Here is a 115,343-nt window from a genome sequence, read left to right on the forward strand (position 1 = left end):
GCTGCCGTCCGGCTGGCGCATACGCAGCAGCGCTTCTGCGCCAACCACCGCGCCGCTACGCATATCGATCTGCGGCTGGAGATAGAGGGCGAACTGTCCCTCGTCCAGCCCCTGCAAAATATCGTGCTCCTGCGTCAGGCGCTTATGTGCCCGCTCGGTCATCTTCGGCTCAAAAAACAGGATTTGGTTTTTCCCCTGATGTCGGGCTGACATCATCGCCGATGCGGCGCGACTGAGGAAGTCCTGAGCGGTCAGCGGCGTTTCTGCCTGCTGGGTCATACCGACGCTGATATTCGGGCGCAGCGAGAGATGCTGGATCGCCACCGGCTGGTTCAGCCGCATCAGCAGCAGGCGCGCCAGCCGGATTGCCCGGAAGGGGTTATTCGCCCGCTTCGCTAATAGCACAAAATCACTCAGTGAGAGCTGTCCCAGCACCGTCTGCTCATCAATGCACTGACGCATTTTCTCCAGCAGCGTCAGGAGCAGCGCATCCCGCTGTTCGTCCGTGACCACGCCGTTCGCGTCCTGAAGCGTTTCTATCCGCACCACGATAACCGTAAAGACCTCATCATCGGCGACGGATTGCAGATGCTCTTCAAGTAGCGCAAGGAACAACGCCTTGTTAGGCAGGTTAGTCAGGGAAAATCGCGTCGTCTGCCTGCTCATCTCAGTGTGCGCCGAGGCCGTAACCTGCTGGTTATAGTTATAGCTGCGGATAAGCATCCCCAGTTCGTCGTCCCGATGACGGGGCGGCAGCGCCAACCGATGGGCGAGAATATCCTGGGCGGGCAGCTCATGCAGCTCGTTGGCTATTCTGCGCAGTGGACGAACAATCAGCTTATTGATGCACCAGCTCAGGGCGACAGAAAGCGTCAGCGCCAGCAGCAGATAGGTGGTTACCAGCGTCGAGAGGGCGCTGAGGATAAACTGATAGACGCGCCAGGAGTCGGCGCGCAGCCGAAGCATCGCCAGCGGTTTTGGGTTAGCGGGCTCGACGGAATAGAGCGGCACGGTAATCTGAACCGGCAGTTCAAACAGTTTGGCGATGAGAGGGGGAACCGGCTTTTCCGCTGCAAAGTCGGTATGCAGTACGTGCAGGCCGTTAGGTAACACCACTTCCGCACGGGCAAGCACCCCCGCGGGCTTCAGCGAATCAAGAATGACGCCGGCCTGACGGATATCCGCCTTCAGTACCGCCTGCGACAGCGGCTGGCGAACGGTGTGGGCGATATTTTCCATCTGCTGGGCATAGTCAACCCTGCGCTGCTGCACAAAATGGAAAAGCTGAATGACGATAAAAATTGAGATGGTGACGATCGAGACTCCCGATACCGTCGCCATCTGTTTTATCGTTAATGACCGACTGACGCGCAAGCCTGTTCTCCGACATCCTGGATGCCGCCCCGGACGGGCGGTAAAAACTGTCCTGAGTATATCGTATGACGGCCGCTTGTTAAGTTCTCCCTGACTTCATCCGGTGGATTAGGTGTTTTCCGAGGAAAAAGGCGGGCGACTCAACGATCTTTCATCGCCAGCCAGGCCAGCAGATGCAGGCTTGCCGAGTAGTAGTCTTCGCTGTTATCCAGCCGATCGCTGATATTACCCGTCTCGTTCAGCGTCAGGTCCCGTACCGCCAGCAGGCCACCTGCCATGGCGTAGGGCGCCCGGCTGTTGCTCATTACGTCAATCCACGCCGGGGTTTGCAGGCGGGAAAAGTTCATCCAGAAGCGCTGGAACGGCACCAGCTGAAGGCTTTGCGAGTCGTACCAGTACAGATACAGTGGAATGCGAATGGCATCATAGCTAAAGCGCGGAGGCCAGTCCGTTGCCGGGGCGACCGTACCATCAGCGTTTAGCGCCACCCAGTCCACGGGCAGGTCGGTCTCACCAAAGCGCATTTTAGACAGCAGGCTCATGCCGCTGTCGATCAGGTTGTCCCACACTTTCAGGTGGCTGCGGCTGGCAAAGTCACGCCAGGCCGGAAACAGAAAATAGGAGGGATTGAGCACCACATAGCTGGTTTTATTGAAGCCCTGCGAGCCGGGCAGCATAACCGTATAGCCGCCAAAGGTGACAACATTATGGCTGATAATGGCGCGCTGGATCTGGTCCGAAGCGTCCAGATAAGCTTTGTTATGCCACTTCTGCCCTGCTTTGAGCAGCGCCCAGGCTATCAGCACGTCGCCATCCGAGGCGTTATTGCTATCCGCAATCGGCCTGGCCGAATCTGGCGTGTATTTCCAGTAAAACAGTCCGTTTTGCGGATTTTTCAGATGCTGCTGGGTCCAGCGCCACAGGCCGTCGAAGCTGCTGCGATCGTTGTACCACACCGCCATCAGCATGGCATATCCCTGCCCTTCGGTATGGCTGACGTTATTGTTTCCCGTGTCCTGTATGCGCCCGTCGCTGGTCATAAAGCGCGTTTTAAAAGTACTCCAGCCGTCAGCCGCGCTGGCCTGCGCACAGCCAATGGCCAGCAGCAGTAGAATGAGGCTCGTTCTCAGCAGCTTCATTATTATCACCCTCAACGCTGGTAGCGAAAATTAAGCGTGGCGTCGGCATCCGTCGCTTCGCATACCACCGGCACCGTTGGGGCACCGCCCTGTTCCTGTAGCCAGCGACCATATAGCCCGGTCAGTACCGCCCCCAGCGCCTGTTGCCACTGGCGCGCATCAAACTGGTCATCGCCCGGCGGCAGCGCCATGTGACAAATCACAATGGCCGTCTCCCGTGGCTCTACCTCGACAAAGCCCCAGTTAAAGCGTGCCAGCACCTGATTAATCTGCTGTTCCAGATCCGCCACGGTCTGCGCAGTGCCCAGGGGGTAGCGGGTGGCCAGGTTGTCCCCCATTTGCAGCAGAAAGGCATGACTTTCACGTTCACCAGCATTACGCAGCATGCCGTTAATGATCACGCTCAGCAGATCAAACCAGCCCGGCTGATACTGCTGCTGCCGGTAGTAATCCAGGGTGCGGTCGGTCGGTTCACTCATGCTTATTTTTCCCCGAGCATATAGCGGAAATAGAGTTGTGCAGTGCTTTCGTTATAGTTACCAAAGGTGTCGTAGCCAAGCTGGCCGCCAATAGTAACGTCTTTATTTACCTTATAATCCGCACCAGCATGAAGATTATAGCCGATGCCGTTTTTGCTGCTGCCCTGATACCAGGCCTCCGTGGCGTAACCCGCATTGGCGTAGCTTTCAAGTTCGGCCTGCTTTGCTGAATCGGTCGGGAAATAGGCGCTGCGATCTTCAGAGTAGGACTGGTAGCCCACCGAGCCGCCTATTCTGACTTTCATATCCTCGTAGCTTTTACTCCAGTCCACCGGGAAGGATACCGCCACAAAGTCCTGCGGGCTGAAGTAGCCGCCCTGCCCGTAGCTGTAGTAGCTGAGGTTTTTTGAGAAGTCCATCCAGCTCATGCTGATACCGGTTTTCAGCTCGCTGCTGTCGTCGTGGAAGGGCCTGACGTAAGCGCCCGCCTGACCCAGAATGCTCTGGTTACTCTCAACGTTCTCACCCAGGTAGCTATAGCCCCCGGCACCAACGTAAAAGCCGGCATCGCCGTTATCATAGCTCAGCAGGGCGTTACCGCCGTTTTTGGTGACCCGCCCCCAGCGTTTGCCGCTCAGCTTGTCCTCCACGCCAACGTAGGAGAGCAGGCTGTCGGTGACCGCGCGGCGTTCACCGGTCAGGATCAGCGTCAGGTAATCCGTCAGTTTAGGCGACCACTGAATGCCGCCCACCAGCGTGCTCAGATCCTGCCCCAGCGGCGTGGAGCCAAGATCGATTTTGAAATTATCGTTGGTCAGCCCCAGATTTACCTCGACGCCGGAGGCGTTCTGCGAACCAGGGGAGTCCAGATTCACCGTGCCCGGAGCAACGTTGTTTTGCGCGGCAATACGGCCCTGCTCCAGCGCCCCGGTACCGAAGCGCGCAACCGAGGTCCCCGACGCGCTGCCCGCGCTCAGCGTGACCGGCGTCAGGGTGAAGTCGAAGCGCGTATCCCCATAGGGCACCGTTGACCAGGTGAGCGGCGCTTTCGCCTCGGTCAGCTTGCTCAGGCCGGATTCGCCATCGCGTCCCCGAACCTGCATACCGCCCTGGATCCAGCTGCCGGTTCGCGTCTCCAGGTCATCAATCAGGGTATCCACCTGATGCAGCGTTTGATCCTGTGGAGAGGTTGCCACGTCCGCCGTCTGCGCGGCAGCCTGATCGTTTGCCGGGGCCTGCTGCCACGGCATCACCGTGCCATAGGTGGAAGGCGAGCGGCGCGGGGATGTGGTGGTGCGGTTGATAAAGGGATTATCCGCCAGCGCCATGCCGCCAATCACCGGCGTGGTGCCGGTTTCGGCACCCTGAATGCCGGTCAGCTTGCCGCGCGCGGTGCGCAGATAAGCCAGCGCCTGCTGGTGATCGCCATCGGCCTCCGCCACGCGCGCCATCAGCAACAGCCGATCCGGCGTCTGCTCACCGCGCAATCCGCCAATCAGCCTCTTCGCTTTCGGCAGATCGTGGCTGGTTAGGGCCACGTTGATCGCGCCTACGCGCGCGTCCTGAGCCGGCGTATCGCGGGTCATCAGATAGTCATAAACCACGCCCGCTTCTTTGTTCATCTTGCCGGACTGATAAAGACGACCCATGGCAAACATCAGATCAACATTTTGCGGGTCGTGCTGTAGTGCACCAATCAGCTTGTCGTATGCGGCCGCGTACTGCCCCTGATTACGCAGGCGGTCGGCCTCGTTGATGAGATAGCCATTTTGAATACTGGCCAGCTGAGTAGGGGTACTGCGCGACTGGAGTTCCGGGCTGTTGAGAAACCGTCCGGCTTCTTCCGTCAGCCCCGCCTGATTCAGCACCGCCACCTGGGCGGCGTAATCTCCCGCGTTGCCCTGCACGCCGCGCTGCATGTTGTTTCGCACCACGGCGATCGCCGTGGTCAGATCCCCGGCAGCGGCCAGCCCCTGCGCCAGATTTCCGGCATCGACCGGGCTTTCCGGCGGGTTGACCGCCAGCGCTTTAAGCGTATTGGCGGCAGCGACACTGGCCCCCTGTGCCAGATACTGCCGGGCAACCGCCATTTGCAGATTAAAGTTGACCCGGCGGGAAAGCAGACGGGTTTCGCGGGTCTGCGCCCGGGCGGGCAGGCGCGCCAGCAGCGACTGGGCCTGCTGCCAGGCACCGTTTTCGCTGGCAAACAGCGCACCGGCATAGATATCGCTGTCGCTGGCGCCCGGGCGGAACGAAGACTGCATCACGCCGGAGGCCAGCGCCGTATTGCCCTGCTGCTGGTAAATTCGCGCCAGGTCGAGGCGCAGCCAGGCGTCGGCCGGAAAGCGCGCCATCCCCTGCTGGAGGAGGGTAATCGCCTGCTGAGGATTTCCCGCCGCCAGGGCCTGCTTCGCCTGCCGACGAACAGGATCGCTGGTTGCGCCGGAATGCGGCGTCACGCTGGCACGAACGCTGTCCGGCAGCGACGCCAGCAGCGTACTGGCTTCCGCGCTGCGATTCTGTTGGCGCAGCACGTAAAACAGTCCCTCCTTCGCCGGGCGGTTATCCGCATCGCTTTGCAGCACCGCACGGTAGGTCTGCTCTGCCGCCGCAGGCTGGTTGCTGCGGCGCTGTACGTCGGCGCGGAACAGCTTAGCCGCGATGCCTTTCGCGCCTTCGGCCTGGGTCAGGGGTTCACTCAGGCTCAGCGCCCGATCGCTGTTACCGTCCTTCATCGCCTGCTGAGCCTGCGCCAGCTGACCGTAGAAACGGGCATCATCCGCCTGCTGCTGTCGCTGCTGGCTGCTTTCGCCCCCCTGCTTAGCCGCACGATCGAGGTAATCTGCCGCTGCCGCATAGTTGCCGCTGCGCTGGGCAACATAGCCCAGCCCCGCCAGCGCATCGGCATCCTGCGGATTGGTTTGCAGGACGCGATTAAAATCACTCTGCGCCTCGGTGACGTTACCGCTGTTCAGGGCGGTAAAGCCCTCGCCTTTTTCGGCGCCTCCCACGCCATTACGGAAGCGATCGGCGACCGCGCGGTCCTGCGGATGACGCTGCTGATAGTGCTGATAGAGCGCCGCATCCTCCGGCTGTGGGCCGAGCCACAGCAGCGCCTGACGCAGCGAACGATCCGCATCCGCATTGCCGTCAGCCATGCCTTCCAGCAGCTGAAGGCCTTCGCGCCGGGTTGATTCCTGGTAAGTCAGGGCCTTACCCAACGCCAGCTTCGCCCCGGTATCCTGAGGGTGCTGAGCCGCAAACTGGCGCAGGTGATCCACCGCCTGCGGCAGCAGCGTGCGGTCGCCCGCCATGGTCAGATAATACTCGGCAGCCACGCTGGCGGGGGGTTCGCTACCGCTAAAGGTGTTACGCCAGGTTTGTAACGACGCGGCGATGTTGCCGCTGCGCGCCTGCTGACGGGCCAGGGTAAGCTCCGCCGCCGGAATAGCACGCAGCTGGCGCGCGCTGTCGAGCTCGGCGAGCCGGGCGTCCTGTGGTGAAAGCTGGCTGAGACGCGCACGCCACCTCGCCGCGGCGGCTTCATCGCCGCTCTGCTGCGCCCAGAGCGCCATCAGATAGATCGCCTGGCTGTTAGATGCATCGACCATCAGGACTTTGTTCAGCGCATCGCGCGCCAGCTCGTCATGGGCTTTCTGATGCCAGTAGTTGGCCTGATCGAAAAGCGCCTGAATGGCCGGATTCGCCTCCGCGGCCAGCGCGGGAAAGACCAGCGCGGAGGCCGCCAGGGTCAGGCCAGGCACCCAGCGCTGGCACAGGGCGGAGAGCGTTTTTATTTTCATCATCGTCTTCACTTCTTCTCGCCAGAGGAGCGGGCGTCCTGCTGTGGGTTCAGGCGTTTCCAGGCGTGACGCCTGAGCAGTGCGCAGGTACTGAGTCCCACCGCCACACAGAGCAGCAGCGCCAGTACCGCCAGCACGACCGCGTGCTGGCTGGCATACCATACGACCATCATGTACCACGGCATCTGACCGCTCGGAAACTGTGCGCCAACGCGAAAGCTGCGGATGCCGTTTTCATCGGTGATGATTGCCGTATCGCCCCTTATACCGGCGTTAATGCGCGGCAGGGTCAGATCCTCGTGCAGCCGGGCAAGCTGGCTATCATTGGTTGCCATCGTCATCACCACCAGCCGCGTACTGTTCCAGGGTGAGCGATAGCTGATAAATCCGCGCCAGGCGTCGTTTGAAGAGAGATAGCGATCGGCATCAACCGCCTGACCAAACCAGTCACCGGTCAGCCAGCTGCGCAGGTTATCCAGCAGCCCAGGTTCTGCTACCCCCAGCTGGTGCCCGTTTATCCTGTAGCGCGTCCCTTCCAGCATGGACTGATTGAAGTCCGTTTGCGTCAGGGTCGATACCGCCAGCACGTCGCTGTTATGCAGCCGTTCATCACGCTGACCGTCCTTTGGCAAGCCGAACATCACCACATTATTGCTCAGCGCCACGCCGGTGGCATTCCCCGAACGTCCGGCCATATCCAGCAGGGTGCTAATTTCAGCGTTGCCCGGTGCCGGAGGGAGCATCAGTACGGTCTGTGAATAGTCGGCAAACCGGCTAAACGGGAAGGATGCGCCGACAAAATAGGAGAGATTGGGCAGCAGGGCAAAGTGACGGGTATGGCTCAGATCGATATAAGCGTCATCCTCGATATGGCTCTTAATGTTATTACTGGTCAACACGCTACAGGGCGCGGAGGCCTTTGGCGCGATGTTGAAGTAAAACTGCAGCTGGTTGTCGCCGTAAATCAGGTAGGGATCGAGTTTAAGGGTATATTCTTCCAGCCGCGCATCCCCGCCCAGGCGGTGCCAGATATTCTCCAGCAGGCCGACCTTATTCACGGTCAGGCTGCGCAGAAAAGTGCCGTTCAGGCTGACGTTAAGCCAGGATTTATCCTCGTCAATCCAGCTTTCGGACGGGAAACGGTAGTTCACCTGGATCGGCAGCGTATCGCCATCCCAGAGGAACAGATCGGGCGCTGCCCGAAAGTTTACCCGCAGCGCATCGTGCCCAATGCCGGTGGTGGTCAGGCTTTGATCCTTACGCAGCAGCTCACCGAGGCGAACCGGCCGATCGGTTCTGATCCAGCGCGGGGCGTCCCAGGCTTTGCGCAGCGGCAGGTTCTGCACCCCGACGGCCAGCGTCGAGGCGTCCATGTCCAGCGGCTGCGTCAGTCGCCAGGCGGCCTGGCGCAGCTCCTCGTCGCTGTTGCCGATCACCAGCATCAGCTTGTAAACCGGGTTAAGCGGGTTGTCGACCATCTGTAGCGTGGGGCCTGAGACGCGGGGAACGACCAGGCCACCAATGACCTCGCCGGGGCTGGCGAAAACAAAGCCGTTTTTTTCCGGCAGATCGTTACGAACGACAGGAAAGTCGATGCCGCGATAGTCGGTTTGTATACCAAGCCAGGAGGCGACGGTGGCCGCCGCGCTGACCTCCCCCGGGGTAATCTGCTGGCCGAAGATCATTGAAACGCTGGAGGGCGTCATACGCAGCGGATCGATAAACGGACGCGGGAAGTTGCTCAACCTGTTGCCGATATTCAACTGCTGCCCGTCCAGCGACAGCGTCGAATTTGGCAGGATAGTGAGCTGGTAAAGGCTGCCGCTGTCGCGTTCGCACAGCAGCTGGTCGGCCTCATTGATTTTGAAGCTCAGGTTATTGCTGGAAACCACCATCGCCGCAGGAATATCCAGCTGATAATCCTGGCTGGCGCTGTCTGAGGCGCTTAACGGCAGCGTGCCCAGCGGCTGGCCATTGAGCATCAGCTGGAGCGAGGTGTTGCGGGCGGCCAGCGCGGGCGAAACCCGAAGCGACAGATTCATTCGCGCATTCGTGACCACTTCATCCGCTGGCAGCGTGAAAACAATCCCGGACTGTAGCTGCCTGCCGGTCAGCAGCATTCCTCTGGGCTGGCCCATCTGTCCGACCGTCACGGTGGTGGAGAGCGGCTGGTTGATAATCAGGCTGCTCGCGGGCGGCGCGGCGGAATCCACGGGCGGCAGCGGCGGCAAGCCAGCGGGTAGCGGGGAAGAGCTCGCCTGCGCGGAGGGCTGCGCGCTGTCAGTCGGTGCCGCGTCGGCTGGGGCGGACTGGTTTGCACTCTCGGTCGGTGTCATGCCCGCTGGCGCAGCCGGGGTTGCACTCTCAGTCGGTGTCATGCCCGCTGGCGCAGCCTGGGTTGCACTCTCGGTCGGTGGCATGCCCGCTGGCACAGCCTGGGTTGCACTCTCGGTCGGTGGCATGCCCGCTGGCACAGCCTGGGTTGCGCTACCGTTCGGTGTTGACTGCACAGGCTCGACTGCCTGCGGCTGCCCGGTATTCATCACGGGCGGCTGACTCTTTTGCATCGGCGTGGCGGCAGGCTGCATCCCCGCGTCTGTCGCGCTGCTCTGCGAGAGTGGCGCAGCAGCCACAGATGGAGCCGCGCTGCTCTGCGGGAGTGCCGCGGCATCCACAGATGGAGTCGCGCTGTTCTGCGAGAGTGGCGCAGTATCCACAGATGGAGTCGCGCTGCTCTGCGGCTGGCCGCCGTTCTGTACCGCGTTCGCACTGGGCTGCGCTGCGTCAGCACTGGACTGCGCTGCCGGGGTACTGACGTCGGCAGGCGGAGGAATGCTTGATAGCGCACCGCTATCCTGCGTGACGCTGTCAGGCGCAGCCCATACGCTGTTCAGGGTCAACAGACCCCCAACGCAGAGTGCAGATATCAGTCGCTTCATGCTACGCCATCCTCTTCAGCCTTAGCGGCCGGACGTTGATCTTTATTGCGTCGGTCTTTCCAGGTCAGCCAGAACAGTTCGAATACGGTACGAATGATGGTCAGCAGCGAACGCAGCGGTTTATCTTTTGGCCCCTCAGGCCGAATCCAGGCATCCGCGCGGGAGAGCACCACGCGTACCAGTTCACGGCGGCGTGAAAGGGGAATTTCATCAAACTGCAGGCGAATAACGTCCTTTTCTGCGCCGATAATCCCCACCGGGATAGAGATCGCCCCGGACTGTAGCATCAGATCTATCGCTTCAATAGCGTCACTTTCATGACGGCTGTCCGGGGCGATAACCTGCGCCCCGCCCATCGACAGATTGACCGTCTTGCTGCGCGAGCTGATGCCGCTGGCGTAGTGGAGTATCACCGGCAGCGTCACCGCGACGCGGATGGTTTTACGCGTTTGCTTCGTTTCACGGGCGACGGCAATGGCCGCCATCAGGATAATCAGGCTGAATATCGCCCAGCCGACGTTTAACGCGATAACCCAGGGATCGACGCCAAAATAGTCATGGGCCACGGCGCGCACAATGCCGTAGACCACGCCAATAAACAGCAGGGTGGCGCAGATAACGTGCGGACGCACAATATTAAAGTCGAAGAAGCCCACATCCAGCAGCCCGCCTTTATCCGTCACGTTAAACTTGCCATGCTTCGGTGAAATCATCGTCAGCAGGGTGGGGATAATCAGGTGGAACGCCATTACCGTTTCGTAGATTTCACCCCAGAAGGTGGCGCGAAAGCGGCCATTCATGCGCGAGTTAACGTAGAGCGACATAAACAGGTGCGGCAATACGTAGGCAAAAATCAGGCTGGCCGAAGAGTGAATAATATTCAGGTTAAACAGCAGGTAAGCCAGCGGCGCGGTCAGGAAGATCACGCGCGGCAGGCCAAACTGAAAGTGCAGCATGGCATTGAGATAGCACAGCCGCTGCTGCCACTTCAGACCGCGCCCCAGCAGGGGATTATCAACGCGAAAAATCTGCGTCATGCCGCGCGCCCAGCGGGTACGCTGCACCACATGCAGGCCGAGACGCTCGGTCGCCAGCCCTGCCGCCAGCGGCAGCGCAAGAAAGGCTGACTTCCAGCCACGGCGCTGCATTTTCAGCGCGGTATGCGCATCTTCGGTCACCGTCTCAGTCGCAAAGCCACCGATTTCTTCCAGCGCTGAACGGCGGATCACCGCGCAGGAGCCGCAGAAAAAGGTGGCATTCCAGTTATCATTCCCCTGCTGCACCGGGCCGTAAAAGAGCGCGCCTTCGTTAGGGATTTCACGCGCCGCTTTGAGATTGCGTTCAAAAGGATCGGGCGAATAGAAGTAGTGCGGCGTTTGCAGCAGCGCCAGTTTGGGATCTTTCAGAAAGGGCGCGACGGTCGCCTGCAGGAAAGCGCGGGTCGCCACGTGGTCGCAGTCAAAAACGGTGATCAGTTCGCCTTTGGTGATGTGCATCGCATGGTTAAGATTGCCTGCCTTGGCGTGGCGGTTATCATCGCGGGTGATATAACCGACGCCAGCATCGGCGGCAAAAACGGCGAATTCACTACGCTTGCCGTCATCCAGCAGGTAAATTTTGATTTTATCGCGCGGATAATCAATGCACTGCGCGGCCAGCACCGTATCACGCACCACGTCGAGACTTTCGTTATAGCTGGGGACATAGATATCTACCGTCGGCCACAGGCGAATATCATCAGGCATTGGCTCAATGGTTCGCTTTAGCGGCCATGATGTTTGCAGGTAGCCCAGAATGAGGATTAACCAGACATACAGCTCGGCAATAAATAAACCAATACCCAGAATGGCTTCCACTTCCGAATTAAACGCCAGCGTCTGCGTCGCGCGCCAGTATATATAACGCGTTGACATCAGGGCAGAAAGAAACACCATGACCATAGAGACGTTGCGGCTTTTGCTGAAGCCCAACATAAATAAAATCGCGATGCCGATCAGGCCAAAAATATACTGCTTCTGGCTGTCCATAGGCGTGATCACAATCACTGCGGCCAGCGGAAATAACACCAGTAGCAGAAGGTAGTACAGGCCTTTTTTCATAAGTCATCCTGGAAACGAAACTATTATTCTGTGTCGTAGCGCAGGCACGCCACGGGATGTCGGCTTTCCCTGCCTTTAGTGCCGTGCTGCGTGCGCTATCGTAGCGGAGCGTGCATTTCACCGTCGCCGACGGTGATATTAAGCAGTGCGGCAATGCGTTTGCTGATAATTTCAATATCAAAGGCTGCGCTGGAAACCGGACTAAATTCAAAAACAGACTGCTGTGAAGCATTGGCTTCCGCTACGCTTTCATCGCGGTTGATCACGCCTAATAACCTGTCGCCAAGCCGCTGCTGCATAAAAGCGGTGACGTCACGGCTGATATTACGGCGGCTGTCGCTCTGGTTCAGGACAAAATAGTGCCCCGCACGATGGTTAAGCGCGCCGCCAATCATTTTGTCATTTTCGATTTGTGGCAGCAGTGACAGCGACGCGGTATCGGCCAGTAATACCACCAGATGCAGGTCGGCAAGCGCTGACATTGCCTTTAATGCAGGGCCAGGGCCGGGCGGAAAATCGGCCACAATCACCAGGCCAGGGTAGTTAAGCACGCTGTGCAGACCGCGGATAAGAAAGTTGGCGTCGTGGGTCAGGTTATGTTCAAAGGTGATACGCTGCTCTTCTGTCACTTCCCCATAGGGCATAACAAAAATATTGCCGCCGGTGGTGAGGATCGACTGGCTCCAGTCCGGCGCATCGGCCGATTTGGCCACAAAACCGCGCCCGTCAGACAGGGGCACACCAAAATGCAGGCGCAGGGCGTTTTGCACATCAAAATCTATGGCCAGCACTTTGCTGCCCGCACGGGCCAGCGTATAGGCCAGATTGGCAGCCAGGGTGGTTTTACCCACGCCGCCCTTAGGAGAACAAACACAAACTAACGGCATGAGGCGATTCTCTCCAGCAGGGGTTGTAGCAAGGTGTCTTTCGATAACAGTCCCGCCGATGCAGCAGGCGTAGCGCTGAATAACTGTTTAAAGCGCGCCTGCTCCGTCTGCGGAACGGCTGCGCTCTGAGGCTGAGTGCGAGAAAACGGCGTCTGCATAGCAGCGGCAAGAGTCTGCGCAGTAGAAAACGGAGGCTGCGTGCCAGCAGGCTGGGTCTGAGCGGTAGAAAACGGAGGCTGCGTGCCAGCGGGCTGGGTGTCAGCGGTAGAAAACGGAGGCTGCGTGCCAGCGGCCAGATCCTGTGTGTTGGGTGGCTGCAACGCCGGTTCAGCCGGACCGAGCAGGGCTGAAATATTGTCAAGCAGCGAACCTCCCGGCTGAGCGGCGGGCTTTGCGGCGGCAAATACTGCCACGCTCTGCTGCTGCGCGGGCGGCGGTGATAACTCCGGCTGCCCCGCCTGTGCTGGCGCGTTGAGCAGTTGAGACAGCACCGGCTGTCCAGCCTGTGCTGGCGCGTTGAGCAACGGTGACAGCCCCGACTGTCCAGCCCGCGCTGGCGCGTTTTGCGACGGTAATACGGGCTGGGCAGCCTGCACGGATAAAGTTTGCGGTGGTACGCTGGCCGGACTAAACGCCCGTGCGTCGGCGGGCTGCGGCACAACAACGTCAATACGCTGACCGTTGCCCAGCGAGGACTCTGCGCTCCCGGACATTAACTGCCGGATGATCGACCAGTTCGTATTATCGGCATGCCGCGTTTGGTCGGACATATCCTTGAATTCTATATGGTTAGTTTGCGTTTTTTCTTTAAAACGCTGCAGGTCATCATAGCTTTTCATAGGAATTGCCGCGCTGATTAGGAAATTTCGCGGCAATATAACATACAATTTTTATTTGCATCAGAATCTTCTTGCCGCCTGTATTACATCAGTTTGCTGAATAATTAACTATATAGTAAAAATTGAAAACCGGATTATTCAGGCGGAAGAATGATCTTAAGATTATTTGGCTTAGCGCATTTATTTTACCCAGGTAATTATTTACCTTAACCTTTCTGCCGCCGGGCCAGGATCAGGGCGAGTCGTCATCCCGCTTCGCGAATGCTTTATTTTTACTAATGAGAACCGACGCAGAACCTTTATCGTCTGCGCCGGTTTTTCCTGTCAGCCGGGGATCGGCTGGCCTTCATCCCTGTCCACGGCGAAGCAGGCGATCTGCTGATCCCCGTACTGCTTCAGGCTGGGCTGAAACTGGGTGCAGGGACCAAACCGACGGTGGCAGCGGGCATTGAATGCGCAACCCGGCGGCGGATTCAGCGGGCTGGGCAGCTCGCCGGTCAGCTTGATACGTTCGCGGCGCTCGTCCGGGTTCAGACGCGGCGTAGCGGAAAGCAGGGCCTGTGTATAGGGGTGGCGCGGATTGGCAAAAATCGCGGCTTTACTGCCGCGCTCCACGCAGCGTCCCAGGTACATCACCATTACCTCATCCGCAATGTGCTCCACCACGGAGAGATCGTGGGAGATAAATACATAGGAGAGGCCAAGTTCCTGCTGCAAATCCATCATCAGGTTCAGCACCTGGGCGCGCACGGAGACATCCAGCGCCGATACCGGCTCATCGGCAATCAGCACGTCCGGATCCAGCATCAGCCCCCTGGCGATCGCGATACGCTGGCGCTGCCCGCCGGAGAACATATGCGGATAACGATCGTAATGCTCGGTTTTCAGCCCCACCTTCGCCATCATCGCCAGCACCTTGTCGCGGCGCTCAGCTTTGTTCAGGCCGGTGTTAATCAGCAGCGGCTCCTCCAGGATCTGGCTCACTTTCTTACGCGGGTTCAGCGATCCATAGGGATTCTGAAAAACGATCTGGATCTTCTGGCGACGCAGCTTTTGCGCGTGCGGATCGTGCCTGAGCAGATCCTGACCCTGATAAAATAGCTGCCCTTCGGTCGGCGTTTCAATCATCGTCAGCAGGCGACCCAGCGTCGATTTTCCGCAGCCGGACTCACCGACGACCGCCAGCGTTTTACCGCGCTCCAGGTCAAAGGAGACGCCGTCCAGCGCTTTAACCAGCCGCTCCTGGCCAAACAGTCCCTTCTTCACCGGATAGTGTTTTTTCAGATCGATCGCCTGCATCAGCAGCGTCGAATGTTGTTCAGGCTTCATAGGTGGGTCTCCCGGCATCGTCCAGCGGGTAATGACATTTGGACTGACGCCCCGCAATATTACGTAGTTCAGGCTCTTCAACCCGGCAGCGGTCGTTAGCATAGGGGCAGCGTGGATTAAGCAGGCAGCCGTTTGGTCGGTCATATTTACCCGGTACCACGCCCGGGAGCGAGGCCAGCCGCGCTTTGTCTGCCGCAAACTCCGGCAGCGCGCGCAGCAGCGCCTGGGTATAGGGATGACGGGGCGCCTTAAAAATATCCACTGCTTTACCGGTTTCCACCACCTGCCCGGCATACATCACGATGATATGCTGCGCGGCCTCGGCCACCAGCGCCAGATCGTGCGTGATCAGGATCAGCGCCATATTCTCCTGACGCTGAAGATCGAGCAGCAGCTCGATGATCTGCGCCTGAATGGTCACGTCGAGCGCCGTTGTCGGCTCATCAGCAATCAGCAGCTTCGGACGGCAGGCAATGGCCATGGCGATCATCACGCGCTGGCTCATACCGCCGGAGAGCTGGTGCGGATAGACGTCAAGGCGCGATGACGGGTCGGGAATACCCACCTGATTCAGCAGATCGATAGCGCGCTGGCGGCGGGTACTGCGGTTGCCCCCCTGATGCACCTTAATCGCTTCCATAATCTGGTAGCCGACGGTGTAGCACGGGTTCAGGCTGGTCATCGGATCCTGAAATATCATCGCCACTTCTGACCCCACCAGCTGGCGGCGCTCCTTTTCGGAGATGCGCATCAGATCGCGTTGGTTAAACTCCAGCTTTTCCGCCTTTACGGTGCCGGGGTAGTCAATCAGCCCCATGATCGCCAGTGAGCTAACCGATTTTCCGGAGCCGGATTCCCCGACGATACCCACCACCTGGCCCTGTTCAACCTGATAGCTGATGCGATCTACCGCGCGAAACGGCGTCTTAGCGTCGCCGAAGTGGACCGACAGTTGGTCTAAATTTAATAATGCCATCGGATGCCTCTACTGCTTGAGTTTCGGGTCGAGGGCGTCACGCAAGCCGTCGCCCATCAGGTTAAATGCCAGAACCGTCAGCAGGATCGCGACACCGGGAAAGGTGACCACCCACCAGGCACTTTGCGCGTACTGCAACACGTCGGAGAGCATGGTGCCCCACTCCGGCGTCGGCGGCTGCGCACCCATTCCCAGAAAGCCCAGCGCGGCCATGTCGAGGATCGCGTTGGAGAAGCCCAGCGACGCCTGCACAATCAGCGGGGCGAGGCAGTTAGGCAGAATATTGATAAACATCTGGCGTATCGCACCTGCGCCCGCCACGTTAGAGGCGGTAACGTAGTCGCGATTGACCTCCACCATCACCGCCGCGCGGGTCAGACGGATATAGTGCGGCAGCGCCACAAACGTCAGCGCGATGGAGGCGTTGACGATCGACGGGCCAAAAATCGCCACCAGCACCAGCGCCAGAAGCAGGCTGGGCAGCGCGAGCATAATATCGACCAGGCGCATGATAATGGCATCGGTGACGCCACCGATATAGCCCGCAATCAGGCCAAAAATCACCCCGAAGATCAGCGACAGCACCACCACCAGACAGCCCACCAGCAGCGACAGCCGTGCGCCGTACATCAGGCGGGAGAGCACGTCACGACCGACGTCGTCGGTGCCAAGAATATAGTGCCAGCTGCCGCCCGCCTGCCAGACCGGCGGATGCAGCAGCGCGTCGCGGAACTGCTCCGAGGGGGTATGGGGCGCAAGCACGCTGGCAAAAATGGCGATAAGAAACATGATAACCACGTAAACCAGGCCCACGACGGCACCTTTATTACGCTTAAAGTAGTGCCAGAACTCCTGCGGAGGAGTCATAGGCGTGGGTGCAGCGGGTACGCTGCCCGGATCGATAATTGACATCCTGGCCCCCTATTTCCTGTGACGAATGCGCGGGTTAACCACGCCGTAAAGCACATCAACCAGCAGGTTGACCAGAATAATCAGCGTCGCCACCATCAGTACGCCCCCCTGTACAACCGGGTAGTCGCGGCGCTGGAGCGCATCGATCAGCCAGCGACCCAGCCCTGGCCAGGAGAAAATCGTTTCGGTCAGGATGGCGCCTGCCAGCAGCGTACCCACCTGCAGACCGATGACGGTGACCACGGGCAGCATCGCGTTGCGCAGGGCGTGTACCACGATGACGCGCATCGGGGTCAGCCCCTTGGCACGTGCGGTACGAATATAGTCCTCCCCCAACACCTCCAGCATGGCCGAACGCGTCATGCGCACGATGACCGCCAGCGGAATGGTGCCGAGCACAATGGCCGGCAGGATCATATGCATAACGGCGTCTTTGAAATCCCCGGCCTCGCCCCAGAAAAGGGTGTCGATCAGCATAAAACCGGTAAGCGGTTTACTGTCGTCCAGGAAGACCGTGTCACCAATGCGCCCGGATACCGGCGTCAGGTTGAGCTGCACCGAGACCAGCATAATCAGCATCATTCCCCACCAGAATATCGGCATGGAGTAGCCGGTCAGGGAGATGCCAACGGCGGTGTGATCGAAAATGGAGCCGCGTTTTACCGCCGCCAGCACGCCCACCGGGATGCCCACCGCCACGGCAAACAGCATGGCGCAGATGCCCAGCTCAAGGGTCGCCTTGAAGCGTGGAACGAATTCCTGCCAGACGGGGATACGACTTTTCAGGGAGATGCCCAGATCGCCATGGAGCACGCCATAGACGTAGGAGACATATTGCTGCCACAGCGGCTTATCCAGACCCATCTGGGCCATAAGCTGCGCGTGACGTTCCGCAGACATTCCGCGCTCGCCTGCCATAATTAGCACCGGATCGCCGGGGATCATATGGACAAACGCGAAGGTTAACAGGGTGATGCCAATAAACGTTGGGATGACAAGTCCCAAACGTCGGAGTATGAACTGAAGCATAATAACTCTCACCAGTTCCCACCGACTCATGACCGGAGGGATTATATTTGCTCACATCCAGCGGCGGGGTAAACCTCACCGCAACGTCCCGCAGGACGCCTTTACCATTTTTGCTTCCGAGCGATACAGCAATGGAATTGGGCCGACAGGCGCGGCCCTTAAGCGTTCAGGAACCGGGCCGGCGGACCGGCCCAACCTTTATTCCTGAATATCGACGTTCTCGAAGTGATGTTTACCGAGTGGATCGACCACGTAGCCGGAGACTTTTTTGCTGACCGGCTCGTACACCGTTGAGTGCGCGATAATCAGCGCCGGTGCCTGGTCATGCATCACAACCTGCGCCTGCTTGTAATACTCGATGCGCTTGTTGTGATCGGCCTCGGCACGGGCTGGCTGAATCTGGTCTTCAAAGGGTTTGTAGCACCAGCGGGAGTAGTTAGAACCATCCTTCGCCGCCGCACAGCTGAACAGGGTGGCGAAGAAGTTATCCGGATCCCCATTATCCCCGGTCCAGCCCATCATCACGGTCTGGTGTTCACCGGCCTTGGCGCGCTTCAGATACTCGCCCCACTCGTAGGTGACGATTTTGGCCTTAACGCCAATTTTCGCCCAGTCGTTCTGAATCATCTCGGCCATACGGCGGGCGTTCGGGTTATACGGGCGCTGCACCGGCATCGCCCACAGGTCGATGGAGAAGCCATCTGGCATCCCGGCCTCTTTCAGCAGCGCTTTCGCTTTGGCCGGATCGTACGCGTAATCCTGCACCGCATCGTTATAGCTCCACATGGTAGGCGGGATCAGATTTTTAGCGGTCTGCCCTGCTCCCTGATACACCGCATCAATAATCGCCTGCTTGTTGACGGCGGTAATCAGCGCCTGGCGCACCTTCAGGTTATCCAGCGGTTTTTTCTCGGTATTGAACGCCAGATAGCCGACGTTCAACCCTGGCATCTGCATCAGGTTGATATTTTTATCTTCCTTCATGCGGGCGATATCCGCCGGATTAGGGTACGGCATGATCTGGCATTCACCCTTCTGCAGCTTGGCATAGCGCACCGACGCATCGGGGGTAATGGAGAACACCAGCCGGTCGATTTTTGGCTTAGTGCCCCAGTATTGATCGAAAGCCTTGTAGAGAATGCGGGAGTCTTTCTGATATTGCAGCAGCTGGAACGGGCCGGTGCCGACCGGGTTGAGGTCAATTTTTTCCGGGGTGCCCGCTTTCAGCATATTGTCCGCGTACTCCGCTGACAAGATTGAGGCGAAGTCCATGCCCAGATCCGCAAGGAGCGGCGACTCAGCGCGGTTCAGGACGAAGCGTACGGTGTTGTCATCCACCTTCTCGACTTTGCTGATGAGTTTAGGCATGTCCATGCCGTCAAAATATTCGTAATTACCACCGGAGACGCCGTGATATTTGTTGTTTTTATCCAGCTGGCGCTCAAAGGAGAACACCACGTCGTCAGCGTTGAAGTCACGGGTGGGTTTAAAGTCTTTGGTGGTTTGCCACTTCACGCCTTTACGCAGATGGAAGGTATAGGTTTTTCCATCCTCGCTGATATCCCACTTTTCCGCCAGGCCCGGCACAAGTTCAGTCGTGCCGGTTTTGAATTCGACCAGGCGGTTATAGATTGGAACAGAACTGGCGTCATAGGTCGTGCCGGAGGTAAACAGCTGCGGGTTGAAGCCTTCAGGAGACCCTTCTGAACAGTAAACCAGGGTCTTAGCCTGCACGCCAGCGGCAACGGTCAGAGCGATAAGACTCAGACCGACCTTCAGCATCCCTCTCTTAGACGGGGAATTACTCATGCTTTTGCTCCAGTAGTGATGTGGTGTTGTGTGCTTATCGCCTGCCTGTTTTTTATTGAATATGGCATGGCGCGGTGCCTGTCGGCCCAGATGAGATGAAACCGGATGGGGGACGCTGAAGCAGGAAACACTATCAGACAAATCTGCATCCTTTTTCACTCAGGCTTCAATTTGTCAACAGTTACAGGGAACGTCAATACAACCCTCAGGTATTTACACAGAGTGTGAGTAAGTGCAAGCAAATATAAAAAAAAGCATTCTGATAGAAATGTAGCGGAATACCCTGGCTAACGGCGCTCAGACAGGCCAAAGTGGGGGAAGCCTGTCGCGGTGCCAGCACGTTTCACCGTAAAATAACCTTTAAAAAAAACCATGAATTGGCTCTTTTATGAACGATAACCTTTCCTTATGGCTCAGCGGGCAGCTAAATATGCTGCAACATCGGTTCAGGAAATGATCAACAATCCATTAACGCGGGTTCGGGCAACGCAGCGCAAATTAAGTGCGGGCAGGAGGCGAGTGGCTGATGCCCACCCGCCCTGATGATACGGACGACGTTAATTAGCGCCCGCTTAGGATCCCGCAGTGGTCACCTGGGGCTTATTTTCAGCGGGTGCAGCTGTGCCAGGGGCAGCACACCAGTTATTGCTCTGTTTTATGCCACCATCCGGCGAGGTATAGCCCAGACAGCCCATAATGGTGTCGAATAGCTCAACCTGGCGGTGCGTTTTCCCGGCGCGCTGCTGGGCCTGGAGACGCTCAAAGGCACGCTGATTATTGCCATCGGCCAGATACTTATCCGACGCCCAGACAATCATCGGCACGCGAAACTGCTCCGGCGGCGCCATATTTCGCGGTGTGCCGTGCAGATGCATATTTTCACTGATGGATTCGCCGTGGTCGGCAGCATAGAAGATAATGGCTTTTTTGTCCCGTAGCCGGTCAATAACGCTATCCAGAACGGTATCCGTGTAGAGCACGGAGTTGTCGAAAGCGTTGATCAGCATCGCTTTACTACAGGTTTCATCCACGCCCATGCACTCAGGCTGATAACGGGCGAACTCACGCGGATAACGCTGGGAATAGAGGTAGTGTGAGCCTTTGGTGTGTAAAACCACCAGATGCTTACCCCGTGGATGGCGGTCAAGGGATTTTTGCAGCTCCGGCACCAGCAGCATATCGTCTACCGACTTGCCCTGGTTCTGCTTTTCAGAACCGATCTGCTCACGGAATGCAAAGTTATCCGCATTGGTGTTGTTGTAAAACCACACTTCACTCTGCATGGCGAACAGTTCAGAGCTGAACCCCAGTTCCTTCAGCACGGCAAAAATGTTTTGTTCCTTCAGCGTCCTGCCCGGCCCCTCTTCCGTTCCCCCCTCACGCACAAACATACAGCGCAGGGAGAGCTTCGTTGCGGTATCGCAGGACTCGCCACGGAAGGCAACGAGGTTTTTCTCCTTCGACAGCTTCGGCGTGGTGTCGCGATCGTAGCCCAGCATGCCCATATGATCCCAGCGGGTGGTTTCACCTATCACAAAGACCACGTAGGTATCATCCAGTCCGGCGGGTGCCACCCAGGTGAATTTCTTCGCCGGGTCGAGCAGGTCCTTGCTATCCATTTTCTCATCAAAGCTGGTATAGGCAAACAGCCCCAGCGCGCTGAGCCAGTTTGACGGCAGATAAGAGTGCGCCACCACGCCGCCGTAGCTCGGCAGATCGATATTGGTCAGTTTTTCATTAATGTTTTGCTGCTTATCGAAATAGCGGATAGGCAGCCATACCAGCGCGACGGCCAGCAGCAGCGTAAGCAGCGGAACAAGTCGCCGCCCGCGCGTCTGGAGCTGTTCGAGCAGCGTAAAGCGCAGCGCGTTTCGCCAGATCATCAGCAGGGGCAGCGCGCTGACCAGCACCATCCACAGCATAAAGTGGTAGCCGATCACCTCTTTTGACAGGTCGGTATCGGTGGTCATGACCGATGCGACAATGCCATAGCCGATAACGATATTGAAGAAACTCATATAATAGCTGGACGCTACGGATATCAGCAGCAGCGCGCTGGCCGTAAGCCGCCAGAAGAGCCGGCCACCCAGCGAGAGCAGGCGCAGCAGAAAAAATGTCAGCAGGACGATCGCCGCGACTTCGGCGAGGGCCGACAGCCACTGGGAGGCTTTAAAATGGGCCAGAAACGGGTCAAATCGACGGTAAAACACCGATAGATTAAGAAATATACCGATGTAAAAGGCCAGCAGAAGCGAGAGCTTTTGCTGCGTAAGTAACTTTATATAATTCATTAAACTTTTTTTCCTGGCGTAACCTAAACAGTTCTTAAACGATAATCAGACCAGCGCATTACAACAGAGTTCGACTGCCGGGTCGATAAACCTCTGGCCGCAGAGTAGTCTGCTGGCGCCGGGCAGGCACGCCGGGATCTTGTTAGAAACTACCAGGAAGAGATGAAGTATTTTGATGCAATGCTGCCGCAATAACGACAACAGACGCATCTTTTTGGTGATGGCGCTCTCCTGCTTCCGGCACACTGCACCCTCGTATTAATGGCTTGCTCTATCTTAAAAGCGATCGGGAGATGACAGAGACTCACCCGGTTCCAGACCCGCCCTTTAAATGCCGCTAAAGCCGTTGTAGCCCTGGTCTTCCCAGTAGCCGCCGGGGTTATCGTTGGTGACAAAGATCGCCGCGATATGTTTGGCATTCTTGAAGCCGAGCTTGGTGGGTACGCGCAGGCGCAGCGGATAGCCAAAATCGGGTGGCAGGGGTTTTTTATCAAAATCGAGCGCAAGGATGGTCTGCGGATGCAGCGCGGTCGCCATATCCAGACTGGAATAGTAGCGATCATCGCATTTAAAACCGACGTATTTTGCCGTCAAATCGGCACCGATGTGCTGCAGAAAGATTTTCAGCGGTACGCCGCTCCACTGACCAATGGCGCTCCAGCCTTCAATACAGATCAGGCGGGTTATCTGCCCGGTTTGCGGCAGACGCTGCAACTGCTCCAGCGTCCAGGGCGCTTTCTTTTCAACTTTACCGGACACTTCCAGGCGATAGTCGGCAATATCAATGTCAGGTACGTTATATTCGGGATAATACGCGTTGAAGCGGAAAGGGCGGGTAATCTGGGATTCGCTGTAAGTTTGCGCCAGCCTGCTGCCGCTGAACAGCCAGGCCTGAACCCGGTCGTTCCAGCGTGACATCGCCCACAGCACCTTATCCACCTGGTCACCGTCCTGGAGATTACAGCCGGTCAGCATGGAAACGGCGCCCAGCGTCAGGCCGGAGCGGATCAGCAGACGGCGCTCGAGATTCACCAGCTTTTTGCGCTGGTCCGGCTCAAGAATTAATTTTGGTTTTTCACTCATCGCCCGACTCCTCCCCGCGACCGCCGGTAATCATCGCCGGCAGCGTTTTCGGCACCAGCAGTACCATAACCACATGAACCACCACGAACAGCATCAGGCCGCTCATGGCAAAAAAATGGACGTAACGCGCAGTATCGAAGCCACCGAACAGCGCCACCAGCCAGCTTAGCTGCACAGGTTTCCATATCGACAGACCCGAGAGCACCAGCAGCGCGCCCAGCAGGATCACCGCGACATAGAGGAGCTTCTGCACGGCATTGTACTTACCCTGCTGATGCGGAAGTTTGAAACGCAGGGCCAGACCGATTTCACTCATCGCCAGGGTAAGAGAAAGCGGGAAAAAGCGCTTTTTGAAGTGACCACTCACTACGCCCCAAATCAGGTAAAAAAGGGCGTTGGCAAACAGCAGCCACATGACGGCCAGATGCCAGGCAATGTTGCCGCCCAGCCAGCCGCCCAGGGTCATCACTTTTGGGAAGGTGAAGCTGAAAAGCGGTGAGGCGTTATAGATGCCCCACCCGCTCATTACCATACCGACCATCACCATCACGTTCAGCCAGTGACACAGGCGTACCGGCCAGGGATGAACGCGTTTTCTGGTTAATTTCGGCATAATCGCTCCGGGTTACATCGGTGGCGTCAGGCCATCTTTACCCACGGAGATGCCCCGTGCCACCAGGTTGCCCTGCGCGTCTTTGGTGCCAAACAGCACAACTTTGGTGCCCGCTTTCAGCAGGCTGCGGTTGCCCGGCTCAATCAGCACCACCGGTACATCGTCAGGCACGATGACCGTTTTTTCCTGGTCGTGAACCTTAACGGTCAGCGTACGGCCATTGCTGTTAACCAGCTTGCCGACGGTGCCGTTGGTCATGGTATTGATTTTGCCATCCGGGGATTCAAAGGGGTTAAATCCTTCGCCGCTGCCGCGCAGATCCGGGGCAAAAACGTGAACTTCCAGCGCTTTCAGCTCGCCGTTTGCCATAGGCACAGCGGCCGTACCGATATAGCTGTCGGCCTTGATATCACTCATCTGCGCTTTGCTGACGCTGTTGACTTTGGTTTGATCGGTAACTTTTACATCCAGCTTCTCGCCCTGGCGGGTGGTTATCTGCACGGCAGAGTTGCTGACGGAATCAATGGTGCCGCGAGTGGGTTTAATGGTGGTGTCTGCCGCCAGCGTACTGCCGCTGACCAACAGAGAACCCAGCAGCAGAGCTGCAATACGAGACTTGATCATGTTCATCTCCTGAACGAGTTGGAAACCGTGTTTTAACGCGTTTGCCCGTTAAGTCTGGTCGGGCTGAGTAAATAAACGAGGAGAAAAAGAAAAGAATTATGTTAAAGAAAGTAACGATACAGGGCAGCAGACGCTGCCCTGGTAAGCACTAACTATCAGTTGATGATATTCAGCGTCACGTCAATATTGCCGCGGGTGGCATTAGAGTAAGGGCAAACAATATGCGCAGCGTCGACCAGTTTCTTCGCCTCTGCTGCATCCATCCCTTCCAGATGAATGTTCAGTTTTGCTTCAATACCGAAGCCGGTTGGGATAGGACCAATACCGACTTCGCCCTCAATGAAGGCTTCTTTAGGCAGGGCAATTTTGTCGCGACCCGCAACAAATTTCATCGCGCCAAGGAAGCAGGCAGAGTAGCCCGCCGCGAACAGCTGCTCGGGGTTAGTGGCTTCTCCGCCCGCGCCGCCCATCTCTTTCGGCACACCCAGTTTTACATCCAGTACGTTGTCGGAAGAGGTAGCGCGGCCATCACGACCACCGGTGGCTTTTGCTTTTGCACGGTAAACGACTTTTTCTAAAGACATGATAAAACTCCTGCGGGTTGGTATTTTATATGTTGTGCGATTCTATCGCGCACGATTTATAAACCAGTTTTTACTATTATAGACCCGGATGGCGCATAACGCGCATCCCGTTGCCTCTCCTCCGTGGATCCGGGCCAGTACGTTAAACGCGTCATCTGGCCGACAGACTCAGGAGAGGGTTACACTTAGTACCTCACCCATTGAGGTTATCCCTCAGGGTTTCTAAATCCTGCTTCAGCGATTGTAGCGTCACGTCATCACAGGATGACGCAGAGAGCACCGATTCCGGGATCCCCGTCGCTTTATTGCGTAATGCCTTGCCCTGTTCGGTCAGGGTGACCACCACCTGACGTTCATCCTTGCGCGAGCGCTGCCGGTTCAGCAGTCCGGCTGCTTCCAGCCTTTTCAGCAGCGGCGTCAGCGTGGCGGAGTCCAGGAACAGCCGCTCGCCAATTTCCGATACGGTGACATCGTCCCGCTCCCACAGCACCAGCATCACCAGGTACTGCGGATAGGTAATATCAAGCCGGGTCAGGAGCTGGCGATAGAGTTTATGCAGCGCCAGATTGGCGGAATAAAGCGCAAAACAGAGCTGCTGATCGAGCAACAGTGGCGTGTCTTTCGCTTTTTTGTCATCTTGTTTGATATTCATGGTAAAAATATAAATAGCACACTACATAATTGCAAGCAAATTTTAATCTCTGGGGGTAACTGGCGATGCATTCACTGGAAGAGCGGGCAAGACGTTATGCCACTAAGGCCCATGCCGAGGCGGGGCAGCGACGAAAATACACCGATGAGCCTTACATTGTGCATCCGGCTGCGGTGGTTGAACGGGTGCGCAGCGTGACCGACAGCGAGGTCATGCTGGCCGCCGCCTGGCTGCATGACACGGTAGAGGATACGCCCAGCACGCTTGCCGATATCGAAAACCACTTTGGCCCCGAGGTTGCCAGTCTGGTTGAAATGCTCACAGACGCGCCGCAGCCTCAGGCAAAAAATCGCGCGGCGCGTAAGGTTGCACACTTTCGCCATACGGCAAAAGCATCAGCCGATGCGCAGACCATAAAACTTGCTGATATTATTGATAATACCCGGTCTATTATTCAATTTAACGCCCATTTTGCCCGCGTCTATCTGGTTGAGAAGCGCGTACAGATCACCCTGCTAACCGCCGGCGATCGTGATCTATGGCAGCAGGCGGCAACCATTATTGAACGCGGCATCGACCATCTGACCCAGGCACCCTGGCACTTTCCGCCCTCCTGGTTTGTGCTCCAGCAAAATAAATACCCGCTGTCAGAGGACCCGCAGCCTTCCGGGCACGGCTAAAGGCCCGCATTAACCGCAGCGGGCCAGGTTTCGCTAAGCGAAGAGTAAGGGAGAGGGGCGGCATCGCTTCCGCGTGGGGCGATTACTGCTTGTAGAAAATGTCGCCCGACTCTGCTTTTACAATCTTGCCATCTTCTTTGGAAATCAAAACGTAGTTTCCGCCCATATAGGTCCAGCTGGTCCCTTCGTCCGGTGCCGGAAGGTGACGGGTTTTCCAGTCGATAATCTCGTATTTTTTGGTACGGTACCGGTCCGGTACTACGCTGCCGAGTGTAAAGTGCTGGAAATCTGCAAAAAAGGACGTGATTTCATAAGGGTGTGCAGGATCGGGCTGCGCCGTATTATCGCCGTCCTGGCTCTGCGCAGGCTTTTGCCCCTGCGGTGCCGGTGCGGGAATGGCCTGAAGATCGGGGGACTGTGCGGCAGGCGCCTGTTGGTCCGGGGTCGCCTGAGGCTGCACAGGCTGCGCGTCTGCGGCAAAGGCCGTTGACATCAGCGGCACGGCACCCAATAAGATGGCTGAAAACAACAATACGGACGTCGACTTACTCATAGTATCTCCACATTTATTACTATCCTGTTGCCTGTCGGCGAGGGAGAGAGAGTCAACCCCTGTAGCCGCGCAGCGAAGCATTTTATGATACCTGCCTGCGCAAAGGAGGGAAGGTAAATCGTACGGCTCATGATGATTTTCTTCATCACCACAGGTAAACGATCTGCGAGGGTCGTGGGCTGAAATCATCAGGAACAGGTAACGGAGCCAAACTGTTGCAGTGCTTTTTATCAAAAAAAATTAATCAGTGAATTTCACGGCTAAGCGTTTGAACTTTAAGAAAATGCATGAGATTGGCTATCGGGATGGCACGCCATACGGTTTGAAAGGACAAATTGGGGGTGTTAAATTGGTAAGAATTTCCGGACAGCGAGTGCTTTTTTTATGCCCCGTCTGCCCGGAAAGGTTTTTCCCTGGTGTCGGCTAAATTAGCTACCTGACTGTTGAAGTCAGGTTTTTTTTGCCTCTAGCTTACGGAGTCCATTATAGGTAATCAGCCTGATTCCGTAAGTTGTACTTAAGTACTGCATCACCCTGTACTTAAGTACACCACCATGCTGAAACAGGGAAGCTCAGACCTTCAGGGAGTCCACATGTTTTCAATATTTCAGGAAAATCAGATAATAACGGAGACGCTCCGTAATTATATCGACAGGAAACTTTTACACCTGGGCAGCCCGGAGTATGCATACACCGTCGTCAGCAAGAAAAATCCATCAAATCTTCTTATTATTTCCAGTTATCCTGACGAATGGGTAAACCTTTACCGTACCAATAACCTCCAGCATACCGACCCGGTGATACTGACTGCGTTCAGACGGACCTCTCCCTTTGCCTGGGACGAAAATATCACCCTGATGTCCGACCTGAAGTTTACGAAAATATTCTCTCTGTCCAAGCAGTACAACATCCTTAACGGCTTTACCTTTGTCCTGCATGACCACTTTAACAACCTTGCGCTGTTATCGATCATTATTGACCGCAACGTGCAGGACCATCTGGAAGGGCTTCTTTCAACCGACCGCGCCACCATGCAGATGCATCTGATAGAGATTAACGAGCAGATGTACCGGCTGGTGCACTCCGTCTCGTCGGGCCGGGGACATGCGGACGCGAGCAACAATAAAGCTATTTTTACCGCACGTGAGAATGAGGTGTTGTACTGGGCAAGTATGGGAAAAACCTATGCGGAAATCGCCACCATTACCGGTATTTCGGTACGGACGGTCAAATTTCATATGGGTAATGTGGTCAGTAAACTGGGGGTGAGTAACGCCCGCCAGGCAATCCGGCTGGGCGTTGAGCTGGAGCTGATTACGCCGACGCAGTCGTAGACGTGAGTGACATCGGCCAGCTGACAAGTGACGGCTCAGAAGCGTGGATCGTGGCATTAATTTTCGCGGCCATCTGCGCCTGGCTCTCCCTGTCTGTCGGCAAAAAGAGCAGATAAATACGCTCTTTCTCACTGAGCCAGGCCTCTTTTAACGGCTTTATCTGCCAGCCGGAACGCTTCAGGATGGTCAGCATCGCCCGGCTGACAATCGTGTAAATTCCATTATAGCTATAGTGGCGGGCATAGTTGATCATCGCCAGGAACAGCATCTGGCTAATGGGATAACGTTCGCCCAGTAGCTGACGCGCACGCGCCTTATCAACAAAGAAACGGCTCGACTCCCTTTCACCCGGCGGCAGCGGTACATCTTCAAAACAGGCCTTAAAGGTATGGGTTATCATATTAGGCTGGTCGAGAGGGGTAAAACGTACGCTACAGATCAGCTGGCCTTCATACAAACCCAGAAGATAGCGCGTTCCCGGGGCATCAAACTCATCGAATTCCATATCTCTGTTGCACACAACGTCCCAGCCCAGCCGGTCGCTAAAGGTTTTCTTGCGCAGGCGGTAAAGCTCATCCGACTGTACGCCTTTAAGTTCATCGTAACTGACGTCAAAAAATTCAAGCATTCCATCACCCTGATTACGTTAAATTTACTAAACAAAAATTCCACGACTGACAGAAGTCGGTAACCACTATTGTACAGGGGTTTTTAATGAGATGGTTAAAACTGTCTTATACAAAGGTGCAGTAATTGATGAAGTTAATTGATGCGACGGGGTAAATGTGAAGGGATACCTGCGAATTAAGTGACGGTATCCGGGGTGTTACGGGGCCTACTGACCGACCAGCCCCTAATGTCTCCGATCGCATCCGTGAGAAAGTCGTCTCAGCGCGGGCGTGAAAATTCGATTTTTTACTAACGTAAACCGAGCATAATCAGCCAATAACCTTTTTTCTAAAGGATGCGCCCCGGCAAGGGTTAAAATTCACCCGGCCAAAGTAAAGGTGAGTACCTTCGCGATTTGCCCACTGCGGCCATGCTGCAACGAGCCACGCAACGGCCCCCTGCCAGAGACGGACATAAGGTAGCCAATCTGAGACCCTGACAGGAAACTTAACCCACCCTGAAGCAATAAAACCCACCTTTGATGTCACCTGCCCCTTCGCCGCCGGCTTTGTTATGTGCCGCGGGCCTTCCCGGAGGGCGATCCCGATCGTGGGGTTAATGTCTTTCCCTCTCCAGGGTGGGTTTTGCGAACCACACCAGCAGGGTAAGAAACAAAAATACCGCGGCGGAGAGGGCAAAAATCTCATTGGCAGAGAGGATAAGCGCCTGCTGGGTGATCTGCTGGTCTACCCAGGCCAGCGTCTGCGCCGGGCTAAGCCCCATACCGTGTAAAACCTGCTCTGTCTGCTGCCAGGCAGGATTACCCGGCCGGACAAACTCGCTCAGTTCGCTGTGATGCAGCGTTTCACGCCGGCTCCAGAGCGTAATGGTTAATGAGGTGCCGATGGATCCGGAGAGCGTACGCAAAAAATTACTCATGCTGGTCGCGCTGGCAAACCTGTCTGACGGGAGTCCGGCAAGCGAAATGGTGGTCAGCGGCAGAAAGAAGCAGGCGATGGCGAACCCCTGGATAAACTGCGGTAACACAATGGCGGAAAAGGTGATGTCAGGGGAAAAGATGATCGCCCGCCAGTAGTAACATATGCTGTAGACGATGAAGCTGAAGGTGACCAGCAGGCGCATATCCACCCTGTTACCGTAGCGGCCGATTAGCGGCGCCAGAATCAGCGGGATAAAACCAATTGGCGCATAGGCGAGTCCGGCCCATAAGGAGGTGTAACCCATGGCCTCCTGGAGCAGCTGCGGCATAAGAACGATCGCACCGGAGTAAATGAGATAGGCGCAGACGATGCAAAGTACGCCAATCGAAAAATTGCGCGACCTGAACAGGGTAAAATCCACTATCGGATTCGCGCTGCGCGTTTCGTGAATAATCAGTGAGGTCAGGGTAATGACCGAAACGGCAGCCAGAACAACAATCGCCGGTGAGCTAAACCAGTCCAGATCTTTGCCCTTACTGAGCATAATTTGCAGGCTTCCGACCCCCAGCACCAGCAGGCTCAACCCGGTAAGATTCAGCTTAACCGGGTGAGTGACCGTCTCGCGTCCCTTAAGCAGAAACACGCTCATTCCCACGACAAGGATACCCATCGGTACGTTGATGAAAAAAATCCATCCCCAGTGATAATTCTCACAGATGTAACCGCCAAATATCGGACCTAAGATCGGCGCGATAATCACCGTCATCGACCAGGTCGCCAGCGCCAGCGTGCGCTTTTCAGGGGGGTAGTTTCGCAATAGCAGGCTTTGCGAGAGCGGGATTAACGGTCCGGCCACCAGTCCCTGTATCACGCGAAAAGCGATCAGCAGATCGAGGCTGTTTGCCAGACCACAGCAGAGTGAAGCGATCGCAAACAGCGCCACCGAAAGTGTAAAAAGCCGGACTTCCCCGAGCCGCTGCGCCAGCCGCGCGGTTACCGGCAGCGAAATGGCGTTCGCCACGCCAAAGGAGGTGATCACCCAGGTTCCTTCATCCGTTGACGCGCCAAGGAAGCCGGAAATGGTCGGGATGGCCACGTTGGAGATCGTCGAGTCAAGCATCTGCATAAAGGTTGCCAGCGCTAATCCGACGGTGACCATGATTAGCATTCCCCCCTTCAGGGGGGCCGGAGCCTCAGCAGCGGCGGCCATTACAGCCCTCCATTCTGAGCAATGATCTGCTCAATCTGACGGTCGATGTCGGCGGTATCCAGCACCAGAGCCATACTGCGCCACGCCGGAATCGGCGATACCTTCTGCGCCAGCGCCTGGTCCGCCGTTGAGATACCGCCCGCGGTGAAAATGGTCGCCGTCGCTGAAAGTCCAATGCGTAACGGGTATTGTTGAATTTGCCGGGGATCGAGCGCCACACGAACCGGCACGCGCTGGATCACTTTGATCCAGTTCCCTGACGCATTTTGTGCCGGCAGCAGTGAAAATGCGCTGCCGGTCCCCATGCCGACCCCCTCCACTGCCCCCTCAAATACCAGGCTGCTGCCATAGAGATCAATAACCACATTGACCTTCTGACCGATTTTTACCGTATTCAGCTGCGTCTCTTTGAAGTTGGCATTGATCCACATCTGATCCTGCGGAACGACCGAAAGCAGCGTTTGTCCGGCGGTCACCGTTTGTCCGACCTGTACGCTGCGCCCGGCGATATAACCGGTAACCGGACTACGGATTTTGGTTCGCTGTAGGGCAAGCCAGGCTTCACGCAGGGTATCCGCCGCCTGGAGAACCTGCGGATTGTGTCGCAGCGTGGTGTTGAGCAGAAGCGCCTTGTTCGCCTGGTAAAGCTGTACCGCTGCCGCCAGCGACGCTTTATCGCTGGCCACGGCATCGCCTGCATGTTCCAGGGTTTCACGGGCGATCAGGCCTTTCTGGTAGAGCTGCTGCTGGCGTCTGAAATCGGTTTGCGTCTGATTCAGCGCGATGGCGGCCCGGTCGGCATCAGCAGAATACTGCCCATCCTGCAGGGCCAGCTGATGAATCTGGCGTACCGTCCAGGCAAGCGCGCTTTGTGCTTTTCTGAAGGCTATCTTCGCATCCGTGTCATCCAGTACTACCAGCACATCGCCTTTCATCACCCTCTGGGTGTCAGCATAATTGATGGTCACCACATTGCCCGCCACCTGGGAGGAAACGGGATTAATATTGCCCGCGACATTGGCATCATCGGTACTTTGCCGATCTTTGATGATAAACAGCCAATAGACCGCGGCGGCAACGCCTAAGAGCAGCACAACGAGCAGCAGGGCAATAACGCCCTTTTTATCCTTCGACAGAACTTTTTCAATGCCAGAATCTTTCACACAACGCTCTCTTTCGCCGTAGTAAAGGGCAACGGCGGTAAAATGACAGGATTAGTACGCTTTGAACCGCTGTGTAGACTAAGGGATGCGTTTTTTTTTGGTAGCAGACAATACTGTATGCGCCGTATTCTTTTTCTTACGTCCCGCGGAAAAATCTGGTTTTTAACAGGTGAATAAAAATATCAATAAATCGTTAACGGTTTCTGTTAACGATAAACCCACGCCGGGAAATACGTTAGGTGATACTGATAATCATCCAGGCGAATTGATTTCGCCCCATTTAGTTTTCATTGAGCCAGCGGATTTACCGTTTGTGATATAGTAACCTTCTGAGTTTGAATGACCGCTTTCATTTAGCATCTCTTCAGCTTTACCTATCACTCTTCTTAATTAAGACGGAATATCCCCGTGAGGGTTCTGTCATGCTTATTTTTTAGAAGGAAATTGTGTTTTGAAAGCCATCGTTGTTGACGATCATCCTCTTGCCCGGATTGCTATTCGCAATCTGCTTGATACCCAGGGTATCAACGTAATTTCTGAACTGGATGATGGTGCGAAGGTCGTGAAGACCGTGGAGATAACCCAGCCCGATTTGGTTATTATTGATGTGGACTTACCTTCGCTCAGTGGAATAGAAGTGCTTGAGCAGCTGCGGAAAAGGCGCTATGCCGGGGCTATTATCGTTATCTCCGCCAAGAATGAACTCTTCTACGGCAAGCGCAGCGCGGCACTGGGCGCGAATGGCTTTATCAGCAAAAAAGAGGGGATGAACAGTATCATTGCCGCCGTCGAAGCGGCCAGTAATGGGTATAGCTACTTCCCCTTTTCTCTCGATCACTTTTCAGGTGAGGCCACGTCAGAGCAGAAAAAACTGGACTCCCTCTCCACTCAGGAAATTAATGTACTGCGCTATATTCTGAACGGTACCAGCTACGCCGACATCGCCAGTAAAATGTTTATCAGTAATAAAACCGTCAGCAGCTATAAAATACGATTAATGGAAAAGCTGGATTGTTCATCTCTGATCGAACTGTATGATTTCGCGCAGCGGAATAAAATTTGGTGAATAATGCAGAAGCTCCATCTTTTCCTGATAACATTATTCTTTTTGATGTGTTCGTCGTTTGCGGCAGAATCACCCTATAACGTTGAAATAAAAGGGCACTACATCACCCCGGTGAAAGAAATCCGCTTAAACCGGGATCAGGCTCGCTGGCTGGAAAAAAAGGATCGCCTGCTTATTGGCATCGCGATGCCCGATGTCTTGCCGCTTCTCTTTCATTATCCCGACGACGATTATCAGGGCGTGCTGGCCGATTATCTGTTTCTGCTGCGCTCCAGCCTGCGCATAAACGTGGTGATTAAAAAATATGGCTCACAGGCGCTGGCCTCCGCTGCATTGCAGAATAACGAGGTGGATGCGCTGCTTATTCTTCCCGACAGCAACGTTACGCCAGGGAAGCAGTTTCAACGCACCCATGCGCTGATGACTTTTCATCCTACGTTAGTCGCCGCGCAAAATCGTGCACTTCCGCTACCGCTTTCGCAGAGCCGGGAGCGGGTCACCGTCGCCGTTCACCGCAGCTATCCCGCCGCCCGGGCGGTTGCGCAAAACTTTCCAAAGGCCATACTCCGATTTTACGACAATGAACATCAGGCGCTACTCTCCGTCGCTACCGGTGAGAGCGACTATTTTCTCGGCTATAACGTCACCGCGAGCTATAACATCGAGAAGTATTTCCCGCAGTCCCTGACGATTGTTCGCTATCTTAACAGGCAGCAACGCGGAGTCGTTTTTCTTACCCGGACTAATCAGCCGCAACTGCACGAGGTACTTAACCGGTTTATTTCCGCTATTTCAAATGAACAGCACGATCAGCTGGCGCAGTACTGGCTGGAACGGGGCAACCTCTCATTTCTGAATAATCCCTTATCCTTAACGGCGCGGGAAAAGAGCTGGATCAAAGCCCATCCCAGGCTTCGCGTCCTGATTAACCGCTATTACCCGCCGCTCTCCATGGTGGATCAAAACAACACGCTGCGTGGGGTAAGTGCCGATTTACTGAATATCATTTCTCTGCAAACAGGCCTGCAATTTGAACCCGTCGCCGTCAATTCTAACGAGGAGATGCGGCAAAAAATGCTTAATCATGAAGGGGATTTAATCGCGGCCGCGACCCTGAGTGAGGCGAGACAGACGCAAATAAACTTTAGCCTCCCCTGGATCCGCCAGCATTATGTGGTCGTCTCCCCGCTCAGTGTCAGCCCGGGGGCCCGGCTGGAACAGCTTGAGCGGATTGCGATACCCCTCCACTTCGCCATCAGCGAGCAGCTTAAGGCGCGCTATCCGCACGCAAAATGGATCCTGGCCGATAACTCTTCCATGGCGCTGTCGATGGTGGTGGAGGGGAGCGCGGATGCCGCGGTGACCACGGAAATTACCGCTAACTATCTGGTGTCGCGATATTATCCCCAGAACCTGCACTATGCCCCACTTTCCGATATTCCCTCTGCGCTGGTGGGGATCGCCACCTCCCGCCAGGAGCCGGAACTGCAATCGATCCTTAATAAGGCGCTACAGGTCATCCCCCCGCGTGAAATACTGCAAATGGTGGGGAAATGGTCAAAGATGCCCAATGTCGAAATTGAGACATGGAATTTATACAGTAAGCCCTTTTATCTGATGCTGACGGTGGCCGCCTTTATTTTTCTGCTGATTGTGTTTTGGGGCTACTTTCTGCTGCACAAATTTCACAAGCGCGGGCAAAGTGAACGGGAGTTACAGCAGCGGCTGGCAAACCGGGAAGCCTTTTCGCAGTGTCTGGAAGCCGAGAAAAACAGAGCAATACACGCCACCCAGGCCAAAAGCCAGTTTCTGGCCAGTATGAGCCACGAAATACGCACCCCGGTCAGCTCGATTGTCGGCTTTCTGGAGCTGCTTTCCCGACAGCACCTGACGCCGCAGCAGAGTCAGGAGGCTATTGAGCTGGCCACCGCTACCGCGCAGTCTCTGCTTGGGCTGATTGGCAACATCCTTGACGTTGATAAAATTGAGACCGGAAATTATCAGTGCGAGGCGCAGTGGACGGATGTGGCGGCGCTGATCGGTGAGATTTGTCGTACGTTTGATATTAAAGCTGCCGACAAAGATATTGCCCTGACGTGCAGCATGCAGCTGCTGCCGGGCATTCAGCTGCTTCTCGATCCTCATGCTCTGCGGAGAATAGTCACCAATCTGGTGTGCAACGCCCTGAAATTTACCGCTCAGGGCTGCGTAGCGGTGTCGGCAAAACTTATTTCGGCTAAGGGGACCTCGGGACGCCTGGCGCTGGTTATCCGTGATACTGGCTGTGGGATCGATGAGGAGGAGCAGAAACGCCTCTTCCACCGCTACGTTCAGGGTGAAGAGGGACGGCAGCAGATCGGTTCGGGTTTGGGTCTGGTTATTTGTCGGGAATTAGTCAGCCTGATGGCGGGTACGCTGGAGATGGAGAGTACGCCCGGTCAGGGAACGACCTTGACGATAATTCTGCCCGTTGAGATCGCCGAGGCGGCGCCCGTGAGTGCCCGCTGTGACCGCCCGATGATGGCGCCGCTGCCGGCCCTGTCGATTTTGATCGCGGATGATAATCCGGTGAACCGCCTGCTGCTCAAAAGGCAGCTGAACGCGCTCGGCTATGAGGTTGATGAAGCGCGGGACGGCGAGGAGGCGGAGCAGCTGTGTCTTAAAAAGCGTTATCACCTGCTTATCACCGACCTTAATATGCCGAAGCGAGATGGTCTCATGCTGACCCAGGCGCTGCGCGGTCAGCAGGCCGATCTGGTCATCTGGGGGTTAACGGCCAGCGCCCTGCCGCAGGTACGGGAAGCCTGTTTACAGAGCGGTATGAATGAATGCCTGTTTAAACCGCTCTCACTGGAAAACCTCGCGCAGGCGCTGTGTAAGCTGCCCTCTGAGCAGCCTCTGGTGCCCGACACTCAACATGTAAAGATCTCACTGCTGAATGCGAATACGCAGGGCAACCGCGCCCTGACGGACGAGATCCTGACCACCTTTCGCAGGGAGGCGGCGAAAGACCTGGTGGCGGCAAAACGTGCGGCTGAGCAGGACGATCGGGCTGGCTTTAAGCGGGCGATTCATCGCCTGCACGGCTCGGCTCAGATCCTGGAAATTGACGCGCTGCAACGCTGCTGTCGCGATGTGGAGGAGAAATCTCCTTCCCAGCTTACCCGCCCTGTTCGCAACGCGATAATTGCAGAGGTCTCACGTATTGTGCAGGAGCTGGAGGCCGAGCTGGCGAGGCGATTCAAAATTGCGTAAATGCACGGATACGTCCCGGGCAGAAAAAACGTCCCTGTTTTTTCATCAGACACATCGTGTAATAAAACCGGGGGATGCAGTAAGACGCGCAGCGAGTTAGCGGTCTTAGTTAGCGATCTTGGTTAGCGGTCAACAACCACATCGCTTTCCACCACGATGGCATCTTCCGCGTTTTTGAGCATCAGATTGGCTTCGTAATATTTACCGTCATTCAGCATGCGCTGGGCCTCAGTCACATCATGACGCGTATGATTCAGCGGCATCAGCTCCTGATTTTCCATAATACCGATACCGGTCTCACGCAGCGTCTCCACTGCACCTTTCTTGTCACCTTTTGCCAGCTTAGCATTGGCCTTTTTAATGGCTGCTTCTTTCTCTGGCGTTGCAATATAGTTTTCTGACACGGCGATGGCGGCATTAATGATCACATACTTATCATCGATCATTCTGGCTTTATGGTCGGTCTTCTCAAATCGGGTCCAGTCGATGCTGTCATCGGCCAGCATTTTTTGCGCGTCAGCGGTCAGCTTTTTGGCCATATCAGGCTGTCCCTGAAAGATAGCGACCCGCGCCAGGCGGATATCACGCATGGCGATCATACCCTGGGTGGCGATATTCTGTGCATCGGTGACTTCTTTCTGCAGTGACGCTGAAGCGGCGGCGCTGGATGAGGCCGTTTCGGTGGATGCAGCCCATACCGGAGAGGCGGCCAGCATGGAGGTCAGTACGCCAGCAATAATGATTTTTTTCATTTGTTTATCCTTCTGAATATTTAAACTGTGGGAGTAAAATACTAATTAATAACCTCGACTGACGTAATCAGAGCCGGACGTAGATAATCAGTGATTACGCCTACAGCTGTAGGACAGAACTGAAACCCCCCACCCTTCTCTCTTATTTATCCCTGTTAGCGCGTGCATTACCCTACCAAGGTTCGTCAATACGCCCCCCTGGAACAGGTAGAAAATGATTAATAAAAAAAGGAAGGATAATGATAATTATCAGTAATGAGAAACTGAATCAGCTAAGCACTAAAGCATTCGAGCACTATCGACGTTCAGCAACCGTCATGGCTGTTCTGCTGCTTATTTGTGGCATGTGCTGCCTGGTTTATCCCTTTATTATGGGGGTATATATCAGCTATCTGGTCGGCTTTTTATTCGCCCTGTGCGGCCTTTATGCCCTGGGAAGCTGCTTTATCTTTCGCCACCGGGGAAAGAAAGCGCTTCTGCTGACGGTTATATTTGGTCTGGTATGGCTGATTATGGGTTATTCACTGCTGATCAATCCCGTCTACGGTATGATTTCGCTGACTACCCTAATCTGCTTTCTGTTTATTTTCGGAGGCATTTCGCGTATCGCCGCCGGGATCAGCATGCGTAAAAGCAGCGGTGCGGGCTGGCAAATTTTGATTGGTCTTCTGGATCTCATTATCGCCGTCCTCTGGCTTTCCAGCAGTGAAACCCAGACCTTCATTATCACCACCCTCTTTATTGGTCTTGAGATGCTCTTTACCGCCTGGGGCATTCTGATGATGCGTCAGGCGCTGCCTGCAAGAATTTAACCCTGAGTAATTAATCCGGAGATCGTTATGAACGTAAAAACCACCCTTTCTGCTTTCATCCTCTGCGCAGCAATTTCAGCCCCATTTTGCAGCGCCTGGGCTGAGTCATCTGCGCCGACGGAGATGAGCTGTAAAGAATTTATTAACCTCAACCCGAAAGCGATGTCGCCCGTCGCCTTCTGGGCGCTGAATAAGGATATTGATTTCAAGGGCGGAGATTTTGTGGATATGAATCAGGTCAACACCCTTTATATTCCTAAATTAACCCGGCAGTGTAAAACGAATCCGAATATGAAAGTCGTCGATGCGGTGAAAAACGCCGATTAGCCTGCACAGGCTGGTTGTGGCTGGATTTTATTTCGGATCGCTCAGCGTAATAAATCCTCCTGCTGAGTATTTCGCACCTTCTCAGGCCAGTCTTTAAGACTGGCATTTTTTATTAATGGACATAGTTAACATGAAAAAACGCAGTGTCGCCGTCGCTCTGTTATTTATCTTTCTCTTCTATACCTGGTTCTCTACCGACCCGGAGGAACTTCCTCTTACCCCGGTAAAACCGGAAATCAATATGATTAACGAGCCGGAATCCGCAGAGGAAAGCCCGTCAGACCATGTCGTACATATCGTGAGAGACGCAGCGGAAAAGGGCCTGCGCGTGATTAATTTTTCCTGGTCGGACCTGAGGGAACAGGCATGGTAAGTAGAGGTTGAAGACGACGAGAGAAAACATTGAAGGCATCGTAAGTAAACGTTGAAGGCGTCGTGAATTAATATTGAAGGGATCGTAAGTAAACGTTGAAGGGGTTGGGAGTAAAAATCCGCCACGGTTTCCCGTCGCGGATTGGTTTTTTTCGTTACCTGACCAGATACGACCCATCGGCAACCGGATAGACGCCGTTAAGGCCGTCGCCCGGCAGTGGATAGCCCCACTCGGGCGACCAGGCATAGCTCATACCGTCAAAGGGGATAAAGTTCTCCTCCTGCTGCCATACCTGATAACCGGCGACATTTAGCCTGAGGAATCGGTAAGGTGTCTGCCCGATTTTTAGCGGCTCCGTACCCTCAATCTGACCGAGGACCGTAATATAACGATGGAGCACATTCACCGGATCGATAAAGTTTTTACTGTACGCCAGAATACGCCCCTGATAGCTATCTCCCAGGACAGGTTTCGCCGAACGATTGAGCGGCAGGATGGCAATTTCCATAATGGTCTTTTCAGGCAGATTAATGACGTTTATTACCTTACCGCCCAGCCGCACCTCACGGCCCTGATATAACGAAGGCGCCTGCGAAATTTTCTCGAATGATGCCGGACTGATCGCCCCCGGCTCGCCGCGTATGCTCTGCGGCACGGAGGCACAGCCGCTCAGAAAAAGAATAACGGACGACAGCACAACGCCCTTGAAGGTATGCCTGGCAGCGAAATGAGATTTTTTCATAAAGAACTCGTATGCATTGGGAAGAAAATGCCGGAGAGGATGCTCCCCGGCCGTTGAAATTAGCGGCTGATAATGCGAGCCAGAGCGCTGTTGACGGGGATATTGCTGCTATCCAGGCCCGGGGTCTGCCCCCTGAGGTCAAACTCAATGTTCACCTTAGGTCCGAAAAACAGGCAGTGCGTGGAGCCGCCAAAGTGAAACATGCCGAGCTGATCGCCCTTACGGACGGTCTGGCCTTCATAGACGGTCACTTCACAGGTCGACACTTCGGCCATGCCCACCGCCATAAAGCACATCAGCCCGATGTCAGGATGATCCGCTTCGATGAAGATCAGCGCCCGACTCGCCAGTTCGGTGATGTAGCCCTGGGAAGCATTCGGCCCGGCCGTATCTTCCCCTTCGCTCAGCGTTTCGGAGTAGTAAGTGCCGTCGATGATGCGGGTTTTAACGACGCGGCCCGAGACGGGCGCATGCCAGCGGTGATAGCTCAGGGCGCTTAAAAACGCCTGATAAATTGTCCCACCCACAAAATGTGATGCCAGCGGATCGTTGTTCATCATAAATTGCAGCGCGTAAGGCTGTGATTTAATCCAGAATTTATCCTTCAGCTGAACCTCCTTCGCCAGCCGATAGGGGGCAGATTCACAGGCGTTAACCACCACATCATCATTTTCCGGCGCGGCTATCGGCCTGACCCCCTCACGAAAACGGCGGGTAAAGAAGTCGTCCCAGGAGGTAAAACCGTGATGGGGAAGCGAAGGATCGCAGATAAAGTCATCCACAAACGTCGGCATCGCCCGGCGCGCATCTTCGCCAAACCAGCCCGAGCGCGGGTCTTCACTGAGTACGGCGGCGCTCTCTTTCGAGCGCAGAAAGACCGCCCACTCATTGAGTATCGCTTTGATATGCTGATTAATGCGCTCGTCGAGGAAGCCACTCCAGCCGCCCTGCGTCGCCATTGACCAGTTGAGGATGGCATTGAAAGGGAAACCGACCAGGCCCGTTTCATCGAACTCCGGGGCATGCGTCATGATGACGTTAATCAGTGCGAGCATATGCTGATAATCGCGCACCTGCGGCAGCCCGGCTGGCGAAAGCCGGTGGGCTTCATCCTCGCTCACTTCATCAAACATTTGCGTAAACAGCATCCAGGCCCTGGGATCGGTCTCGATAAAGGTTTTGAACGCATCGACCACCGGCAGCAGCGGCTCGCTGCTTTCATCCGCTTTACGCATGATTTTCAGCATCCAGTCATGCAGGGTCTGCCGATCCGCGGGCATCCATTTCCCCACGGTATAGGTTTTATTACAGGGCTTTATGTCAGTTTTCATTGGAACTCCACTTATAAACGAGCGATGAAATTAAGGTTGATTACGATGGCTGGTAGACCTGGGGCAGATGGCCGGTAAAGAGCATCCACAAACCGACCAGCGCGGCGATGACGATAAGCAGTGCCAGCAGGCCTTCGTTGCGGGTAAACACCGGCTGGTCGGGCGACTGCTCTTTACGGGCGCGGATGAAGACCAGCAGTCCGATGGCGTAAATGGCACATCCCACCAGAATGAAAGAGAGCCCGGCGGCATAGACCAGCCAGATGCCGTAAAGCGTGGCCAGAACGCTGGTGACAAGCGCGCCGATGCGGCTGAACCGGGCCTTTTGCGGGTAACCCCCCGTTGCCAGCACCTTCCATAAGAAGGCCGCGGAGCCGATATAGGCAGGCAGGATCACCACGCCGGTGATCGACAGCATGACGTTCCAGGCATTGTGGGAGAAAAAGACCAGCAGCATCGCCGCCTGCATCACCAGGGTGGACACCCACAGCGAGTGCGAGGCGACGCCGTTAGCATTGGTTTTGGCGAAAAATTTTGGAAAGGTGCCGTCTTTGGCGCAGGCCCACGGCAGTTCGGCCACCAGCAGCGTCCATACCAGCCAGGAGGAGAGCAGCGCGATAATCACGCCAACATTGATAAAAATACCGCCCCAGGGTCCGACCAGCGCTTTAAGGATCGAGGCCGTGGAGGGCGCCGCCATGGCAGCCAGCTCACCCTGCGAGAAGACGCCAAACGGAATAATACTGACCAGCACAAACAGGACGGTGGCAATGATAAAGCCGAGAAAGGTGGCGCGACCGACGGTACGTCCATCGGCCTTATCGGACATCACGACCGCCCCTTCAATGCCGATATACATCCACAGCGTTACCAGCATGGTGCTTTTGACCTGATCAAAAATATCGCCCAGCGGTTTGTCCTGTAGCGCATTATCGCGAAGGTGGCCCCAGAAATCCGATCCCATCAGGTGGTGGTTGAAAGCGAAGAACGCCAGCACGACGATAAACACCACAACGGGAATAAACTTCGCGACGGTGCCGATGCTATTGAGCACCGAAGTGCCTTTCACGCCGCGCATCACAAAAATACTCAGCGCCCAGATAATGACCGACGCCACGGTGATGGCCTGCCAGCTGTTACCGCCTTTGAAGTAGGGTGGGAAAAAGAAGTTCAGCGCATCCATCAACAGAACGGCGTAGCCGACGTTGCCAAAGGCCGCTGACATCCAGTATCCCCACGCAATCAGGAAGCCGGTCAGCTTGCCGAAGCCCGTGCGGGAGTACATATAGATCCCGGAGGTCATTTCGGGATGCACATCGGCAAGGATCTGAAAGGTTCTCGCCAGGAAGAAGATCCCCAGCCCGGTAATCACCCATGCGATAAGAATGGCGCCCAACGCCGCCGACTGCGCCATGTTTTGCGGGATATTAAAGACCCCGCCGCCAAACATGGCGCTGATGACAAGTAACGTCATGGCAAGAACGCCAAACTGCTTTGTGGCCTGAGCTTTTGTCGCTTTGGCCTGCTTTTTTACCGCCATTAACTGCTCCTGATAGGGACGAAAATCGTTGTCGGCTATCTTGAGCGCAAGCGCGGAAAGTAAATATCAGAGCGCAGTTAGGGGTCTGTCGAATTTGTCCGTGGCCTGTAGGACTGGGCTGATATCAGCGCGGCGGTGAGGGTGATTCACCTGTCGATTTTCCTCTCTTGCAGGCAATTGTGTTCAGGCTATTTTTTATCCAGTGCTCATTTTGTGCTATTGTTACTGGTAACATTGGCACAATCCGCAAGGGGTTTAAGGAGAAAGTTTGAGTATTGATCCTCAAAAAAAATCGATATGGTTGCATCTGGGTTCAGGCGCTTTTCACCGCGCGCATCAAAGCTGGTATCTTAATCAGCTCAAAGAAAAGGGCGATGACCGCTGGTCTCTTTCTCTCGCGAATATCCGCAACAGCGCCACGCAAAAAACCCTGCAACAGCTTGCCCGCCAGCAGGGTCGCTACACGCTGGAAATCATTTCGCCCGAGGGGCAAAAGCAGTATCAGACGCTGCGAGCCATTGAAAACGTCATTCTCTGGGATGCGGGACTGCGTACGCTGGTTGATGAAGCCGCGCGCGCTGAGACAAAAATTATCTCCTTTACCGTCACCGAGGGCGGCTATTTCCTCGATGATGAGGGGCATCTCGATCTGACCGACAACGCTATCGCCTCGGATTTACAAGAACAGGCGGAAACCATCACGCTGTACGGGGCGCTGGTAAAGATACTGCGTGCAAGAATGGCGCACGACAGCGGACCGATCACCCTGTTGAGCTGCGATAACCTGCGCAATAATGGCGATAGCTTTTATCGCGGATTGATGGCGTTTCTCACGGCAAAACAGGATCCGGCGCTGCTGGCGTGGGCCAGCCAAAACACCTGTGCGCCAAACAGCATGGTTGATCGTATTACGCCCAAATTCGACGCAGAGATTTACACGCGCCTGGCGCAGAATGGCATTCATGATGATGAAGCGCCGCTCTCCTGTGAATCGTTTTCCCAGTGGGTGATGGAAGATAACTTTATCGCCGGTCGTCCTTCACTGGAAAAAGTGGGCGTGGAATTTGCCGAAAACGTGACTCCCTATGAGGAGGCGAAGATCCGCGTGTTAAACGCCAGCCACAGCGGCGTGGCCTGGATGGGTTCCCTGCTGGGTAAACGCTATATAGATGAGAGCCTGCTGCCACAGGTCAGGCAGTGGATGACTGACTATGTTATGCAGGACGTCAGCGCGGCGCTGCCTCCGACCAACATTGATTTAGCGGAGTACTGCGCGACCACGCTGCACAGGTTCAGCAACCCGTGGGTGCGTGATACTAACCAGCGCGTCTCTTCCGACAGCATCGCCAAGCTGCATGAATTTATCGTGCCGACCCTCAAAGCCTGCTATCAGCAGGGAGCGACACCCCGCGCGACGCTGATCCTCCCCGCCCTTTATTTCCGCTTTATGCAGCAGCGGGATCGGGAGACGCTGGGCTTTGAATATGAGGATCGCGCGCTGGAAAGCGTAGACTTTGCGGCGATATTCCGCGCCGGGGATCCGCTGGCCGCATTTGCAAAAACAAAAAAACTGTTCGGTTCGCTAAGTGAACAGCCTGAACTGCTGGCCGATTTACGGGATGCCGTGCAGCGGGTGGATACGCAATTGCAAATTATGGGGAGAGAACAGGCGTGAAAAATATCCTGATTGTCGCCGCAACGGTGATTCTGGCACTGCTGTCGATCGTTTTCCTCTCGCCGTGGCCGGTTGCCCTTGGCACGCTGGCCGCATGGGTGACCACCGGCTCGTTTTTCCTCCAGGTGCTGCACATCATCAGGAATAAAGATACCAGCGGGCTGTCGCTCGGCATGTGGGCTTCGCTGTTCTTCGGCGTTTCATGCTGGACGTGGTATGGCTTTCGCATGGGCGATATCCCGGTGATGTCGGCCAATGGGCTGACGGCGCTGCTGGCGCTGGCGGTGATCCTGCTCAAGCTTTATCACGAAAGGCCGGGGAAAAACCGTATACGCCGCAGGCTGGTTGCCATGCCAGGCGTGATCCTGCGGCCACGCATCAGTAGCCTGCGCCCGCTTAAGACCCGGACGGCGGCGAATCACCGTAAAAATAAAGCGTCGCCGCCGCGCGTCAGCTCACCAGACGCCGCTTATCAATCCGGTGCAGAAAAACGCCCAGCAGCAGGCTCCCCATCAGGGCGACCGTAAATACCAGCGGAATGTCGAGTAGCGGATGGCGGGTATTATCCAGGCCGTGAGTGCGCATAAAGTGAATAAACAGCGCATGGAAGCCATAAATGGGCAGGGAATAGCGCGAAATCGCGGCGAGGATCGGTAAAGGGCGCTGATTCAGGCCGTTCTTAAACAGGATCAGCAGGCTGACGGCGGCAATAAACACCACCGGCCCGCAGTAAAGATACCAGGTATCGGCAAATGCGCCGTTAATCGCCATCTGCTTTTTCGTTCCCATCGCAATGCCGGCAACGCTGGCGATAAACACCAGCCCGGCGAGCCAGTTCACGCCGCGCCGGTGGGTGTCCATCATGCCAATGGCGCGGCCAAACAGCGCATAAAGCACGTAATAGAAGCTGTCTCCGCTGATATAGAGATTCAGCGGCAGCCAGTGCACCCGCCCAACCGACTGGTCAACGGTATTTGGATTTGCCAGCACCGCCAGCACCAGGGTGACCATCGCCAGATACCCCGCGGTTACCGGCTTGACCTGAATCAGCGGCGACAGCAGATAGATGCCGATAATGGCAAAGAAAAACCACAGGTGGTAAAACACCGGCTTTTGAAACACATATTTAAGGGATAACCCTTCGCTAATCGGCGTCAGCCAGGTGATATAGGCCAGCGCGACCGCGCTGTAGAACGCCAGACAGAGGGCAATGCGCAGAAAATGTCGTCCCTGCGCGCTACGCTCGCCGAAAAACAGATAGCCGGAGAGCATAAAAAAGATCGGTACGCAGACGCGCGAGGCGGAGTTAAGCAGGTTGGAGAGGTCCCATGTTCGCTCGCCGACCACCGGAGCATGCGTGACATACCAGGTGGTGGTGTGGATCATTATCACCATCAGACAGGCCACCGCGCGCAAATTATCTATCCAGCCGATCTTATCCTTCATTTCTGTTCTCATCTGTCCTGCTTGTTGCGTCAGTGCGTAAAAGAGGGTAGCCGGGCGGCGATCGTTCAACAAGCCTCAAATCATAGAATTCAGACTGGGATGATGCCGCGCCAGAGTCCGATCTGAATAAGGTTGTCCGCGACTGCGGGCTGACTAACGCCCGGTCAAAGGGTATACTGACGCCCACTTTTATCACCTCTCGTATCGCGTGCGAATTCAAAATGCAAAAGTTTGATACCAAGACCTTTCAGGGACTGATCCTGACCTTACAGGATTACTGGGCGCGCCAGGGCTGCACCATCGTTCAGCCGCTGGACATGGAAGTGGGTGCTGGCACCTCTCATCCAATGACCTGCCTGCGTGCGTTAGGGCCAGAGCCGATTGCGGCGGCCTACGTTCAGCCTTCACGTCGTCCTACCGATGGCCGCTACGGCGAGAACCCCAACCGCCTGCAACATTATTATCAGTTTCAGGTGATCATTAAGCCCTCCCCGGACAACATTCAGGAGCTTTATCTCGGCTCGCTGAAAGAGCTGGGGATGGACCCCACCATCCACGATATTCGCTTCGTGGAAGATAACTGGGAAAACCCCACGCTGGGTGCCTGGGGTCTGGGCTGGGAAGTGTGGCTGAACGGGATGGAAGTCACCCAGTTTACCTACTTCCAGCAGGTCGGCGGCATGGAGTGTAAGCCAGTGACCGGTGAAATCACCTACGGCCTGGAGCGCCTGGCGATGTATATCCAGGGCGTGGACAGCGTGTACGATCTGGTCTGGAGCGACGGCCCGCTGGGCACGACCACCTACGGCGACGTGTTCCACCAGAACGAGGTCGAGCAGTCCACCTATAACTTTGAATATGCCGATGTCGACTTCCTCTTTACCTGCTTCGAGCAGTATGAGAAAGAGGCGCAGAGCCTGCTGGCGCTGGAGAAACCGCTGCCGCTGCCGGCCTACGAACGCATTCTGAAAGCGGGTCATACCTTTAACCTGCTGGACGCGCGTAAAGCGATCTCCGTAACCGAGCGTCAACGCTATATCCTGCGCATTCGCACCCTGACTAAAGCCGTGGCTGAAGCCTACTATGCGTCGCGTGAGGCGCTTGGCTTCCCGATGTGCAATAAGAAGAAATAAGAGGCCGCCATGACTGAGAAAACTTTTCTGGTGGAGATCGGCACTGAAGAACTCCCACCAAAGGCCCTGCGCAGCCTTGCCGAATCCTTTGCCGCAAACTTTACCGCTGAACTGGACGCCGCTGGCCTGACCCACGGCGATGTGAGCTGGTACGCCGCGCCGCGTCGCCTGGCGCTGAAAGTGGCTAACCTGAGCGCCGCCCAGCCGGATCGTGAAGTGGAAAAACGGGGTCCGGCCATCGCGGCCGCGTTTGATGCTAATGGCACGGCCACCAAAGCCGCCGAAGGCTGGGCCCGCGGCTGCGGCATCACCGTCGATCAGGCCGAGCGCCTGAGCACCGACAAAGGTGAATGGCTGCTCTATCGCGCCCACGTGAAGGGCGAAAGCGCCCAGTCGCTATTGCCTGCGATGGTCAGCACGTCCCTTGCTAAACTGCCCATCCCCAAGCTGATGCGCTGGGGCGACTCCGACGTGCAGTTCGTCCGTCCGGTGCATACCGTGACGCTGCTGCTGGACGATGAGATTGTTCCCGCTACCATTCTGGGCGTCACGGCGGCGCGCACCCTTCGCGGCCATCGCTTTATGGGCGAGCCTGAATTCACCCTTGACCGGGCCGACCAGTATCCGCAACTCCTGCTGGAGCGCGGCAAAGTTCTGGCCGATTACGAGGCGCGTAAAGCGCAGATTAAAGCCGGTGTGGAAGCCGCCGCGCGTGAGATTGGCGGCATCGCCGATCTGAGCGAAAGCCTGCTGGAAGAGGTCACCTCGCTGGTTGAGTGGCCGGTGGTGCTGACGGCGAAGTTTGAAGAGAAATTCCTGGCGGTTCCGGCCGAAGCGCTGGTTTACACCATGAAGGGTGACCAGAAGTACTTCCCGGTCTACAACAGCGCGGGCGAGCTGCTGCCTCACTTTATCTTCGTCACCAATATCGAGTCGAAGGATCCCCAGCAGATTATCTCCGGCAATGAAAAGGTGGTGCGACCGCGCCTGGCCGATGCCGAATTCTTCTTCAACGCTGACCGCAAAAAGCGTCTGGAAGATAATCTGCCGCGTCTGGAAACCGTGCTGTTCCAGAAAGAGCTGGGTACGCTGCGTGATAAAACCGACCGTATTCAGGCGCTGGCGGGCTGGATAGCCGGGCAAACGGGTGCCGACGTCAACCACGCCACGCGCGCCGGTTTGCTGTCCAAATGCGACCTGATGACCAATATGGTGTTTGAATTCACCGACACCCAGGGCGTGATGGGCATGCACTATGCGCGCCACGACGGTGAAGCAGAAGACGTTGCCGTTGCGCTTAACGAGCAGTATCAGCCGCGCTTCGCCGGTGATGCGCTGCCGTCTAACCCGGTGGCCTGTGCGCTGGCTATTGCCGACAAGATGGACACCCTGGCCGGGATCTTCGGCATCGGGCAGCATCCGAAAGGCGATAAAGACCCCTTCGCCCTGCGCCGCGCCGCGCTTGGCGTGCTGCGTATTATCGTCGAGAAGAAACTGCCGCTGGATCTGCAAACGCTGACCGAAGAAGCGGTGCGCCTCTACGGTAGCAAGCTGAGCAATGCAAAGGTGGTCGACGAGGTGATCGACTTTATGCTGGGTCGCTTCCGCACCTGGTATCAGGAAGAGGGCCACAGCGTGGATACCATCCAGGCCGTACTGGCGCGACGTCCCACGCGTCCGGCTGATTTCAACGCCCGTATGCAGGCCGTCTCACACTTCCGAACCCTTGATGAAGCCGCCACGCTGGCCGCCGCCAACAAGCGCGTGTCCAACATTCTGGCGAAGGCGACCGAGCCGCTGAACGACAGCGTGCAGGCCTCGCTGCTGAAAGAGAACGAAGAGATTAAGCTGGCGACCTATGTTTCTGCCCTGAGCAGCAAGCTGGCGCCGTGGTTCGCTGAAGGTCGCTATCAGGATGCGCTGGTCGAGCTGGCACAGCTGCGTACCGCCGTCGATAACTTCTTCGAGAAGGTGATGGTGAATGCGGAAGATCGTGACGTGCGGATCAACCGCCTGACGCTGCTGGCGAAGCTGCGCGAGTTGTTCCTGCAGGTTGCGGATATCTCGCTGCTGCAATAGGCCCTAAAGGCTTAGCGTGATGACGTAAACATAAACGGGCGGATTTTTATCCGCCCGTTTATGTTCAGCATGACGCTAAGCCTCACCCTGTAAGGGTACATACCCTGCCTGTGGCAGCCTGTCACTGCAATACGTCACCTCCGCTTACAACTCCTCCTTGCCCCCATGGATACAATTCTTTACCCTACGCCGCTTTACCTTTCCGGGAGCTTTAACATGCAGGTAACAGGTCTGGCAGCAAAATCTGCCACTACGCCACTCGAACCTTTCGAATTTCAACGTCGCGAACTTCAGTCCGGCGATGTGCATATTGATATCCACTACTGCGGCGTTTGCCACTCCGACCTGCATATGGCGCGCAATGAGTGGGGCGTCAGCCAGTTTCCACTGGTGCCGGGACATGAAATCGTTGGTCGCGTCATCAGCACCGGCAGCGACGTAACCGCGTTTAAAGCAGGCGATCTGGTTGGCGTTGGCGTGATGGTAGACTCCTGCGGTCACTGCTCACAGTGTAACCAGGGCGAAGAGCAGTACTGCGAAGCGGGCTACACGGCCACCTATAACGGCGACGAGAAGGTTATCGGCGGCAAAACCTTTGGCGGCTACGCAGACAGCATCGTTGTGGACAGCAAATTTGTGGTTACCGTTCCGGAAAGCCTTGAGCTGAGCGCAGTTGCGCCGCTGCTGTGCGCGGGCGTGACCACCTGGTCCCCGCTGAAGCACTGGAACGTGCAGCCTGGCCAGAAGGTCGGCGTGATTGGCCTGGGTGGACTGGGTCATATGGCGGTGAAGCTGGCCCATGCCATGGGCGCGGAAGTGGTGCTGTTTACCACGTCGCCGTCAAAAGGCAGCGATGCGCTCCGCCTGGGGGCCAGTAAAGTGGTTGTCTCTAAAGATGCCGCGCAAATGGCAGCAGAGGTCAGCAGCCTTGATATCATTCTGGACTGCGTCGCGGCTCCGCACGATCTGGACCCGTACCTCAACACGCTGAAGGCGAACGGTCATCTGGTGCTGGTGGGCATTCCCGATGCACCCCATACCTCACCGGACGTGGCGCCGATTGTCTTTCGCCGCCTGAGCATTTCCGGCACATCCATCGGCAGCATCCGTGAAACGCAGGAGATGCTGCATTTTTGTGGTCAGCACAATATCGTTTCGGATGTGGAAGTGATTCGTCTGGATGAGGTGGAAACCGCGTTTGAACGGATGCTGAAAGGCGACGTGAAGTACCGCTTTGTGATCGATATGAAGGCTTCGCGCTCGTAAAACACAAAACCCGCCAGCGGCGGGTTTTTCTTTTATGCCAGCAGCTCGCGGCTGAGGCACGGATTAGACTGAATCAACTGCATTAACTTCTGTGCGCTGCGCGAAGGCCTGGTGCGCTTCGCTTCCCAGCTTTTCACCGATGAAACGCTAACGCCCATGGCCAGGGCAAACTCATCAATTTCCAGACCGGTAATTTCCCTGATACGTTTTGGTTCGGGCATCAATACTTCACCCTTTAATGGGGGAGCGGACTGGATCACTTCACGGGTCAATACAATATGCTCAAGGCTGGATAACAGCTCGGACATAGGATCTTTAATTTCCATAGAGCACTCCTCATTAAAATCACAATAGTGAACGGCCAGAGGGTTAGAACCTGAGTCTCAGGCTCATAATGCTGGCGGCCAGTTGCCACGGAGATGCTCTCGTCGTATACATAAAGAGTACAGCGCGGGGGTACGCCAGGATCATAAGTATTAGATCAGATTTGGCGATTTGCGTCGTAATTTGAGACTATTTTTCAACCTTGCTTTTAGCAAATGTTTCCATATCCGACCAACAGCCTTATACCGCGGCCCGCTGGCGGTTGAAGCGTAATGCTTAAGAGTAAGTTTAAGCCCTATCCCCGGCCTCCGAGTTGGACTATTCTTTAGGCGCGGCGTCTGCCGCCCTCATGCTTGCTTAAAACAGCCTTATTATTTACAGGAGTTACTTCCCATGACGACAGGAATCTCGCGTGCGTGGACGCGTCTGCTGGTGCCTTTCGCGGCACTGTTTCTGGTCTTGCAACTGACCGGCTGCGGCGATAAAGAAGCCGATCAGCGCAAAGCATTTATCGATTTCCTGCAAAACACCGTCCAGCGCAGCGGCGAACATTTACCGGCGCTGAGCGCGGATCAAAAGCAGAAGTTTGGTCCTTACGTTAATGATTACGCTATTATTTACGGCTTTTCCCAGCAGGTTAATCATGCGGTCGATTCCGGTATCAAGCCCGTCGTGGATGAGCTGTCGGCCATTCGTATGCCACAGGATTACCTGACCCGCCGTGATTCTCTGCGCCAGGCAAGCGGCTCGCTCGGCGTGCTGACGCAGCAGATTCAGGCGGCCAGAACGCAGGCGGATAGCGGTAAGGCTGGCCTGAAACAGCCGTCCGATCTGAAAGCGGTTTACGATAACGTTTATAACAAAGTGGTGACGCAGCCCGTCAGCGTACTGATGCCGCTGCTGCCCGCCCTGCAAACGCTTAGCCAGAATGCGGTGCAGACCGGTGATTTCCTGCAACAGCAGGGTACTCAGGTGACCTTTAATGGCCCGGCCATTCAGTTTCCTACCCAGCAGCAGGCTACGCAGTACAACCAGATGATGACTAACCTGTCGGCCAATTCACAGGCGCTGGCCCAGGCGCAGAGCGCGTTACAGACTACCTTCCAGTAACGCCCTGATACGGCAAGGATGCCGTTTTATCCCCCCTGCTCCGTTAGTAACTTATTTACATCCCCCTGCACCGCCCTTTAATTAACCCCCCTTTCGGCCTGCCAGGCAGAAAATAAAATTTGAATGAGATCACAATTTCAAAACAAACAGCCAAATATATAATGTGATACTCATCACATTTATTCCCGATTAAGGTGAAAGATTCCGCCTGCGTATTTTATTTACAGCGTTTTATTGTGATCATTATCACTAAAATCCCCCCATACCCCACCCGAATCTAGTGATGTGGATCACACTTTCTCTGCTCACTACGCAGGCAGAAAGTCACGTGATAGAGTCCGGCTGCATACAGTGATACCGACGGTGCCACCGCGACTTCCTCAACTAAAAAATCTCTCGCGCGCGCTTTTTTGTTAGCGCGGAACAATAAGGGGTGTGTTTTTATGTCCTCATCAGATATCAAGATCAAAGTACAAAACTTTGGTCGCTTTCTGAGCAACATGGTAATGCCGAATATTGGCGCGTTTATCGCCTGGGGTATTATCACCGCGCTGTTTATTCCGACCGGCTGGCTGCCGAATGAAACCATGGCCAAACTGGTCGCACCGATGATCACCTATCTGCTGCCGTTGCTGATTGGTTACACCGGGGGTCGACTGGTGGGCGGCGATCGCGGCGGCGTGGTCGGTGCAATTACCACCATGGGCGTGATTGTTGGTGCGGATATGCCAATGTTTCTCGGATCGATGATTGCCGGACCGCTGGGCGGCTGGGCCATCAAAAGATTCGACCGTCTGGTCGACGGCAAAATCAAAAGCGGCTTCGAGATGCTGGTTAACAACTTCTCTGCCGGGATTATCGGCATGCTGTTGGCTATCCTCGCGTTTCTGGCGATCGGTCCGCTGGTAGAGGGGCTATCGCATATCCTCGCCGCGGGCGTAAACCTGATGGTGCAGAACAATCTGCTGCCGCTGACTTCAATTTTTGTTGAACCGGCAAAAATTCTGTTCCTGAATAATGCCATCAACCACGGTATTTTCTCCCCGTTAGGGATTCAGCAGGCGAGTGAAGCCGGTAAGTCGATCTTCTTCCTGATCGAAGCTAACCCCGGTCCGGGCCTGGGCGTGCTGATGGCCTATATGTTCTTTGGCCGGGGCAATGCCAAACAGTCTGCTGGCGGTGCGGCGATCATCCATTTCCTGGGCGGTATCCACGAAATCTACTTCCCCTATGTGCTGATGAACCCGCGGCTGATTCTGGCCGTTATCCTCGGCGGTATGACCGGCGTCTTTACCCTGACGCTGCTTCACGGCGGTCTGGTTTCTCCTGCCTCGCCTGGCTCAATCCTCGCCGTACTGGCGATGACGCCAAAAGGTGCCTACTTCGCTAATATCGCGGCGATTGTGGCCGCATTTGCCGTCTCTTTCGTGGTTTCCGCTATCTTACTGAAGACCAGCAAGGTGAAGGAAGAAGAGGATATCGACGCGGCCGCGCGTCGCGTTAGCGATATGAAAGCGCAGTCTAAAGGCCAGGTCGGGACGTCGTCTGCCGCCGCGAATGGCGCTAACGGTCTGAACAGTGATTTGAGCCTGGTGCGCAAAATCATCGTTGCCTGCGATGCCGGAATGGGTTCCAGCGCAATGGGCGCGGGCGTTCTGCGTAAAAAGGTTAACGATGCCGGTCTGACGAATATTTCCGTGACCAATACCGCCATCAATAATCTGCCAGGCGATGTGGATCTGGTCATTACCCACCGCGACCTCACCGAGCGCGCCCTGCGTCAGGCTCCTCATGCCCAGCACATTTCGCTGACTAACTTTCTCGACAGCGGACTCTATACCGACCTGACATCGCGTCTGGTGGAGGCGAATCGCAGCGCGGGCCATCGTGATAAAGTGAGTGCCGCCCTGAGTGATAGCTATGACGACAGCCAGGAGCATCTGTTCCGGCTGAGCGCCAGCAACGTTTTCCTCGGCAACCACGCCAGCAACAAAGAGCAGGCCATCCGCTTTGCCGGTGAACAGCTGGTGAAAGGGGGCTACGTTGAGCCAGAATATGTTGAAGCCATGCTCGACCGTGAAAAGCTCACGCCGACCTACCTGGGCGAATCCATCGCCGTGCCGCACGGCACCATTGAAGCCAAAGACCGCGTGCTGAAAACCGGCGTGGTGTTCTGCCAGTATCCTGACGGCGTGCAGTTTGGCGAGGAGGAAGAGGATATTGCCCGGCTGGTTATTGGTATCGCCGCCCGCAATAATGAACACATTCAGGTGATCACCAGCCTGACGAATGCGCTGGATGATGAGAGCGTGATCGCTAAGCTGACCACCACCTCCAGTGTGCAGGAAGTGCTGGATCTGCTGTCAGGTAAAAAAACAGCGTAGCGCATCAGGCTGACAGAATTGACCTCCCTGGGCCGGGCATGCCCGGCCCATTTTCCGGGTCGGGTTTGTCCGGCCCTCGATCGTTAATACGGGAAAAAGTTATGAAAGCATTACATTTTGGTGCCGGTAACATCGGCCGTGGGTTTATTGGTAAGTTACTGGCAGACGCCGGTATTCAGCTGACCTTCGCTGACGTCAACCAGGTGGTACTGGACGCGCTCAATGCGCGCCACGAATACCCGGTTCGCGTCGTCGGCGAAGAAGCCCAGCTGGAGATCGTGAAGGGTGTGAATGCGGTCAGCAGCGCCAGCGATGACATTATCCCTCTGATTGCGGAGGTGGATATCGTGACCACCGCAGTGGGCCCGCAGATCCTCGAACGTATCGCAGGCGGCATCGCCAAAGGGCTGATCGCGCGCAGCGACAGCGGCAATAGCCGTCCGTTAAATATCATTGCCTGTGAAAATATGGTGCGCGGCACCACCCAGCTTAAGGGGCACGTGCTCAAGGCGCTGCCGGAGCAGTATCACGCCTGGGTCGATGCCAGCGTTGGCTTTGTCGATTCTGCCGTGGACCGCATTGTGCCACCTTCCGAGGCGGGTACGGCTGACCCCCTTGAAGTCACCGTTGAGACATTCAGCGAGTGGATCGTCGATAAGACACAGTTTAAAGGCCCCCTTCCGGCGATCCCCGGCATGGAGCTGACCGATAACCTGATGGCGTTTGTCGAGCGCAAGCTGTTTACGCTCAATACCGGACACGCTATTACCGCCTATCTCGGCCAGCTGGCCGGACACCAGACCATCCGTGATGCCATTCTGGATGAGCACGTACGTAAGGTGGTTAAAGGGGCGATGGAGGAGAGCGGCGCGGTGCTGGTGCGGCGCTATGGCTTTGATGCTGATAAACATGCGGCCTACATTCAAAAAATTCTTGGCCGTTTTGAAAACCCCTGGCTTAAGGATGATGTCGAACGCGTGGGACGTCAGCCGCTGCGCAAGCTGAGTGCAGGCGACCGCCTGATCAAACCCACGCTGGGTACGCTGGAATATGGCCTGCCGCACGATAACCTGGTGACGGGCATTGCCGCTGCAATGCATTATCGCAGCGACCAGGACCCCCAGGCGCTGGAGCTGACAACGATGCTGTCAACGCTGGGGGTGCAGGCTACTCTGGTGGAGATTTCCGGGCTTGATGCCGACAGCGAAGTGGTCACCGCCGTAGTTAAAGCCTGGAACGCTATGGCATAATGCCCGCACTTCCGATTTCAACGGATGAACGGACAGGGTACGGCAAACGCCGTACCCGTTAAGGCGGCACCCCGCAGGGTCAGAGATTGATATGCAGGCTCTTATGGAAAAACCACAGGCTTTTGAGAATCGGGTGCTGGAACGCCTGAATGCAGGACGTTCGGTAAGAAGTTTTCTGATTGCAGCCGTTGAGCTGCTGGCCGAAGCCGTTAACCTGCTGGTGATTCAGGTTTTCCGCAAGGATGATTATGCGGTGAAATATGCGGTCGAGCCTCTGCTGCTGGGCAACGGGCCGCTGGGTGAACTGTCGGTGCGCCTGAAGCTGATTTATGGCCTTGGCGTAATCAACCGCAGCGAGTACGAAGATGCAGAACTGCTGATGGCGCTGCGCGAGGCGCTTAACGACGATGGCACCGATTACCGCTTTACCGATGATGAGCTGCTGGGACCCTTTGGCGAGCTGCACTGCGTGACCGCTTTACCCCCCCGCCCCGATTTTTCCATCGCCGATCCGGAGATGGTCGCCATGCTCCGGCAGCGCTACCAGCAGGTCGTCCGTTCCACCCTGGTCCTGTCGCTGACCGAACTGATTTCCCGCATCAGCCTCAAGCAGGCTTTCAAAAAGTAGCCGGCTGCTTTTCCCACTTCCTGCCGCTTTCGTGTATCCTTGCAGCAATGAATCACACTACGGTTAATGATAATGAAAGAACACGTTCAGGAAGAGATAAAGGTCCTCAGCGATAAGCTGGACGCCCTTACGCATAAAGAGCCACTGCTGCTGGAATCCGGCGATGCAGAGAAGCTTGGCGAGTTACAGGAAGCCAAAGACAAGCTGATTGCTGAGATTGAGCGCCTGCGTGAAGTGCGCGATGAGAACCTGAGCAAAGAAGCGCAGAAGCTGAAGCAGCTGCCGTTCAGCCGGGCGATCACTAAAAAAGAGCAGGCCAATATGGGCGCCCTGAAGAAAAGCGTGCGCGGTATTGTCGTGGTACACCCCATGACCGCGCTGGGCCGCGAAATGGGCCTGAAGGAAATGACCGGCTTCGCTAAAACGGCTTTTTAATCCTTACCTCCCTGCTGCGGGTATAAGGCTCCCTTATCCCCGCACGCCAACACAGTGTCACCCTGTGTAATCATTATTGCTGATTTTATCACCAGGATCGTCAGACGTTTTTTTAATGGTGTAAACATAAATGAGTCTTTTTTTATATTATTTTTCATAAAAAATAAATAGAGTTGAGGAGTTTATTTAAAGGATGAAAATAAAATGCCTATTACAAACATTATAAAAGCTTACATATTCAGAAAAACAGATGCAGTTTATGAACTCGCACAAAAAGACGAAAAACACATCGACCTCGCTAAGAGGTTGCTCGAAAAAAAAATAAAGAACATTGTTAACAGACCCAGAATGTTTGATGTGAAAAAATATGGTGAAAATATTGAAAAATTAGCGAAATTATCTGGAATAACCAGATTATCGAATGTATCTAACCACCCTGTTGATTCAAATAAAGATAAATTAAATATAAATCCGTTCGTTGCCTCTAATTCCACTAAGGAAAAAACCGATGAACATATGAAGATTACTGCATTTATGAATAGCGATGAATTTATATTCACAATGCTCAAAATGACCATTGACCATTGTAATAAGATACTAGATGAAACAACCGAAAATGCTAAATCGGATATGCGTAGTATTGTTACCAACCTGAGTGCGTTTTCAATGACTGAAAGAAAGGAGATGGCTGAGGCTGCAACAGCACTTTCAAATAAAAAAATCACCAGCGAACGCTCTTTCATCACTTATGGTAACTCCGCCCTCCCCCCGCAGAATGAATCAGAAGAACGGAGAGTTCTGCAAGCCCATGTGAAAGAAGTAAAAGCATGGTGTGACTCCATGTTAGACCCTAAGACAGCTTCTAAATAAACGGAGAGAACAATTATCATAAATTTAATGCCCTCTCCCGGGGAGAATATTTTGGGAAATGTTATTACCCGAATCGCACAAAAAACGCTTATTTTTTCGCGTACTTAGCCTGCAGCGTGGCAAACCACGGCGCGACAAAATCGGATGACTCCCCCCAGCCCGGCAGGATTTTATTCAGGCTGGCGACGTTAACCGCACCCGGCTGGCTGGCAAGCTGCGCCTGAGAAATGGCTGCCGCCTTAAACTGCCAGCTGGCCGGGGTCTTTTCCCCCCCGATTTTATTCGCCACCAGACGCATATTGATCGCGCCGATAAGCTTGCTGTCCACCGCCACGGTCTGTTTCCACGGGCTGTTCTTCTGGTGCATCAGCTGCAAATCCTGATTGGATACGTCGATGCTGTAGAGCTTGATCTCCGTGCGGCCATTCTCCTGCAGAGCCTTGTAGGCCCCCTGGGCAAAGGCATCCCAGGATCCCCAGATAGCATCGATCTTCCCTTTCGGGTATTTGGCCAGAATCGCCCCGATTTTATTGGCGGTGTCGCCCTGCACGTCAGAGGATACTGCGCCGATCGACTCCAGCTGGTGAATGCCCGGATTGGCCTTCAGCACTTTCTCATACACCACCTGACGGCGATCCATCGCCGGGAAGCCCGCGACCCACAGCTTGACGATATTCGCCTTGCCGTTGGTGTCTTTGATCAGCTGATCGAGCGACAGCTGCGCCAGGGAAGCATCATCCTGCGCGGTGACGGTCACGCCCTCCACCGGCTGGTTAACCGGCGTATCGAACACGGAGACTTTTATACCCGCATCGGCAATGCGCTTCACCAGCCCGGTCGAATAGGGGTCTTTGCCGTGAGAGAGGATAATGCCGTCATATTTCTGGCTGATCGCCTGATTAACGAAGTCCTGAAAACGCGCGTCATCACCGTTGCTCAAAAAGGTGCTGACCTTAAAACCCAGACTGCGGCCTTCCTGAATGGCACCGGCAACAAACTGGGTGGTGTTGTCATCCGATCCCAGATTACGGATAACCGCAATGCGTACCGGGCCGGCGTGGTTGGCAATGGCGGCCGGAACGGCAGCGCCGGTCTCGGCAAAGGTCGGGGCGGTGGAGAGCAGGCTGATAGCAAGCAGTGCCAGTGGGAGCTTTTTCATTATTATTACTATCCTCTTAGACAGTCAGGGCGTCAGAGACGCCGGATTCAGCACAGGTTCGGGCGCCTTTCGGCACCCGGGGAACATTAACGGTGACTAACGCCGCTGGATATAGGTGATAGCCAGCGCGACGGCCAGTACCAGACCTTTGATAATATCCATGGCGTAATAGGGCACGGAGAGCATCACCAGCCCGTTTTGCAGCACGCCGAGGATCACCGCCCCCACCAGCGTGCCCAGCGCATTCGGCTTTCCGGAACCCGCCAGCGAGAATCCAATCCAGGCGGCGGCGACCGCGTCCATCAGATACCCACCACCGGCATTGACCTGCGATGAGCCGATGCGCGATGCCAGCAGAATGCCGCCCAGCCCCGCCAGCAGTGAGGCAATAACGTAGGCCAGCACGCGATAACGATTCGTACGAATACCCGACAGGCGCGCCGCCTCTGGATTACCGCCAATGGCATACATCCGACGGCCATGTTTGGTCAGCGACAGCCCAAGCTGGGCCACCAGGGTGACCACCAGCATAATAATGACGATGGTCGGCACCTGGCCGAGCAGGGAGAAGTTGGCCGGGATGGTCCCTTCGGCCATATCGCCACTCGGCATTACCATATTTTCCGTAATGGAGCCGCCAAAGCTCCAGGTCATTGCCACCCCCTGCACAATAAACAGGCTGGCCAGCGTGGCTAACATGTCGGGAATTTTCAGCACAACGATCAGAAAGGCGTTAAACAGCCCGACCAGGGTGCAGAGCAGCAGCGTAAGCGCTATTGCCTCGGCGCTGCCGTAGCCGTACCAGACGAACAGGGAGATAACCAGCGAGTTTGCCAGCGACGCGGTAGACCCCACGGAGAGGTCAAAGCCGCCGATGGTCAGCGAAACCGAGACGCCTACGGCGATCACCGTAACGATGGCGATTGAGCGCAGGATATTAATGATGTTGGTCGGCTCCAGAAAACTGTCCGAGGCCAGGCCAAATGCGGCGATGAGCGCCACGCAGGTTAACAACATTCCCCACTTATAGAGAAATTCAAACAGCTGGTGACGCACGGGCGTCCGCTTCAGGGAAAGTTCATTGCTGCTCACGCAGGCGTTCCTCCGGTGGAATAAAGTAAAAGTGTTTCTTCATCAACGTCCTGGGCAGCCATTTCAGCCACAATGCGTCCGTCCCAGAGGACGCAGATCCTGTCGCACAGGCCAACCAGCTCGGAGAATTCACCCGACGCGTAGATGACCCCTTTCCCCTGCCGTGCCAGCCCGTCAATTAGCGTAAACAGGTCGGTTTTGGCTTTTATATCGACGCCCTTCGTCGGCTCATCGAGAATGAGGACGTCAGCGTTATTGCGCAGCCATTTGCCGATCGCGACCTTCTGCTGATTACCGCCCGACAGGCGCCTGAGCGTCTGCTGCGGCCCGGTGGTGCGCACCCCGAGCTTTTGAATAATCTCTTCTGCCCAGCGCCAGGCCTGACGGTGCCCGAACAGGCCCCAGCGGGAAAAGCTGTTATCGTCCGTAACGCTGAGGTTCATCGCGACCGATTCGTCGATAAAAATGCCCTCTTTCCGCCGCTCCTCGGGGATCAGCGCCATCCTGTTTTTCACCGCCGCATGAGGCGAGGTGGGTTTCCAGGGCCTTCCGTGCAGTTCGCCCCGCGTAATCCGGCTGCGACTGACACCAAACAGCGCCTTGCACAGCTCGGTTTTCCCCGCGCCGGCCAGCCCGGCAATGCCCAGGATTTCGCCTTTGCGCAGCGTCAGCGAAATATCGCGCAAAAGGTGCTCATCGTGCAGCCCCTGCACCGCCATCAGCGTCTCCCTGCCGAAGGGTGGGCGTCGGGGCGGATAGATGTCGTCCAGCTGATGGCCCAGCATCTTCTCAACGATCTGCTCGCCGCTAAGCTGCGCCATCGGGCCCGTTTCAACCAGCTGGCCGTCGCGCAGCACCGTCAGCCGATCGCAGATTTCCCGCAGCTCATGAATGCGGTGAGAGATAAAGACCACGCCGATCCCGCTGCTTTGCAGGCGGCGTACCACGGCGAACAGCCGCTCGCTCTCATGCTGATCCAGCGGCGCAGTGGGTTCGTCCAGAATCAGAAAGCGACAGTGATGGGAGAGCGCGCGGGCCAGCAAAATCTGCTGCTTTTCCGCCAGCGAACACTGATCGATGCGGCGACGCACGTCCAGTGAGACGTCCAGCTGTTGCAGCAGTGCCCTGGCCTGCTGGCGAATCTCGCCCCAGTGATAAACCTGTCCACCTTCGGCCAGCCTGTCGAGCATGATGTTTTCTGCCACGCTCAGGGTCGGTACGAGGGCGACATCAACCTCCTGCTGCACCAGATGGATCCCCAGCTGTCGGGCATCGCGCGGTGTGCGGATGGATACCGGCTTACCATCAAGCAGGATCTCCCCGCTGTAATGATCGTACGCCCCGGATAATACGGCCATCAGCGTCGATTTCCCCGCACCATTAGCGCCGGTCAGGGCATGAACCGAATGACCTTCAAGGCTGAAATCAACGCCGTTGAGTGCGGAAAAACCGCCAAAGGCAATGGCTACCTGACGCATTTCTAAGCGATTTACCCCGTTCATAAGCGAAATTCTCTGGCGAATACAAAAACGTCTGGCCGCATTTTTTAATGGTTTGTCACGGCTGACAACGAACGAAAGCGCATAAGCTAACACAAAATGATATTAGCCATCCAGACATCTGGACACTTAAGCGGTTAACGCCGGATTGCGGGGGATAATCAGCATAAACGGGGGGAAGAAGCCGATCGGGCAGGATTACACGCGATTTTACGCAGATGATGGCCGGAGACAGACGTAAAAAAACCGGCGAAGCCCTCTCGCCGGTTTGTCTTCACGCATCAGCGTGGAGGGATTTATTTTGCTGCGGAGAAACGGGCTGCCGCTTCGTCCCAGTTAACCACTTCCCAGAACGCCTTAATGTAGTCAGGACGTTTGTTCTGGTACTTCAGGTAGTAGGCGTGTTCCCACACGTCCAGGCCAACAATCGGCGTACCGGAAGCGCCAGAGATAGCTTCACCCATCAGCGGGCTGTCCTGGTTAGCCGTAGAGACGACGGCCAGTTTGTCACCCTTCTTAACCAGCCACGCCCAGCCTGAACCAAAACGGGTTGCGGCCGCTTTCTCAAATTCAGCTTTGAATGCGTCCACGCTGCCGAAGTCTTTTTCGATAGCGGCTTTAAGGTCGCCACTCAGGGTGGTGCCGGTTTTCAGGCCCTTCCAGAAGAAGCTGTGGTTAGAGTGGCCGCCCGCGTTGTTGCGCAGTACGGTTTTCTTGTCCGCAGGAACCTGATCCAGTTTAGCGATCAGCTCATCTACCGGCAGGCTGGCAAATTCGGTGCCTTCCAGCGCGGCATTGGCGTTGTTGACATAGGTCTGGTGGTGTTTAGTGTGATGGATTTCCATCGTCTGCTTATCGAAATGTGGCTCTAACGCGTCATAGGCGTAAGGCAGGGATGGTAGTGAATAACTCATGTTCATCATCTCCATAAAAGTTGGCGGTAGCTGTGTTGCTCCGCGTAAGCAGTCGGATCATTATAGTTAAATAAACGGTGGGTAAAAGGGTTATCAATGCCTTACTCTTACCGGGGTTTATTATTGAGGTGTTACCGCACAGTTTCTCTACTTATCCCTGGCTTCTGCTACGCTAATGAAGAACTTTTATCGAAGGGAAGAGGCTTATGGAGTACTACGGATTTATTCTGCTCAAATTTTTTATTGGCTTTGCCATCGTCATTACCCACCTGAATTTTTCCGGAAAAACTCAGCTTTCACAAATGACGCCCGTCGACTTTATCGGCAACTTTGTGCTGGGCGGCATTATTGGCGGCGTGATTTACAGCGACAGTATTCCTCTGTACCAGTATGTGGTGCTACTGCTGATCGGCGTGGCCTTTATCACCTCACTTAACGCCATCAGTAAGCACTTTTCGCTATTTCGCTCCATCACCATTGGCGACCCCATTCCGATCATCAAAAATGGCCAGTTCCTGATGGACAATATTCTCGCCCGACGGAACAAGATCGACATTCTGAGCGTCGCCTCGCAGATCCATACTCAGGGCATCCTCTCCTTTCAGGAAGTGCGCTACGCGCAGATTGAGCCGGGCGGCCAGGTCACGGTCATTGCCGAGGGTAGCCTGATGCCCTCGGTGATCGTCATGAAAAACGGCAAGGCGCGGCCCGGCGATCTGGCATTGATTGATAAAGACGAAGCCTGGCTACTGAAGGAAGTCGAGCGGTGTCAGCTGAAACGTGAGGATATCTTTCTCACCGAGTTCTGGGAGGGGAAGCTGATGTTCATTATGAATAACGGCGATATCGTCCGTCAGAGCGAAGAGGCCGAGCTGGGATCGGCGGGATTAAAAGTGGGCGAGCGGCAGGACCGGTAAGGGGCCAGCAGGCGGTCAGTTTCTAACAACATAAGGCAGTCACTCACTCCAGTCTTCCAGTTTAAGGTCCGGTACCCGCACAAATTCACGCGTATTATTCGTTACCAGAATGGCGCCCACGGCTACGGCATGGCCGGCGATAGCGGTGTCGTTAGGACCGATCGGCGTGCCGGCTGCGGCCAGGATGGCTTTGATCTGCGTGGTAGCGTCTACTGCTGCACGATCCCAGGGAAGGAGATAAGATCAACGTTAACATCAATATCAGCGTGATTATCTCCTGTAGCGCAATAGGTTCCTTTTATAGCGGCCGGAGACCGAGGTCTACCGTCCGATCAGCTGAGGCTATCGTCGACCAACGGTGGGCTATGATGATACGGGTTACGCTCAGCCCGCGTATGGCGTCGTTTATTAGTGCCTCGTTATATTCGTCCAAGTGGCTGGTCGCCTCGTCCATAAACAGAATACCTGGCCGACGGTAGAGGGCGCGGGCGATAAAAATACGCTGGCGCTGCCCGCCCGACAAGCCTTCGCCTAACTCTCCGGTCAGGGTATCATAGCCCATCGGCAGGGCCATGATGTCTTCGTGGATATGGCTAAGGTGTGCACATTCGTGAAGCCACGCCTCGTCGGGAGCCTCATGAAAGCCGGTGATGTTTTCGCGCAGGGAACCCGCAAACAGTCTGTCCTCTTGCAGAATACAGGCCACCGTGCGGCGATAGTTATCCACGCCAGCGGCGTGAATGTCGCGTCCGCTGGCCAGCACACAGCCTCCCCCGGGTGGTATGAGACCGCATAACACCTTCATCAGCGTGGTTTTCCCGCACCCTGACGGGCCGATTATGGCCACGCTCTCACCAGCGGTCACTATGAGGTCAAGCCCGCGAAAAACTGTCGGCGACTGTTTATCATGCTGGAATGTTAGCCCCTTCGCCTCCAGCCTCATGGCGGTTCCTGCGGGCCAGAGGTCAGCGGTCGGCTCTGCAGGCTCGGGCTGTGCGTGAGCGATGTCCGCAATCCGCTCCCCGTGCAGAGAAAGCATTCCCAGCCGCAGGAACATATTGGTCAGCGACAGGGCCCTGGCGGTGAATATCTCGCGGAATACCCCGAATGCCACAAACGCTCCGAGCGAGAGATGATGGGTCATGACAGCCCCGACGCCAAGCCAGAGGACAACCACATTGTCCAACGCACCCGTAAGACCGCTGACGGTACTAAAAAGGATATCAAAGCGCCGGCGGCTCACAGCGGCGTTGGCGGCATCCACTTCCAGTGTCAGCCAGTTACGCCTGCGCTGCGCTGCCAGCCCCTGCGCGCGGATGGTGGCAATGCCCCACAGCGACTCGGTAAAGTGGGAGCCAGCCGCAGCATTTTTTATCATTTGCTCCTCCGTCAGCTGGCGATACCGGGGAAAGGAAATCAGACGCATCAGGATAGCAAGTAGCACGAACCCCGCTACCACGCTACATAGCAAAGCCCCGCCGTAGGCGCCCAGCAAAGCCAGTGACCCGAGTAGCATAATGCCGTCAATGACGCAGCCGGTGATGTCGTGCACGAACGTGTCGCGCAGTACATCCAGCGAGCCGAAGCGGGACTGAATGTCGCCCGTGCGACGCCGGGAAAACCATGGCAGAGGTAGCCCCAGAAGGTGTCCGAGCAGGCCATCCTTCCACTGCACATCAGTCAGGGTATCAGTCACCATCACCGTCCACGCCCGGATGAGATTCAGCCCGGTTTGCAGCAGGATAAGTGCGCCCAGCGACAGACAGACCAGCTCCAGCAGCCCGTGGTCGGAGGCAGGTACCACATGATCGAGAGCCACCTGAGTTCCCACTGGCAGCATCAGACTGATGCTTTCGGTCATCGCCGACAGGCAGAATATTTTGAACAGCGCTGCGCCGAAGCCGCGAATGCTTTGCATTAATTCCGTCGGCCGGACGCGGGCCTGCCTTTTCTGGGGGCGGAAGTCGCGGGCGGGCCACAGCTCCAACGCCGCCCCGGTAAAGCTCTCCGACAGTACCTGTCGGCTTACGACTCGTCTGCCGCAGGCGGGGTCGTGTACGATGGCCCGATCGCCACAGAGGCCGACCAATACAACAAAATGGCTGAAATTCCAGTGCAGAACACATGGGAGGCGAAGGGCGGATAGCTCATCCAGCTCCAGTGCAAGCGCCCTGCCCGCAAGACCCGCGTTACCTGCAAGAGTGTGCAACGTGCCCAGCGTGGCCCCGCGCGACGAGAAACTGCCCTGGCAGCGCATGGCTGACAGATCCACGTAATGGCCGTGCCAACCTGCCACCATTGCGACGCAGGCCAAGCCGCATTCGGCGGCTTCCGTCTGCAGGATGAGTGGTACGCGCGGGCGCATAGAAAAGTTGAGTCGGCGCAGCAGCCAGTTCAGGCCGTTACCTTCCATGTGCTGCCCCCCGAGTGCTGTCACGCATCTCATAGAGCGGCGCCAGCGCCCACTGCCACAGCTTGCGCTTTTCCATAAATAATGTACATTCCGCCCGCAGCCCGTTTCCGGGACGCAGGTGCCGTCCTTGCCAGTCAAAGTGCGTCACGTCGGGTGTAACGGTGAGCCTGTACCAGGTTCCGGCAACGCCGGCTGACGGCGCTGCGGACCAGGCCATCCTTTCCTGCAGAGTAGCCGGGGCGGTAGCTATCTGTGCAATGCGCCCTGGAAATTGGCCAAACTTCTCTGCCGGGAAGGCGTTGTAGCGGATGCTTACCGGGGCATCCATCCTTATGAAGGGCACTACGCCGTCGGGTACCCACATGACCAGTTGCCAGCGCACCATACCGCCGGGGATAACCTGTACCAGCGCGTCTCCAACGCTGACAGCCTGCCCGGGCGATGGCCCGGCGGTATCCACCCGGCCGTCCACCGGCGAGGTAACGACCAGCGTGCCGGCGGCGTCGTCCTCAGCATCCTGACGAACTAGCTCGCTGCGCTGCATCTCCATGCGAAAAATATCGTTATCAAAGTCTGCAGCACGGGTGCGGATATCGCCCTCCAGTACCAGTACCTGTAGGGCGTTCTGTTCACGCTGGCTACTGAGCGTCAGCAGATCGCTCTGTTGCTGATAATAGAGAGACGCTTGCTGCGAAAGCTGATCCCGATTTATCAGCCCCGCTCGCTGATAGCGGCGGTAGCTGTCCATGTTCTGCTTCATTTCCCGCAATCCCTCCGAGGCCTGATTCAGAACATCAGCCGAATGCATCAGCGCAGCCGTATAGCTGGCTTTCTCCTGTGCAAGCGTCGCCAAGGTAACGCGCCGGTTGTCCTGCAGGCGGCTAATAATGCCGTCCACGCTTTTTATCTGTGCCTGCGTATTCAGCCGCTGCTGAAGGCTAACCACGCCGGAGCGAGCAGTATGGCTGACGTCAATTTCGTAAAGCGGCTGTCCCTTTCTAACACGGTCCCCCGGGCCGACCAGCCTGCTGAGGATAACCCCCTGACCAGGCGCAACGATTCTGACCGGGCCGGGCAATGAGGCCAGCTCACCACTTACGGTAACACGACGGGTGTAACTGCCGGCGCAGAGAAACGAGGCAAGCAGGGTAAAAAACAGGATGGTAAAGGCGAGGTACGCCCATAGGGGAAGACCACGGACCATCAGCGCCCTGCCTTTCCAGGCATATGACCGATGATCAAGCGCCGCCTGACGATAAAAGGATTTCATTATTAACCTGACAGGAAGGCTGGTAAAGCCGAAGCCGTAAATAAGGCGACCTTACCGGCCGCCTGAAAGTGTCAAACTTTAAATTAGTGTTTGCCACCCCGGTCGTCGCTGCGCCTGCTGCTGCTCGATGTACCAGATTGACTGCTACCGCCCTTAGCTGTACTGGAACGGCCCACATCAGGAGCGTTTATACCACACTCGGCATGTATGCTCATCGAGTTAGACGAACCACCATGACCGTCACGGGATGAGGAATAAGATGCCCCCCACTGAACAGCTGCCAATTGAAAAACCACCCGCCACAACATTCATTTCATTTACCGAAAGTTCACGCATTGTTTTAGCTCCTATTTACAGTAACTGGCAAAAATAACGTGCTTATTTCTCATTGAGATAACCCACTGAGAAGCTGAATTGACATAAAAAATATTTCTTATGCCAAATTTCCTCATATCTTCTGGAGTGTATGAAAACCATTTTTCCGGAAACTTCACCGAATAATTATCCTGAAGCTGCGGACAGAAAGGGAGTTTATAATTAACCTTCAGAAGACTGTAAAAGTTTTTTTCGCGTTTTTTTATTCTTACAAACTCAGGCATTTTGACTAAATCACCTGGGGATAAGGTCTTACTGTCGGTGGTTATCCGTAACTGTTCTGCAGGACTACCGGCGCTGCCATGCCACAGAAGATAGGAATTGTTTCCGATTATTTTTTCCTGACCTGCTGGAAAAAGGTAGTTGGCACATGCTGAAGCGCATACTGTACGGACGGCAATATTTATTTTCCTGGTATAAAGAATATTTGCAATATCAAGTGCTGATTGGACATCCCCGCCCATGCTATTAACTGAAAGGGTTTTAATGTCATTATGAGTTAATAGCTTAATCACTTCCTTCTGAGATGCTCTGGTTATAAGACCGTCAAAAAAAAGAGTCTCTCCATCGATTTTAAGGGTAGGGTTGATCTGGAAAGGTCTTGCATCAGGAATATCAATTTCTTGCTGAGCAGTACAGAAATTCGGTATTAATAAAAAACAAAAGATAACAAACATCCTGTCATGAGCTTTCTTTTTTTATAAAAATCAGGGGGAGTTATGAAATCTGGCATAGTCATGGGAATTCCATTTACAATTATTATAATTAGCTTACCAGGGATTTAATTAGACATTACTTTACGGGTGACTCGGAGTCTGCCCGCTTATGTAAGCTACTATTAATTCAAGGTTATTTTAAGTCAAGAGCTGTAACAAAATATTTATTTTGCATGATTTTCTATCAGTTTTTTTGAACTATATCGCATAGTAAACCCCTTTTTTTATTATATATTTGGCTACTTCACCGAGTGATTAAAGGGGGGAGAATAAGTATTGTTCCGTCAACACGAAGAAAAATCCTGAATAATAAATGGAATAGGTATGACTGAAATGGTGGCTTTAGCGAAGGTATTTGCAGACCACTCCCAAACGCTGAGTTAGTGATGGCCATGATGCCTCACCTATGGCACCGTCGGAAACTTGCGACCTTAAATGCCCAAATTTAGCAGCTCTTATCGACACTTAAACAGGCTTTAGTGGACTGTTACTGCGAAGGTGTAATGTTAAGTTGACCAGCGTCAGGCCTGACTGGGTCCGAAATGTCGTCTGTTATGTCTGCAAGCATTGTTACCGGAACAGAGGCGATAAGTGGCCTCTGTTTCGGCGGCCAGATTAACTCTGCCACTACCATTCAGCTCCAAACCGTCCCGCCGACGGTTTCTTAACAGCATCATGGTCAACATTAATGCTTAAGGAACAATAATCCACCTCTACGCCAGCCCATTACCGACCGCAGGCGGCCAGCGACTTATCCAGCGCGCCCACCAGCCAGTCGATGTCGCTCTCCTGGAAGGCTAACGGCGGGCGCAGCTTCAGCACGTTGCCATAAGGCCCGGCAACCGAGGTAAGGACATGGTTTTCACGCAGCCTCTCGGTGACGTCCAGTGCCAGCTGTTTGTCCGGCGTCTTACTGCGCTTATCCGTCACCAGCTCAAAGCCAATAAACAGGCCCGCTCCACGCACGTCGCCCACGCACTCATATTTATCCTTGAGCGTTAACAGCGCAGCCAGCAGCTTCTCGCCCACCTTGCGGCTGTGTTCCTGTAGGCCTTCATCCTTGATCACCGTTAGCACCGCCTGCGCCGCTGCCATCGCGACCGGATTGCCGCCAAACGTGTTGAAATAGGGGATATCGTCGCTGAATGCTGCCAGAACGTCGCTTTTTGCCAGCAGAGCAGAAACCGGGATGCCATTGCCCATGGGCTTACCGGTGGTCACCACATCCGGCACCACGCCATGGCGGGCAAAGCCCCAGAACGCCTCGCCGGTGCGGGCAAAGCCGGGCTGCACTTCGTCGGCAATAAAAATACCGCCATTTTTATGCACCACCTCCACCGCTTTTTGCAGAAAACCTTTCGGCCCCGGCAGTACGCCGTCAGAGGAGAAAATCGAGTCGGCAAGGAAACCGGCAAATTTGATGCCGTGGGCCGCCATATCGTCAATCTGCTTCTGTATTTCGTTGGCAAACCACTCGCCTAAATCGGGTGCATCCACGCGATAGCAATCCGGTGGCGGTACCAGGCGCGTGGTGGCGGCCAGCGGCTGGCCCGAGCCCAGTGCGGGGGAGACGCCGGAGGTCAGATCGCTGGTGCCGTGGTAGGCCTCCTGGGTGACGATAATGCCGGTGCCGCCGCTCCAGGCACGCGCGATGCGTATGGCCAGATCGTTTGCTTCCGATCCGGTACACATATACATGGCGCGGTCGATTTCAGCGGGAAGGGTGGCCAGCAGCGCTTCGGAGTAGTCGAGAATGCGCTCGTGCAGATAGCGCGTATGGGTATTTAGCTGCTGCATCTGCCGGTAGACCGCATCGATAACCGCAGGATGGCAGTGTCCAATGCTGGCGACGTTATTGTAAACGTCGAGGTATTTGTCACCCGCCGCATCCCACAGATACTGCCCCTCGCCCCGCACCAGATGTACCGGCTTACGGTAGAACAGACGATAGGACTCGCCCAGTACCCGGCTGCGCTTGTCAGTCAGCTTGCGAACATCAGCATCCAGCCCGGCGGCATGTTCGGCGCGAAAGCTGTTGGTATCCATAATGGTTGAACGTGTAGCCATGATCACTCCCGTTGCGATGAAGGGTTACGATGGGCAGCAGCAGCCCGCTTGCGTTTATCATGGCAACTTTCAGGCAAAATGCAACAAAATACACAAATGCAACAAAATACACATGCACGTACCTCCATTGTCGGTTAGGCTATGCCCAGTCCAACGGCTAAAGGAGACAGATATGCTACAGGAAACGCGCCTGCACCGGATCCGTGCGCTGCTGGCGACGCTGGGTCACGTCAGTACCGAGCGGATCATCAGGGAGCTGGGCATCTCACGCGAAACGGCCAGGCGGGACATTATCGAACTGGAAGCGCTGGGCGTCGCGCGTCGCGTGCATGGCGGACTGATGGCGCTGAATGCCGAACCGGAAGCGCCTCTGGTAGTGCGCAGCGAAGTTAAGGCCCGGGAGAAGCGGGCTATCGCCCGTGCGGCGGCGCGACGACTAAAGCCTGGCCAGACGCTGTTTCTGGATGCGGGTAGCACCACCACCATGCTGGCTGAGGAGTTGCGCACCCTCTCCGGGCTGACGGTGGTCACCAACAGCCTGAATGCGGCGCTAAAACTCTGCGCCGCCGGGGAGCATGAAACGCTGAATAACAGCATCATCCTGCTCGGCGGCAGTATGCTGGCCGGGGCGCAGGAGACGCGCGGCGATCTGACGGTGGGGGAAATTTATCGCTATCGGGCCGACGTGGCGATGCTGTCGCCGGTGGGCATTGACGGCAGGAGCGGCGCCACCAGTTTTTATCCGCATGAGGCGGCCATTGCCCGCGCGATGGTACAACAGGCCGATCAGCTTATTTTGCTGGCCGACAGCAGCAAACTCGGCCTCACCAGCCGGATCAACTACGCCACGCTCGGTCAGGTGAGCGCATTAATCACCGACGGCGAGGCCGCAGAGAATCCCGCCTTTTCCCTGATTGAGAAATCGCTGCCGGAGGTGGTGCTGGCCCCGGCCACCAGCCGCTGATGCCCGGGCGCACGCATTGCTGACCGCCGCGGGTACACAGTGCCGACCGCCGCTGGCGGCGCAGCGGGCTTAGCCTCTCAGCCGCTGGGGATGCGTATACACCGTGGCGCGGCCAGGCTTGCTAAAGCCCACCAGCGTCAGGTTGCTGCGTTCCGCGACCTCGACGGCGAGTTTGGTTGCGGCGGAGACGGCGAAAAGAATTTCCACGCCGCACATCGCCGATTTCTGCACCATCTCATAGCTTGCCCGACTGGAAACCAGCACCGCGCCCTGCTGCCAGTCTGGCTGCTGGCTGCGCAATCCCAGCAGCTTATCCAGCGCGACGTGCCTTCCCACATCCTCACAGCCGCCGGAAAGCGCCCCGTCCGGCCTGATCCAGGCCGCAGCATGCGTACAGCCGGTCAGCTGTCCAACGGGCTGAACGCTTTTTAGCTGGCCCAGCGCCTTATCAAGCTGGTTGAGGTCGAAGGTTTGACTGAACGGCAGCGGCTGAAGCGGTTTGCCGATTTCGGCAAGCTGTTCAACGCCGCACACGCCGCAGCCGGTACGGCCCGCCAGGGACCTGCGCTGCGCTTTCAGCCCCATAAAGCGGCGGCTGGAGAGCTCGATCTGCACCTCAATACCGCCGCAGGAAGGCTGGATATCCATCCCATAGATATCTGCTGGCGAATCAATAATGCCCTCAGAGAGCGAGAAGCCCAGCGCAAAAGCTTCCAGATCCTTTGGCGTAGCCATCATCACCACGTGCGAAATGCCGTTATAGACCAGCGCCACCGGCACCTCGTCTGCCAGCCAGTCATCCTTTGCGCTCTCCAGCGCCATGCGTTGCCACACCTTCACCTGGCTCAGCCCGACGGCCTCATCCAGAGCCGGATTACCGTCACCCGCTTTATTCATCAGAAAATCACCCATGGCTAACGCTGACCCTTTCCACTCTGCAATACGCCTCTGACCCCATAGCTTGCGGATCGCTTATAAGATTCTGAACCCCCGAGCGAAGCACTGCAAGCGGCCGGATCTTATCCGTCACAACAGGCCCTGTTTGATAGTGAATAGTTATAAAAGCGATTGAAACGATGAAGTGGAGGAGACCGGGGGCTATAATTTTGGGCAGAAGCCTGTAATCTGGGCTTCTGTCCTGAGTCTGTTGCCATTGCAGGCAGCAGCACCCTTATCCGGCGGACCTTTTTTCGCCGGGGCTGGATACCCTATCCGCGCTGTTGATATACCGTTGGCGGACAGCTGAACCGTCGGAAAAACAGGAAAAAAACCTGATGAATATTCGCATAATCCCGAACGAGAGGCTGACAGACCACGAGCAAAATAGGGCAGAGGCCATCCCGCCGCTGCTTTTTCCCCGGCTGAAAAACTTATACAGCCGCCGCGCCGCACGACTCCGGCAGCTGGCGAAGAAAAACCCGCTGGGCGATTATCTGCGCTTCGCCGCCGTCATCGCCAGCGCCCAGGAAATCGTACTCTACGATCATCCGCTGCGGCTGGATCTGCATGCAAGGCTGACAGAAACCGCCGCGGGCGGTAAGCCTCCGCTGGACATTCACCAGCTGCCGCGAGATCCACACTGGCAGCGGCTGCTGCATTCTCTGATTGCCGAAATGAAGCCCGAAATGAGCGATCAGGCGCTGGCCGTGCTGGAGAACCTGGAAAAGGCCTCTGCCCAGGAGCTGGAAACCATGGCCTCGGCGCTGTTTGCTAATGAGTTCTCGAAGGTGAGCAGCGATACATCGCCGTTTATCTGGGCCGCGCTATCACTCTACTGGGCGCAGATGGCAGCGCTGATCCCGGGCAAGGCGCGCGCCGAACAGGGCGAACAGCGGCAGTTTTGCCCGGTCTGCGCCAGCGTGCCGGTGACCAGCGTGATCCATCTGGATCCCGAACAGGGCGGCGTACGCTATCTGCATTGCAATCTGTGCGAAAGTGAGTGGCATGTCCCCCAGGGTAAATGCAGTAACTGTGAGCACACCCGTGACCTGAGCTACTGGTCGCTGGAGAGTGAGTCCGGGGCGGTACAGGCAGAGAGCTGCGGCGACTGCGGCACCTGGCTGAAGATGTTCTTCCAGCAGAAAGATCCGGCGGTGGAGCCGGTCGCGGACGATCTGGCTACGCTGGTGCTTGATGCGCGTATGGAGCAGGAAGGATTTGCCCGCAGCAGCCTGAATCCCTTTCTGTTCCCGGGCGAATGAGCGCAATAAAGGGCGGGAGAGACCACTCTTCCGCTAATCAAAACCGATCCGGGCCGGCCTTCCGGACCCGTTCATTAGAGGAAGTGGGATGAAATTAATCGGCAGCTACGCCAGCCCGTTTGTCCGTAAAATTTCGGTGATTATGCTGGAAAAAGGCATCACCTTTGAGTTTGCTAACCAGTCGCCCTGGACGGATGACAGCCCGGTACCGACCTACAACCCATTGGGTAAGATACCGGTGCTGGTCACCGGCCCGGATGAGTACTGGTACGACTCGTCGGTGATTGCGGCCTATCTCGAACAGCTGGATATCGCACCCGCGCTGATCCCGCGTGACAGGCTGGCGGCGATGAACGTGCTTCAGCTACAGGCGCTGGCGGACGGCATCGGCGATGCGGCGGTGCTGCTGGTGCGTGAAGGGTTGCGTCCGACTGATAAACAGCTGGAGAGCGAGCTGGTGCGTCAGCGCGGCAAAATTCTGCGCGGCCTCGACGCGCTGGAAAAAGCCGCAGCCGAGGGCAAGGTGCTGAACAGTGACACCCTCAATCTGGCGGATATTGCGGCAGGCTGCCTGCTCGGCTATCTGAACTTTCGCCGCGTGGTGCCAGACTGGTGCGTTAACCGCCCGGCACTGGTGAAACTGGCAGAAAAACTCTTTGCCCGCGAGAGCTTTGCCCGCACGGTTCCGCCTGCGCCCTGAACGCATTGTTTTATGACAGGCCTGCCATCACGCAGGCCTTCATCTACTGACGGCCTGCCTTACCACCCGCAAATCGGGCCTCCCTCTGCTGCGGAGAACACTATTTTTCTGTAATTTGAACCTCGCTCTCACTTCTGCCCATTAGTCGGCATCACCTCCCGCCTTTTTGATTCGCCACAATAAAACCACACTATTAGTGTGTGATAGTTAGCAGGGTTATCATTTTTCTCTCCCATCAAAAGAGTGAATCAGAGAGACAGGAGCAGTTATGGGATTTCTCAGGAAAGAGAATGTATTCAGGTGGTTCAGAGGGTGGCGCGGTATGCTACTGGTTTTACTGGGCATTGTTATCGCCCTGCTGGTGGTCGCCGGGGGCGTAACCGTGCTGCATAAGACCAGCAATACGGCCTTTTGCGTCTCCTGCCACAGTATGGAAAGGCCGCTGGCAGAATATCAGGGCAGCGTGCACTATCAGAATCACGCCGGGATACGCGCCAGCTGCGCTAACTGCCATATCCCCAGCCAGCCCGTTGACTATCTGTTAACCAAGATTGCCGCCGTTAAGGATGTTTACGGCGAAGTCACCGGCACCATTGATACCGAAGAAAAATACAACGCCAAAAAACTGGCCATGGCCGAGTCGGTGTGGAAAACGATGAAAGCCAGTGACTCTGCGACCTGCCGCAGCTGCCATAGCTTTGAGGCGATGGATATCCTTGCCCAGCAGCCGGACGCGAGAAAGGCGCACCCCGTCGCCATCAGGAGCGGGAAAACCTGTATTGACTGCCATCGCGGCGTTGCCCATATCCTGCCGGACATGCGCGCCAGTAACGCCTCAGGCGCAAGCCAGCTGATCGCCGCCGCCGCCGGGGTTAGCGTTGATAACGGAATACTTTATAGCGTGCAGACCCAGCCCTTCGACCTGCAGCCCGTGGCAGAGACACCCGCTGGCACGCTGTTTCCGGCGGCACCGCTGACCGTTCTGCGCCGGGATCAGGGTAAGGTAGAAGCGCGTCTCAGCGGCTGGCAGCAGCAGGACGTTCCCACCCTTATCTACGCCGCTCCCGGCAAGCGCATTATCAGTGCGGTCATTGAGGAAGATACCTCCAGCCATATAAACATTCTTGCTTCCCAGACGGACGCGCAGACCGGCACGGTCTGGCAGCAGGTTTCACTTGATATCTGGCTCCCTCCCGGCGCACTGATTGATGACCAGCAGAAAATCTGGCAGTACGCCTCCGGCCTGATGTCCGCTAACTGTACCGGCTGTCATGGCCTGACCCCATCGAACCACTTTACGGCTAATCAGTGGATTGGCGTGATGAAAGGGATGGCGGCGCGCACCTCGCTGGATAAGGAGCAGCTAAGAGTGCTTACCCTTTACGTGCAGAACCACGCCAGTGATATGCCGACCCCGGATATGCTGCCTTCAAAAGGAACCGAAGATGAAAAATAATCCGCTTTCAACCCTTTCGCGTCGCCGGTTCTTACAGGCTGGCGGTGCGCTGCTGGCCGCCAGCTCGCTCGATCTGCTTTATATGAAATCGGCCGTCGCGCAGGCCGTCAGCCAGGCCATGCCGCTATTTAGCGCACTGCGTCCGGCGAGCAAAGGGATCCTCACCGCCGCCCACTGGGGCGCATTTGAAGCCATCGTCGATCAGGGCCGGATGGTCAGCGTTCAGCCGGTGCAGGACGACCCTTCGCCCAATGAGCTGATCGAGATGGCGCCCTGGCAGGTTCACGCCGACAACCGCATCAAATACCCGATGGTGCGTAAAAGCTGGCTGGAACAGGGGCCGGGCGGGAGCCGCGACCTGCGTGGACGCGATGACTGGGTCAGGGTCAGCTGGGATAAAGCGATTTCACTGGTCAGCAACGATATTCGCCGCCTGCAAAAAGAGTACGGCCCTTCGGCGATTTATGCTGGCTCCTACGGCTGGAAAAGTACCGGCTTGCTGCATAACAGCCGGTCGCTGCTGGGGCGGCTGATGAACCTCGCAGGAGGCTTTCTCGGCTATAGCGGCGACTACTCCACCGGCGCGGCCCAGGTCATTATGCCGCACGTCGTCGGCTCCATGGAGGTTTACGAACAGCAAACCAGCTGGCCCAACGTAGTTGCTCACGCCGAGCTGGTGGTTCTCTGGGGATGTAACCCGCAGACGACGCTGAAAATCGGCTGGAACGTGCCGGACCACGTGGGGCTGGAGGGCATTGAGGCGCTGGCGAAAAAAGGCACCCGGGTCATCTCCGTCGATCCCATCCACACGCCAACGGCGAAGATGCTGAATGCGGAGTGGATTGCGCCAGAGGCCTATACCGACGCGGCGATGATCCTCGGGCTTGCCCATACACTGCTGACGGAAAAACGCCACGACGAGGCTTTTCTCAAGCGCTATACCGTGGGGTTCGATAAATTCCGCGCCTATCTGCTGGGGGAAAGCGATGGCACGGCGAAAAGCGCCGACTGGGCGAGTGAAATTTGTGGCGTGGAGGCGGAGAAACTGCGCGCCCTGGCGCGTGAGATGGTCAGTAAACGCACCATGATTATGGCGGGCTGGGGCATTCAGCGTCAGCATCACGGCGAGCAGCCGCACTGGCTGCTGGTCACGCTGGCGGCGATGATTGGGCAGATCGGCCTGCCCGGAGGCGGATTCGGTTTCAGCTATCACTACTCGTCCGGCGGCAGCCCGACGGCCAGGGGAGGGATCCTTTCCGGGGTGAGCACCGGCAAGGCACCGGCAAATTCGCCACAGCCTGTCCCCGTCGCGCGGATCGCGGACTGTCTTGCCAACCCCGGAAAGCACATCCAGTTTAACGGCAAAGACATTACCTATCCCGATGTGAAAATGGTCTACGTCGCCGGGGGCAATCCGTTCCACCACCATCAGGATACCAATAATCTACTCAGCGCCTGGCAGCACCCGGAAACCATCGTGGTACATGAGCCCTACTGGACCGCCACCGCGAAGCATGCCGATATTGTTCTTCCCTGCACCACCAGCTACGAACGTAACGATATGGATATGGGGGGTGATTACTCACAGCTGTATGTTTTCCCGATGCATCAGTGCGTTCCCCCCCAGCATGAGGCCCGCAACGATTACGATATCTTTCTGGCCATCGCCGCCCAGCTCGGCGTGGATGAGGCCTTCTCCGAAGGTCGGGATGAGATGCTGTGGTTGAAATCACTTTATGACAATATGAAAACGCAGGCCAGAAACGTGGGCGTACCGCTACCGCCTTTCAACGACTTCTGGCGGTCTGGCAACTACATTCGCTTTCCGGTGCCGGAGGAGAATAAAAACTGGGTGCGCTTCGCTGACTTCCGCGAAGACCCCCTGCTGAACCCGCTCGGTACGCCAAGCGGGAAAATAGAAATTTTCTCGCGCACCGTGGCGGAGATGAACTATGCGGACTGCCCCGGGCTTCCAGGCTGGCTGCTGCCACACGAGTGGCACGGTAGCGATGCGGCGCGGAAGTATCCGCTCTCGCTTAATACCGCCCACCCAATTAACCGCCTGCATTCGCAGCTGGATAACACCCCGCTGCGCAAGAAATATGCTATCGGCGACCGGGAGGCGATCCTCATTAACCCGCAGGATGCTGCGGCAAGGGGCATTCAGTCCGGTGATGTGGTCAGAGCCTTTAACGACCGGGGCCAGATTCTGGTGGGTGCATCCGTAACCGGGGATATCCGGCCGGGCGTGGTGCGCATCAGCGAGGGAGCCTGGTACGATCCGCTCAATGCGACGCAGCCCAACACGCTATGCAAAAATGGCAACGTTAACTGCCTGACCTTCGATATCGGCTCGTCAAAGCTGGCGCAGGGCAACTGCGGCCATATGGCGCAGCTTGAAGTCGAAAAATATCGTGGCGCGGTGCCGGAAAATACCGCCCATGCGCTGCCTGCCGGGGTGGTTTGAGGGGTAAATAGCGGCGGCAGTTGCTATTATCCTGACAACCGCTTTCCCATGGCCCGAAGAGAGCCTGGTTCTGGCCTTTTTATGCCAGCCGGGCGGACTTTAGCCACCTTTAATAAGGAAGAGTCACTATGCAGCGCTGCGGCTGGGTAACACCGGATCCTCTCTATCTTGATTATCACGATCGTGAATGGGGCGTTCCCCTGACCGATACCCGCTCGCTGTTTGAAATGCTGTGTCTTGAGGGGCAAATGGCCGGGCTGTCATGGCTTACCGTGCTAAAGAAGCGGGAGAACTACCGCCGCGCCTTTCACCAGTTTGATCCACAGGCGGTGGCGCTGATGGAGGAAGACGAGGTGGAGAGGCTGATGCAGGACAGCGGCATTATTCGTCATCGCGGCAAAATTAACGCAATTATCGCCAATGCCCGCGCATTGCTGACGATGGAGGCGCAGGGTGAGGTTTTTAGCGCCTTTATCTGGGGGTTTGTAGATAATCAGCCGCAGATCCAGCGCTATGACGACCATCGGGCTGCGCCCTCCTTCAGCCCGGTTTCTGACAACCTGTCAAAGCAGCTGAAGAAGAGAGGCTTCAAATTTGTGGGCACGACCACCTGTTACTCATTTATGCAGGCCTGCGGGCTGATCAACGACCATACCACCGGCTGCTTTTGTCATCCCGATAATCTCAGGTAGCGCATCCTTACATTTTCAGAAGATTAAACCGTTTTATTCTCACATTTCCCGTTCATAATCGGCGTTTTACAGGCCAAATGGCCTGCCGCTGTGTTTTGAGAGAGAAAGAAAATGAAAAAGCGTTATATCACCCTCGCTCTGGTTTTGAGCGGCACACTTGCCCTCCCGGGCTGTACCACTAATCCTTACACCGGTGAGCGTGAAGCAGGGAAATCCGGCGTGGGTGCCGGTCTGGGCGCCGCATTAGGCGCGGGCGTCGGCATGCTCTCCTCATCGAAAAAGGATCGCGGCAAAGGCGCACTGATTGGCGCAGCAGCCGGTGCAGCATTGGGCGGCGGCGCAGGCTATTATATGGATGTGCAGGAAGCCAAGCTTCGCGACAAGATGCGCGGAACCGGCGTCAGCGTGACCCGTCAGGGCGATAATATCGTGCTGAATATGCCCAATAACGTCACCTTTGACAGCAGCAGCAGCAGCCTGAAACCGGCAGGGGCTAACACCCTGACCGGCGTTGCCATGGTGCTGAAAGAGTATCCAAAAACTGCGGTTAACGTGGCGGGCTATACCGACAGTAGCGGATCGCGTCAGCTGAACATGACGCTCTCCCAGCAGCGCGCGGACAGCGTAGCCAGCTCGCTGATAACCCAGGGCGTAGCCGCCAGTCGTCTCCGCACCATCGGCCGGGGACCGGATAATCCTGTCGCGTCTAACAGCAGTGCTGATGGCAAGGCGCAGAACCGCCGGGTAGAGATTACGCTCAGCCCGCTGCAGTAACCTTTGAAAACCGGGCCGCTCCGCTATGGCCCGGTTCTCTGCTCCCCACTGTACCTTCTCTGCCCTTTAACCCCGCGCTGCTCAGGCTCCGTTACCCCAGGCTGACGCAGAGAGATGGGCGGGATACCGCTTATGCTTTATGATGACCCGCTCAAACTGCCTTTATTCGAACTACAGTAGATGAATCGCGTCAGTAAAAGCTGAGGCCAGGCTTGTTATACCCCAATGCCCAAGGACCGCCATGAACCGTAAGGCCGCACGCGCTACTATTAGCGACGTTGCCAGCGCTGCTAAAACCGGGAAAACCAGCGTCTCGCGCTATCTGAACGGTGAACAGCACGCCCTCTCCCCCGATCTAAAACAGCGGATAGAAGCTGCTATCGCTGAACTGAACTACCGGCCAAGCCAGATGGCGCGGGGTTTAAAGCGTGGCCGCACCCGGCTGATTGGGCTGATTATCGCCGACATTACGAATCCCTATTCCATTGACGTGATGAACGGCATTGAATCCGCCTGCCGGGCGCAGGGCTTTACGCTGCTGATGTGCAATACCAATAATGAAGTGGATCAGGAGCAGCACTATCTGAATCTGCTGAGCAGCTATCAGGTCGAGGGGATTGTGGTCAACGCAGTCGGTATGCGCGAAGAGGCGCTAAGCCACCTTCAGCAATCCCTGCTGCCAATGGTCCTGATTGACCGCAAAATCCCTGACTTTGACTGTGACGTGGTCGGTCTGGATAACGCCGGGGCTGCCGCCATGGCTACCGATCACCTGATTGCCGGTGGCTTCAGGACGGTAATGTTTGTGACCGAACCGCTCGGCATGGTTAATACCCGCCACGAACGCCTGCAGGCCTTTAAACAGACCATGTCCCGCTATGCGGATTGTCAGGCCGAACAGGCCGAAATCGCACTCGGTGATGCAGCCGCGCTTGACCGGGTGCTGGGGGATTTCTATCAGCGCCATTCGGGCCAACGCTGCGCCGTGATGGTGGTAAATGGGGCATTAACCCTCCAGGTCGCCCGCTCGATGAAGCGCCTGGGGCTGAACTGGGGTGAACAAATGGGGCTGCTGGGCTTTGATGAGCTGGAGTGGGCCGAGCTGGCCGGCGTGGGCATCACCACGCTGAAACAGCCTACCTGGCAAATCGGCTATACCGCACTGGAAATGGTGATACGCCGTATAGAGGGTGATACGCGCGCGCCCCAGGAGCGGGTTTATCCCGGCGAGCTGATTATTCGCGGCTCCACGAAATAGCGTCATGACTTCCGATGTCATCTGTGGTGGGCGCTACGGCGCTTGCCATAGCCGTGCATTAACATCAGGTGGTTTCACGTACTGATATTTCTGATCCAGCCCTTCCTGCGCATATTCTCGCTACACTTGTCTTTTATACTGTCCGGGTTACCGGAGTATGAGCCAAATGATAGGCCATTCTCTTCCATTTCTAAACGTGCGCAAACGCTATGCATCGCAACACTGACGACATTATCTATCACAAATTTCTTCACTCCTAACCGCGACGCCGCATCTGTAGCGGCATAGTGTAAAAGGTGGCTAATTCCTTTATTTCGCATATTCTCCGGGAGAAAAATATCGCTGTACCCTACCGTCGAATCGCCATGGTGCTCCGGATCTTCGTTGGAAATATACATCTCTTTACTCCATCCTGTTTTTTGTTTCTCATCACCCATTTTTATGGTTAACATTATTTGCCGATCGCTATCTTTTTTATTATCACGATGAATATCGACTGAGCCATATTCGGGGTGACGAAAGCTAAAGGTATCGGCATAAAGCTTCTTTTCCTCCGGCGAGACATTGTGCACATTATCTGTGGAACAGGATGGCGTACGGGCAACAGACGACCCTTGCTGCTGCAACGGGTTTACAGATGTGGGCCGGGCCATTTTATCTAATGAATTATCCTCAGGATGATTCGAGGGAATGCAGCAAAGCTGCCGTAAAATCTGAGAAGCTGAAGGCATGTCGTTTCCCTTAATATCTCTTTCATCATCTAAACCCAACGGACCTGCCTGTCGCACCGTCGTCGGATTCGCAATAGTTAACAAGAGGAGCGTTATTTCCTCTGCCAGTGAGTGTCAATAATCTATCAATGGTTCCCGTTGTTTATGCTCATCGCATCGCGGGTGCTGATGCTTCGCCCCAAATGCGCGGCCACTTTCGTGGTATAGGCGGTAGCATAGCCCTCTGTAACCCTGCCGGGGGAGGAGTGCTGGCCGCTAAATCACTGTTCCAGAAAGTGTGAAAGGTCGCGCTCCGTCGACAGGCAGACCAGCGGGTGCAGCGATGCGCGAGTGCAGGCGCCGGGATGGATTCACGCCGTGCACCATAATGCTTCGCAGTGGAAAGCGGTTTTCCCGACGCGTTTCATTTTTTCTTAAACATCCTGACGTATATGTTTGGTTTAGTATTGTTCTGATAGTCTTGCTGAGCGTCAATAATAAGTCGAGAGAGGAAACTATGTTTAATAAAATAGCCGACGAACCCCCGTCGGGATTGGTCATTCACGGCTGATTATCCTCTGCACCTTAATAGTGTCAGTAGAGATAATCGGCACATAACTTCCCCGCAACCGGGGTAGTGATTATCTTTATTTCGATGCTGTTATATCGAGGTGCATTATGCTTTTCAAAATCCCTGCGTTACCTGTTATCTCCGCTCACTGGAGCGATACGCGCCTGCCTGTCCTTTCGGATTCAGACGTGATCTCTTTCACTGCGCTGATAACGCCTGTTATCTCCAGAATCTCAAATACATACCGTACCCTGAAGCACCAGCTCAGGCAGAATCGTCAGCGCGCCATTAAAGCGCATATTGACAGCATTCTACCCTGATAAGCATGGTTAATCATCGGGTACATCGCTATTCAGAGCCTGGCAATTAACTCGCCCTGAAGCTGATGTACCCGATAGTGCGGTGAATACCTGCATCTGAGTAAGCCCTGAATTAAACAGGGCTTAGTGAAGTGCGCGCTATTTACCGTAAACAGGCTATGGAATACCTCACCGGGTTATTTTTATTCTCTAAGAGCTTATCTACATGCAGCATATAAATAACAGGATACATCCAAAAGGATCTATCTTTAACGATGTTATCGTCATTACGCTCCTCCTTGCGATTACCGGCTTATTTATCTATGCCTGGCAGGGGATGCACGTCGCTTTTAATGGCACTTCTCTGCCTGAACTCAGCCAGAATTATAAGGACTTACCCTATTACAGCCTGCGCACCACCATGCGTCTGATGCTGGGATTACTCTACTCGCTGCTATTTTCCATTGTCTTCGGCGTGCTTGCCGCAAAGTTTGTCGCCATGCGCCGCGTGATCCTGCCCTTTGTAAACTTTATGGAGTCCGTGCCGCTCGTGGGGTTTTTAACCTTTACGACGGTGTTTTTTCTTAACCTCTATCCACACAGCGTGATGGGTCTGGAGGGGCTGGCAATCTTCGCCGTCTTTACCGGACAGGCCTGGAATATGATGCTAACCATGTACCAGACGCTGCGCGTGGTGCCGCACCAGCTGACCGAAGTCACCTCGGCATTTCGCTGTAATCCCTGGCAGCGCTTCTGGCGGCTGGGCTTTCTCTACTCTTTTCCCGGCCTGCTGTGGAATACGATGGTATCCCAGTCTGCCGCCTGGTTTGCGCTAACCGCCTCAGAAATGCTGACCATTGGCAGCCACGATATCAACCTGCCCGGGGTCGGTTCATGGCTGGGGGTCGCGATCGGCAACGGAGACGTTCACGCCGTTCTCTGGGGCGTATTCGCGCTTATCGTTAATATCGTAGTGCTGGATCAGCTGCTGTTCCGCCCGCTGGTTCGCTTCGCCAGCCAGTTTAAGTATGAAGATGTCTCTTCTGCACGGCAGCCCTCCTCCTGGTTTTATGACTGCCTGACCCGCTCCGCCACCGGGCAACTGCTGGGACGTCTGGGTAGCAAATTCTGCCATTTCTGGCTGTTTGTTCTGCCCAAAGCCTGGTATCGGCTCAAACTGCATAGCCTGTTCTCTTTCCTGTCGCTGATGAACTGGCTATGGGCAAGCCTGTGGTATCTCGCCATCGTGGTGGCCTCTCTCTACAGCAGCTACCTGCTATGGCTTTACCTGCCTCTGCAATACCTGCCTGAGTTTCCTGCCTGGATGGGCCTGACGGCCGCCCGCGTTATCAGCGCGATGCTGCTGAGTATTGTTATTTTTACGCCAATTGGCGTCTGGATCGGCCTGCGCCCGCAGCTGGTACGCTTTTTCCAGCCGATTATCCAGATAATGGCGGCCATTCCGGTAAATGTTTTTTACCCGGTGATCACCGTCATCATTCTGACGTGGCACCAGAGCCTGGACGTCTGGACCGTACCGATGATCATGCTGGGCACGCAGTGGTACGTCCTGTTCAACGTGATTGCGGGCACCTCCATGATCCCCAGCCAGATGGTGGAGGTCAGCAGGGTATTTCGCGTCGGCGGTCTGATGTGGTGGACCAAATATATCCTGCCCGCCATTTTCCCCTATCTGGTGACGGGGATTATTTCTGCCGCCGGCGGTGCCTGGAATGCCGCGATTGCGGCGGAGGTGCTCAACTGGGGAAGCGTCACGCTTAAAACCACGGGTCTGGGAGCCTTTATCTCCACCACCACCGAAGCTGGCCAGAATCCGGAGGCCGCCCTGGGCTGTATCGCCATGTGCCTGATGGTGGCCCTCTGCGTGATTTTTATCTGGCAGCCGCTTTATCGCTATGCCGAGACTCGCTTCAAATTCGACTGATACGTTCAGGAAACTGTTTCTCTGGGAGAGACCCAATGAAAAATTGCCATCTTGTTTTAGAAATCAAAAATGCCTCTAAATCGTTTCAGAAAGATCGGAGCCAGGCGCTTCCGGTGCTGGAAAATATCAATATGGAGGTGGCCGAAAACGAAATCGTCGCCCTGCTGGGCAAGTCAGGATCGGGTAAATCCACCCTGCTGCGCATGATTGCCGGGCTGGTCGATCCCAGCTTTGGCTCTATCGTCTGCAATGACCTGCCGGTAACAGGGCCGTGCCGTGATACCAGTATGGTCTTCCAGACGTTTGCACTCTTTCCCTGGCTGACCGTGTTTGACAACATCGCCTTTGGCCTCCAGGCCCAGGGGCTACCCGTGGATGAGATTGAACGCCGTACGGTAGATATGATTGAGCTAATTGGGCTGTCCGGCTACGCCGCGGCTTATCCAAAGGAGCTGTCCGGCGGCATGCGCCAGAGAATCGGTTTTGCGCGTGCGCTGGCGGTAGAACCTCAGCTACTGCTGCTGGATGAGCCATTCTCTGCGCTGGATATTTATACCAGCCACAAGCTGCGGCAGGATCTGATTGATCTCTGGGAGCGGCGCCAGATCCAGACCAAATCTATGGTGCTGGTCACGCACGATGTGGAAGAAGCGGTGGCGCTTTGCGATCGCATTTACCTGCTGACCGGCACACCGGGCACCATAACCGATGTGTTTGACGTTGATGCGCCGCGCGACACGCGCAGCAGAGAAAGCATGCAGCCTCTGGTCGACAGGATCAGTGAAACGCTAAATGCGCGAATTGCCGCCGCTCAGGTTTAGCCTCTCTGCGGCAGAGGGCCAGCCCGGATTAGGGTCGGCTCTCTGCCCGCTACTTTGCGTTATTGAGGCCTAAGCGACTTTAGATCGCCCCCCGAAGACATCCCTGATAATCACCCCGAATGCCACCCCTCTCTGCTTTTCAGAACTTCCTTAAATTAAATTGTTTACATCGTGAGCGCGATCATAAAACCACACTCTTCTCCTTTGCTTTGGAACCGGTTCCATTTAACGTTTTTGTAACGCCATGGCCGTGTGAGCCAGGAGAATGCGATGAAAAGAGACATAATAGTGGTAACCGCTGCCTATGGCCGCGAGTGTGTTGAACAACGGGGTGGCCAGCAGGCTTTGCTGCCGATCGTTGCGGAGGCGGGTGCAGACGGCGTGGAGATCCGCCGTGAGCTTTTTACGGCAGAGGCCCTGAATCATCTGGCTGAAACAGGTGCCGCCATTGCCCAGGCGCGGCTTAAGGCCGTTTATTCGGTGCCGGAAGCGCTGTTTACCGCTCAGGGTGAGCTTAACCCGCATATCGACCGCCATCTTGCGGAGGCGCAGCAGTTAGGTGCGCAGCGGCTAAAATATGCCTTAGGACACTACCCGCGTGATGGATGTCGTCAGCAGCTACAGCAGCATCTTTCCGGGCAGCCGGTTGAACTGTTAGTGGAAAACGATCAGACGGACGACGGCAAACTTGCTGCGCTGGAGGGCTGGTTTAACGACGGCGGTGGCGCGCAGAATGAAACGGGCATGACCTTCGATATGGGCAACTGGCTGTGGGTCGGAGACGATCCCCTGGCTGCGGCGGCGCGCCTCAGCCGCTTTGTCCGCTATATCCACGTTAAGGCGGCGGTAGCAGATAAATCAGGCTGGCGCGCCATTGCGCTGGATGAGGCTGATAACCTCTGGCGTGAAACCCTGGAGCGGCTGCCTGGCGATGTGCCGCGCGCGATAGAATTCCCCCTGGAGGGCAATGATTTGGTTGCCATCACCCGACACTACGTTGATCTGCTGCGAGAGGAATAACCGATGACCACCCATAAAAACGGCACGCTCGATGCGGTCACGATTGGCGAAGCGATGGCGATGTTTGTTGCCAGCGATACCGGGGACCTCGCAGCGGCTGAGCGCTTCGTTAAGCGCATTGCCGGTGCCGAACTTAACGTCGCCATCGGCCTGGCCAGACTGGGGCTGAAGGTTGGCTGGGTCAGCCGCGTGGGCAATGACTCGTTTGGTCGATTCACCCGCCAGCAGTTGGAAAAAGAGGGCGTTGATTACCGCCGGGTTACGACGGACGATCGCTTTCCTACCGGCTTCCAGCTGAAATCGAAGGTTGATGACGGTTCCGACCCGCTGGTTGAGTATTTTCGGAAAGGATCGGCCGCGAGCCATCTCTCCGTGGATGATTTTGACCGTGACTACTTTGGTGCTGCCCGCCATTTGCACCTTAGCGGCGTGTCGGCAGCCCTGTCGGCTTCATCCCTGGCGTTGTCCGGGCACGCTGCGCAGCAGATGAAGCAGTTAGGCAAAACGATATCCTTCGATCCTAATCTGCGTCCGGTGCTGTGGCCGAGTGAGCGCGAGATGGTCAAACAGCTTAATATGCTGGCGGGCTATGCCGACTGGGTGCTACCCGGCATCAGCGAAGGCAAAATACTGACCGGTCACCACCAGCCGGAAGCCATCGCTGACTTCTACCTTGATAAGGGGGTAAAAGCAGTGATTGTGAAAACCGGCTGCGACGGTGCCTGGTACAAGACCTCGCAGGGCGGAAAAGGCGCCGTTGAAGCGATTAAAACCGACAACGTGGTGGATACCGTCGGGGCCGGTGACGGCTTCGCGGTTGGCGTCATTAGCGCCCTGCTGGAAGGAAAAACGCTGCCGCAGGCTATCCGACGTGGCAACAAAATCGGCTCACTGGCGATTCAGGCCATCGGTGACAGTGAAGGCTTACCGACCCGCGACGCGCTGGGTGACAGCTATTGATACCCGGAAAATAACGCTTAACTCACTCAGTGACACAGCCGGCGTTAGCCCCTCACTCAAGAGGTATTACGATGGAAAAGAGTAAAATCGCGCCTAAACGCTGGTGGTATATCATGCCCATCGTGTTTATTACCTACAGCCTGGCCTATCTCGACAGAGCGAACTTCAGCTTTGCGTCGGCAGCGGGGATCAACGATGACCTCGGCATTACCAAAGGCATGTCATCCCTGCTGGGCGCGCTGTTTTTTCTGGGCTATTTCTTCTTCCAGATCCCTGGCGCGGTGTATGCAGAGCGCCGCAGCGTCAAGAAACTGGTGTTTGTCTGCCTGCTTCTGTGGGGCGTCTGCGCCTCGCTGACCGGTATGGTCAGTAATATCCCGATGCTGGCGGTGATCCGTTTTGTCCTCGGCGTAGTGGAAGCCGCCGTCATGCCCGCCATGCTTATCTATATCAGCAACTGGTTTACGAAATCCGAGCGTTCCCGCGCCAATACCTTTCTTATTCTGGGTAATCCGGTCACCGTCCTGTGGATGTCGGTGGTGTCTGGCTATCTGATTAACGCCTTCGGCTGGCGGGAGATGTTTATCTTTGAGGGCATTCCGGCGGTGATCTGGGCGGTAGCCTGGTGGTTTATGGTGCAGGATAAACCGGCACAGGCAACATGGCTGAGCGCCGACGAAAAGGCTGCTTTGCAGGCGCAGCTGCAAAAGGAGCAGGAGAATATCAAGGCGGTGCGCAACTACAGCGAAGCCTTTAAATCCCGTAACGTCATTATTCTGTGCATGCAGTATTTTACCTGGAGTATCGGGGTATACGGTTTTGTACTCTGGCTGCCGTCGATTCTGCGCAACGGTACCCAGATGGGGATGGTTGAGGCTGGCTGGCTTTCCGCCGTGCCTTATCTGGCCGCCACGATCGCCATGCTGGTGGTTTCATGGGCGTCTGACAAATTACAAAATCGCAAACTGTTCGTCTGGCCCCTGCTGCTGATTGGGGCGCTGGCGTTTTTAGGCTCCTGGTTTATCGGTGCCAGCCACTTCTGGCTCTCCTTCTCGCTGCTGGTGGTAGCGGGCGCGGCAATGTATGCCCCTTATGGGCCATTCTTCGCCATTATCCCGGAGATGCTGCCGCGCAACGTTGCCGGTGGGGCGATGGCGCTGATTAACGCCATGGGCGCACTGGGATCGTTCCTCGGCTCCTGGGTGGTGGGCTATTTGAATGGCTCCACCGGCAGCCCTTCTGCATCGTATATATTTATGGGGGCGTCACTGCTGATCTCCGTGTGGCTGACGCTTATCGTAAAGCCCGCCACGAATACACAGCCGCCGCTGGCTAATGGCGCTAAACATGCCTGAGCCTGACCCCCAACCTTTTGCAAACAGGGAGCAAAGAATGAAACCTTCAGTGGTGTTGTATAAGACCTTACCCGATGATTTACGCGCAAAGCTCGACGACCATTTTACGGTAACCGAACTCAGCGACCTGAGTCCGGAAACGCTGAGCAGGCATGCCGACGCGTTCGCGCAGGCGGAGGGTATCCTGGGCTCCGGTGGCAAAGTTGACGCCGAATTCCTGCAAAAAATGCCAAAGCTGCGCGCGGCCTCAACCGTCTCGGTAGGCTACGATAATTTCGACGTTGATGCCCTTAACGCCCGCGGCGTGGTACTGATGCACACGCCAACCGTGCTGACGGAAACCGTCGCCGATACCATGATGGCGCTGGTGCTGACTTCCGCACGACGCATTGTTGAGGTTGCCGATCGGGTGAAAGCCGGTGAGTGGCAGGGCAGCATCGGCGCAGACTGGTTTGGGGTTGACGTCCACCATAAAAAGCTAGGCATCCTCGGGATGGGCCGTATCGGCATGGCGCTGGCACAGCGCGCTCACCTTGGCTTCAGTATGCCCATTCTGTATAACGCCCGCAGGCATCATGAAGAGGCCGAACAGCGCTTTGACGCCACCTGGTGCGATCTCGACAGGCTGCTCCGTGAGTCTGATTTCCTCTGCATCAGCCTGCCGTTGACCGAAGAGACGCACCATTTAATCGGCCGCGAGCAGCTGGCGAAGATGAAACCGAGCGCAGTGCTGATTAATGCCGGACGCGGGCCGGTTGTTGACGAAGAGGCGCTGATCGCCGCGCTGCGCGACGGCACTCTGCACGCCGCCGGTCTGGACGTATTCGAGAAAGAACCCCTTCCCGCCGACTCACCGCTGCTTACGCTGCCCAACGTGGTCGCCCTGCCTCACATTGGCTCTGCCACGCATGAAACCCGCTACGGCATGGCGAAGGATGCGGTCGATAACCTGATTACCGCACTGACCGGCAAGGTCGATAAAAACTGCGTCAATCCGCAGGTACTGAAGTAATCACCTCTCCGGGGGGATCGCCGATCCGCCCGGGCTTTTCTGACGCTGCCCGCCTTCCCCCTCACACTCAGCCCCGGCAAGGGATGAAAAGGTTATTTAACAAAAGTCCACACTGCCGCAGGGACGCGATCGTACAGGCGTCCGGTGATCAGTTCGGCCTTACGGTGGTCGTATGCGCTGGCAATGATATCGACAAGCGTTGCCGGACGGGTATGGATAAGGTGCTCATACACCTTTTCGAGCGTTTCGAGCCTGGAACAGCGGCGAAAGTGCAGCAGAAATTCATGTCGGGTCATTGTTATCACCTTATAAAATCATGGGAAATCCCTCCCGGAGATTTACCGCACTGGGTTTATGTCCTTTAATGCGAATAACCGAAACTGCTTTTTTTAAATCCTGCCAGCCGGATAAAACCTTAAAAAACTGACGCAAAACCCGACTATTTAAAGGTAACATCCACGTTTGCCGAGGCAGAAAAAGGCCCTATCTGCGGACTGGTATTAAGCCATTTAAGACTGGCGAAAAAATCCCTCTGTACGACATCTCCATTAATCACACCGAGGGGGACAGGTGTGTTCATTTGAATCGCCTTTCCGGGTGTTTCCGCCTGGGAGAGAACGATACCAAACCCACTTTTATCGGTCGGCAATATAACGCTCCTATCCCTGACCGGATAAGTTGTACTAAAGCTGGCTTCCAGCGTCTCGCCCTGGCAATCCTGTCCGGAATCCTTGTCTACCAGGCTGGTGAGGATTGAAAAAGGCACCTGCTTCTCGATTTTACCCGCCACCGCATTCAGTCGTGATATATGACCAAATTCAACGGTACTGCCGTTATTACCCGCGATCGTGATTTTAGGATTGCAGGAAATAAACCTGATATTCCCCAGCCCGGTGATATAAGCGTTAAAATTACTGTCCCTGATCGAGTTGAGACCCAGCACGCCGTCCACCTGAAAAAGAGAGTAGGTTCCGTTATCATTAATTTTACCTCCCGCAGGCGGCGGATTGCCTGTCGCTTTTATATAAACGGAATAGGTCACGGTCACCGTTAAGGGTTCAGCGGGTGTGCGACAGCCATAGTAGGACCGGACGCATCGGGTAGCAGGCCCGACGTCGCTTCTGGCACCTTTAACCGGTTTAATATCAATAGATTGATAAGTTACGCCCACTTCAATCGAATTATGGATCCGTCCCATTGCATTAGCCGGATCCCAGTAGAGATAGGCATTCTCTCCCTCAGGGTGCCGACGGTCGTCCTGACAGGTAAATTCAGACGTATAGGAGGGTGAACGCCACAGCAGCGTTCCTGCCGCTTTGTTAGCCGTTGAAACATTAATGGGTTTATCGAGAATGATAACCTGCCTGACGCTTCCCGATTCACCCCGGCACGCCAGGGCAAAACTCTTAATTGAATATCCCATAGAGAGCATTAACAACAGGCTAAATAACGGCCATTTACTACATTGTTTAAAATGGTGCACGTTAGCTCCTTAATTTTGCGCGCAGACGAGAGTTGTTTCACGATATCCCGCGGTGATCTCGCCTTTTTTAGAACGTAAGTCAGGGATAAGAAAGTGACAGCTTTCCTCTTTGCCCTCTCCCCATTTAACTAAAATTCGCTCCCCTGCATTGGCACCGGAAATAAAAATATCGCCATTTGTCCCCACAATACCCTTACTGATGCCTGCCGAACTTAGCGCAGCTGCGCCGAGAGGCGGCACGATCCCGTCCCGATGAGTACTGTGTATTAACAGGCTCTGCCCGGTGAACGTGTCATATTTAATACGGCCAATGGCACCATAGGTGGGGACGATATCTTTTACGGCGTTAGGTATATCCACACCATTTTTGATATCTGCGGTGCGCAGCGCCACGCGGTTATGATGATATGGCACCGCAGAGGTCATAACGGCATAACCGAAAGGGTCGATAGCGGCGCCTGGCTGATTTTCTAAGCGCGTGCCTCGGGCATTCTTTGCCTCAACCAAAATAAATGTATTCTGTAATGGCTGCGTTAAGGTAATGCCTCCCGAGTGCGCGACGATGCCTCCCGCAAGACCTAAGGTTTCCTGCCGGGTCCCGCCGCCGTAGCTATAGCCCGCGTCAACATTCCCGATACTGCCCTGATAGCCTAAATTTGCCGAATTGATCAGGCTGGATCCCTGGGCATTTGCCGTCTGCACGGAATAACTCAGGCGATTATCATCAAGCAGAGAACCGCTTGCTCCCGAATTGAATCCGTTGCCGTCGGCCTTATTATGACTGGCGCTGAAATTTGCCATAACGGTTCGGGATTTACCGACATTAAAGGGAACTGAAACGCTAAGATTACAGCTGCGGTCATTGTCGTGATGGTTACTTTGTGTATCCTGAATAAACAGGCCATACACGACATCCCTGAAGCTATTGTTAAGTCCTATCTGGAGACTCCGGTCAATACCGCTTGCCCCCCAATAACTCTGACCACTGGCATTTATAAATACGCTCGCCTTCCCGGCAATCTGCTGATTGACATAAACGTCTACCTTTTGTCGGCGGGTAGGAAAATGCCGGGTATAATAAACGTGCCGGTGAGCCTGCATGCTATCCGTGGTGTCTGAGTCGTCGTAATAATTACGGTTATCCCAGTAGATATTCCGATAGCGCCCATTTTCCCAGCGATCGCGCTCGGCTACGGCATCAGCATACTCATAGTATCCGCTGCCAGGATAACGGTATCCGGTCAGCTTAAATTCAGTACCGGTCTTTGCTAAAGATTTTGCATACATAAGCTTCATCGCGGTGCCCGTTTTACTGTCACCCGCTACCCTATGGGTTTCTGAAAAGGAGAGCGCTGATGACAGGGCACCCAGCGAACCGAGGCTCTTACTCAGCCCGGTGACGCCAGCGCGATAGTTTTCAGCAAAAATAATGCCGCCATACGGCGTCAAATCGTAGCGCGAACCATGGGAAACCGTCGCCTCAATAAAATCGGGCGTATAGGCGGTAAACCCATTCTGATATTTGCCCGCGGTAAGCTGATACTGCCACTGACCCTGACGTATCATATTGGGCACGGAGGCATAAGGGACGATAAAGCTGTTTTTAGTCCCATCAGCCTCAATCACGGTGACATGGAGATCGCCGCTCAGATTACTGGGATAAATATCAGAAATGGCAAATGGCCCGGGCGCCACGTTTGTACTGTAAATGGTGTATCCGTTCTGTCTGACATCGACACGCGCGTTAGAGGTGGCAACACCGCGCACCACCGGCGCATAGCCAGTAAGGCTGTCTGGCAGCATCTCTTTCGCCGAGCTTACCTGAATGCCCATAAACTGGACGCTGTCGAAGACATCACTGCCGGTGCTGGTTTTACCCACCGTAAGACGGCTTTGCAAAGCAGTGAGATCGGTTTCAGCCCAGGAAGCAATATTCTTCCCTTTTCCTGACCAGGATGAACGCTTGCTATAAACAGAGTTATTACGAAATCGCCAGCTTCCAATATTCACACCGCTATTAACACTGATAAAAGCGTACTCAGAAACATTACGATTTGCGTTATTATTATAGGTATTCCTGTTTCCGCTAAAACTGTAGTTCACGAAGCCAGCATTGATGCCATCGTCGTAGACGGACGCAGGGAGAGCACCCTGAGCGTGACTAACCATAAACAGCTGGGGAACGGTAATATCCACTCTCTGTTTGGCTGGATCAGCTATCAGGATTGCGCCAGGACGTTGGGCTGCAATATCAAAGCACACCTCTTCCTTCGCCAGACTATACTCTGCTGGCAGGATTACGCCGTAATTACGGTAAAGCCCGGCAGTAATGCAGGGTAGGATCTTATCCTGTGGGTGTTCTCTTGCAAAAGAGAGCACCCGGTGGTCTACTCGTTGGTTATTAAGATAAATATCGGTGGGATACTTGCCGGGTATAATATCATCTCCCTCCCTCATTGACTGGATCTTCGTAGCATTATTATCACCATGAATGAACGATAAATTAAATTTATCTTCCGCCATAGCTGGATGGGATAGAGTATATTGCCCTAAGGAAATGACCATCAGGATATTAGAAAGCCTGATGATCTTATTCGGGCTTAATTGTATCATGTCGCACGCCATTACCCTGGTCCTTCGAAATCCATCAATTTATATCAACATCTTTAATTTCTGTATGACCACCGTAGTCATTTATATAAGTGAAACTGATTTTTTTAACGTTTAATAACCCTTGTGGTACCGGCAGAGATAGCTCACCAAACGGCTTTACCATATCTTCACTGAGCTTTACCCTTTTGCTATCGGCAGTACCTAAGGTGACAGCGCTCAGCGTGATATGATAGGGACTGTTATTGACTAACCGAAGGCTATTCCCACTGCGCCGCCACTGCAAACGTGTGGCCTCATGCTGCAAGGTATCCTTTATACTGGCGGGCCGGTAAAAAAGCTTCAGTCTGGTACGAATCGCAACCTGTAAAACGTTATCTTCCCGTGGCGCGGGCGGTATTTCCTGTACATTTACCCACAGCAGCGATTCACGATCGGCGGCAAGCCCCTTACCGGAATAGATAAATCGCAGTATTGCCTCTTTTTGTCCCGCAAGCTTCAGTATGGGTGGCGTCACCACCACAGGAACATTTTTGTTCATCGCCTCTTTATCGCCATTATCTAACCATGACTGCACCATATAGGGATCGTCACTGTCGTTATTAATAGATAAAGAGGCTGAACGTGAATCTGCATTGTAAATTATTCTTGTTGCTTCAATCTGTACCCCCGCTTCCGCGAAAAAGGAAAATGCCATCAGGAGTGAAAAAAAAATAAGAAACAATTTAGATTTATAACGCCTGAAAAACGCAGAGATCGTTGCGTCATCTTTCATCATATTTACTTATATTCTACGGTAAAGGTTGCATTAGCGTTTGCTTCACCCGCTATAACGTTTTGCTGATACGATTTATATCTGGCGCGCAGATTGAACGTCGTCGTTCCTGAGGCATCACCGCTGCTGGCGATACTCTGGTATAAAGCGTCATCACCGGCAACCTGCCCGATGGGGATCACCTTATCGTTATTCGCCAACAGTTCAATACCTACCCCTGACGCTTTACTGACCGCCAGCAGGTTGGGTTGACCTTCAGGGGTTGGACCATCAAAACGTAAGGTATAATTACCCGCTTCGCACTTCTCCAGGCTAACGCTAAAGGCTTTAGCACCTGTCGTAGAACCTGTCGCAGGAAATGCTGATGTCCCATACTTCCCCAGAAATACCTGTTTATCACGATCGCCAGAGACGACCTGACAGGCAGACTGAATTATTTCTCCGGTAAAAGCGACTTTCCCATTTGCCGCATTTACATTACTGCTCATTACAGGCATAAAAACCAGACTTGATGTCAAAATTACTCTCTTCATTTCCCCTCCGGAAATACGTCAGCGTAGTAAATTAAAAATATGAAATTAAAGATAGAAATACTGATATCAGATTAACTTATTTTCGAAATCGCCGAAAATATAGACCCGGCACTGAATGATGTTAAATCGTTTTAACCTATCATAAAAATAATATTTGATAGCCCTGTCCTATGGTAAATATTCGCTAATTTTCCGCAAGAAATGAAGAACTTCAGATCTATCAACTAAATAAACCAGGTGTCACACTATGATATGCTGTGATTTAGCTTAGTGATTAATGATGTAAATATAAAAAGCGAGGGTGGTTTATTTAATTACTAAAGCGGATATTAATCCAGATAAGAACGTGCGTTATTATTATTATTTACTGCTTTTTTCATCACTCACCTTATAATACATAAAAACAGTTAGTTAGCAGACAGGATCTAATTTTACCAAATGTACGGCAGGCTTATTTAACACGCGCAGATTTGTGGCTGAATTAAGCATTAACGCCGGTTCGTTTAACGTTCATTGAGGTGAAAAGTCAGGATTTTAATAAGTCAAATAATGATAACCAGGGTTATAATTTTTCTGCTTTGTATATTATATTCCTGTTACTAAGGTTAACTTCTTAAATTACCATCAGGTCGCAGAAAAATTAAATTCCCTCTCGGGGGGTATAGTGCAATCCATCCAGCAGATAATAATGCCACATGTTTTTGCCAGAGCACGTTAAGAAAATGCACTTCATCGGGCGCTGACGTTGAAGATTGCATCACTCCGACGGGGGCGTTAAGGTGGTTGTCTGTTTGAATATAACAAGTGATTAACAGGCTATGCGCTTTTCCGCTTTCGGGGACAAATTTACGCGCCATTCAGGCATCGCCCGCCTGATGGAAGATATGGGTGAAGGCCTGCGCACGCCAGGTGCCGTCATGCTGGGCGGGGGAAATCCGGCACATATTCCGGCGATGGATGAATACTTCCAGCAGCTGTTACAGCAGATGCATGACGAGGGAACCCTGTCCGGGGCGCTGTGTAACTATGACGGGCCGCGTGGTAAAAGTACCCTGCTGGCGTCGCTCTCTGCGCTGCTGCGTGATGAGCTGGGCTGGCAGATTGGCCCGGAGAATATCGCCCTGACCAATGGCAGCCAGAGCGCCTTTTTTTATCTGTTTAACCTTTATGCCGGACGCTGTGCCGACGGCAGTAAAAAACGCGTTCTGTTTCCGCTGGCGCCGGAATATCTGGGCTATGCCGATGCCGGGCTGGATGAGGAGCTATTCGTTTCAACCCGTCCTGATATAGAAATGCTGCCGCACGGGCAGTTCAAGTATCATGTCGATTTTGAAAATCTGCATATCACCGACGATACCGGTCTTATCTGCGTCTCCCGTCCGACCAATCCGACCGGCAACGTTATCACCGATGACGAGCTAATAAAGCTCGATGCACTGGCGCAGCAGCATGATATCCCCCTGCTGATCGATAACGCCTACGGTGTTCCGTTCCCCGGCATTATCTTTAGCGACGCGCGTCCTTTGTGGAATCCCAATATCATCCTGTGCATGAGCCTCTCCAAGCTGGGCCTGCCGGGAGCGCGATGCGGCATTATTATTGCCGACGAGAAGGTGATTTCCGCGATTGGTAACATGAATGGCATTATCAGCCTGGCGCCCGGCAGTATCGGCCCGGCCATCGCCCATGAGATGATCGAACGTGGCGATCTGCTACGCCTGTCGGAAACCGTGATTAAGCCCTTCTACCTGGAGCGCGTTCATCAAACCATTGCCATTATTCGCCGCTACCTGTCGGAAGATCGCTGCCTGATCCATAAACCCGAAGGAGCGATTTTTCTCTGGCTGTGGTTTAAAGATTTGCCCATCTCTACGGAGATCCTCTATCAGCGCCTGAAAAAGCGCGGCGTACTGATGGTGCCGGGACACTTCTTCTTTCCCGGTCTGGAACAGGCATGGCCGCACACGCATCAGTGTATGCGCATGAATTACGTACCGGATAGCGAAACCATAGAGAGGGGCATTGCAATACTGGCTGAGGAAGTTGAACGGGCACATCAGGGCTGAATCAAACCGCCTGAGCCCGTCGGGATGACGGGCTCAGGCTCTGTCCGCTAAAGAAAGCGTCCGGGGTGGATATCACTTTGCTCCAGCGACCTGCCTTTCAGGCACGTGTTATTTAACGATCTCTATACGGCGCGGTTTATTCGCTTCAGGAACGATGCGCTCAAGGTCAATATAGAGCAGGCCGTTTTCCAGTCGGGCATCGCGCACATTTACGTGCTCGGCCAGCTGAAACTTGCGCTCGAAATTGCGCTCTGCAATGCCCTGATAGAGGTAAGTACGCTCCTGCTGCTCTTCGGGATGCGCCCCGCGTACGGTCAGTAAATTATCGTGGGCGGTAATATCCAGTTCGCTCTGGGCGAAGCCCGCGACGGCAATGGTGATACGGTACTGATTCTCTGCCACCAGTTCAACATTGTAGGGTGGGTAACCCCCGTTGCTCTGGCCCTGATTGGATTCGAGCAGGTTAATCAGACGATCAAAACCAATGGATGAACGATAGAGTGGGGCAAGGTCGAAATTACGCATAGTGATAACTCCTGATAGTCAGCGAGATACTGTTTCTGACCTTCCATAATGGACAGGCCGCCGGTCGCAATTGCGGAACCCTGTCGGCGTTCGCTTTTGTGACCCTGCTAATAAAATGGTGACGGCCTGGCGGCTTTCAAGGGGCAAATATGCGATTTTTTTAACCCTGCGCCAGTGGTCCGCCGTCAAACTTTAGGACAGTATGCCATCATAATCTTTATCCCTGCCGCGACTGAGGGTAATTGTTCCGTTCACACATAAATGTTGCGTGAACGGGTTCATGTCTTTGACACATGTCCAATGGAAGATGGTGCCTGGCTGGCAATACTGCAATAGCTATATCAATACAACATAGTCAGCTTACTTTTTATATTCGCCGGCGATAAATCACTCCCACTGTTGTAATGAAATTCCATTTCACCCAAAAACTGATCGTAATTAATGCTGTGAACGCTTGATAAGTTTAGAATTGGCATTGGAACTGTAGCATCTCTGTGTTGCAATGAACTGTTCATGCGGAATTCCAGTTTCTTTAATCTATAAGATTTGGCTTCAGAATTATTAGATGTTGATAACGGGTTGTCCATTACCCTTTTCGAAGGAATAATTGGGCTTGAAATGATTTCATAATGAGAAATTACGTTGATAGAACTGGATTTATTCTCACTATCCCTTTGTTTATTAATTAAAGACTTTCTTAATTCACGAAGATTATCATTAACAAACCATATATATTTATCCTCCCTGGCTACTTCTTTAAGCTTTAGCCCTGCCTTCATCCCTTTTTTATCATTGATAGTAATAAAAACTGGTGTATTCCTGACAATATCAATACTGTTTACTGTAGAGAAGTTATTATAGGGCATTGTCGATTGCTGATCGTTTACTTCTTTTTCAAAGAGGGTTAATGGTTTTTCATTAGTCTTTTGAGTCAGTGTCATGCCTTCTTCCAGTAAAGGGAGGGGGTAGCACCAGAGTATATCCTCACCTCCACCATGCATAGCAATCGGCATTATCTTCCACTCAGCGAATAAGGCAGCCTCATAGTCGAGGGCTGTAATTTTAAACTTACTCTTACCGGGATAGAAAATATTATCCTTCTTACCGGATTTTTCTGACTCATTGCTTTTTATCTTTAATAAATCTAATGCCAGACGCGCCCCCACAGCCGTTCGGGGCATGACCATGTAAGTGCTGGGATTAACCATACTCCCGACTTGTGCTCTTAGTTCACTTTTGGCTTCGAGTCTGATGAAAACTTCCTTTTCTTTTATTTTTTCGGCCTCAGCTTCAGTAACAACTGTATCTCTAAACGGAGAGTCTCTTTTGGGTTCTGAAAATTGTGTGGCAAACTCTTTGAAGTGTTGTTCTGACATATCAAATGAGAAATCACTACCTATAATACATTGTGCGGCAATAATAGCATTTGCTTCGACGGGCATTACTGTCATGTAATCTACCCCGCCCGCATTCAGTAGGGTTCTTTCCAGCCCTTGTCCGGTACCTGCCAAAGCAGTGCCAGCTAACTTATGCCGATCGTTGAATGATACCCGGATATTGCCAGTTTCCGTTTTGGAGAGTGTCAGGTTGTGACTGTCTGATAGTTCCGCGACAATACCAGCGAACCAGCCCGGTGCAAAGGGTAAACCACCAGAAGCAATGCCAAAGAATGCCGCAATCCTGTCAGTACTTGTCAGATGTAATGTATCCCTGGGCTTTATATTATCGACCAAATTTATTAATGATTCTGAAAGGTTTAGTGCTGACTTTATTCCCAAAGCATCATTAACTACCTTTGATAAAGGTTTAGAATGATCTACAAATTTACTTATATTATAATCGTACAATTTTTCTTTGCTATCAGTACCATTCTCAGCTGCTGAGGATGATGATTTAGCCAGGCCTGAAACCGTAGAGCAAACACTGCTTATGCCCGGATCAAGAGCTTTTGCGATATCTATCATAGCCTTGTTATAATCACCTTCTTCAGAATGTTGTTTGGCTTTTTTGACGTTGGTTCTAAATTTATCGATTACAGGTGAGAAGAAAGGAATATTATTACTACTGAAATTAGCTTTACGATCCGATGTGAATGGCAAACCCGCATGATATTTTTCATGAGGGTCGTTTCCTATTCGAGATGAAAAATCCCGTGAGGGTTTATGGCTTATTTTATTAACGACAAGTGTATGATGTGATATATTACAGGGGTCGATATAGAGAATCCTCCTCTTATTCCTATTTTGGACCTCTACCTGTAAAAGACCCATTGACTTTTTTATGCTTGAGAGACTATAGCCTGGACGCAATGGGATTTTAATTTCATAAAACATAAATGAGTAATCTTTTGAATAATCACCCTTTTTAATTGCCTGTAAGTATAACTTTTTATCTTCTAAAAAGTACGATACTTTTTGATTCTCATCAATTTTATATGTCAGGTCTTCGCTTTTATTTCCCAAAGGACAATCCAGGAAATCAAGACTAATGTACTGCCCCTTACTGTTTACATCGGTTTCAGGAATAGAAATTTTTATCAGATAATTTTTACCTGAACTCAGCTCGGTGCCTATTAAAAGACCATTATCATCTATGTAGATGTTTTTGAATTTTATATCACATTCACTATTTATCAATTGTGAAGTCTTATAACTATAGCCTGTTGTATACTTTTTTATAAGCCCTGTAATGAAATTATAACTTTTCCCTTTAATTAAAACCAGGCGACCACTATTATCGATAGACATGCCAAAATTATTAACGGGGATTGTTTTTACCGCACCACCATATACATAAGCCCTGGCGTTTATATCTTCTATTTTACTGTCTTTAAAATCAACCCTTACCAGGTTGTTTACAATATTATTATTCTCAGACAGTGCAAGATTATAAACCCCTTCACTACGCCTTAGATTCAACGTTGAGTGGTTTATCTCCTTTAGTTCATTTTTGAATGAGCGTTGATCCCCTTCGGAAAATGAATATCTTCTTGACACGTAATTGTTTTTTTCAGGATATACTGTTTTATGAAAACTATCATTTTTTATTAGCATTCGTCCTCCGTAACGGCTTTTTTTTAAAAAAGTGTGAACTGCTTTCTCAGGCACACCAATAGCTTCCGATACCTGCTAACGTCTACATATTCAGAAGTATCTAAACGTAATTTTATTATTTATTCAGGATAATGGCCTATATTTGTCAGAACATCAGTTGAATGGCAGACTCTAAACGATCGGTATCCATTATGCCTGTGAGCAAGGAAAGCTCGTTAGCGAGTAAAAGCCAAAAGTCCCTGTCATCAAAAATCTGGTCCTGTGAACACCGTCCTACTCCCTGAATCATTAGCGGGTAACCGTTATGGCAATTATTTCACAGATTAATGTTCCTTAATCAGATCAAATTCAAATTAATCAGATGTGAGTGAACCCATCATTAGACTTTCTTGACAGATGTCACATTTTAAGCTTCGCTCCCACGGGGCTTACGGGTAACGCTAAACGTTCAGCGGCGACAGGCGGTCGCCGTCACCTTACAAGAGAGCGTTTTATTATAATATTCACTCGCCGACGCGACTGAGGGTAATTGTTCCGTTCGTACACAAATGTTGCGTGAACGGGTTCATGTCTTTGACACATCTCCAATGCAAGATTGGAGCCTGGCGTATACACTGTAATCAGAATCATCCCAATTCTGCATCATATCGGTAATCGTATGTCAGTAGGGAATTTGCCCGAACCGAATGATATGATTATTTTAAGAAATATAGGATAAGCAACTAATTTCATGAAAGAAAAGAGAATTTCTGAAAGGAATATTTCAGTTTATGTAATAGCAGTAAACAAGTGCCGTTTCGCTGGCCTGCTGGCCTGCCTTTCGCTGGCGGGAACGTCCGGCTGCGCCAGCATAATGTCCCATAGCGGGCCCGATCAGGGTTACTATCCCGGAACCCGCGCCGGTGCAAAGGTGGTCGCCGATAGCAGCAATGGTTGGGTCATGCGCCCGCTGGCGGCTCTCGATCTGCCTTTTACCGCCGTGCTGGATACGCTGCTGCTGCCGTGGGATTACTTCCGCTCCGACAGTGACAGAACTGGCGACTCCCCGCGCGAGCGCGTATTGCGCAGCGAACAGCAGAACCATACTGAGGAAAGCCTGGCAGGGGCCGCACCGCTGACCATCAACGGGAAGCCCGTCAATACCGCGCCTTAGTCCTGGGCTGTTTCAGTGATAAATATCTGCTGCCAGCCATCAACCTGGCGCAGGAACGCCACGTGCTGACCATCTGGTGAACAGACAACCGCGTCGGCAAGCGGTGCCTGCGTCGTTCGCTCAGTCAGGCGCGTTAATTTGCCTCTGGGTATCTCACACAGCATCACGCTGTTGTCCTGAATAAACGCTATCGACTGGCCATTCGGGTGCCAGGTAAAAGACGACTGAATATCGTGGGTGACGCGGGTGATCTGATGCGGTTCCCCACCGACGGGTGACACGATCCACAGCTGGACAACGCCACCGTCGTCTTTCATCAGAAAAGCAATGTGCCGCCCATCCGGTGAGCAACGCAGCCAGTGACGCGGCGTCGTCACCACGCCGGGGTACGCGCGAGCGTGGGTAAAGGTCAGCCTGCGCTGCTGTACGCCGCGTGGGGGCGCCGGAAGCTGGTTCGCGGTGCCCTCCAGAGGACGATCGCCCGGCTGCGCGTAATCTGCCAGCTTTTCCGGTAAATCGACGATAAACACCTCGCAGACTTTCTCACCCTGCTGGGACTGCGTCTCGCCAATAAACGCCAGCGCCCAGCGTTGACGATGGCCGTTATGCTGCAAATATCCCTCAGTGCCTATCCAGCCCTCCTCAAAGGCACGGCTTATCTCATCGCTACCCGGCTGGGGGGTTGAGGTGGTCTGGCTGACCAGCACGCAAAAATGGCTGCCGTCATACTCCCGGGGATGCTGTTTGTGCGGGCAGACCGCATGCAGAGGCACCGCCACGCCGACGTTGCGCAGATCCTCTTTCACGTCCAGCTCATGCATAACATGGTCATTGTAGGTAAAGCTGAGCCGCGTACCGTCAGGGCTGAAAACATGAACGTGCGACCCACCGCGCAGGGCGCCGGGAGTAAACGGCGCGGTAATATCACAGGCATCGAGATTTTCCGCCCGACCATGCTGAACGATAACGCCACGGCGATGATGAAAATCATATTTCCACTGGCTGTCCGGGTGCTCAGGCCCATGTATACAGGCGTAGCGGGGAGGGAGATCGGGGCTGACCGTGACTACGCCAACGTGCGCGCCCTCTGTAGCCTGATAAAGCACCTCGGTCTGCCCACTGAGGTTCACACGCTCAATAGTCAGGCTGGTAAAGGTGGCACCGTCAGGACGCACGTCATAAGCCAGCCACTGGCCGTCAGCCGTCCAGATATTGATATTGGTGAGATGATGATTTCGTTGATCAAACGTGAGCTGATGTTCCGACATAGTGCTTACCTTTGCCCTTTTCGCTGTGTCAGCTGGCGCTACAGTACGTATTTCTCAATGGCGTGAGCCACTCCGTCTTCGATATTGGTTTTCGTTACAAACTGAGCGACTTTCTTAACGCTCTCAATGGCATTACCCATAGCCACGCCAGTGCCGGCAAACTCCAGCATGGCAATGTCATTTTCCTGGTCACCAATCGCCATTACCTGCTCAGCTGACAGACCTAAGCGGTCTGCAAGCGCCTTCACGCCCGCGCCTTTATTGACGCGCTTATCCAGAATCTCGAGATAGTAAGCCGAGCTTTTCATGATGGTGTAGCGATCGCGGGCTTCCTGAGGAATACGCGATATTGCCTCGTCCAGCTTATCTGGATCGTCGATCATCATCACTTTTGGAAAGGTGCTGTTCGCATCCATCTCATCAACCGCACGGTAGCGCAGCGGGATACCGGTTACAGAGGACTCATGGACGGTATACTGACTGATATCTTTATTGGGCGTGAACAGCAGGGTTTTTGTCAGTGCCTGGAAATGGACGCCCAGCTCACGGGCCATTTTTTCGAAATAGAGATAGTCACTGAACGTCAGGGCGACTTCCGCCACGCACTCGCCATCTTCAGCCTGTTGTACCAGCGCGCCATTATTGGTGATACAAAACTGCCCTTCCTGCTGCAGGTCGAGCGTTTGCAAATACTGCTGAACGCCGACAAACGGGCGGCCGGTAGCCAGCACGATTGCCACGCCTTTATCACGCGCGGCTGCAATCGCCTGCCGGACGCGCGGACTGACCTCATGCTGAGGGGTAAGCAGGGTGCCATCCATATCAATTGCAATCAGTTTTATCGCCATTACATCCTCGTCAGCTAAGGGTTTTCCTCATGCTAACGCGATTACGCGCACCATGACCAGCATGATGATGCTTTGTGAGGCTGCGCCGTCAGGTTTTGCCGATGCGGACTGAGGGACTGGGGCGTGACAGGCTGGATTATTTACTACTTCGCAGAAGTGAGAATACTTAAGCGGAAAATGTAGCGCGGATACCTGTTTTACGCGTAAAGTAATCTGCATAAAGATTAAGCAGAAGGTGACGTTTACAACGCCTGTCAACTTTACACCTGCTGCGAGTCTGGAAAATAACATCAGGGAACAAGGTTGCTCCCCGATGATGTTATCCCCGTTAGCGCATTGTCGCCGTTATCGCCCAGAAGGGCATTCAGGTTGAACGGCACAAGGGAGACACCCTTTCATGGAGGAAAGATGCATGAATATACTCATTGTCAGTACTGACCACTTTTTTATATCCGGGGCCGTGGCGCTGGTTTCGCAGGCCTGGCCCAACAATCTGATATCCGGTCCGGTTTTCATCCTTTCAGAGACCGAAGACTCGTTCCTCACCCCCGACATTATTATCACCGATGTAAATCAGACATCACCCGCCCTGGAAACCCATTTTCCCCGCGCAATCCCCCTGGCCGGCAGGATAATCCTGCGGCATGTAACAATTTTTTTCGCCCGACAGTGTCGTGAGGAACATGGCGACTACTGCCCACTGCATCATATTTATCTGCATAAGCGCGAGTCGGCTAAAGGTTTGCAGCTGCTGTTTACCCGGCGAAATCCGGCGATTATGAACGCTAATCCATCGCATCGCAGCCAGCTGCGTTCGCCGCTCAGCAAACAGCAGGCGATGGTGGTGCGGTATACCAGCGAGGGGATGTCTCTGACGGATATTTCGCGGCTGACTCAGCTGAGCGTAAAAACCATCAGCACCCATAAGCGCGCGGTGATGCGTAAGTTGGGCATTAAGAATAACAGTGAGTTTTATCAGTATGCGCTGGCGGGGTATTTGAACAATTAAACGCGGTCTTTGACGCCAGACCAAAAGGCCTGGCGTCAAAGACCGGGGCACCACAGAACTATCAGATATCGATATTAGCGGCTTTCAGGGCATTCTCTTCAATAAAGGCGCGACGTGGCTCGACCGCATCCCCCATCAGCGTGGTAAACAGCTGATCGGCAGCAATCGCATCCCGCACCGTTACGCGCAGCATGCGGCGGCTTTCCGGATCCATGGTTGTTTCCCACAGCTGCTCCGGGTTCATTTCGCCCAGACCTTTGTAGCGCTGAACGGAGAGGCCGCGACGCGACTCTTTTTCCAGCCATTCTACCGCCTGCTCGAAGCTTTCGATCGGCAGACGACGTTCGCCGCGCTCGATAAAGGCGTCTTCCTCAATCAGGCCGCGCAGCTTCTCACCCAGCGTGCAGAGTTTGCGATACTCACCGCCCACCACAAAATCATTGTCCAGCGGGTAATCGGTATCCACGCCGTGGGTACGTACGCGAAGAATCGGTTCAAACGTATGCTGCTCAAGGTTTTCGCGTACCAGGCCGAGGTAAGAGCTACCGTGCTGATCGTTCTCGTTCAGGTAAGCCACCAGCCCATCCAGCCAGCTCTTCACCGGCGCTTCCACGCTGACGTCGCTCAGGGTTGGGTGGTAGATCAGCGCATTCAGCAGTGCCACCGGATAACGGCGCTCCATACGCTTAATCATCTTACGCGCGCTTTTAAACTCGAAGACCAGGTTTTCCAGCTGCTCACCGCCCAGCGCAGGCGCACTGGCGTTGGTGTGCAGGGTGGCACCGTCAAGCGCAATCGCTATCTGGTACTGATCCATCGCGTCATCGTCTTTTATATACTGTTCCTGCTTGCCCTTTTTCACCTTATACAGCGGCGGCTGAGCGATATAGACGTGACCGCGCTCAATGATTTCCGGCATCTGACGGTAGAAGAAGGTCAGCAATAGCGTACGGATATGTGAGCCATCGACATCCGCATCGGTCATGATAATGATGCTGTGATAGCGCAGTTTGTCCGGATTGTATTCATCACGGCCAATGCCACAGCCGAGCGCGGTGATCAGTGTCGCCACTTCCTGTGAAGCCAGCATCTTGTCGAAGCGCGCTTTTTCGACGTTCAGGATTTTGCCCTTCAGCGGCAGGATGGCCTGATTTTTACGGTTACGGCCCTGTTTGGCAGAACCGCCTGCGGAGTCACCCTCCACCAGGTAGATTTCAGACAGCGCGGGGTCACGTTCCTGACAGTCAGCCAGCTTGCCCGGCAAACCAGCCAGGTCCAGCGCGCCTTTACGGCGAGTCATCTCACGCGCGCGGCGCGCGGCCTCGCGGGCGCGGGCGGCATCAATAATTTTACCCACGACGATTTTCGCATCCGAGGGGTTTTCCAGCAGGTATTCAGCCAGCAGTTCGTTCATCTGCTGTTCGACCGCCGTTTTCACCTCAGAGGAGACCAGCTTGTCTTTGGTCTGTGAGGAGAACTTCGGATCCGGCACCTTAACCGATACCACCGCAATCAGCCCTTCACGCGCATCATCACCGGTGGCGCTGACCTTGGCTTTTTTGCTGTAGCCCTCTTTGTCCATATAGGCATTCAGCGTACGGGTCATGGCGGTACGGAAGCCCACCAGGTGCGTACCACCGTCGCGCTGCGGAATGTTGTTGGTAAAGCAGTAGATATTTTCCTGAAAACCGTCGTTCCACTGCAGCGCGACTTCCACGCCGATTCCGTCTTTTTCCGTTGAGAAATAGAATACGTTCGGATGGATAGGGGTTTTGTTTTTGTTCAGATATTCCACGAAGGCTTTGATACCGCCTTCATAGTGGTAGTGATCCTGCTTGTCGTCACGCTTGTCTTCCAGCCTGATAGACACGCCCGAGTTCAGGAAGGAGAGCTCGCGCAGGCGCTTTGCCAGGATCTCAAATTCAAAGCGGGTAACGTTGGTAAAGGTTTCGTGGCTCGGCCAGAAGCGCACGCGCGTTCCGGTCAGATCTGTCTCACCCGTTACGTTCAGTGGCGCCTGCGGCACACCGTGAACATAAACCTGCTGGTGAACTTTGCCTTCACGACGAATGGTCAGCTCCAGCTTTTCAGACAGGGCGTTAACCACCGAGACGCCCACGCCATGCAAACCGCCGGACACTTTATACGAGTTGTCATCGAACTTGCCGCCGGCGTGCAGCACGGTCATGATCACTTCAGCCGCCGAGACACCCTCTTCTTCGTGAATGCCGGTAGGGATCCCACGGCCATCATCCTGCACGGAAACGGAGTTATCGGCATGAATGGTGACAACAATATCTTTACAGTGGCCCGCGAGGGCTTCGTCGATGGCGTTATCCACGACCTCGAATACCATGTGATGCAGACCGGTGCCGTCATCCGTATCGCCGATATACATACCCGGGCGTTTGCGTACTGCATCAAGCCCTTTAAGAACTTTGATACTTGAGGAGTCATAAGAATTCGACATCAACGTTTCTCGCTCGTTTAATCTTCAGGTTGAACCGCTATTTTACCCTGTTCCACGCGGAACATCTTGCCCTTTTCGTCAGCCATGTCGAACACGTGTTCGGCACCAATGGCGCTGACAAAAACCTGGGCATGCGTGGCTTTTAAACGCGAGGCCAGCAGCAGCCGACGCGTTTCATCCAGCTCGGAGGCAAAATCGTCTATCAGATACAGGCAGCGTTGCCCGTTCTGTCGGGTGAGAAACTCACCCTGCGCCAGTCTCAGGGCGCACATCAGCAGCTTTAACTGGCCGCGTGACAGTAAATCTTCCACCGGCGTGCCATCGGCGCGAATGCGAAAATCGGCTTTATGGGGCCCGCTGGCGGTGTAGGTGAGCGCTCTGTCGCGCTCAAACTGGCGCTCAAGTAGCTCTGCGTAATCACTCTCTTTGTCCCAGCCGCGCTGGAATGAGAAGCTCAGCTCGAATTCGGGTAAAAACTGCGCGCAGGTGGCGTTAATATCGGCCGCTATCGCATCGCTGTAGGCCGCGCGCCAGGCGCTGATCTGTTCGGCAAGCGGGGCCAGTTCCTGATCCCAGGCGCGAATTTGCTGATAGCGCGACACCTGCCGAAGCGCGGCGTTACGCTGCTTCATCAGGCGTCGGAGGTTGCTCCAGGCGGTAAAGAAACCTGGTTCATTATGAAAACAGCCCCAGTCGATATAGGCCCGGCGATATTTAGGGCCGCCGTTAAGCAGGGTAAAGCCCTCGGGTGTGATCAGCTGCATAGGCAGCATCTGCGCCAGTTCGGCGACCTTATGGCCATCACTGCCGTCAATGCGCACCTTGCTGTCTCCGGCGCGGTTTTTGGTCAGGCCAACGGAGATTTCCCGCTCCATTCCCGCGATTCGACCGTGCAGCACAAAGGCGTCCTGGTCGTGACGGATCACACGCCCCGCCTGCAAACTACGGAAAGCGCGACCGTGACCCAGGGTATAAATCGCTTCCAGCACGCTGGTTTTACCGCTGCCGTTTGGTCCCACCAGAAAATTAAATCCGGGAGCCAACGCCAGGTCTGCGTTTTCAATATTGCGAAAGTCTTTAATAAGGAGGCGGGTCAAAGCCATACAGACGGAATTCCAAAACAGGCGATGATAGAGCAGCATCCTGCCCTTTCTTTACGACAGGCCAGGGCGTCAACGGCGTAGCCAGTTTGGGGGCGGCCAGCGCGCAAAAACCGGAGCGTACACAAAGTACGTGAGGATTTTGAGCACTGCCCAACCCTAAAATGGCAAGTAAGTTAGCCCGATATTCTACTACAACCGCATTGGCATCACGACGTAGGCCGCGCTCTGACTGGCCGCATCCTCAATCTGCACGCTGGAAACGGAATCCGTCAGCAGCAGGCGAACGTTTTCACACTTCAGCGCATTCAGGACATCCAGCACGTAGCTGACGTTAAAACCGATTTCTAAATCGGTGCCGCCGTAGGTCACATCCAGCATCTCTTCGGCCTCTTCCTGTTCCGGATTATTGGCCGTGATCTTAAGCTGATTTTCGCTGATATAGAGACGAACGCCGCGAAACTTCTCGTTAGAGAGAATAGCCGCGCGCGAAAAAGCCTGCTTTAACAGGTCGCAGCCCGCATCAAGCGTTTTGTCCGGATTCTTCGGCAGCACCCGACGATAGTCAGGGAAACGGCCATCGACCAGCTTCGAGGTAAAGATGAAATCGCCCACGTGTGCGCGAATATTGTTGCTGCCAATCTGCACGCGCAGCGGCGTTTCACCGCCGTCCAGCAGGCGCACCAGCTCAATCACGCCCTTGCGCGGCACAATCACCGAATGACTGGGCAGCGCCTGCCCGACCGGCATTGAACACACCGCCAGACGGTGGCCGTCGGTTGCCACGGTGCGCAGCTCTTCCCCTTCGGTTTCAAACAGCATGCCGTTGAGGTAATAGCGCACGTCCTGATGCGCCATGGAGAACTGCGTGGCCTCGATCAGACGCTTCATGGTGGCCTGCGGCAGGGTGAACTCAACCTCGCTCTGCCAGTCATCCAGGTTCGGGAAGTCGCTGGCAGGCAGGGTGGAGAGTGAGAAGCGGCTGCGTCCTGAGCGGATCAGCATTCTTTCCCCATCCAGAATAACCGTGATCTCCGCGCCTTCGGGCAGGCCGCGGCAGATATCAAAAAATTTGCGCGCCGGTACGGTAGTCGCACCCGGCTCGTGGTCCTGCGTCAGTGCGACGCGGGCCACCATTTCCATCTCTAAATCGGTCCCGGTTAGCAGCAGGCTGCCTTCGTTAACCTGTAAAAGCAGGTTGCCGAGGATGGGTAACGTTGGACGACCGCCGAGTGGGCTGCTGACCTGCTGTAAGGGCTTGAGTAAGTGCTCGCGTTCTACAATAAATTTCATAGCGTCAGGAAGATAATGTTCTGATTAGATTTGAGAAATCTTCTTTAATATCGTGACTCTCTTCACGCAGCTGCTCAATTTTGCGGCAGGCATGCAGTACCGTGGTATGGTCACGACCCCCGAAAGCATCGCCGATCTCCGGCAAACTGTGGTTGGTCAACTCTTTAGCCATCGCCATCGCCATCTGTCGCGGTCGCGCCACCGAGCGGGAACGCCGTTTGGACAGCAAATCAGCCACTTTAATTTTGTAATACTCGGCTACCGTCTTCTGAATATTATCGATGGTAACCAGCTTTTCCTGCAACGCCAGAAGATCGCGCAGCGCTTCACGGACAAAATCAATGGTGATAGCGCGCCCGGTGAAGTTGGCGTTAGCAATCACCCGGTTCAGCGCCCCTTCCAGCTCGCGCACGTTGGAACGCAAACGCTTGGCAATAAAGAAGGCCACTTCGCCCGGCAGGCGAATATCGTTTTCATCCGCCTTTTTCATCAGGATCGCGACGCGGGTTTCCAGCTCGGGCGGCTCAATGGCCACCGTCAGCCCCCAGCCAAAGCGCGATTTCAGGCGATCTTCCACGCCGTTGATCTCTTTTGGATAGCGATCCGAGGTCAGGATGATCTGCTGATTGCCTTCCAGCAGCGCGTTGAAGGTGTGGAAAAACTCCTCCTGCGACCGCTCTTTGTTGGCAAAGAACTGAATGTCATCAATAAGCAGCGCATCAACCGACCGATAGTAGCGCTTGAACTCTTCAATGGCATTATTTTGCAGCGCCTTAACCATATCCTGCACGAAGCGCTCGGAGTGCATATACACCACTTTAGCATTCGGCTTACGCGCCATAATGCCATTCCCCACGGCGTGCAGAAGGTGGGTTTTACCCAGGCCCGTGCCACCATAAAGGAAGAGAGGGTTATAAGCGCCGCCGGGGTTGTCCGCCACCTGTCGCGCCGCCGCGCGTGCCAGCTGGTTCGACTTACCCTCAACGAAGTTATCGAAATTATGTTTGGTATTCACGTTTGAGCGGTATGACAGCTCCGCCGGGGCAGGCATGCTGTCCCAGCTTGGCCGTGAAGGGGCCGGACGGGTGCCATGGTTCACCGGCGCACTGGCATGTGCGCTGGCCATTACCGGCTGGCTAATCTGGCGCGTAACGGGCTTGCTACCGACTTCAAAACGCAGCAGGGGAACGTCGCTGCCGCAGAAATCGTTGAGCAGACCATTGATGTTATTGAGGTATTTATCCCTAACCCAGTCGAGCACGAAGCGATTTGGTGCATACAGGGCCAGCGTGTTGTCGTTTAATTCGGCCTGCAATGGACGTATCCACATGCTGAATTCTGTGGCAGGTAGTTCATCCTGCAAACGGGCAAGACACTGTTGCCAAAGCGTAAGTGACACGGCGGACTCCACTCGAAAAAATTCGATAAGAAAAAAGGCGCTGAAGCGATAAATTCATCATTGTTGACGCATGCAGATGACGCACATACGAACCGCTATCCACGGTTACTCCGTTGCGGGCAGACCCTGAGGATCGCTAACGGAAGGGCGGATCATAGCGTAAAGCGCGGCAGAGATCTTCACTTTCTACACAGTTTTGATCCATTTTATCCACAGGCACTGACGCGCGGTGATAAGTGTACCCCTTCACGGCCAAAAGGCATTCAGGATCCTCTGCATTCGCAGGATTTTTACGCTTCCATCACGTTATTATTGCACGCTTTCTGCAACGGGATCGCCAGAAGATCCCTGTCGATCCTTGCGCTTTATCCCCAACGCCGTATAATTCTCGCCCCGGCGTGTAGCGCTCTGGCCCGAACCGGCTGGTTTTGCGGTCGAACGGGACATCCAGACGCGACTTTAACGCGAAGTAAATTGACTCCGGACTGTACAATTATTACAATCCCGCCTCTTTATTAAAGACACACTGAGGCGTCGGTCGGTTTTCTGACCATGAAAACGCGTCACCAAGTGAAATTTTCCAAGTTTAGGTAGAAATCGCCATGAAACGCACTTTTCAACCGTCCGTACTGAAGCGTAACCGTTCACACGGTTTCCGTGCTCGTATGGCAACAAAAAATGGTCGTCAGGTTCTGGCACGTCGTCGTGCTAAAGGCCGTTCACGTCTGACCGTTTCTAAGTAATAAAAGCTAACCGCTGAGTGGTTAAGCTCGCATTTCCCAGGGAGTTACGTTTGTTAACTCCCACTCATTTCACCTTCGTCTTCCAGCAGCCACAAAGAGCTGGCACGCCGCAAATTACTATTCTCGGCCGCCTGAACTCGCTGGGGCATCCCCGCATCGGTCTTACCGTCGCCAAAAAACACGTCAAGCGCGCGCATGAACGCAACCGGATCAAGCGATTGACCCGCGAAAGCTTTCGTCTGCGTCAGCATGACCTGCCCGCTATGGATTTTGTAGTGGTGGCGAAAAAAGGGGTTGCCGACCTGGATAACCAGGCGCTGGCGGAAGCGTTGGAGAAGATATGGCGTCGACACTGTCGCCTGGCTCGCGGCTCCTGATTGGGCTGATTCGCGTCTATCAGCGCGTAATCAGCCCTCTCTTAGGACCCCACTGTCGTTTTCATCCAACTTGCTCTCAATACGGTATTGAGGCATTGCGCAGGTTCGGCGTAATAAAAGGCAGTTGGTTGACGATGAAACGCGTATTAAAATGCCATCCTTTAAACCCGGGTGGTGACGATCCGGTGCCGCCAAATAACCATTGATACCAGAGAACATTAACGATGGATTCGCAACGCAATCTTTTTCTCATCGCTTTTCTGTTCGTGTCCTTTATGATCTGGCAAGCCTGGCAAACGGACCATGCTCCGCAGCCTGTGCAGACCCAGACCACACAGAACACGACCAGCTCAGCCGGTGATGCCGCCAATCAGGGTGTACCTGCCAGCGGCCAGGGCAAAACGATCACCGTTAAGACTGATGTCCTGTCTTTACATATCAACACCCGCGGTGGTGATATCGAGCAGGCACTGCTGCTGGCTTACCCTGACAAACTGGGTTCTTCACAGCCATTTGAGCTGCTGGAAACGACCCCAGGTTTTCTGTATCAGGCACAGAGCGGTCTGACCGGTCGTAACGGCCCGGATAATCCAGCTAATGGCGCACGTCCACTGTTTACTGCCTCTCAGGATAACTATGAGATGGCTGACGGCCAGAGCGAACTGCGTATCCCGCTGACGTTCACTGCTGAAAACGGCGCGACCTACACCAAAACCTTCGTGTTTAAGCGCGGTGACTATGCGGTCGGCGTCGATTATCAGGTTAACAACACCACCCAGCAGCCGCTGGAAGTGGCGATGTTCGGCCAGCTGAAGCAGACCATTGACCTGCCTAAGCATCGTGATACCGGCAGCAACAACTTTGCGTTGCACACCTTCCGTGGCGCGGCTTACTCCAGCAGTGAGACTAACTACGAGAAGTACAAATTCGACAAAATCAGCGATAACGAAAACCTGAGCACCACCACCAGCAACGGCTGGGTAGCGATGCTTCAGCAGTATTTCGCCACCGCGTGGGTACCGCGCACCGCCGGAACCAATACGCTGTACACCAGCAACCTCGGTAACGGTATTGCCGCCGTCGGCTACAAGTCTGCGCCCGTCACCGTCGCGCCAGGCTCGCAGCAGAATCTGGCTGCCACGCTGTGGGTTGGCCCGGAAATTCAGGACAAGATGGCGGCAATTGCGCCGCATCTGGACCTGACCGTTGACTACGGCTGGCTGTGGTTTATCTCTCAGCCGCTGTTTAAGCTGCTGAAGTTCATTCACAGCTTTATCGGTAACTGGGGCTTCTCCATCATCGTTATCACCTTTATCGTGCGTGGCATCATGTACCCACTGACCCGGGCGCAGTACACCTCGATGGCGAAGATGCGTATGCTTCAGCCGAAAATCCAGGCCATGCGTGAGCGTCTCGGTGACGACAAACAGCGTATGAGTCAGGAGATGATGGCGCTGTACAAAACCGAGAAAGTAAACCCGCTGGGTGGCTGTCTGCCGCTGGTTATTCAGATGCCTATCTTCCTGGCACTGTATTACATGCTGATGGGCTCCATTGAGCTGCGCCATGCGCCGTTTGCCCTGTGGATCCATGACCTCTCTGCACAGGACCCGTACTACATCCTGCCGATCCTGATGGGCATCACGATGTTCTTCATCCAGAAGATGTCGCCGACCACCGTGACCGACCCGATGCAGCAGAAGATCATGACCTTTATGCCGGTCATCTTCACCGTGTTCTTCCTGTGGTTCCCGGCAGGTCTGGTACTGTACTACATCGTCAGTAACCTGGTGACCATCCTCCAGCAGCAGCTGATTTATCGCGGCCTGGAAAAACGTGGTCTTCACAGCCGCGACAAAAAGAAAGCATAAGAACGCTGTCCGGTCATTGTCCGGGATGCAGGCGATAAGGAAAGAATGGGGCCGATGGACAGGCCGGGCGTTACAACGCTAACGCGCCTGCAACGTGACAGATGAAGGATGGTAGAATAAGGCGGTCAACTGACCGCCTTATTTTTTTGCCTAAACGAGAGTGGATTATGAGTCAAAGCGAAACTATCGTCGCCCAGGCGACGCCGCCCGGCCGGGGTGGTGTGGGTATCCTGCGCATCTCCGGCAGCCAGGCGGCCGACGTGGCGCAGGCCCTGCTGGGCAAGCTGCCCAAACCGCGCTACGCCGATTATCTGCCCTTCCGCGACCTGGACGGCAGCACGCTGGATCAGGGGATCGCCCTGTGGTTTCCCGGCCCTCACTCCTTTACCGGCGAAGACGTCCTGGAGCTACAGGGCCACGGCGGCCCGGTGATACTTGACCTGCTGCTGCGGCGTATCCTGTCGATGTCGAACGTGCGCATCGCCCGTCCTGGCGAGTTCTCCGAGCGTGCGTTTCTGAACGATAAGCTCGATCTGGCCCAGGCAGAAGCGATTGCCGATCTGATTGATGCCAGTTCCGAACAGGCGGCGCGCTCGGCGGTGAACTCGCTCCAGGGGGCATTTTCACTGCGTGTTAACCATCTTGTGGAAGCACTCACTCACCTGCGGATCTACGTCGAAGCGGCTATCGACTTCCCGGATGAGGAGATCGACTTCCTCTCTGACGGGAAAATCGAGGCCCTGCTTAACCAGGTGATTAGCGACCTTGAGGCCGTCCGGGCCGAAGCGCGTCAGGGCAGCCTGCTGCGCGAAGGAATGAAGGTGGTGATAGCAGGCCGTCCTAACGCCGGTAAGTCCAGCCTGCTGAATGCGCTGGCCGGACGCGAAGCGGCCATCGTCACCGATATCGCCGGCACCACCCGCGACGTGCTGCGCGAGCATATCCATATCGACGGTATGCCGCTGCATATTATTGATACGGCGGGCCTGCGCGAGGCCGGCGATGAAGTGGAGCGGATTGGTATTGAACGGGCCTGGCACGAAATCGAAGGGGCCGATCGCGTGCTGTTTATGGTTGACGGCACGACGACAACGGCCACCGAGCCTGCGGACATCTGGCCGGACTTTATTGCCCGCCTGCCCGCCGCGCTGCCGATAACCGTGGTACGCAATAAAGCGGACGTCACCGGCGAAGCGCTGGGAATGACGAAAGTGAATGGTCACTCACTTATCCGCCTCTCGGCCCGCACCGGCGAGGGGATCGACCTGCTGCGCGACCATCTGAAAGAGAGCATGGGCTTTGCCGGTAATATGGAAGGTGGCTTCCTTGCCCGCCGTCGTCACCTTCAGGCGCTGGAGTTAGCGGCCACTCACTTACTTGACGGCCGCGAGCAGCTGCTGGGGGCAAAAGCGGGCGAGCTACTGGCGGAGGAGCTGCGTGCCGCCCAGAACTGCCTGAGCGAGATCACCGGCGCGTTCACCTCCGACGACCTGTTAGGCCGGATTTTCTCCAGCTTCTGCATTGGGAAGTGAGACGGAGTCTCTAAGTTAACAGATGAAATTTCTGCTCTGAGTTCAGGCTCCCGGCAATCCTCAATAATCGTGGCAGAGCTAAGACTGGCTGCTTAGCTTTGCACTGAAAAATTGAATCCGGCAGCCTGCTATTCCATGGCGTTTAATCGCTTTTTAATAGTTTTCATATAAAAATCTGTAATAATTATATATTAGTGCAATCTCGCGCTGCTCAACATCTATACAATAAAGGAAAAAAAATGCCAGTTAGCGCTGTTAACCAAAACACCTCACCCACTCTAAATGAGGTGTCGACTTCGATATATAATCTTAGGACGGAACAAAAAAAGATTACGAGGAAGATCTCAGAAATAAAAAACACTCAAGCTACGCTAGCTCGCACAATTGATCCCTGTGAAAAGACTATTTCCTCTAATGATTTATCCCTGATAGAACTTAATAAGGTAGCAGATAAGTACGGTAAAGATGCCCGCGTGCGGCTGAAAGAAGATCATTTTAAATATGGGGAGCCTCGTAATTTATTAAAAAAATTATTTCATGGATATCGATATAAAATAGAATGTAGAGATGCCGTAAAAAAAATAAAACGCCGCACCAATAAGCTCTCAGCTGAAATTGCAATTAAAACTATCGAGAAAGAGAAAAATAATGAAATGAGCAAGAGGGATGAATTAAAAAAAGACTACAACATAAACGCCCTCAAAATTAAAGAATTAACGGAAAAAGAAAAACATATTAGCCTGGAACTGGATGAAATAAGGGAAACATATATAGAATTAACAAAAGAGAAGCGAGAAGGAGACATGAAGCGGGAAAATTTCTCAATGATCTATAATAGTAACGCGGGTTGTAAAGCGAT

Annotated in this window: 93 protein-coding genes and 2 pseudogenes (2 of these 95 cut by a window edge); 42 read left to right on the top strand and 53 right to left on the bottom strand. The window is 54.7% G+C overall.

Annotated elements, in window-relative coordinates:
• The 19 genes from hmsP to A1830_RS00885 form a co-directional block, all read right to left on the bottom strand.
• Positions 1-1,374, bottom strand: partial view of a biofilm formation regulator HmsP gene (gene hmsP, locus A1830_RS00795; protein WP_067700311.1) — the 5' portion only. It extends 621 nt beyond the left edge of the window; 1,374 of the gene's 1,995 nt are visible here — the first part of the coding sequence; its start codon is at positions 1,372-1,374; its stop codon lies beyond the left edge, outside the window.
• Between the two features lie 140 nt (positions 1,375-1,514).
• Positions 1,515-2,513: a glycosyl hydrolase family 8 gene (locus A1830_RS00800; RefSeq protein ID WP_067700314.1), complete on the bottom strand. Its 999-nt coding sequence runs from the start codon at positions 2,511-2,513 to the stop codon at positions 1,515-1,517.
• 11 nt (positions 2,514-2,524) lie between these two features.
• Positions 2,525-2,992 carry a cellulose biosynthesis protein BcsD gene (gene bcsD, locus A1830_RS00805; protein ID WP_067700317.1) on the bottom strand — a complete coding sequence of 156 codons (468 nt, stop codon included), beginning with the start codon at positions 2,990-2,992 and terminating at the stop codon, positions 2,525-2,527.
• Positions 2,993-2,994: 2 nt separating this feature from the next.
• Positions 2,995-6,795, bottom strand: a complete 3,801-nt coding sequence (locus A1830_RS00810; protein WP_067700718.1) for a cellulose biosynthesis protein BcsC — start codon at positions 6,793-6,795, stop codon at positions 2,995-2,997.
• A gap of 8 nt (positions 6,796-6,803) precedes the next feature.
• The gene (gene bcsB, locus A1830_RS00815) at positions 6,804-9,734 is read right to left on the bottom strand and encodes a cellulose biosynthesis cyclic di-GMP-binding regulatory protein BcsB (protein WP_231877544.1); all 2,931 of its coding nucleotides are present in this window, start codon (positions 9,732-9,734) and stop codon (positions 6,804-6,806) included.
• A complete protein-coding gene (gene bcsA / locus A1830_RS00820; protein ID WP_067700320.1) occupies positions 9,731-11,833 on the bottom strand; it encodes a UDP-forming cellulose synthase catalytic subunit in 2,103 nt (700 codons plus the stop codon). The genes bcsB and bcsA overlap by 4 nt, the downstream gene beginning before the upstream one ends.
• A 95-nt stretch (positions 11,834-11,928) precedes the next feature.
• Positions 11,929-12,720 carry a cellulose biosynthesis protein BcsQ gene (bcsQ, locus tag A1830_RS00825; RefSeq protein ID WP_067700324.1) on the bottom strand — a complete coding sequence of 264 codons (792 nt, stop codon included), beginning with the start codon at positions 12,718-12,720 and terminating at the stop codon, positions 11,929-11,931.
• Positions 12,711-13,559 carry a cellulose biosynthesis protein BcsO gene (bcsO, locus tag A1830_RS00830; protein ID WP_067700328.1) on the bottom strand — a complete coding sequence of 283 codons (849 nt, stop codon included), beginning with the start codon at positions 13,557-13,559 and terminating at the stop codon, positions 12,711-12,713. Before bcsO ends, bcsQ begins: the two co-directional genes overlap by 10 nt.
• Positions 13,560-13,883: 324 nt before the next feature.
• A complete protein-coding gene (gene dppF / locus A1830_RS00835) occupies positions 13,884-14,888 on the bottom strand; it encodes a dipeptide ABC transporter ATP-binding subunit DppF (protein ID WP_067700332.1) in 1,005 nt (334 codons plus the stop codon).
• On the bottom strand, positions 14,878-15,864 hold the full coding sequence (gene dppD / locus A1830_RS00840) for a dipeptide ABC transporter ATP-binding protein (RefSeq protein ID WP_067700335.1): 987 nt from the start codon (positions 15,862-15,864) through the stop codon (positions 14,878-14,880). Before dppD ends, dppF begins: the two co-directional genes overlap by 11 nt.
• Positions 15,865-15,873: 9 nt before the next feature.
• On the bottom strand, positions 15,874-16,776 hold the full coding sequence (dppC, locus tag A1830_RS00845) for a dipeptide ABC transporter permease DppC (RefSeq protein WP_067700337.1): 903 nt from the start codon (positions 16,774-16,776) through the stop codon (positions 15,874-15,876).
• A gap of 9 nt (positions 16,777-16,785) precedes the next feature.
• A complete protein-coding gene (gene dppB, locus A1830_RS00850; protein ID WP_067700340.1) occupies positions 16,786-17,805 on the bottom strand; it encodes a dipeptide ABC transporter permease DppB in 1,020 nt (339 codons plus the stop codon).
• Positions 17,806-18,003: 198 nt separating this feature from the next.
• A complete protein-coding gene (dppA, locus tag A1830_RS00855) occupies positions 18,004-19,614 on the bottom strand; it encodes a dipeptide ABC transporter periplasmic-binding protein DppA (protein ID WP_067700343.1) in 1,611 nt (536 codons plus the stop codon).
• Between the two features lie 572 nt (positions 19,615-20,186).
• On the bottom strand, positions 20,187-21,905 hold the full coding sequence (eptB, locus tag A1830_RS00860) for a kdo(2)-lipid A phosphoethanolamine 7''-transferase (protein ID WP_067700346.1): 1,719 nt from the start codon (positions 21,903-21,905) through the stop codon (positions 20,187-20,189).
• Positions 21,906-22,232: 327 nt separating this feature from the next.
• Positions 22,233-22,988 (bottom strand): molybdopterin-dependent oxidoreductase, encoded by a 756-nt coding sequence (locus A1830_RS00865; protein ID WP_067700349.1) that lies wholly within the window; start codon positions 22,986-22,988, stop codon positions 22,233-22,235.
• The gene (locus tag A1830_RS00870) at positions 22,981-23,601 is read right to left on the bottom strand and encodes a cytochrome b/b6 domain-containing protein (RefSeq protein ID WP_067700352.1); all 621 of its coding nucleotides are present in this window, start codon (positions 23,599-23,601) and stop codon (positions 22,981-22,983) included. Before A1830_RS00870 ends, A1830_RS00865 begins: the two co-directional genes overlap by 8 nt.
• A gap of 12 nt (positions 23,602-23,613) precedes the next feature.
• Positions 23,614-24,225 carry a hypothetical protein gene (locus A1830_RS00875; RefSeq protein ID WP_067700355.1) on the bottom strand — a complete coding sequence of 204 codons (612 nt, stop codon included), beginning with the start codon at positions 24,223-24,225 and terminating at the stop codon, positions 23,614-23,616.
• Between the two features lie 155 nt (positions 24,226-24,380).
• On the bottom strand, positions 24,381-24,809 hold the full coding sequence (locus A1830_RS00880; protein WP_067700358.1) for an organic hydroperoxide resistance protein: 429 nt from the start codon (positions 24,807-24,809) through the stop codon (positions 24,381-24,383).
• Positions 24,810-25,002: 193 nt separating this feature from the next.
• Complete coding sequence (locus A1830_RS00885; RefSeq protein WP_067700362.1) at positions 25,003-25,461, bottom strand: MarR family winged helix-turn-helix transcriptional regulator; 459 nt, start codon at positions 25,459-25,461, stop codon at positions 25,003-25,005.
• Positions 25,462-25,526: 65 nt separating this feature from the next.
• Here A1830_RS00885 and A1830_RS00890 point away from each other — a divergent pair, with 65 nt between their 5' ends.
• Positions 25,527-26,141: an HD domain-containing protein gene (locus tag A1830_RS00890; RefSeq protein ID WP_067700365.1), complete on the top strand. Its 615-nt coding sequence runs from the start codon at positions 25,527-25,529 to the stop codon at positions 26,139-26,141.
• Positions 26,142-26,223: 82 nt separating this feature from the next.
• Here A1830_RS00890 and A1830_RS23740 read toward each other — a convergent pair whose 3' ends face one another.
• Positions 26,224-26,694, bottom strand: a complete 471-nt coding sequence (locus A1830_RS23740; protein ID WP_067700368.1) for an RcnB family protein — start codon at positions 26,692-26,694, stop codon at positions 26,224-26,226.
• 593 nt (positions 26,695-27,287) lie between these two features.
• Here A1830_RS23740 and A1830_RS00900 point away from each other — a divergent pair.
• Complete coding sequence (locus A1830_RS00900) at positions 27,288-28,028, top strand: helix-turn-helix transcriptional regulator (protein ID WP_067700371.1); 741 nt, start codon at positions 27,288-27,290, stop codon at positions 28,026-28,028.
• Here A1830_RS00900 and A1830_RS00905 read toward each other — a convergent pair.
• The 3 genes from A1830_RS00905 to A1830_RS00915 form a co-directional block, all read right to left on the bottom strand.
• Positions 28,009-28,656 carry an acyl-homoserine-lactone synthase gene (locus tag A1830_RS00905; protein ID WP_067700374.1) on the bottom strand — a complete coding sequence of 216 codons (648 nt, stop codon included), beginning with the start codon at positions 28,654-28,656 and terminating at the stop codon, positions 28,009-28,011. The genes A1830_RS00900 and A1830_RS00905 overlap by 20 nt on opposite strands.
• A 596-nt stretch (positions 28,657-29,252) precedes the next feature.
• Entirely contained in the window at positions 29,253-30,788 is a 1,536-nt protein-coding gene (locus A1830_RS00910) for a DHA2 family efflux MFS transporter permease subunit (protein WP_067700377.1), read from the bottom strand.
• Positions 30,788-31,936, bottom strand: coding sequence for an EmrA/EmrK family multidrug efflux transporter periplasmic adaptor subunit (locus A1830_RS00915; RefSeq protein ID WP_067700721.1), 1,149 nt, complete (start codon positions 31,934-31,936; stop codon positions 30,788-30,790). The genes A1830_RS00910 and A1830_RS00915 overlap by 1 nt, the downstream gene beginning before the upstream one ends.
• 466 nt (positions 31,937-32,402) lie before the next feature.
• Between A1830_RS00915 and evgA the strand changes: the two genes are divergently transcribed.
• On the top strand, positions 32,403-33,017 hold the full coding sequence (gene evgA / locus A1830_RS00920; RefSeq protein ID WP_067700380.1) for an acid-sensing system DNA-binding response regulator EvgA: 615 nt from the start codon (positions 32,403-32,405) through the stop codon (positions 33,015-33,017).
• 3 nt (positions 33,018-33,020) lie between these two features.
• On the top strand, positions 33,021-36,272 hold the full coding sequence (locus A1830_RS00925; RefSeq protein ID WP_082804049.1) for an ATP-binding protein: 3,252 nt from the start codon (positions 33,021-33,023) through the stop codon (positions 36,270-36,272).
• Positions 36,273-36,394: 122 nt separating this feature from the next.
• On the opposite strand, the gene A1830_RS00930 is transcribed toward A1830_RS00925, so the two are convergent.
• Positions 36,395-37,024, bottom strand: a complete 630-nt coding sequence (locus A1830_RS00930) for a YfdX family protein (protein ID WP_067700386.1) — start codon at positions 37,022-37,024, stop codon at positions 36,395-36,397.
• A gap of 239 nt (positions 37,025-37,263) precedes the next feature.
• Here A1830_RS00930 and A1830_RS00935 point away from each other — a divergent pair, with 239 nt between their 5' ends.
• From A1830_RS00935 to A1830_RS00945, 3 genes are all read left to right on the top strand, one after another.
• Positions 37,264-37,836 (top strand): DUF308 domain-containing protein, encoded by a 573-nt coding sequence (locus A1830_RS00935; RefSeq protein WP_067700388.1) that lies wholly within the window; start codon positions 37,264-37,266, stop codon positions 37,834-37,836.
• 27 nt (positions 37,837-37,863) lie between these two features.
• Positions 37,864-38,163, top strand: a complete 300-nt coding sequence (locus A1830_RS00940) for an HdeA/HdeB family chaperone (RefSeq protein WP_067700391.1) — start codon at positions 37,864-37,866, stop codon at positions 38,161-38,163.
• A 130-nt stretch (positions 38,164-38,293) separates the two neighbouring features.
• Entirely contained in the window at positions 38,294-38,536 is a 243-nt protein-coding gene (locus tag A1830_RS00945; protein ID WP_067700393.1) for a hypothetical protein, read from the top strand.
• Between the two features lie 154 nt (positions 38,537-38,690).
• Here A1830_RS00945 and A1830_RS00950 read toward each other — a convergent pair whose 3' ends face one another.
• Genes A1830_RS00950 through A1830_RS00960 form a run of 3 tightly spaced genes read right to left on the bottom strand, consistent with a single transcriptional unit; the run spans position 38,691 to position 42,149 of the window.
• The gene (locus tag A1830_RS00950; RefSeq protein ID WP_067700396.1) at positions 38,691-39,278 is read right to left on the bottom strand and encodes a Slp family lipoprotein; all 588 of its coding nucleotides are present in this window, start codon (positions 39,276-39,278) and stop codon (positions 38,691-38,693) included.
• A gap of 59 nt (positions 39,279-39,337) precedes the next feature.
• Positions 39,338-40,609, bottom strand: a complete 1,272-nt coding sequence (locus A1830_RS00955) for a phosphatidylserine decarboxylase family protein (RefSeq protein ID WP_067700399.1) — start codon at positions 40,607-40,609, stop codon at positions 39,338-39,340.
• Between the two features lie 40 nt (positions 40,610-40,649).
• Positions 40,650-42,149: a basic amino acid/polyamine antiporter gene (locus A1830_RS00960; protein ID WP_067700402.1), complete on the bottom strand. Its 1,500-nt coding sequence runs from the start codon at positions 42,147-42,149 to the stop codon at positions 40,650-40,652.
• 268 nt (positions 42,150-42,417) lie between these two features.
• Between A1830_RS00960 and dalD the strand changes: the two genes are divergently transcribed.
• Together dalD and A1830_RS00970 are read left to right on the top strand one after the other, a co-directional pair.
• Positions 42,418-43,824, top strand: a complete 1,407-nt coding sequence (dalD, locus tag A1830_RS00965) for a D-arabinitol 4-dehydrogenase (protein WP_067700405.1) — start codon at positions 42,418-42,420, stop codon at positions 43,822-43,824.
• Positions 43,821-44,351, top strand: a complete 531-nt coding sequence (locus A1830_RS00970) for a SemiSWEET family sugar transporter (protein WP_082804050.1) — start codon at positions 43,821-43,823, stop codon at positions 44,349-44,351. Before dalD ends, A1830_RS00970 begins: the two co-directional genes overlap by 4 nt.
• Here A1830_RS00970 and A1830_RS00975 read toward each other — a convergent pair.
• Positions 44,275-45,270 (bottom strand): acyltransferase, encoded by a 996-nt coding sequence (locus tag A1830_RS00975; protein WP_067700408.1) that lies wholly within the window; start codon positions 45,268-45,270, stop codon positions 44,275-44,277. The two genes, A1830_RS00970 and A1830_RS00975, sit on opposite strands and share 77 nt — an antisense overlap.
• Before the next feature lie 221 nt (positions 45,271-45,491).
• Here A1830_RS00975 and glyQ point away from each other — a divergent pair, with 221 nt between their 5' ends.
• The 3 genes from glyQ (at position 45,492) to A1830_RS00990 (ending at position 49,748) form a co-directional block, all read left to right on the top strand.
• Positions 45,492-46,403: a glycine--tRNA ligase subunit alpha gene (glyQ, locus tag A1830_RS00980; RefSeq protein WP_067700411.1), complete on the top strand. Its 912-nt coding sequence runs from the start codon at positions 45,492-45,494 to the stop codon at positions 46,401-46,403.
• Between the two features lie 9 nt (positions 46,404-46,412).
• Complete coding sequence (glyS, locus tag A1830_RS00985; protein WP_067700414.1) at positions 46,413-48,482, top strand: glycine--tRNA ligase subunit beta; 2,070 nt, start codon at positions 46,413-46,415, stop codon at positions 48,480-48,482.
• Positions 48,483-48,698: 216 nt separating this feature from the next.
• Positions 48,699-49,748 carry an NAD(P)-dependent alcohol dehydrogenase gene (locus A1830_RS00990; protein WP_067700417.1) on the top strand — a complete coding sequence of 350 codons (1,050 nt, stop codon included), beginning with the start codon at positions 48,699-48,701 and terminating at the stop codon, positions 49,746-49,748.
• A 32-nt stretch (positions 49,749-49,780) separates the two neighbouring features.
• On the opposite strand, the gene A1830_RS00995 is transcribed toward A1830_RS00990, so the two are convergent.
• Entirely contained in the window at positions 49,781-50,074 is a 294-nt protein-coding gene (locus tag A1830_RS00995) for an HTH-type transcriptional regulator (RefSeq protein WP_067700420.1), read from the bottom strand.
• Between the two features lie 391 nt (positions 50,075-50,465).
• Here A1830_RS00995 and A1830_RS01000 point away from each other — a divergent pair, with 391 nt between their 5' ends.
• From A1830_RS01000 to A1830_RS01025, 6 genes are all read left to right on the top strand, one after another.
• Entirely contained in the window at positions 50,466-51,182 is a 717-nt protein-coding gene (locus tag A1830_RS01000) for a DUF3053 domain-containing protein (RefSeq protein WP_067700423.1), read from the top strand.
• Positions 51,183-51,625: 443 nt separating this feature from the next.
• On the top strand, positions 51,626-53,566 hold the full coding sequence (locus A1830_RS01005; protein WP_067700426.1) for a PTS mannitol transporter subunit IICBA: 1,941 nt from the start codon (positions 51,626-51,628) through the stop codon (positions 53,564-53,566).
• A 101-nt stretch (positions 53,567-53,667) separates the two neighbouring features.
• A complete protein-coding gene (mtlD, locus tag A1830_RS01010; RefSeq protein WP_067700429.1) occupies positions 53,668-54,816 on the top strand; it encodes a mannitol-1-phosphate 5-dehydrogenase in 1,149 nt (382 codons plus the stop codon).
• A 103-nt stretch (positions 54,817-54,919) separates the two neighbouring features.
• Complete coding sequence (locus A1830_RS01015) at positions 54,920-55,444, top strand: MltR family transcriptional regulator (protein ID WP_304439230.1); 525 nt, start codon at positions 54,920-54,922, stop codon at positions 55,442-55,444.
• A gap of 72 nt (positions 55,445-55,516) precedes the next feature.
• Complete coding sequence (locus A1830_RS01020; protein ID WP_067700434.1) at positions 55,517-55,879, top strand: YibL family ribosome-associated protein; 363 nt, start codon at positions 55,517-55,519, stop codon at positions 55,877-55,879.
• 204 nt (positions 55,880-56,083) lie between these two features.
• Positions 56,084-56,749, top strand: coding sequence for a hypothetical protein (locus A1830_RS01025; RefSeq protein WP_067700437.1), 666 nt, complete (start codon positions 56,084-56,086; stop codon positions 56,747-56,749).
• 88 nt (positions 56,750-56,837) lie between these two features.
• Here the strand turns inward: A1830_RS01025 and A1830_RS01030 are convergent, their stop codons facing one another.
• The 4 genes from A1830_RS01030 to sodA all read right to left on the bottom strand — a co-directional run bounded on the left by A1830_RS01030 (position 56,838) and on the right by sodA (position 61,413).
• Entirely contained in the window at positions 56,838-57,908 is a 1,071-nt protein-coding gene (locus A1830_RS01030; RefSeq protein ID WP_067700440.1) for a sugar ABC transporter substrate-binding protein, read from the bottom strand.
• A gap of 96 nt (positions 57,909-58,004) precedes the next feature.
• Positions 58,005-59,000 (bottom strand): ABC transporter permease, encoded by a 996-nt coding sequence (locus A1830_RS01035; RefSeq protein WP_067700443.1) that lies wholly within the window; start codon positions 58,998-59,000, stop codon positions 58,005-58,007.
• Positions 58,997-60,502, bottom strand: a complete 1,506-nt coding sequence (locus tag A1830_RS01040; RefSeq protein WP_067700446.1) for a sugar ABC transporter ATP-binding protein — start codon at positions 60,500-60,502, stop codon at positions 58,997-58,999. The genes A1830_RS01035 and A1830_RS01040 overlap by 4 nt, the downstream gene beginning before the upstream one ends.
• Before the next feature lie 293 nt (positions 60,503-60,795).
• Positions 60,796-61,413 carry a superoxide dismutase [Mn] gene (gene sodA, locus A1830_RS01045; RefSeq protein ID WP_067700449.1) on the bottom strand — a complete coding sequence of 206 codons (618 nt, stop codon included), beginning with the start codon at positions 61,411-61,413 and terminating at the stop codon, positions 60,796-60,798.
• 206 nt (positions 61,414-61,619) lie between these two features.
• Between sodA and A1830_RS01050 the strand changes: the two genes are divergently transcribed.
• Positions 61,620-62,330 carry a DUF421 domain-containing protein gene (locus A1830_RS01050; RefSeq protein WP_067700452.1) on the top strand — a complete coding sequence of 237 codons (711 nt, stop codon included), beginning with the start codon at positions 61,620-61,622 and terminating at the stop codon, positions 62,328-62,330.
• 39 nt (positions 62,331-62,369) lie between these two features.
• On the opposite strand, the pseudogene A1830_RS20950 reads toward A1830_RS01050, so the two are convergent.
• The 5 genes and pseudogenes from A1830_RS20950 to A1830_RS01070 form a co-directional block, all read right to left on the bottom strand.
• Positions 62,370-62,567 (bottom strand): annotated as a pseudogene (locus tag A1830_RS20950) (VapC toxin family PIN domain ribonuclease); the annotation flags it as partial.
• 61 nt (positions 62,568-62,628) lie between these two features.
• Positions 62,629-64,743, bottom strand: a complete 2,115-nt coding sequence (locus A1830_RS01055) for a peptidase domain-containing ABC transporter (RefSeq protein ID WP_067700455.1) — start codon at positions 64,741-64,743, stop codon at positions 62,629-62,631.
• Entirely contained in the window at positions 64,733-66,013 is a 1,281-nt protein-coding gene (locus A1830_RS01060) for an HlyD family secretion protein (protein WP_067700458.1), read from the bottom strand. Before A1830_RS01060 ends, A1830_RS01055 begins: the two co-directional genes overlap by 11 nt.
• A 347-nt stretch (positions 66,014-66,360) precedes the next feature.
• Positions 66,361-67,065 carry a Clp protease/crotonase-like domain-containing protein gene (locus A1830_RS01065; RefSeq protein ID WP_067700460.1) on the bottom strand — a complete coding sequence of 235 codons (705 nt, stop codon included), beginning with the start codon at positions 67,063-67,065 and terminating at the stop codon, positions 66,361-66,363.
• Between the two features lie 765 nt (positions 67,066-67,830).
• Positions 67,831-69,171 (bottom strand): aspartate aminotransferase family protein, encoded by a 1,341-nt coding sequence (locus A1830_RS01070; RefSeq protein ID WP_067700462.1) that lies wholly within the window; start codon positions 69,169-69,171, stop codon positions 67,831-67,833.
• A gap of 172 nt (positions 69,172-69,343) precedes the next feature.
• Between A1830_RS01070 and A1830_RS01075 the strand changes: the two genes are divergently transcribed.
• Positions 69,344-70,135, top strand: a complete 792-nt coding sequence (locus tag A1830_RS01075; RefSeq protein WP_067700464.1) for a DeoR/GlpR family DNA-binding transcription regulator — start codon at positions 69,344-69,346, stop codon at positions 70,133-70,135.
• A 69-nt stretch (positions 70,136-70,204) separates the two neighbouring features.
• Here A1830_RS01075 and fdhD read toward each other — a convergent pair whose 3' ends face one another.
• Complete coding sequence (fdhD, locus tag A1830_RS01080; protein WP_067700724.1) at positions 70,205-71,032, bottom strand: formate dehydrogenase accessory sulfurtransferase FdhD; 828 nt, start codon at positions 71,030-71,032, stop codon at positions 70,205-70,207.
• A gap of 377 nt (positions 71,033-71,409) precedes the next feature.
• On the opposite strand from fdhD, the gene fdhE reads away from it, so the two are divergent.
• The 7 genes from fdhE (at position 71,410) to A1830_RS01115 (ending at position 79,683) form a co-directional block, all read left to right on the top strand.
• A complete protein-coding gene (gene fdhE / locus A1830_RS01085; RefSeq protein WP_067700466.1) occupies positions 71,410-72,336 on the top strand; it encodes a formate dehydrogenase accessory protein FdhE in 927 nt (308 codons plus the stop codon).
• Between the two features lie 88 nt (positions 72,337-72,424).
• A complete protein-coding gene (locus A1830_RS01090) occupies positions 72,425-73,036 on the top strand; it encodes a glutathione S-transferase (RefSeq protein ID WP_067700468.1) in 612 nt (203 codons plus the stop codon).
• Between the two features lie 268 nt (positions 73,037-73,304).
• A complete protein-coding gene (locus A1830_RS01095; protein WP_067700470.1) occupies positions 73,305-74,492 on the top strand; it encodes a NapC/NirT family cytochrome c in 1,188 nt (395 codons plus the stop codon).
• Positions 74,482-76,959, top strand: a complete 2,478-nt coding sequence (gene torA, locus A1830_RS01100) for a trimethylamine-N-oxide reductase TorA (RefSeq protein WP_067700472.1) — start codon at positions 74,482-74,484, stop codon at positions 76,957-76,959. Before A1830_RS01095 ends, torA begins: the two co-directional genes overlap by 11 nt.
• Before the next feature lie 128 nt (positions 76,960-77,087).
• Positions 77,088-77,651: a DNA-3-methyladenine glycosylase I gene (locus A1830_RS01105; protein ID WP_067700475.1), complete on the top strand. Its 564-nt coding sequence runs from the start codon at positions 77,088-77,090 to the stop codon at positions 77,649-77,651.
• A gap of 111 nt (positions 77,652-77,762) precedes the next feature.
• A complete protein-coding gene (locus A1830_RS01110; protein WP_067700478.1) occupies positions 77,763-78,425 on the top strand; it encodes an OmpA family lipoprotein in 663 nt (220 codons plus the stop codon).
• A 241-nt stretch (positions 78,426-78,666) separates the two neighbouring features.
• Positions 78,667-79,683 carry a LacI family DNA-binding transcriptional regulator gene (locus A1830_RS01115; RefSeq protein ID WP_067700481.1) on the top strand — a complete coding sequence of 339 codons (1,017 nt, stop codon included), beginning with the start codon at positions 78,667-78,669 and terminating at the stop codon, positions 79,681-79,683.
• Positions 79,684-79,757: 74 nt separating this feature from the next.
• Here the strand turns inward: A1830_RS01115 and A1830_RS01120 are convergent, their stop codons facing one another.
• A complete protein-coding gene (locus tag A1830_RS01120; protein WP_156484907.1) occupies positions 79,758-80,498 on the bottom strand; it encodes a hypothetical protein in 741 nt (246 codons plus the stop codon).
• A gap of 991 nt (positions 80,499-81,489) precedes the next feature.
• Here A1830_RS01120 and A1830_RS01130 point away from each other — a divergent pair.
• The 6 genes from A1830_RS01130 to ghrB all read left to right on the top strand — a co-directional run bounded on the left by A1830_RS01130 (position 81,490) and on the right by ghrB (position 88,376).
• Positions 81,490-83,208 (top strand): ABC transporter permease, encoded by a 1,719-nt coding sequence (locus A1830_RS01130; RefSeq protein WP_067700490.1) that lies wholly within the window; start codon positions 81,490-81,492, stop codon positions 83,206-83,208.
• Positions 83,209-83,243: 35 nt separating this feature from the next.
• Positions 83,244-84,029: an ABC transporter ATP-binding protein gene (locus A1830_RS01135; protein ID WP_067700493.1), complete on the top strand. Its 786-nt coding sequence runs from the start codon at positions 83,244-83,246 to the stop codon at positions 84,027-84,029.
• 270 nt (positions 84,030-84,299) lie between these two features.
• Positions 84,300-85,049, top strand: coding sequence for a sugar phosphate isomerase/epimerase family protein (locus A1830_RS01140; protein WP_067700496.1), 750 nt, complete (start codon positions 84,300-84,302; stop codon positions 85,047-85,049).
• Between the two features lie 3 nt (positions 85,050-85,052).
• A complete protein-coding gene (locus A1830_RS01145) occupies positions 85,053-86,009 on the top strand; it encodes a sugar kinase (RefSeq protein ID WP_067700499.1) in 957 nt (318 codons plus the stop codon).
• Positions 86,010-86,080: 71 nt separating this feature from the next.
• Entirely contained in the window at positions 86,081-87,364 is a 1,284-nt protein-coding gene (locus A1830_RS01150) for an MFS transporter (protein WP_067700501.1), read from the top strand.
• A gap of 37 nt (positions 87,365-87,401) precedes the next feature.
• The gene (ghrB, locus tag A1830_RS01155) at positions 87,402-88,376 is read left to right on the top strand and encodes a glyoxylate/hydroxypyruvate reductase GhrB (protein WP_067700504.1); all 975 of its coding nucleotides are present in this window, start codon (positions 87,402-87,404) and stop codon (positions 88,374-88,376) included.
• A 92-nt stretch (positions 88,377-88,468) separates the two neighbouring features.
• Here the strand turns inward: ghrB and A1830_RS01160 are convergent, their stop codons facing one another.
• From A1830_RS01160 to A1830_RS01180, 5 genes are all read right to left on the bottom strand, one after another.
• The gene (locus A1830_RS01160) at positions 88,469-88,672 is read right to left on the bottom strand and encodes an Hha/YmoA family nucleoid-associated regulatory protein (protein ID WP_067700507.1); all 204 of its coding nucleotides are present in this window, start codon (positions 88,670-88,672) and stop codon (positions 88,469-88,471) included.
• Between the two features lie 143 nt (positions 88,673-88,815).
• Positions 88,816-89,799 carry a fimbrial protein gene (locus tag A1830_RS01165; protein ID WP_231877545.1) on the bottom strand — a complete coding sequence of 328 codons (984 nt, stop codon included), beginning with the start codon at positions 89,797-89,799 and terminating at the stop codon, positions 88,816-88,818.
• A 69-nt stretch (positions 89,800-89,868) separates the two neighbouring features.
• On the bottom strand, positions 89,869-92,484 hold the full coding sequence (locus A1830_RS01170) for a fimbria/pilus outer membrane usher protein (protein ID WP_067700510.1): 2,616 nt from the start codon (positions 92,482-92,484) through the stop codon (positions 89,869-89,871).
• A 22-nt stretch (positions 92,485-92,506) separates the two neighbouring features.
• Positions 92,507-93,244: a fimbrial biogenesis chaperone gene (locus A1830_RS01175; protein WP_082804059.1), complete on the bottom strand. Its 738-nt coding sequence runs from the start codon at positions 93,242-93,244 to the stop codon at positions 92,507-92,509.
• 5 nt (positions 93,245-93,249) lie between these two features.
• Positions 93,250-93,777, bottom strand: coding sequence for a fimbrial protein (locus tag A1830_RS01180; protein ID WP_067700513.1), 528 nt, complete (start codon positions 93,775-93,777; stop codon positions 93,250-93,252).
• A gap of 818 nt (positions 93,778-94,595) precedes the next feature.
• Here A1830_RS01180 and A1830_RS01185 point away from each other — a divergent pair.
• On the top strand, positions 94,596-95,843 hold the full coding sequence (locus A1830_RS01185) for a valine--pyruvate transaminase (protein WP_067700516.1): 1,248 nt from the start codon (positions 94,596-94,598) through the stop codon (positions 95,841-95,843).
• A gap of 108 nt (positions 95,844-95,951) precedes the next feature.
• Here the strand turns inward: A1830_RS01185 and ibpA are convergent, their stop codons facing one another.
• The gene (ibpA, locus tag A1830_RS01190; protein WP_067700519.1) at positions 95,952-96,368 is read right to left on the bottom strand and encodes a small heat shock chaperone IbpA; all 417 of its coding nucleotides are present in this window, start codon (positions 96,366-96,368) and stop codon (positions 95,952-95,954) included.
• A gap of 341 nt (positions 96,369-96,709) precedes the next feature.
• A complete protein-coding gene (locus A1830_RS01195) occupies positions 96,710-99,475 on the bottom strand; it encodes a hypothetical protein (protein ID WP_156484908.1) in 2,766 nt (921 codons plus the stop codon).
• 676 nt (positions 99,476-100,151) lie between these two features.
• On the opposite strand from A1830_RS01195, the gene A1830_RS01200 reads away from it, so the two are divergent.
• Positions 100,152-100,574, top strand: coding sequence for a YceK/YidQ family lipoprotein (locus tag A1830_RS01200; protein WP_082804051.1), 423 nt, complete (start codon positions 100,152-100,154; stop codon positions 100,572-100,574).
• Here A1830_RS01200 and A1830_RS01205 read toward each other — a convergent pair.
• Together A1830_RS01205 and yidA are read right to left on the bottom strand one after the other, a co-directional pair.
• Entirely contained in the window at positions 100,571-101,842 is a 1,272-nt protein-coding gene (locus tag A1830_RS01205; protein WP_067700525.1) for a DUF3748 domain-containing protein, read from the bottom strand. The genes A1830_RS01200 and A1830_RS01205 overlap by 4 nt on opposite strands.
• A 38-nt stretch (positions 101,843-101,880) precedes the next feature.
• Entirely contained in the window at positions 101,881-102,690 is an 810-nt protein-coding gene (gene yidA, locus A1830_RS01210) for a sugar-phosphatase (protein ID WP_067700529.1), read from the bottom strand.
• 412 nt (positions 102,691-103,102) lie between these two features.
• On the opposite strand from yidA, the gene A1830_RS01215 reads away from it, so the two are divergent.
• Positions 103,103-103,699 carry a helix-turn-helix transcriptional regulator gene (locus A1830_RS01215; RefSeq protein ID WP_067700532.1) on the top strand — a complete coding sequence of 199 codons (597 nt, stop codon included), beginning with the start codon at positions 103,103-103,105 and terminating at the stop codon, positions 103,697-103,699.
• A gap of 61 nt (positions 103,700-103,760) precedes the next feature.
• On the opposite strand, the gene gyrB is transcribed toward A1830_RS01215, so the two are convergent.
• From gyrB to dnaA, 4 genes are all read right to left on the bottom strand, one after another.
• Positions 103,761-106,169, bottom strand: coding sequence for a DNA topoisomerase (ATP-hydrolyzing) subunit B (gene gyrB / locus A1830_RS01220; protein ID WP_067700535.1), 2,409 nt, complete (start codon positions 106,167-106,169; stop codon positions 103,761-103,763).
• A 17-nt stretch (positions 106,170-106,186) separates the two neighbouring features.
• On the bottom strand, positions 106,187-107,272 hold the full coding sequence (recF, locus tag A1830_RS01225; protein ID WP_067700735.1) for a DNA replication/repair protein RecF: 1,086 nt from the start codon (positions 107,270-107,272) through the stop codon (positions 106,187-106,189).
• Between the two features lie 189 nt (positions 107,273-107,461).
• On the bottom strand, positions 107,462-108,562 hold the full coding sequence (dnaN, locus tag A1830_RS01230) for a DNA polymerase III subunit beta (protein ID WP_067700538.1): 1,101 nt from the start codon (positions 108,560-108,562) through the stop codon (positions 107,462-107,464).
• 4 nt (positions 108,563-108,566) lie between these two features.
• Positions 108,567-109,961, bottom strand: coding sequence for a chromosomal replication initiator protein DnaA (dnaA, locus tag A1830_RS01235; RefSeq protein WP_067700541.1), 1,395 nt, complete (start codon positions 109,959-109,961; stop codon positions 108,567-108,569).
• 602 nt (positions 109,962-110,563) lie between these two features.
• Between dnaA and rpmH the strand changes: the two genes are divergently transcribed.
• From rpmH to A1830_RS01255, 6 genes and pseudogenes are all read left to right on the top strand, one after another.
• The gene (gene rpmH / locus A1830_RS20960) at positions 110,564-110,704 is read left to right on the top strand and encodes a 50S ribosomal protein L34 (protein WP_003849659.1); all 141 of its coding nucleotides are present in this window, start codon (positions 110,564-110,566) and stop codon (positions 110,702-110,704) included.
• 17 nt (positions 110,705-110,721) lie between these two features.
• Entirely contained in the window at positions 110,722-111,081 is a 360-nt protein-coding gene (gene rnpA / locus A1830_RS20965) for a ribonuclease P protein component (RefSeq protein WP_073980918.1), read from the top strand.
• Positions 111,045-111,303 (top strand): annotated as a pseudogene (gene yidD / locus A1830_RS20970) (membrane protein insertion efficiency factor YidD). The gene rnpA and the pseudogene yidD overlap by 37 nt, the downstream one beginning before the upstream one ends.
• A gap of 2 nt (positions 111,304-111,305) precedes the next feature.
• Positions 111,306-112,952 carry a membrane protein insertase YidC gene (gene yidC, locus A1830_RS01245; protein ID WP_067700543.1) on the top strand — a complete coding sequence of 549 codons (1,647 nt, stop codon included), beginning with the start codon at positions 111,306-111,308 and terminating at the stop codon, positions 112,950-112,952.
• Between the two features lie 167 nt (positions 112,953-113,119).
• The gene (gene mnmE / locus A1830_RS01250; RefSeq protein ID WP_067700544.1) at positions 113,120-114,484 is read left to right on the top strand and encodes a tRNA uridine-5-carboxymethylaminomethyl(34) synthesis GTPase MnmE; all 1,365 of its coding nucleotides are present in this window, start codon (positions 113,120-113,122) and stop codon (positions 114,482-114,484) included.
• 239 nt (positions 114,485-114,723) lie between these two features.
• Positions 114,724-115,343, top strand: partial view of a hypothetical protein gene (locus A1830_RS01255; protein ID WP_156484910.1) — the 5' portion only. It continues 466 nt past the right edge of the window; 620 of the gene's 1,086 nt are visible here — the first part of the coding sequence; the start codon lies at positions 114,724-114,726; its stop codon lies off the right edge, out of view.

Source organism: Erwinia sp. ErVv1 (assembly GCF_900068895.1).
Classification (GTDB): Bacteria; Pseudomonadota; Gammaproteobacteria; order Enterobacterales; family Enterobacteriaceae; genus Erwinia.

What these genes read in the sequence shown, in the direction of transcription:
- A1830_RS00800 (WP_067700314.1), bottom strand. Translation starts at nt 2,513, where the DNA reads ATGAAGCTGCTGAGAACGAGCCTCATTCTACTGCTGCTGGCCATTGGC.
- bcsD (WP_067700317.1), bottom strand. Translation starts at nt 2,992, where the DNA reads ATGAGTGAACCGACCGACCGCACCCTGGATTACTACCGGCAGCAGCAG.
- A1830_RS00810 (WP_067700718.1), bottom strand. Translation starts at nt 6,795, where the DNA reads ATGAAAATAAAAACGCTCTCCGCCCTGTGCCAGCGCTGGGTGCCTGGC.
- bcsB (WP_231877544.1), bottom strand. Translation starts at nt 9,734, where the DNA reads ATGAAGCGACTGATATCTGCACTCTGCGTTGGGGGTCTGTTGACCCTG.
- bcsA (WP_067700320.1), bottom strand. Translation starts at nt 11,833, where the DNA reads ATGAAAAAAGGCCTGTACTACCTTCTGCTACTGGTGTTATTTCCGCTG.
- bcsQ (WP_067700324.1), bottom strand. Translation starts at nt 12,720, where the DNA reads ATGCCGTTAGTTTGTGTTTGTTCTCCTAAGGGCGGCGTGGGTAAAACC.
- bcsO (WP_067700328.1), bottom strand. Translation starts at nt 13,559, where the DNA reads ATGAAAAGCTATGATGACCTGCAGCGTTTTAAAGAAAAAACGCAAACT.
- dppF (WP_067700332.1), bottom strand. Translation starts at nt 14,888, where the DNA reads ATGAAGCCTGAACAACATTCGACGCTGCTGATGCAGGCGATCGATCTG.
- dppD (WP_067700335.1), bottom strand. Translation starts at nt 15,864, where the DNA reads ATGGCATTATTAAATTTAGACCAACTGTCGGTCCACTTCGGCGACGCT.
- dppC (WP_067700337.1), bottom strand. Translation starts at nt 16,776, where the DNA reads ATGTCAATTATCGATCCGGGCAGCGTACCCGCTGCACCCACGCCTATG.
- dppB (WP_067700340.1), bottom strand. Translation starts at nt 17,805, where the DNA reads ATGCTTCAGTTCATACTCCGACGTTTGGGACTTGTCATCCCAACGTTT.
- dppA (WP_067700343.1), bottom strand. Translation starts at nt 19,614, where the DNA reads ATGAGTAATTCCCCGTCTAAGAGAGGGATGCTGAAGGTCGGTCTGAGT.
- eptB (WP_067700346.1), bottom strand. Translation starts at nt 21,905, where the DNA reads ATGAATTATATAAAGTTACTTACGCAGCAAAAGCTCTCGCTTCTGCTG.
- A1830_RS00865 (WP_067700349.1), bottom strand. Translation starts at nt 22,988, where the DNA reads ATGAGTGAAAAACCAAAATTAATTCTTGAGCCGGACCAGCGCAAAAAG.
- A1830_RS00870 (WP_067700352.1), bottom strand. Translation starts at nt 23,601, where the DNA reads ATGCCGAAATTAACCAGAAAACGCGTTCATCCCTGGCCGGTACGCCTG.
- A1830_RS00875 (WP_067700355.1), bottom strand. Translation starts at nt 24,225, where the DNA reads ATGATCAAGTCTCGTATTGCAGCTCTGCTGCTGGGTTCTCTGTTGGTC.
- A1830_RS00880 (WP_067700358.1), bottom strand. Translation starts at nt 24,809, where the DNA reads ATGTCTTTAGAAAAAGTCGTTTACCGTGCAAAAGCAAAAGCCACCGGT.
- A1830_RS00885 (WP_067700362.1), bottom strand. Translation starts at nt 25,461, where the DNA reads ATGAATATCAAACAAGATGACAAAAAAGCGAAAGACACGCCACTGTTG.
- A1830_RS00890 (WP_067700365.1), top strand. Translation starts at nt 25,527, where the DNA reads ATGCATTCACTGGAAGAGCGGGCAAGACGTTATGCCACTAAGGCCCAT.
- A1830_RS23740 (WP_067700368.1), bottom strand. Translation starts at nt 26,694, where the DNA reads ATGAGTAAGTCGACGTCCGTATTGTTGTTTTCAGCCATCTTATTGGGT.
- A1830_RS00900 (WP_067700371.1), top strand. Translation starts at nt 27,288, where the DNA reads ATGTTTTCAATATTTCAGGAAAATCAGATAATAACGGAGACGCTCCGT.
- A1830_RS00905 (WP_067700374.1), bottom strand. Translation starts at nt 28,656, where the DNA reads ATGCTTGAATTTTTTGACGTCAGTTACGATGAACTTAAAGGCGTACAG.
- A1830_RS00910 (WP_067700377.1), bottom strand. Translation starts at nt 30,788, where the DNA reads ATGGCCGCCGCTGCTGAGGCTCCGGCCCCCCTGAAGGGGGGAATGCTA.
- A1830_RS00925 (WP_082804049.1), top strand. Translation starts at nt 33,021, where the DNA reads ATGCAGAAGCTCCATCTTTTCCTGATAACATTATTCTTTTTGATGTGT.
- A1830_RS00930 (WP_067700386.1), bottom strand. Translation starts at nt 37,024, where the DNA reads ATGAAAAAAATCATTATTGCTGGCGTACTGACCTCCATGCTGGCCGCC.
- A1830_RS00935 (WP_067700388.1), top strand. Translation starts at nt 37,264, where the DNA reads ATGATAATTATCAGTAATGAGAAACTGAATCAGCTAAGCACTAAAGCA.
- A1830_RS00940 (WP_067700391.1), top strand. Translation starts at nt 37,864, where the DNA reads ATGAACGTAAAAACCACCCTTTCTGCTTTCATCCTCTGCGCAGCAATT.
- A1830_RS00945 (WP_067700393.1), top strand. Translation starts at nt 38,294, where the DNA reads ATGAAAAAACGCAGTGTCGCCGTCGCTCTGTTATTTATCTTTCTCTTC.
- A1830_RS00950 (WP_067700396.1), bottom strand. Translation starts at nt 39,278, where the DNA reads ATGAAAAAATCTCATTTCGCTGCCAGGCATACCTTCAAGGGCGTTGTG.
- A1830_RS00955 (WP_067700399.1), bottom strand. Translation starts at nt 40,609, where the DNA reads ATGAAAACTGACATAAAGCCCTGTAATAAAACCTATACCGTGGGGAAA.
- A1830_RS00960 (WP_067700402.1), bottom strand. Translation starts at nt 42,149, where the DNA reads ATGGCGGTAAAAAAGCAGGCCAAAGCGACAAAAGCTCAGGCCACAAAG.
- A1830_RS00975 (WP_067700408.1), bottom strand. Translation starts at nt 45,270, where the DNA reads ATGAAGGATAAGATCGGCTGGATAGATAATTTGCGCGCGGTGGCCTGT.
- glyQ (WP_067700411.1), top strand. Translation starts at nt 45,492, where the DNA reads ATGCAAAAGTTTGATACCAAGACCTTTCAGGGACTGATCCTGACCTTA.
- glyS (WP_067700414.1), top strand. Translation starts at nt 46,413, where the DNA reads ATGACTGAGAAAACTTTTCTGGTGGAGATCGGCACTGAAGAACTCCCA.
- A1830_RS00990 (WP_067700417.1), top strand. Translation starts at nt 48,699, where the DNA reads ATGCAGGTAACAGGTCTGGCAGCAAAATCTGCCACTACGCCACTCGAA.
- A1830_RS00995 (WP_067700420.1), bottom strand. Translation starts at nt 50,074, where the DNA reads ATGGAAATTAAAGATCCTATGTCCGAGCTGTTATCCAGCCTTGAGCAT.
- A1830_RS01000 (WP_067700423.1), top strand. Translation starts at nt 50,466, where the DNA reads ATGACGACAGGAATCTCGCGTGCGTGGACGCGTCTGCTGGTGCCTTTC.
- A1830_RS01005 (WP_067700426.1), top strand. Translation starts at nt 51,626, where the DNA reads ATGTCCTCATCAGATATCAAGATCAAAGTACAAAACTTTGGTCGCTTT.
- mtlD (WP_067700429.1), top strand. Translation starts at nt 53,668, where the DNA reads ATGAAAGCATTACATTTTGGTGCCGGTAACATCGGCCGTGGGTTTATT.
- A1830_RS01015 (WP_304439230.1), top strand. Translation starts at nt 54,920, where the DNA reads ATGGAAAAACCACAGGCTTTTGAGAATCGGGTGCTGGAACGCCTGAAT.
- A1830_RS01020 (WP_067700434.1), top strand. Translation starts at nt 55,517, where the DNA reads ATGAAAGAACACGTTCAGGAAGAGATAAAGGTCCTCAGCGATAAGCTG.
- A1830_RS01025 (WP_067700437.1), top strand. Translation starts at nt 56,084, where the DNA reads ATGCCTATTACAAACATTATAAAAGCTTACATATTCAGAAAAACAGAT.
- A1830_RS01030 (WP_067700440.1), bottom strand. Translation starts at nt 57,908, where the DNA reads ATGAAAAAGCTCCCACTGGCACTGCTTGCTATCAGCCTGCTCTCCACC.
- A1830_RS01040 (WP_067700446.1), bottom strand. Translation starts at nt 60,502, where the DNA reads ATGAACGGGGTAAATCGCTTAGAAATGCGTCAGGTAGCCATTGCCTTT.
- sodA (WP_067700449.1), bottom strand. Translation starts at nt 61,413, where the DNA reads ATGAGTTATTCACTACCATCCCTGCCTTACGCCTATGACGCGTTAGAG.
- A1830_RS01050 (WP_067700452.1), top strand. Translation starts at nt 61,620, where the DNA reads ATGGAGTACTACGGATTTATTCTGCTCAAATTTTTTATTGGCTTTGCC.
- A1830_RS01055 (WP_067700455.1), bottom strand. Translation starts at nt 64,743, where the DNA reads ATGGAAGGTAACGGCCTGAACTGGCTGCTGCGCCGACTCAACTTTTCT.
- A1830_RS01060 (WP_067700458.1), bottom strand. Translation starts at nt 66,013, where the DNA reads ATGAAATCCTTTTATCGTCAGGCGGCGCTTGATCATCGGTCATATGCC.
- A1830_RS01065 (WP_067700460.1), bottom strand. Translation starts at nt 67,065, where the DNA reads ATGTTTGTTATCTTTTGTTTTTTATTAATACCGAATTTCTGTACTGCT.
- A1830_RS01070 (WP_067700462.1), bottom strand. Translation starts at nt 69,171, where the DNA reads ATGGCTACACGTTCAACCATTATGGATACCAACAGCTTTCGCGCCGAA.
- A1830_RS01075 (WP_067700464.1), top strand. Translation starts at nt 69,344, where the DNA reads ATGCTACAGGAAACGCGCCTGCACCGGATCCGTGCGCTGCTGGCGACG.
- fdhD (WP_067700724.1), bottom strand. Translation starts at nt 71,032, where the DNA reads ATGAATAAAGCGGGTGACGGTAATCCGGCTCTGGATGAGGCCGTCGGG.
- fdhE (WP_067700466.1), top strand. Translation starts at nt 71,410, where the DNA reads ATGAATATTCGCATAATCCCGAACGAGAGGCTGACAGACCACGAGCAA.
- A1830_RS01090 (WP_067700468.1), top strand. Translation starts at nt 72,425, where the DNA reads ATGAAATTAATCGGCAGCTACGCCAGCCCGTTTGTCCGTAAAATTTCG.
- A1830_RS01095 (WP_067700470.1), top strand. Translation starts at nt 73,305, where the DNA reads ATGGGATTTCTCAGGAAAGAGAATGTATTCAGGTGGTTCAGAGGGTGG.
- torA (WP_067700472.1), top strand. Translation starts at nt 74,482, where the DNA reads ATGAAAAATAATCCGCTTTCAACCCTTTCGCGTCGCCGGTTCTTACAG.
- A1830_RS01105 (WP_067700475.1), top strand. Translation starts at nt 77,088, where the DNA reads ATGCAGCGCTGCGGCTGGGTAACACCGGATCCTCTCTATCTTGATTAT.
- A1830_RS01110 (WP_067700478.1), top strand. Translation starts at nt 77,763, where the DNA reads ATGAAAAAGCGTTATATCACCCTCGCTCTGGTTTTGAGCGGCACACTT.
- A1830_RS01115 (WP_067700481.1), top strand. Translation starts at nt 78,667, where the DNA reads ATGAACCGTAAGGCCGCACGCGCTACTATTAGCGACGTTGCCAGCGCT.
- A1830_RS01130 (WP_067700490.1), top strand. Translation starts at nt 81,490, where the DNA reads ATGCAGCATATAAATAACAGGATACATCCAAAAGGATCTATCTTTAAC.
- A1830_RS01135 (WP_067700493.1), top strand. Translation starts at nt 83,244, where the DNA reads ATGAAAAATTGCCATCTTGTTTTAGAAATCAAAAATGCCTCTAAATCG.
- A1830_RS01140 (WP_067700496.1), top strand. Translation starts at nt 84,300, where the DNA reads ATGAAAAGAGACATAATAGTGGTAACCGCTGCCTATGGCCGCGAGTGT.
- A1830_RS01145 (WP_067700499.1), top strand. Translation starts at nt 85,053, where the DNA reads ATGACCACCCATAAAAACGGCACGCTCGATGCGGTCACGATTGGCGAA.
- A1830_RS01150 (WP_067700501.1), top strand. Translation starts at nt 86,081, where the DNA reads ATGGAAAAGAGTAAAATCGCGCCTAAACGCTGGTGGTATATCATGCCC.
- ghrB (WP_067700504.1), top strand. Translation starts at nt 87,402, where the DNA reads ATGAAACCTTCAGTGGTGTTGTATAAGACCTTACCCGATGATTTACGC.
- A1830_RS01160 (WP_067700507.1), bottom strand. Translation starts at nt 88,672, where the DNA reads ATGACCCGACATGAATTTCTGCTGCACTTTCGCCGCTGTTCCAGGCTC.
- A1830_RS01165 (WP_231877545.1), bottom strand. Translation starts at nt 89,799, where the DNA reads ATGGGATATTCAATTAAGAGTTTTGCCCTGGCGTGCCGGGGTGAATCG.
- A1830_RS01170 (WP_067700510.1), bottom strand. Translation starts at nt 92,484, where the DNA reads ATGGCGTGCGACATGATACAATTAAGCCCGAATAAGATCATCAGGCTT.
- A1830_RS01175 (WP_082804059.1), bottom strand. Translation starts at nt 93,244, where the DNA reads ATGAAAGATGACGCAACGATCTCTGCGTTTTTCAGGCGTTATAAATCT.
- A1830_RS01180 (WP_067700513.1), bottom strand. Translation starts at nt 93,777, where the DNA reads ATGAAGAGAGTAATTTTGACATCAAGTCTGGTTTTTATGCCTGTAATG.
- A1830_RS01185 (WP_067700516.1), top strand. Translation starts at nt 94,596, where the DNA reads ATGCGCTTTTCCGCTTTCGGGGACAAATTTACGCGCCATTCAGGCATC.
- ibpA (WP_067700519.1), bottom strand. Translation starts at nt 96,368, where the DNA reads ATGCGTAATTTCGACCTTGCCCCACTCTATCGTTCATCCATTGGTTTT.
- A1830_RS01200 (WP_082804051.1), top strand. Translation starts at nt 100,152, where the DNA reads ATGAAAGAAAAGAGAATTTCTGAAAGGAATATTTCAGTTTATGTAATA.
- A1830_RS01205 (WP_067700525.1), bottom strand. Translation starts at nt 101,842, where the DNA reads ATGTCGGAACATCAGCTCACGTTTGATCAACGAAATCATCATCTCACC.
- yidA (WP_067700529.1), bottom strand. Translation starts at nt 102,690, where the DNA reads ATGGCGATAAAACTGATTGCAATTGATATGGATGGCACCCTGCTTACC.
- A1830_RS01215 (WP_067700532.1), top strand. Translation starts at nt 103,103, where the DNA reads ATGAATATACTCATTGTCAGTACTGACCACTTTTTTATATCCGGGGCC.
- gyrB (WP_067700535.1), bottom strand. Translation starts at nt 106,169, where the DNA reads ATGTCGAATTCTTATGACTCCTCAAGTATCAAAGTTCTTAAAGGGCTT.
- recF (WP_067700735.1), bottom strand. Translation starts at nt 107,272, where the DNA reads ATGGCTTTGACCCGCCTCCTTATTAAAGACTTTCGCAATATTGAAAAC.
- dnaN (WP_067700538.1), bottom strand. Translation starts at nt 108,562, where the DNA reads ATGAAATTTATTGTAGAACGCGAGCACTTACTCAAGCCCTTACAGCAG.
- rpmH (WP_003849659.1), top strand. Translation starts at nt 110,564, where the DNA reads ATGAAACGCACTTTTCAACCGTCCGTACTGAAGCGTAACCGTTCACAC.
- yidC (WP_067700543.1), top strand. Translation starts at nt 111,306, where the DNA reads ATGGATTCGCAACGCAATCTTTTTCTCATCGCTTTTCTGTTCGTGTCC.
- mnmE (WP_067700544.1), top strand. Translation starts at nt 113,120, where the DNA reads ATGAGTCAAAGCGAAACTATCGTCGCCCAGGCGACGCCGCCCGGCCGG.